The sequence below is a fragment of the Streptomyces verrucosisporus genome (assembly GCF_017114865.1).
Taxonomy (GTDB): Bacteria; Actinomycetota; Actinomycetes; order Streptomycetales; family Streptomycetaceae; genus Streptomyces; species Streptomyces fenghuangensis.
Genome location: NZ_JADEYH010000018.1, coordinates 1 through 115343, shown reverse-complemented (window position 1 = coordinate 115343; position 115343 = coordinate 1). Strand labels below are relative to the sequence as shown.

Here is a 115343-nt window from a genome sequence, read left to right as displayed (position 1 = left end):
ACAACCCCCACACCTGGACCGACCCGCTGGGTCTCGCGCCGGACTACCCTCGGCGGTCACTGGAGGGAGCCAAAGCTCAGGCGCTGCGGGACGCCGGCATTCCGGAGGGGGCAGAGCCGATCGAAGTGAACGACTGGGTTCCGGCTACTGGCCCTGACTGGCAAGGGGGCAAGCAACTGCTGGATGATAACCACCAACCGATCTTCTACCGTGAGGAGTACTACGAGACGCCTTCCGGTGACCTGATCGTTTACCAGGACCACTGGTTCGGTCACCAGAAGCCGGGGGAGCCCGGCTATCAGCCGCCACATGTGCATGTAAGGCCTTTCGACGACCCGCGAAATGGCCAGCTCCCAGGCTGCGAGGAACACTACTATTATGATCCGAAAACTGAGTGAGTTCATCAGGAATGCGAATGCACTGACTGACGTCCACCCCGGAGACTTCCCTCCGGGCCCCGTCATCGTCCGTTCGATCAACCTCAACCGGCGAGGCCCTACAGCCGTAATCCGCCTGGACGTGGCGAAGCCGCCCACTTCTCCGAATCCGGATTGGGCCAGGGTCGAATGTGATCGAGTTCAGTGCCATGTCGCTTTCCTGGACGTAAGAGAATTCCGCTTGGAGCACTGGCTCGGATCAGGGGAGGCAGAGGCTGCGGTAGCCCCCATGGAGCCGCGGCGACTGGAGATTCGCCTGGAAGGGCCGACGATGCGATGCAGCTTCACGGCTAGCGACTCCGTTACGGTCAGACACGTAAGCGCCTACCGTTCATCCGAGGGGCAGGATAGGCAATTCTTTGCCAGCCCGTTGGATCGCAGAAGATTCACCGACAAACTACCGTGGATCGACGAGAGGACCTTCTATGGATGACATGGAATGGCGAAGAATTTTCAGGGATTCAGGTGCACCTGCAGAAATCCTCGAAAACCCTCCTGGATTGAATGGAAAAGCCCCGTCTTACGTCCATGTAGATGATCGCGGCGAGGGGGTTGTCGTGGCAATGGGGTTCGACTTCAGAATACCAACTGAAATAACCCCAAGAGAATGGAGGGAGAGGAACTTCAACGCACTCGAAGTCTCACTCGAATTCACCCGCGTGCGGGACATTGAAATTTACGGGTGGGCGAGGAGGCTGGACTGCCTCATCACGTTGTCACGGAATCCGGGAGGGGATCTCGACGTGAAGGCCATCGGAGACGAGGAAAAAATCTCGTTCACCACTGAGCGAGTCCGAATCTCCCGCTTTCGGGCATACCGGGCGTCATCGCCCTCGCCGTGAACTGCGTGGCACCCGGTCGGCCGGGGCACCGTCGCTCCCCATGCATGCGGCTGCGACCTACCGACCAGATTCGGTGAGGTGGATTTCTGGACATCGCTTTGAAAAAGATCGACACCGTGGTGACAGACGCCCCGTTGTCTTTCACTCCGCGTCTGGCCCTGGACGTACCTCAGGTGGTCGTCGGCGGGTTCGCGAGCAGGGCGGAGTTCGAGCAGCAGGTACGGACCACCTTCGGCAGCCTGCGGTGGTTGTGGCCGGAGGAGGACGACATCCGGTTCGACAAGGAGAGTCACGAGCTGGTGGGCGTCGGGCTCCACGTTCCGACCGAGGCCGCTCTCCCGCAGAAGCCGGCATCCACGTCCCCGACGGGCTTCCGCCTCTCCAAGACGGGCTCCGCGCGAACGAGGTACACGATTTCGGCATGTCGCAAGCAACGGTGTTGCACTGCGGCACCGAGGCGGCCGAGCTGATCTGCCTGCGGGACCTTGCGGTCCCGGACGCGTCTCTGGAGGCGCGCATCGGCATCGCCCCGGACTGGCACTGCTCATTCAGGACGGCGCCGTCGTGGGATGGAGTCCGACCGAGCAGGCCCTGCGCAACCAGCGGGAGGACCGGCACAGAGCCGAGATCCCGCACCGGCTCGCCGTCCGCGTGATCGAGGGCAGCGAGAACTGGTGACGGACGCCGCTGTCGCTGGAGCGTACGAGGCAGGCCGGGTCCGCGTGGGAGCGCGCACTACTTCTCGGCGCCGGCCGGACGCGGGCTCGTCGCGCCTCGCTCGGCATCCCCCCGGAAGGTTTCCGGAAGTTTTGGGATCAGTAGCCAGCTCGTTGTCTTCAGATCCAGGGTTCCGTTGATCTCGCTTGAAGGAAGGACGCCGTAATGGCGACTTGAACAGGCATGACCCTCTCCCGACAGATCCTCGACGGGGCTTCAACTCCCGTAAAATTTCCGGGAGCTGTTGACAACCCAGGGGTGCCGGACCAACCTATCGGCATCGACAGACCCCACCGCTGTCGAGCCGGGTCACCCGCCGTGGCCCGGGCCTTCCGGTCGCCACCCCACGACGACCGGCATCCCCCCACCGTCGTCGATACGACGCCGGCGCACGGTGGCCCCCCACGGCCGCCGACGGTACGCCGGGTCGTGTCGCGCTGCCCGGCCCCAGGGCCGGCCTTCGCGAGGAGGAAGCGAAGCATGGACAGGAACGACGCCCCCACCCCCAAGTCGATGAGCCGCCGGGGCTTCGTCGGCCGCGCCGGCGCCCTGGCGGTCGCCACCTCCGGGCTGATGCTGCCGGGCACCGGCACCGCCCACGCCCAGACCGTCACCTCGAACCAGACGGGCTACCACAACGGCTACTACTACTCGTTCTGGACCGACGCCCCGGGAACGGTCTCCATGACCATGGGCTCCGGCGGCAACTACAGCACCTCGTGGCGCAACACCGGCAACTTCGTCTGCGGCAAGGGCTGGGGCAACGGCAGCCGCCGGACCGTGCGCTACTCGGGCAGCTTCTACCCGTCCGGCAACGGCTACCTGTGCCTGTACGGCTGGACGTCGAACCCGCTGGTGGAGTACTACATCGTCGACAACTGGGGCACCTACCGGCCCACGGGTGAGTACCGGGGCACGGTCAGCACCGACGGCGGCACGTACGACATCTACAAGACCACCCGCTACAACGCCCCCTCCGTCGAGGGCACCAGGACCTTCGACCAGTACTGGAGCGTCCGCCAGCAGAAGAAGACCGGCGGCACCATCACGACCGGCAACCACTTCGACGCCTGGTCCCGGGCCGGGATGCGGATGGGCAGCTTCAACTACTACATGATCATGGCGACCGAGGGCTACCAGAGCAGCGGCAGCTCCAACATCTACGTGAGCTGACGGCGGCGCCCCGGCCCGGCCGGAGCGCATCGGCACCCCGCCCGTGGCGCGGCGGCCATCCCGGCCGCCGCGCCACGGGCGCGCTCCGCGGGCGTGCGCCCGTGGAGCACACCGGGAGCGCTACGCCAGCCCCGCCACCAGCTCGGCCAGGTCCTTGCGGCGGCCGGTGTAGAAGGGGATCTCCTCGCGGACATGGAGGCGGGCGCGGGAAGCGCGCAGGTGGCGCATCAGGTCGACGATGCGGTGCAGCTCGTCGGCCTCGAAGGCCAGCAGCCACTCGTAGTCGCCCAGCGCGAAGGAGGCGACGGTGTTGGCCCGCACGTCCGGGTAGCCGCGCGCCATCTTCCCGTGCTCGGCCAGCATCTCGCGGCGCTCCTCGTCCGGGAGGACGTACCACTCGTAGGAGCGCACGAACGGGTAGACGCACACGTACGCGCGCGGCTCCTCGTCGGCGAGGAAGGCGGGGATGTGCGAGCGGTTGAACTCGGCGGGGCGGTGCAGCGCCATGTTGGACCACACCGGCTCCATCGCGCGGCCCAGCCTGGTGCGCCGGAAGAGGTTGTACGCCTCCTGGAGCGCGTCGGCGGTCTCCGCGTGCCACCAGATCATCACGTCGGCGTCGGCGCGCAGCCCGGAGACGTCGTAGGTGCCGCGCACGGTGACGTCCTTGGCGGCGAGCTGGTCGAACAGCTCTCGGACCTCGTCGGCGTGGCCGGCGCGGTCCTCCGGCAGCGCCTCGCGCAGGCGGAAGACGGACCACAGGGTGTAGCGGATGACCTCGTTGAGGTCCTTGGCCTTCTTGCCCGCGTTGGGCGTCTTGCGGGGTTCAGCAGTCATGGGTTCATTCTCTCCCTGTGCGCGGGGCGGCCGGTGGCCGGGCCCTCGATCCCGGCTGGAGCACCGCCTCGGCGGCGGTGCGGGCGCTCGCGATGCACGCCGGGATGCCGACCCCGTCGTACGCCGCGCCGCAGAGGGTCAGGCCGGGCAGGTCGGCGAGGTCGCGGCGTACGCGGGCGACGCGGTCGAGGTGGCCGACGGGATACTGCGGCAGTCCGCCGTTCCAGCGGGTGACGGTGGAGGCGGCGGGGCGGGCGGTGAGCCCGATGGCGGTCTCCAGATCGCCCAGGGACAGCTCCACCAGGTCGGCGTCGTCGCGGCCGAGGACCTCCTCCTCGCCGTGACGGCCCAGGGAGGTGCGCAGGACGAACAGGTCGGGGTCCTGGTCGGCGTTCCAGTGCCACTTGTTGGTGGAGAAGGTGGAGGCCTTGATCGCCCGGCCGTCGGTGGCGGGGACGAGGAAGCCCCGGCCCTCGGGTACGCGGGTCAGGTCGCGGCGGCGGAAGGCCATGGTGACCAGGGCCATGGAGGCGTACTCGATCCGCTCCAGCCCGGCCGCGGCGGACGGGGAGAGGCCGGCCAGCAGCCGTGCGGCGGCGGGGGCGGGCGTGGCCAGGACCACCGCGTCGGCCTCCAGCGGGCGGCCCGCGGCGACAGCCGTCCAGCCGTCGCCGGTGCGGCGCAGCTCCGTCACGGGGGCGTCGGTGCGGATGTCGGCTCCCGCGGCGCGGCAGGTGTCGGCCACGGCGGCGGGCAGCCGTCCCATGCCGCCCTCGATGCCCATGAAGACGGGTCCGTCCTGCCGGCTCGCCGCGGCGCGTTCCCGGACACCGCGTACGGCGGCCAGCAGCGAGCGCTCCTTCCGGGCCGCCTCGAACAGGGCGGGTACGGAGGCGCGCATCGAGATCCGGTAGGCGTCTCCGGCGTAGACCCCGCCCAGCAGCGGCTCCACGAGCCGGTCCACGACCTCGCGGCCGAGGCGGGCGGCGACGTACTCGCCGACGGCCACGTCCTCCCCGACCTCGGTGCGCGGCAGTTCGGCATCCTCGGCGGCGCGGGCCAGGCCGTCGGGCGAGACGATCCCGGCGAGGACGGCCGGGTCGGCGGGTACGCCCATGACGTGGCCGGTGGGCATCGGGCGGACCTCGCCGCGGGTCCAGATCGCCGCGGTGCCCGTGGCGGGCGGCTGGAGGGCGTCGCCGAGGCCGGCGGCGCGGGCGAGGTCGAGGCCCTCGGGGCGGCGGGCGAGCATCGACTCGGCGCCCAGGTCGACGGCGGCGTCCGCGATCCGGCCGGCGTACAGCTTGCCGCCGAGGCGGGGGGAGGACTCCAGGACGGTCACGCGCGCGCCGCCCTCCAGCAGGCGGTGGGCGGCGGCGAGCCCGGAGATGCCGCCGCCGATGACGATGACGTGCATGGCTCCACTCTCCCAGACCGCCGCCGGCCCCGGCGCGCCGCCCCGGCCGGGAGGGGGCGCGGGACGGCACCGGGTACGGCGGTGGGCGGCGGTGGCCCGGCGGTGGCTTTCCCGAGTCCCGAACGTGACCGCTTCGCTACCGTGGCCCGGCAACCGGCCCGCGCGCCCGTCCGTCCAACTCCCGACATCCACAGATGTGTTGGGGGGAATTGATGTTCACACGCGGATTCACGGCCACGGCCGGCGGCGGCGCGCCCGCGCGGCGCGGGGCGTCGGCCGCGCTGCTGCTGGCCGCGGCGCTGGCGGTCACCGGCTGCGGCGCGGCGGGGGACGGCGACGGCGGTGCCGGGGCCAGGGCGGACCGGGGCGCCGCGGCGCCCGAGGCGGCCCACCAGGAGGCGGGGCGGCAGGCAGGGCGGGAGGCGGGGGCCTACGAGCAGGGCGCCTCGCAGGCCGACCGCGGGAGCGCCGACGGCGAGAGGGCGGCCGACGACGCGCCCGATCTGGCCGCGACCCATGTCATCCGTACGGCCTCGCTCACCGTCACGGCCGAGGACGTGCCGGAGAAGCTGGCCCGGGCCCGCACGGTGGTGGAGACCGCGGGCGGGTACGTGGCCGAGGAGGACACCGACAGCGACTCCCAGGGGCACGACCGCTCCCGTATGACGCTGCGGGTCCCGCCCGAGGAGTACCAGGGGGTGCTGGAGGAGCTGGCCGGGCTCGGCGAGCAGGTCGAGCGGAAGGTCTCGGCGAAGGACGTCACCGACCAGGTGGTCGACGTGGAGAGCCGGATCAGGACGCAGAAGGCCAGCGTGGAGCGGGTGCGCAAGCTGATGGACGAGGCCGCCGCGCTGTCCGACGTGGTGACCCTGGAGGCCGAGCTGAGCAGTCGGCAGGCGGATCTGGAGGCGCTCCAGTCGCGGCTGAAGTCCCTGGAGAGCCGCACCGGGATGGCCACGGTCACGCTGGTGCTGCGCGAGCCGGACGCGGAGCCGGCCGAGCCGGAGGAGGACGACGCACCGTCCTTCCTCGACGCCCTGTCGGGCGGATGGCACGCCTTCGTCTCGACGGTCCGCTGGATCACGGTCGTCCTGGGCGTGCTGCTGCCCTTCGCCGCGGCGGCGCTGCTGGTGGCGCTGGTGTGGCGGCTGGTGCGCCCCTGGCTGCCGTGCCGTCCGAAGGGGGTGCTGTCGCGGCGCACCGGGCCCGCCGTGCCGACGCCTCCGGTGACGGTCCCGGGGCCGGTGGCTGGATCGGTGGCGGGGCCCGGTGCCGCGTCCGGCGCGGCACCGGACGCGGACGCGGTACGGGATGACGGCGGCCGCGCGAAAGGCCCCGGAGCCGTCCCGGAGGAGCCGAAGGGCCCGGAGGCCCCGGAGAAGGGGTGAGTGAACGCCGGTGGGCCGGGTCTCCCCGGAAGGAGACCCGGCCCACCGGCGTCCCGTGCGTCCCGCCGGGACGGAAGCCGTCTCAGCGCGCGGTCTGCCCGTGCACGTACTCCACCAGGCGGGTGAGCGCGTCGGGGTCGGTGTCGGGCAGCACCCCGTGGCCGAGGTTGAAGATGTGTCCCGGCAGTCCGCGGGCGGCGTCCAGCACGCGCCGCGCCTGGGTCTCGACGGCCTCGCGGGGCGCGAAGAGCACGGCCGGGTCGAGGTTGCCCTGGACGGCCCTGTCCGGGCCGATCCGGCGGGCGGCCTCGTCCAGCGGCACCCGCCAGTCCGCGCCGACGACGTCCGGGCCCGCCTCGGCCATCGCGCCCAGCAGCTCTCCGGTGCCGACGCCGAAGTGGATGCGGGGGACGCCGTAGTGGGCGACGGCGTCGAAGACCTTGGCGGAGGCGGGCAGCACCGAGGCGCGGTAGTCGGCGGGGGCCAGGGCCCCCGCCCAGGAGTCGAAGAGCTGGACGGCGCTCGCGCCCGCCTCGATCTGCACCTTCAGGAAGGCGGTGGTGATGTCCGCGAGCCGGTCCAGCAGGTCCGCCCACAGCTCCGGGTCGCCGTACATCATCGCCTTGGTGTGCTCGTGGTTGCGGGACGGCCCGCCCTCCACGAGGTAGCTGGCGAGGGTGAAGGGGGCGCCGGCGAAGCCGATGAGCGGGGTGGCGCCCAGTTCGGCGGTGAGCATCCGGACGGCCTCGGTGACGTACTCCACGTCGCCCGGCTCCAGCGGGCGCAGCCGCTCCAGGTCGGCGCGGGAGCGGACGGGCCGCTCGACGACGGGGCCCACTCCCGGCCTGATGTCGAGGTCGAGGCCGATGGCCTTGAGGGGCACGACGATGTCGCTGAAGTAGATGGCCGCGTCCACTCCGTGGCGGCGGACGGGCTGGAGGGTGATCTCGGTGACGAGATCGGGGCGCATGCAGGAGTCGAGCATCCCGATGCCCTCGCGCACCTTCCGGTACTCCGGCAGGGAGCGTCCGGCCTGCCGCATGAACCACACCGGGGTGTGCGGTACGGGCTCGCGGCGGCACGCCCGCAGGAAGGCGGAGTCGGCGAGCGCGGGGGCGGCGGGCCCCGCTGCGGAGGGGGACTGGGCTGCGGTTCGGTCGTCGGCGGTCACAACCAGAAGTCTCGCACGTGTCCCTACCCGTCCGGAGCACCCGTTCCGCCTACGCTGCCGCTCATGGCAGCGGCGCGAGCACACCAGACGGACGGTACGGCGGGTCCCGGCGGTGAGGAGGCGCCGCGGGCCTTCCGGCAGGCCGTGGCGGCACTGGCGGGGGTGCGGCCGCGCCCGGAGGTGCGGCTCGGCCCGCTGCCGCCGCCCAGGCGGCTGGCGCCGTTCGCGCACGCGGTGGAGGCGTCGGTCGAGGCCGGGGGCGAAGAGCTGGCCGACGGGCGGTTCGTGCTGCTGCACGATCCGGCCGGGCAGGAGGCGTGGCGGGGCTCGTTCCGCGTGGTGACCCTGGCCCGTGCCCAGCTGGAGCCGGAGATGGCGGGGGATCCGCTGCTGCCGGAGGTGAGCTGGTCGTGGCTGACGGGCGCGCTGGAGGCGCGGGCGGCCGGGTACGCCGCGGAGGGCGGCACGGTGACGCGGGCGGACTCCCACTCCTTCGGGGAGCTGGCGGACCGGGCGGTGCGGTCGGAGCTGGAGATCCGCGCCTCGTGGACTCCCCGGGAGGGCCCGGGGGAGGCAGCGGCCGGACATCTGGCGGCCTGGTGCGACCTGCTGTGCCAGTGCGCGGGGCTGCCGCCGGAAGAGGGCGAGGGGGCAGCCGTCGTACCACTGCCGCAGCGCCGTGGCCCGCAGCCACTCTGATGGTTCCCCGGATCGAGCTCCTGTCCGATTTGCCGGAATTTTTCACTCACTCATTCGTGATCATTCCCTAAAGACGGACCGGCGGAGTGCCGAAGGATTCTGTGACCCCTCACGGGGCTCATCCCATCCCGACTTCCCCCATAGTCGGCTTCCGTCCGCTCTCCACTCCCCAGGAGGCCCGGTGTCCGTTCTTCTTGAGCACCCCACAAGCCTGGTCGCCTACCGCCCGAACAAGCCGACGGCCATGGTCGTCGTCGCCGACCCCCGGGTCCGTTCCACCGTCACCCGCCACCTGTGGGCGCTCGGTGTCCGGGACGTGATCGAGGCGTCTTCGGTCGCGGAGGCCCGCCCCCGCGTCGCCAACCCGCGCGACATCTGCGTAGCCGAGGTCCACCTGCCCGACGGCTCCGGTCTGACCCTGCTGTCCGAGACCCGTGCGGCGGGCTGGCCCAACGGTCTGGCCCTCTCCGCCGCCGACGACATCGGCGCCGTGCGCAACGCCCTCGCGGGCGGCGTCAAGGGCTACGTCGTCACCGGCACCCGTGGCACCCCCGGCCACCCCGGGCGTCCCGGCACCGCACCCATCGGCGCCGCCGCCGCCCGTATGCACCGCCGCCCGCCGGGCGCTCCCGGCCACTCCGGTGGCTACCGCGAGCTCTCCGGCCGGGAGATCGAGGTGCTGCGGCTGGTGGCGGAGGGCCAGTCCAACAAGGCGATCGGCGTCTCCATGGGCCTGTCGGCCCTGACCGTCAAGAGCCACCTCGCCCGGATCGCCCGCAAGCTGGGCACCGGCGACCGCGCGGGCATGGTCGCGGTCGCCCTGCGCACCGGCATCATCCACTGACCCCGTTACCCGGCGCCCCCACTCCCCCACACCACCCACGACCCCACACCACCCGCGACCGCATCCGCCCGCCCGGCCGGCTCCCCGGCCGGGCGGGCGGATGCGCGTGCGTGCGGGCTGATGTACGGCGTCCCCCGGCGTGACGTTCCGTCGGCGGACGACGCACATCACGTGCGCATGGATACCCTTGTCGCGTGACCGACGCCCAAGAGACCTCCATAAGCAACGCAGCTCGGCCTCCCGCACGGGAGGAAGGTCCGGCGCCGGTCCCCTTGCTGGAGCCGCGCGAGGGCATCCCGCCCGTGACCGCCGCGCCCGAGGCGCTCGCCGGGGTCGTGGACGCCTTCGCCGCGGGTCGCGGCCCCGTGGCCGTCGACGCCGAGCGGGCGTCCGGGTACCGCTACGGGCAGAGCGCCTATCTCGTCCAGCTGCGCCGCGCGGGCGCGGGGACCGCGCTGGTCGACCCGGTCGGCTGCCCTGACCTGACCGCCCTCGGCGAGGCGATCGCGGACGCCGAGTGGGTGCTGCACGCCGCCACCCAGGATCTGCCCTGCCTGCGCGAGACGGGCATGCGCCCGTCCCGGCTGTTCGACACCGAGCTGGCCGGACGGCTCGCGGGCTTCGCCCGCGTCGGCCTCGGCGCGATGGTCGAGAACGTCCTGGGCTACTCCCTGGAGAAGGGCCACTCCGCCGTGGACTGGTCCACCCGCCCGCTGCCCGAGCCCTGGCTGCGGTACGCGGCGCTGGACGTGGAACTCCTGGTCGACCTGCGCGACGCCCTGGAGGAGGAGCTGGAGCGCCAGGGCAAGCTGGCGTGGGCGCGCCAGGAGTTCGCCGCCATAGCGGCGGCCCCGCCGCCCGCCCCCCGCAAGGACCCCTGGCGCCGCACCTCGGGCATGCACAAGGTGCGCAGGCGGCGGCAGATCGCGGTCGTGCGGGAGCTGTGGACGGCCCGCGACCAGGTGGCGCGGCGCCGCGACGTCTCGCCGGGCAAGGTGCTCACCGACGCGGCCATCGTGGAGGCCGCGCTGGCGACGCCCGCCACCGTGCAGGCGCTGGCCGCGCTGCCCGGATTCGGGCAGCGGATGGGACGCAGGCAGCTCGAACAGTGGCTGGCCGCGGTCCAGCGCGCCCTCGCCCTGTCCGACGCGGAGCTGCCGCAGCCGGCCCTGACACCGGCCGGGCCGCCGCCCCCGCGCACCTGGGCCGACAAGGACCCGGCCGCCGCGGCCCGGCTGGCCGCGGCGCGGGCGGCGGTGACGGCGCGCGCGGAGGAGCTGAACCTGCCCCAGGAGAACCTGCTCTCCCCCGACACGGTGCGGCGGCTGTGCTGGGAACCGCCGGGCGAGGCGTCCGAGTCCGCGGTCGCGGGGGCGCTGCGCGCCCTCGGCGCCCGGCAGTGGCAGGTCGAGCAGACGGCGCCGCTGCTGACGGCCGCCCTGTCGGCCGTCCCGTCCGACGTCTGACCGGGGCTGCCCGGAACACGGCCCGACCCTCCGGTCCCCGCTCCCTCCACGGGCGGGGACCGGGCTTTCGCTCGCGCGCGGTTCCCGCATAGGCTGATCGCGCACTGACATCCCAGGGGGGAAGAGAATGTCCTATCCGAACCAGCCGTACCAGCCGCAGCCGCAGAACCCGTCCAACACGCTCAGCATCGTCGGCATCGTGCTCGGCTGCGTCGCCTTCCTCTTCTGCCCGCCGGTCTTCGGCATCGCGGGCATCATCTGCGGTGCGATCGCCACGTCCAAGGGCGAGCGGCTGGGCAAGACCGCTCTCGGGGTCTCCATCGCGGGCCTGGTCGGCGGTCTGATCCTCGGCTTCGTCGTCTTCCAGGGGATGCAGGGCATCTGACGCCCCCGGGCGTTCCGTGGCCGCGGGGCGGCCGCGCGCCGCCCCGCGGTTTCCGGGCCCGCTCCCGCGCGGAGCGGGCCCGCTCCGTGCCGCCCGCCCAGCGGCCGGGGGCGCACGGGAGTGTGACGTGCGACTCCCTCGGAAGGGGGCTGTCCACCTGAGGGTTACCGGCAAGTAGCATAAGCTCCGGGAAGCGCGCCGTACGGCGTACCACCGCACCCCTGGAGGAGAGCCAACGTGCCTCGTACCGCTAGGGACGTCGTCTTCGTCGACGGCGTCCGGACCCCGTTCGGCAAGGCGGGCCCGAAGGGCATCTACCACGAGACGCGCGCCGACGACCTGGTCGTCAAGTGCATCCGTGAGCTGCTGCGCCGCAACCCGGACCTGCCCCCGGAGCGCATCGACGAGGTCGCCATCGCCGCGACGACCCAGATCGGCGACCAGGGCCTGACCCTGGGCCGCACCGCCGGCATCCTGGCCGGGCTGCCGACGACGGTGCCGGGCTACTCCATCGACCGCATGTGCGCCGGCGCCATGACCGCCGTGACGACGACCTCCGGGTCGATCGCCTTCGGCGCCTACGACGTCGTGGTCGCGGGCGGTGTCGAGCACATGGGCCGCCACCCGATGGGCGAGGGCGTGGACCCCAACCCGCGCTTCGTCTCCGAGAAGCTGGTCGACCAGTCCGCCCTGTTCATGGGCATGACGGCGGAGAACCTCCACGACCGCTACCCGCACATCACCAAGCAGCGCGCCGACGAGTACTCCGTGCGCAGCCAGGAGAAGGCCGCCAAGGCGTACGCCGACGGCAGGATCCAGGCCGATCTGGTGCCGATCTCCGTGCGCCGCTCCGACGAGTCGGTCGGGGAGACGGGCTGGGGCCTGGCCACCGCCGACGAGCCGATGCGCCCGGGCACCACCCTGGAGCAGCTCGCGGGCCTGAAGACCCCCTTCCGCGCGCACGGCCGGGTCACCGCGGGCAACGCCGCCGGCCTCAACGACGGCGCCACCGCCTCCCTGCTGGCCGCCGAGGACGTGGCCCGGGAGCTGGGCCTGCCGGTCAAGATGCGCCTGGTCTCCTACGCCTTCGCCGGCGTGGAGCCGGAGGTCATGGGCGTCGGCCCGATCCCCTCCACCGAGAAGGCGCTGGCCAAGGCCGGTCTGTCGATCGGCGACATCGGCCTGTTCGAGATCAACGAGGCCTTCGCCGTCCAGGTGCTGGCCCTGCTGGACCACTACGGCATCGCCGACGACGACCCGCGCGTCAACCAGTACGGCGGCGCCATCGCGTTCGGCCACCCGCTGGCCTCCTCGGGTGTGCGTCTGATGACGCAGCTCGCGCGGCAGTTCGAGGAGCAGCCGCACGTCCGCTACGGCCTGACCACCATGTGCGTCGGCTTCGGCATGGGCGGCACCGTGATCTGGGAGAACCCCCACTGGGAGGGCAAGTGAGCGAGCGCAGCGAGCGAACAGTGAAGAACGGCAGCACTTGCGAGTGCTCGACCGAGCGCAGCGAGGGAGTGGCATGAGCAACACCGCCGAACTGCTGAAGGGCGCAGCCGAGCTCTTCCCCGACGAGGTCGTCACCACCGCCCACGTGCGCCACCTCGACCTCCCCCAGGGTGCGGGCCGTTTCGCGCTCATCACCCTGGACAACGGCCTGGACCACACCAAGCCCACCACGCTCGGCCCGCAGTCGCTGGTCAACCTCGACAAGGCGATCGACCAGGTCGAGGCCGAGGCGGCCAGGGGCGAGATCACCGGCGTCGGCGTGACCGGCAAGCCGTTCATCTTCGCCGTGGGCGCCGACCTCAAGGGTGTGGAGGTCGTCAAGCGCCGCGAGGACGCGCTGGCCATCGGCAAGGGTGGCCACGACGTCTTCAAGCGGCTGTCCTCCCTGGCCGTGCCGACCTTCGCCTACTACAACGGCGCCTCGATGGGCGGCGGTGTCGAGGTGGGTCTGCACTGCTCCTACCGGACCGTCTCACGGGCCATCCCGGCCTTCTCCCTCCCCGAGGTCTTCCTCGGGCTGGTCCCCGGCTGGGGCGGCTGCACCCTGCTGCCGAACCTGGTCGGCGCCGACCGCGCGGTCTCGGTGATCATCGAGAACTCGCTCAACCAGAACAAGCAGCTGAGGGGTGAGCAGGTCTTCGAGCTCGGCATCGCCGACGCGATCTTCGACGGCGCCGACTTCCTGGAGCAGTCCCTGATCTGGACCGCCTCGGTGCTCCGCGGCGAGCTCGAGGTCGAGCGCCCGGACGTCGACCGCGGCGAGGCCTGGGACCAGGCCGTCGCCCGCGGGCGCTCTATCGCCGACTCCAAGGTGCACGGCGCGGCCCCGGCCGCCTACCGCGCGCTGGACATCATCGCGGCGGCCAGGAACGGCGACCTGCGGCAGGGCTTCGACGCCGAGGACCGCGCCCTGGCCGACCTGATCATGGGCGACGAGCTGCGCAGCGGCCTGTACGCCTTCAACCTGGTCAACAAGCGCGCCAAGCGTCCGGCCGGCGCCCCGGACAAGAAGCTGGCCCGCCCGGTCACCAAGGTCGGCGTCGTCGGCGCCGGTCTGATGGCCTCGCAGCTCGCCCTGCTGTTCGCCCGCCGCCTGGAGGTGCCGGTCGTGCTGACCGACATCGACCAGGAGCGCGTCGACAAGGGAGTGGGCTACGTCCACGAGGAGATCGACAAGCTCCTGCTCAAGGGGCGTGTGGGCCAGGACAAGGCCAACCGCCTCAAGGCCCTGGTCACCGGTTCGCTGGACAAGGCCGCCGCCTTCGGCGACGCGGACTTCGTCATCGAGGCCGTCTTCGAGGAGATGGGCGTCAAGCAGCAGGTGTTCGCCGAGGTCGAGGCGGTCGTGCCCGAGCACGCCATCCTGGCCACCAACACCTCCTCGCTGTCGGTCACCGAGATGGCGAGCAAGCTCGAGCACCCCGAGCGGGTCGTGGGCTTCCACTTCTTCAACCCCGTCGCCGTGCTGCCACTGCTGGAGATCGTCCGCGCCGAGCGGACCGACGACGCCTCGCTGGCGACGGCCTTCGCGGTCGCCAAGTCGCTGAAGAAGACGGCCGTGCTGGTCAAGGACGCCCCGGCGTTCGTCGTCAACCGCATCCTGACCCGCTTCCTGGGCGAGGTGCTGCGCTCCATCGACGAGGGCACCCCCGTCGAGGTCGCCGACCGGGCGCTGGCCCCCCTGGGCCTGCCCATGTCGCCGATCGTCCTGCTGGAGCTGGTCGGACCGGCCGTCGCCCACCATGTGGCCGGCACGCTCAACGCCGCGTTCCCCGACCGCTTCGCCGTCTCGGAGAACCTGGGCCGCATCGTCAAGGCGGGCAAGCGCGGCCTCTACGTGTACGACTCCGGCAAGCCGGAGCTGGACCCGGAGGTCGCCGCCCTGTTCGAGACCGGCGACACGGTGCTGACCGAGGAGCAGGTCCGCGAGCGCGCGCTGAACGCGATCGCCGGGGAGATCCGACTGATGCTCGACGAGGGCGTCGTCGCCGAGGCCCACGACATCGACCTGTGCCTGATCACCGGCGCGGGCTGGCCCTTCCACCTGGGCGGCATCACGCCGTACCTGGACCGCGAGGGCGTCTCCGAGCGCGTGGCCGGCAAGCGGTTCCTGGAGCCGGGCGTGGCCTCCATCCCGAACTGACGCACCGGGGCGGCCCCGCCGCCCCCTGCCGTCCACGGCGCCCGTCCGCACCCCGAGTGCGGGCGGGCGCCGTCGCGTGCGCGGGGCTCCGGGGTCGGTGGCCGTGCGGTGGCCGGGCGGTGTCCGTGGCAGTCTTGGGCCATGCCCGGACGCCTTCGCCCCCTGCTCGTCGTGGACGCCGCCAACGTCGTCGGCTCGGTGCCGGACGGCTGGTGGCGAGACCGGCGCGGCGCCGCCGAGCGGCTGCGGGACCGTCTCGCGGCGCGGGCGGACGCAGACGGCGAGGACGGCGAGGACGGCGAGGACGGCGAGGAGATCGTGCTCGTCGTGGAGGGCGCCGCCCGCAAGGTGGCCTCCGTGCCCGGGGTACGGGTGGTGGAGGCGCCCGGCAGCGGCGACGACCGGATCGTGGAACTGGTGGCGGCCGAGGGCCGCGGCCGGCCCTGCACGGTGGTCACCGCCGACCGCGGGCTGCGCGAGCGGGTGGCGGCGCTGGGCGCCGGTACGGCCGGGCCGCGTTCGGTGCGCTGACCCCGCTCCCCCCCGCCCCCGCCCCGTCTCCCCGGCTCAGCGGGCGCCGGCCGCGCCCCTCTCCGCGCGCTCCTCGCGCCCCTCACGCTCCCCGTGCTCCCCCTGCTCCCGCTTCTCCCCGCGCTCCGGCCGCAGCACGTACACCACCGCACCGTCCACCCGCTCCGCGCGCTCGTAGTACGCCGCGAGCAGGTAGCGCAGCGTCGGCATCCGGGAGGGCTCGTACGGCTTGCCGCGCGAGTCGTCGACGATCACCTTCGGCGGGTCCTCGGACAGCTCGGCCCGGAAGGTGTGCCAGCCGCCCTCGACGCCGTACCGCTGGCCCACCCGGGGCCCGTCCCGGCCGCCGCTGAAGTTGGTCAGCAGGCCGGCGGTGAGGTAGCGGCTGGCCGGGCGGCGGTCGGCCAGCCAGTAGCCCTCCGGGTGCATGCCCCACAGCAGCACCTTCTCCTGCGGTCCGGCGTGCCGCCGCGCGGCGTCGGCCACCTTGCGGGCGTGGTCCAGCTCCCCGCTGCCCGCGGCCGTGCTCCAGCCCAGGAACAGCGCGCACGACAGCACCGCGCACAGCGCGGCCCGGCGCGTCCACCCGCCGCCCAGCAGGTGCAGTGCGCCCGCGCCCAGCAGGGCCAGCGGCGGCAGCAGCTGCAGGTAGTAGTGGCCGAAGAAGTGGAAGCCGGAGACCACGGCGACCGCTGCGGCCGCCAGCCAGATCCACAGATCCGCCGTCAGGACCCGCCGCCGCGCCGGCGGGCGCCGCCGCAGGGCCGCCGCCAGCGGCACCAGCAGCCCCGCGAAGCCGGCCGCCGCGATGGCGGTGTTGCCCAGACCCCGGCCGAGCACGTGCAGCTCCGAGCCGGTGAAGGAGGCGTACGCTCCCGATCCGGTGACCGTCCAGAACAGGAAGCGGGACCAGCCGCAGGCAGCCGCCACCACTGCCACCGGCAGTACGCAGCCCGCGCCCAGCCGGAGCAGCGCGGCCCGCCGCGGATCGCCGGGCGGCGCCGAGCGCCGCAGCAGGAACAGCACCGGCAGCAGGGTGGCGCCGCCCGTCTGCTTGACCAGGAAGGCGCCGGCGACCGCGAGGCCCGCGGCCGTCCAGTGCCTGCGGTCGGCGCACCACAGGGCCGCCGCGGTGAACGGCAGCATGAAGACCTCGAAGTTCGCCGCCTGCGCGTCCTCGGGGTTGAGGCCCACCGAGGCGAGGACGAACAGCACTCCGGCGGCCCATGCGGCCCGCTCGCCCCAGCGGCGGCGGGCCAGGGAGGCCAGCAGCGCGGCGGTCGCCGCCACCGCCGCCACCGCCGCGGCCTTGACCGGCCACAGCGAGGCGTCGCCGAAGACGGCGAACGCCCCCTGGTAGAGCCAGGGCACCAGGGGCGGTTTGCGGTCCACGACGGTGTCGTAGAGCGTCCCGCCGTCCGCGAGCATCCGGGCCTGGGTGGCGAGGAAGCCCTCGTCGGGGTTCCACAGCGGCCGCAGGAAGGACGGGGCGCGGGTGAGCGCGGCCAGCAGCACCAGCACGGGCAGCAGCCGGGGCCACAGCGGGCGCGGCCGGCCCGCTGGCGCGGACGCCGGGCGGTGGGCGAGGCCGCCGACCGGCGGGCGGGTACCGGGCTCCCGCACCCGTGCGGCCTCGGCCGGTGCCGTGCGGGCGCTCGGCAGCCGCAGGGACCGGGGTGGGTCGGAGGCGGTCGGCATGGGCTACAACCTATCCGTCCCCTCCGCCGCCCCCGCCGCTCCGGTGGGCGCCGGTGCGGCGTGCCGGGGCGGCAAAGGCGGCTTCGGGGCGGGCTCGGGAACCGGGCTCGCCGGCCCGTCCGGGGTGCCGGACGGGCCGGGCGGACCGGCCGGGGAAGGGGGGCTCGGCCGGGCCCTGGGGCGTCAGTCCCGGGCGGCCTCCGTGCCGATGCCGTCCGCGCGCTCGGTGGCCTCGGCGCTCTCGGTGTCGCCGGTGCCGTAGCGGCCGCCGAGCTTGGCGACCAGACCGGTGACCTGGCGGGCGATGTCCGGCGCGGTCAGGCCGATCTCGGCGAGCACCTCGGCGCGGGAGGCGTGGTCCAGGAACTTCGGGGGGATGCCGAAGTCGCGCAGCGGCACGTCCACGCCCGCGTCGCGCAGCGCCTGCGCGATCGCCGAGCCGACGCCGCCCGCCCGGCTGTTGTCCTCCACGGTGACCACGACGCGGTGGCGGTCCGCCAGCGGCGGCAGCGCCTCGTCGACCGGCTTGACCCAGCGGGGGTCCACCACGGTGGTGGAGATGCCCTGCTTCTCCAGCAGGCCGGCGATCTCCAGGCACATCGGGGCCAGCGCGCCGACGGAGACCAGCAGCACGTCCGGCCGCTCGCCCTCCTCCGTCCGCGCCTCGCGCAGCACGTCCATGCCGCCGATCGTGGAGACGGCGGGCACGGACGGGCCGACGGCGCCCTTGGAGAAGCGCACCACCGTCGGGGCGTCCTTCACCTCGACGGCCTCGCGCAGCTGGGCACGGAGCTGGTCGGCGTCGCGCGGGGCGGCGATCCGCAGTCCGGGGACGACCTGGAGGATCGACATGTCCCACATGCCGTTGTGGGAGGCGCCGTCGGTGCCGGTGACCCCGGCCCGGTCCAGCACGAACGTCACCCCGCACCTGTGCAGGGCGACGTCCATCAGCACCTGGTCGAAGGCGCGGTTGAGGAAGGTGGCGTAGACGGCGAAGACCGGGTGCAGTCCGCCGGTGGCCAGTCCGGCCGCCGAGACGGCGCCGTGCTGCTCGGCGATGCCCACGTCGTAGACGCGGTCGGGGAAGGTCTCGGCGAACTTCCGCAGGCCGACCGGCTGGAGCATCGCGGCGGTGATGGCCACGACGTCCGCGCGCTCGCGGCCGAGCTCGACCATCTCCTCGCCGAAGACCGAGGTCCAGTCGGCGCCGGAGGCGGCCACCGGCAGCCCGGTGTCGGGGTGGATGACGCCGACGGCGTGGAAGCGGTCGGCCTCGTGCTGGACGGCGGGCTGGTAGCCGCGGCCCTTCTCGGTCAGGCAGTGGACGATGACCGGGCCGCCGAAGCGCTTGGCGCGGGTCAGGGCGGACTCCAGTGCCGCTATGTCGTGGCCGTCGATGGGGCCGAGGTACTTCAGGCCCAGGTCCTCGAACATGCCCTGCGGGGCGATGACGTCCTTGATGCCCTTCTTGGCGCCGTGCAGGGTCTCGTACAGCGGCCTGCCGACGACCGGGGTGCGGTTGAGCAGGTCCTTGCTGCGGGCCAGGAAGCGCTCGTAGCCGTCGGTGGTGCGCAGGGTGGCCAGGTGGTCGGCCAGGCCGCCGATGGTGGGCGCGTAGGAGCGCTCGTTGTCGTTGACGACGATGACCAGGGGGCGGTCCTTGGCGGCGGCGATGTTGTTGAGCGCCTCCCAGGCCATGCCGCCGGTGAGTGCGCCGTCGCCGATGACCGCGGCCACGTGGTGGTCCTCGCGGCCCAGCACCTGGTTGGCCTTGGCCAGTCCGTCGGCCCAGCCCAGCACGGTGGAGGCGTGGGAGTTCTCGATGACGTCGTGCTCGGACTCGGCCCGCGAGGGGTAGCCGGAGATCCCGCCCCTGGCCCGCAGTCTTGAGAAGTCCTGCCGCCCGGTGAGCAGCTTGTGGACGTAGCTCTGGTGTCCGGTGTCGAAGAGGACCTTGTCCCTGGGCGACTCGAAGACCCGGTGCAGGGCGATGGTCAGCTCGACCACGCCCAGGTTGGGGCCGAGGTGGCCACCGGTCTTGGAGACCGCCTCGACGAGGAAGGTCCGGATCTCCCGGGCGAGCTGGTCGAGCTCTTCGGGGCTGAGCCGGTCGAGATCGCGCGGTCCCGTGATGCGGGTCAGCAGAGCCACCCGTGCCTCCTTGCTGGTCGAGCCGTACGGGCTTGTGCCGATCCGATGAGTCTAATGTTCCGGTCGCCCGGTCGTGCGGCGGCCACCGCGTTGCCGCCGTCCGGGTGTGTCGCGGTGTGTCGCGGGAACGGCCCCCGGTCGGTGTGGGGGCGGCCGCGCACAAGGGCCGGTGCCGGGCCCCTGGGGATGAGGGGCCCGGCACCGGGCGGGAACGGAGGGGCGGGTGGGCGGGTGGGCGGTCAGCTCCGGCCCGCCGAGCGCTGGGTGCGCCGGGAGACCGAGTCGATGACGACCGCGGCCAGCAGCACCGCGCCCGTGATCATGTACTGGATGGCGGCGGCGATGCCCAGCAGGGCCATGCCGTTGGCGATCGAGCCGATCACCAGCATGCCCAGCAGCGCGGACCACACCGAGCCGCGCCCGCCGAAGAGGCTGGTGCCGCCGATGACGGCCGCGGCGATGGCCTCCATCAGGAGGTTGCCGCTGCCCGCGCCCTGGTTGGCGGCCAGGATGCGGGAGGCGATCATCAGTCCGCCGAAGGCGGCCATGGTGCCCGCGACGGAGAAGACCGAGATGCGCACCAGTTCGACGTTGATGCCGGCGCGGCGCGCCGCCTCGGTGTTGCCGCCGAGCGCGAAGACCTTGCGGCCGTAGGAGGTGCGCTTGAGGACGAAGTCCAGCGCCACCAGCACGACCAGGAAGATCAGCAGCGCCAGCGGCATGCCCCGGTACTGGTTGAGCATGTGGGCGGCGCCGAAGGCCAGCAGGGCCAGCACCGCGGTGCGCACGATGATCTCGCTGAGCGGGCGGGCGGGGATGCCGGCCGCGGCGCGGCGCCGGGCGCCGGCGAACTGGACGGCGAAGAAGACGCCGACCGCGACCGCCGCGGTGCCGTAGGCGACGGCGATGTCGGTGAAGTAGTGGTTGGACAGGGTGCCGACCAGGCCCTCGCGGTCCAGGTTGATGGTGCCGTCGGTGCCCAGCACCTTCAGCATCAGGCCGTTCCAGGCCAGCAGGCCCGCCAGGGTGACGACGAAGGCGGGGACACCGATCCTGGCGAAGAAGTAGCCGTGGAAGGCTCCGACCGCGGCGCCGGTGAGCAGTGCCAGGACGACCGCCAGCCACTCGTTCATCCCGTTGTTGACGGCGAGTACGGCGAAGACGGCGGAGGCCAGGCCGCTGACCGAGCCGACCGACAGGTCGATCTCGCCCAGCAGCAGCACGAAGACGATGCCGACGGAGATCAGTCCGGTGCCGACGATGTAGACCGACAGGTTGGAGAGGTTCTCGGCGGACAGGAAGGCCGAGTCCTGGAACTGGAAGATCGCCCAGATGAGGATCAGGCCGACGACGACGGGGACGGAGCCCAGTTCGCCGGTGCGCATCTTCCGCTTGAAGTCGGTCCAGTAGCCCGCCAGGCCCTCCTCGCGCACGAGCAGCCGGGGGTCGACGGCGGGCGTGGCTGCCTGGGCGGCCGCGCCGTTTCCGGAGGCGGTGGCCGCGGCCCGGGGGTCCCCGGAGTTCTCGGGGTTCTTGGAAAGCTTGGTCTCACTCACGGTCGGCTCCCCGCGGTACGCGCCTTGCGGCGGGTCACGGCGTTCTCCGTGGCGCCGGTGATGGCGGAGATGATCTCTTCCTGGGATGTGCTCGCGACGTCGAAGACGCCGTTGTTGCGGCCGAGCCGGAGCACCGCCACCTTGTCGGCGACCGCCTTGACGTCCGCCATGTTGTGGCTGATGAGGATGACGGCCAGGCCGCGTTCGCGCAGCCTCTCGACCAGGTCGAGGACCTGGGCGGTCTGCTCGACGCCGAGGGCCGCGGTGGGCTCGTCGAGGATGACGAGTCTCGGCTCGCCCAGCATCGAGCGGGCGATGGCGACGACCTGCCGCTGGCCGCCGGAGAGGGAGGCGACGGGGATGCGGACGCTGGGGATGCGGATCGACAGGGTGTCGAGCAGTTCCCGGGCGCGGCGCTCCATCTCGATCTCGTCGAGGACGCCGGAGCGCAGGATCTCGCGCCCGAGGAACAGGTTGCCGACCACGTCGAGGTTGTCGCAGAGCGCGAGGTCCTGGTAGACGGTCGCGATGCCCAGTTCCTGGGCGTCGTGCGGCCGGTTGACCTCGACGGCTCGGCCCTGCCACTCGAAGACGCCCTCGTCGGCGGGGCCGACGCCGGCGATCGTCTTCACGAGGGTGGACTTCCCGGCGCCGTTGTCGCCCACCAGGGCGACCACCTCGCCGGCGTGGACCTCCAGATCGACGTCGGTGAGCGCCTGAACGGCACCGAAGCGCTTGGAGATTCCGCGCAACGCCAGTACAGGCGTAGCGGACACGTGAACCAACTCCTAGGACGAAACGGGGGTGGGGACCGCACGGCGCCCGCGCCCGGCGGGGTGACGAGGGGGCGCGGGCACCGGTGGGCCGGCGGAGTGCCGGACCGTTACTTCAGACCGGCCTTCTCGCACGCCTCGGCGTACTTGGCCGTGCAGATCTCCTCCACCGTGTAGAGGCCGTCCTCGACGACGGTGTCCTTGAGGTTGTCGACGGTCACCGCGATCGGCTCGATCAGGGTCGCGGGCACGTCCTTGGTGGTCGCGCTGTCGACGGTGGTCTCGGTCTCCGGCTTCTCGCCGCGGGCCAGGGCGACGGCCATCTCGGCGGCGGCGTAGGCCTCGGGCTGGAAGGGCTTGTAGACCGTCATGAACTGGTCGCCGGAGATGATGCGCTGGACGCCCGCCAGTTCGGCGTCCTGGCCGGTGACCGGCGGCAGCGGGTCGACGCCGGCGCTCTTGAGGGCGGTGATGATGCCGCCGGCCATGCCGTCGTTGGCGGAGTAGACGCCGACGATGTTCTCCTTGCCCAGGGAGGCGATGGCGCCGCTCATGTTCTTGTTGGCCTCTTCGGGCTTCCAGCCGGTGGTGTCGTAGGACTTGCCCACCTTGACCTTGCCGTCCAGGACGGACTTGGCGCCCTTCTTGAACATGGCCGCGTTGGGGTCGGTCGGCGACCCGTTCATCATGACGATCTGGCCGTCCTCGGCCTTGTCGCCGAGCTTCTCCAGCAGGGCGGTGCCCTGGACCTTGCCGACCTGCTCGTTGTCGAAGGAGGTGTAGGCGGAGATCGGGCCCTCGGCGAGGCGGTCGTAGGCGACGACCGGGATGCCGGCCTGGTCGGCCTTGTTGACGGAACCGGCGATGGACTTGGCGTCCACCGCGTCCAGGATGATCGCGTCCACCTTCTTGGTGATCATCGAGTTCATCTGCTGCTGCTGCGTCGACGCGTCCTCCTTGGCGTTGACGTAGCTGATCTCGCAGTCGGAGCAGAGCTCCTTGATTCTCTTCTCTATGAGCGGCTTGTCGAAGTTCTCGTAACGGGCCGTCTGGTCCTCCGGCAGCAGCAGGCCGATGGTCAGCGGGCCGTCCTTCTTCTTGTCGTCGCCGTCCGAGGCGCCGCCTCCGGCTTCCTTGGCGCTGCCGCAGGCGGCGAGCGAGACGGCCATGGCGGTTGCGGCCACGGCCACGGCGGCACGGCGCAGTTGCGTGTTCATACAGAAACCTCCCTGACGAGGCCGCGTCACTGCGGCCGAGGTGGCAGGAAGTCAACTCGCAGTAACACCTGCCGTCAAGAAGTAAATTCTTAACGAGACAGCAACGATGCCATGCGTGAACAAGGTGAACACAGAGTGGCGGCGAGAGCGCTCTCGCCGGCATGGCACAGGCACGGAGGCCCCTTTGGCCCCCGTTCGTCCCGTCCCTCTCTTCGCTTGTTTTCCGCGCTCCCGGCCCGCTCCCGACCGGGGCCCGTCAGGCCCCGGCGGACGCGGCGACGGCCGGCACGCGCCCGGCGGCCCCGCCCGGCGAGCCGTTCAGCGAACCGTCCAGCAGCGTGGAGTCGCCCATCTCGCTCAGCACCAGCGCCAGCGCGCCCAGCACCTCCGCGCGGCCGCCCAGCGCGCCGGGCACCACCGTCAGCTGCCGGGCCGCGCTGGGGATGGCGTACCGGGAGACCGAGTCGCGGATCGGGTCGAGCACCAGCTCGCCGGCCTCGGCCAGATCGCCGCCGAGCACGACCCGGCTGGGATTGAGCAGATTGCACAGGTTCGCGACACCGCTGCCCACATGGCGCCCGACGTCGGCCACCACCCGGCGGCAGCCCAGGTCGCCGGAGCGGGCGAGCCTGACCATCTCGGGCATGGTCAGATCGGGACCGTGGCTGGAGTGCAGCAGCGGCAGGACGTAGCGGGCCGCGGTGAAGGTCTCCAGGCAGCCGCGGTTGCCGCACCGGCACACCGGGCCGGACTCGTCCAGCGTGATGTGGCCGATCTCACCCGCGGTGCCGCCGGGGCCCCGGTAGATCTGGCCGTCGATCACCAGGCCCGCGCCGACGCCGCTGGCGACCTTGATGTACGCCAGGTCCCGCGCGCCGCGCCCGCTGCCCCACACCAGCTCGCCCAGCGCGCCGAGGTTGGCGTCGTTGTCGACGTGGACCTCCACGCCGAGCCGTGAGGACAACTCCTCGCGCGGATTGGTCCCGGCCCAGCCCGGCAGGATGGTGCTGGAGCCCAGCACGCCGGTCTCGACGTCGATCGGGCCGGGGACGCCCAGGCCCATCCCGATGACCTTCTCGCGGCGGAAGCCGGTCACCTCGATCAGCCGTGCCACCAGCCGCTCGGCCCGGTCGAAGCCCTGGGAGGCGGAGGCGTCCACGTCGATGGGCTCGGACTCCTCGGCGAGCACCTGGTGGGCCAGGTTGCCGACGGCCACGCGCAGGTGGGAGTGGCCGAAGTCGACGCCGACGACGATCCCGGCGTCCCCCGACAGCGAGACGCTGCGGGCCCGGCGCCCTCCGGCGGAGGTCGGGGTGACCTCGACCGTGCCGTTGTCCTTGAGCTCCCGGACGATGTTGGAGACCGTCGCGGCCGACAGCCCCGTGGTCCGCGCGATCTCCGCCTGGGTGAGCGAGCCCGCGATGCGCACGGCTCGTACCACCCGTTCCAGATTGGCCCGGTGCAGAGAGGACTGCGACCCCGGAGTCTCCACGACTCATCCACTCCCGCCTCGACGGGCGGCTCGACGACCTGCCCGTAGGCCGCACCACGCCGACGGGGTGCGGCTTGTCTCCAACACGTGAACCATAAGGACAGCCTGAAGCGTTCTCTCCCGTCAAGACCTTGAGCGGGGTGGGCGCTCGGATGTTACACGCGCACGGAAGGTGACCGTCCGAGCGCACGGAGAGACCCCGGGGCGGCCACCGGTGTGCGGTGGCCGCCCCGGGGCGGGTGGCGGGGGCCGGGCCTACTTCAGCGCGCCCGCGGTCAGTCCCGCCTGCACCTGGCGCTGGAAGACGACGTAGACGACGAGGATGGGCAGCACGGCCAGGGTCAGGCCGGCGAAGAGCCCGCCCCAGTTGCCGCGGTAGCCGGTCTGGGCCGCCAGGTTGGCCAGGCCCTGGGTGAGCACGTACTTGTCGGCGTCGCCCACGTGCACCACCTGGGGGATGAGGTACTGGTTCCACTGCCCCAGGAAGTTGAAGATCCCCACGCTTATCAGGCCGGGCTTGGCCATCGGCAGCATGACCTGGAAGAAGATCCGGCTGTGCGAGGCGCCGTCGATCTCGGCGGCCTCCGCGATGGAGGAGGGCAGGGTGCGGAAGAAGGCCGACATGAAGAAGACGGTGAACGGCAGCGAGTAGGCGATGTAGACCAGGATCAGGCCGTGGTAGGTGTCCAGCAGCGCGAAGTTCTTCATCACGAAGAACAGCGGCACCAGGGCGACGATGATCGGGAAGGCCATGCCGCCGACGAACAGGAAGTACACCAGCCGGTTGCCGGGGAAGTCGTAGCGGGCCAGGACGTAGGCCACCATCGAGCCCAGCAGCATGGTGCCGGCCACCGAACCGCCCACCACGATCACCGAGTTGATCGTGTACTGGCCGATGTTCGCCTCGTTCCAGGCGAAGGACCAGTTCTCCCAGTTCAGCTTGACCGGCAGCGACCAGGGGTCCTCCAGGATGGCGCCGGAGGACTTGAAGGAGTTCATCACCGCCCACAGCAGGGGCCCGGCGGCCATCACGGCCCACAGCACCAGGAAGGCGTGCGAGAAGGCGTTGAGGGTGCGTCCCTCCGTGCCGCCCCCGTCCCGCCCGGCGCCCCCGCCGGGCGCGTTCGCGGGTCGCCGCGGGCCGGCTGTGCCCTTGGTGAGGGCCGCGGCGGTCTCCTCGGGGTCCCCCGGCCTGAGGGAGGGCGACGGTTCGGCAGTGGTCATGGCTGGTTCTCCCGCTGGCCTGTCAGAACTCGATCCGGTCCTTGCTCCGCCCGAACGCCATCGCCGCCACGGAGAAGACCATGGTGACGATCAGCAGGGCGACGGCGACGGCGGTCGCGTAGCCGGCCTGTCCGTCCTGGAACGCCTTGTTGTAGAGGTAGACCGGCGCGACGATGGTCGAGTAGGCGGGGCCGCCCGCGTTCACCGTCAGGATGTGCACCACGGCGAAGGCGTCGAGCGCCATGATGCCCATGTACACCCAGCCGGTCTGCACGGTGTCGCGCATCAGCGGCAGGGTGACGCGGAAGAACGTGGTCGTCCGGCCTGCGCCGTCCAGCAGCGTCGCCTCGTAGATCTCGCGGGGGATGGAGCCCATCGCCGCGGAGAACAGGACGACGTAGAAGCCGACGTTCGCCCACACCATCACGATCACGACGCACCAGAAGGCCAGCCGGGGGTCGCCGAGCCAGCTCTGCTGCCACTCCTCCAGGCCGACGGCCGACAGTATGCCGTTGAGCAGGCCGCCGGCGGGGTTGAAGATGTACTTCCACAGCACCACGACGATCGCGATCGACAGCGCCTGCGGGAAGAAGTAGACGATCTTGTAGAAGCGCGAGCCGCGCACCCCCGCCACGGCCTCGCCCCGCCGGTGCCGGCCGCCGACGTTGAGCATGAAGGCGAAGAACAGGCCCAGTCCGAGGGTGATGACGGGCAGGACCAGCAGCAGCAGGACGTTGTGCCACAGCGCCTTGCGGAAGATCTCGTCCTCCGTCAGGCGGCTGAAGTTGTCCAGCCCGACGAAGGAGAAGTCGCTGCTCAGGCCCGTCCAGTCGGTGAGCGAGTAGTAGAACGTCTGGAAGAACGGCGACACGACCAGGACGCCGTAGAGCACCAGGGGCACCGCGAGGAAGCCGGCGATGAACCGGTACTTCAGATAGGTCCGGTGGTGGGGGGAGACGCGCCGCTCCCCGCGGCCTCCGCCGGGCCTTCCCGGCGGGGACGCCGCTTGCTCGGTGGCCTCGGCAACCGCCGGGCTGTCACTGGCCATGCCGCCCTCGTCCCATCTCCGCCTTCCGGCTGTTCCGGTTCTTCCGGCTGCTGCGCCCGTGCCCGGTCCGCGCCCGGGCCGTCCCCGGCGCGGACCCGGCGGGGGTCCGGCTCACGCGTGCCTGTACTTCCTGACGGAGTCGTCCCGGGCCGTCCGGTCGGCGTACTCCTGGCACTTGTTCATGGCCTCGGCGGGCTTCATCCGGCCGGCCAGCAGCTCGGCGAGCACCGAGCCGATCTGCTCCTTGTGGAGGGTCTGGTACCAGTCGAAGATGCGTGGGTTGACCACGTTGTCCCCGGCGTCCTTGAGCGCCTGGCTGGAGGAGGCCAGTCCGGGGGACATCTTCATGCCGTCGGTGGCGCCGGCCACGCAGGTCAGCGACTTCACCAGCTTGGAGAAGTTCTGCGCCGACTCCTTGCTCAGCATGATCCGCAGCAGTTCCATGCCGCCGGCCGGGTTCTTGGCCTGGGCGGGCACTATGAACGGCTCGCCGGCCTGCGCCCACAGGGTGCCGAAGGGCATCTTGTCGGAGTCGTCCAGTCCGGTGACCGCGCCGCAGGCCATGTCGAAGTCGGCGGGCGTGGTGTCGGCGGCCTCGTTCTCCACCCAGGAGCCGTTGGGGATGAAGAGGCACTTGCCCTTGGTCCACTGGGTCTGGGACTGGATGTGGTCCAGGCCGGGGGTGCCCCGCAGGATGTAGCCCTTGGCCGACAGCTCGTGGTAGGCCTCGAAGGCGCTCTTGACCGCACCGTGCTTCCAGGCGTTCGGCTCCAGGTTGTCGATGGCGTCCAGGACCTCCCGGCCGCCGATCTTCCCGATGAACGGGTAGAGGGTGAAGGGGATGTAGTACGGGTGCTGGCCGGCGTACGTCCAGCCCGCGATGCCCTTCTTCTTGGCCTTGGCGCACAGGGCGAGCATCTCGTCCCAGGTCCTGGGGTACTCCCAGTCGTTGTCGGCCAGCAGCTTCTTCGAGTACCACTGGCCGTAGACGGTGTAGGCGTAGTTCAGGCGCCAGACCTTCTCGTCGCCGTACTGGCCCATCTCGATGGTGCCCGGCAGGAGGGTGTCGCGGACCTTGGTGTCCGGGTCGTCGACGGAGGGGGCGTCCAGCAGGGGGCTCAGCTCGACGAGCTGGTCCTTGGCGATCAGGGTGGCCGCGTCCATCTGCTCGGCGCCGGAGTTGTCGATGAGGTCGGGCGGGTTGCCGCCGACCATTCTGGGCTGGAGGACCGAGCGGATCTTCTGGGTGGCGGTGAGCTTGACCTTGCCGTAGCTCTTCTCGTAGATCTTCGCGGCGTCCTTGCCGTACTGGGTGCCGAAGCCGCCGTCGAAGATAACGAAGTCCAGGCCGGCGTCCTTGTTGACGCCCAGCGGGTTGTCCTTGGTCTTCTGGCCCTTGGCGACCTCGTTGTCGCCGCCGCCGTCGCTGGTGGCGCAGGCGGAGAGCGCGCTCATGGCGGGGACGGCGATCAGACCGGCCGCGGTGGCCCGCTTGATCAGATCACGACGGTTGACATCGGTGGATCCCATGCTCAAGTCCTCGCCTTCTGTAAAGGACTCCGGCGGTGCGCCGGAACTACCGTGCGCCGCTTGCGAGTTGAAGCTGAGTTGTGCGGGATGTAACGCCGGTTGCACGAAGCCGCGCCGGGCCTGGTCCGCGCCCTTCCTCCTCGGGAGCCACGACTTTCGAGCCTTCGTCTTCTCATATGACCGCTCGGACGCCGACAGGTATAGTCCACTCTCCTTCCGGGGGGCAAGATCGGTGCGCGTTCGGGTGCCAGTCTTTCCCGAGTTGAGACCTCCGGGAAACGCGGCGGGGCCGCACCTCCCACCAAGGGAGGTACGGCCCCGCCGTCACCGCTTGAACGCCGCCGTCCGGGCCGCTGTCCGCCGCGGATCACTCGCGGATCACTTGCGGATCAGCGAGCGCAGCACGTACTGCATGATGCCGCCGTTGCGGTAGTAGTCCGCCTCGCCGGGGGTGTCGATGCGCACCGTGGCGTCGAACTCCACGCCGGTGTCGGTGGTCACCTTCACCGTCCCCGGGATGCCGCCCTCGTTCAGCGCGGTGATGCCGCTGACGGAGAAGGTCTCCTCACCCGTCAGGCCCAGCGACTCGGCCGACTGCCCCTCGGGGAACTGCAGCGGCAGCACGCCCATGCCGATCAGGTTCGAGCGGTGGATGCGCTCGTAGCTCTCGGCGATGACGGCCTTGACGCCCAGCAGCGCGGTGCCCTTGGCCGCCCAGTCGCGCGAGGAGCCCGAACCGTACTCCTTGCCCGCCAGGACGACCAGCGGGATGCCGGCGGCCTGGTAGTTCTGGGAGGCGTCGTAGATGAAGGAGACCGGCCCGCCGTCGACGGTGAAGTCGCGGGTGTAGCCGCCCTCGGTGCCCGGCGCGATCTGGTTGCGCAGGCGGATGTTGGCGAAGGTGCCGCGGATCATGACCTCGTGGTTGCCTCGGCGCGAGCCGTAGGAGTTGAAGTCGCGGCGCTCCACACCGTGCTCGGTGAGGTACTTGCCGGCCGGGGTGTCGGCCTTGATGGCGCCCGCCGGGGAGATGTGGTCGGTGGTGACCGAGTCTCCCAGCTTGGCCAGGACGCGGGCGCCGGAGATGTCCTGCACCGGCTCCGGGTCCATGCCCATGCCCTCGAAGTACGGGGGCTTGCGCACGTAGGTGGACTGCGGGTCCCACTCGAAGGTGTCGCCGGTGGGCACCGGCAGCGCCTGCCACTGGGCGTCGCCCGCGAAGACGTCCTGGTAGGAGGTGGAGAACATGTCCTCGCCGATGGCGGAGGCGACGACGTCGTTGACCTCCTGCTCGGAGGGCCACACGTCCTTCAGGAAGACCGGGTCGCCGTCCTTGTCGGTGCCCAGCGGCTCACGGGTGACGTCCACCTTCATCGAGCCCGCGATGGCGTACGCGACGACCAGCGGCGGGGACGCCAGGTAGTTCATCTTGACGTCGGGGTTGATGCGGCCCTCGAAGTTGCGGTTGCCCGAGAGCACCGAGGTCACGGCCAGGTCGCCCTCGTTGACCGCCCTGGAGACCTCCTCCGGCAGCGGGCCGGAGTTGCCGATGCAGGTGGTGCAGCCGTAGCCGACGAGGTTGAAGCCCAGCTTGTCCAGGTAGGGGGTGAGGCCGGCGCGGTCGTAGTAGTCCATGACGACCTTGGAGCCCGGGGCCAGGGTGGTCTTGACCCACGGCTTGCGGGTCAGGCCCTTCTCCACCGCCTTCTTGGCCACCAGGGCGGCGGCGACCATGACGTAGGGGTTGGAGGTGTTGGTGCAGGAGGTGATCGCGGCGACGGTGACGGCGCCGTGGTCGATCTCGTAGGTCGAGCCGTCGGGGGCGGTGACGGTGACCGGGTTGGACGGCGCGTCGTCGGCCGGGCCGTCGGCGTGCCGCGGCGCGCCCGAGCCGTTCTCCTGGTGGCCGTAGGCCGGGGCGTCGGAGGCCGGGAAGGACTCGGCGCTCGCCTCGTCCACCGGGGAGGCCACGCCCTTGGGCTGCTCCTGCGCGGGGACGCCCGGCTTGCGGTCCTCGCCGCCGGTGGCGCCGGCGGAGACGTAGTTGCGCACGTCCTTGCGGAACTGCTCGGCGGCCTCGGCCAGGACGATGCGGTCCTGCGGGCGCTTGGGGCCGGCGATGGAGGGCACGACCGTGGAGAGGTCCAGCTCCAGCTTCTCGGAGAAGTCCGGCTCGGCGGCCGGGTCCAGCCACAGGCCCTGCTCCTTGGCGTACGCCTCGACCAGCGCGATCTGCTGCTCGGAGCGGCCGGTCAGGCGCAGGTAGTTCAGGGTCTCGCCGTCGACGGGGAAGATCGCGGCGGTGGAGCCGAACTCCGGCGACATGTTGCCGATGGTGGCGCGGTTGGCCAGCGAGGTGGCGGCCACGCCCTCGCCGTAGAACTCCACGAACTTGCCGACCACGCCGTGCTCGCGGAGCATCTCGGTGATGGTCAGCACCAGGTCGGTGGCGGTGGTGCCGGCGGGCAGCTCGCCGGTCAGCTTGAAGCCGACCACGCGCGGGATGAGCATGGAGACCGGCTGGCCCAGCATCGCGGCCTCGGCCTCGATGCCGCCGACACCCCAGCCCAGCACGCCCAGGCCGTTGACCATGGTGGTGTGCGAGTCGGTGCCGACCAGGGTGTCGGGGTAGGCCTGGCCGCCCCGGACCATGACGGTGCGGGCCAGGTGCTCGATGTTCACCTGGTGGACGATGCCGGTGCCGGGGGGCACGACCTTGAACTCGTCGAAGGCGGTCTGGCCCCAGCGCAGGAACTGGTAGCGCTCGCGGTTGCGGCCGTACTCCAGCTCGACGTTCTGCGCGAAGGACTCCGGGGTGCCGAACTTGTCGGCGATGACGGAGTGGTCGATGACCAGCTCGGCCGGGGCGAGCGGGTTGATCTTCGCCGGGTCGCCGCCGAGTTCCTTGACGGCCTCGCGCATGGTGGCCAGGTCCACCACGCAGGGCACGCCGGTGAAGTCCTGCATGATCACGCGGGCCGGCGTGAACTGGATCTCCTGACTGGGCTGGGCCTGGGAGTCCCAGCCGCCCAGCGCCCGGATGTGGTCGGCGGTGATGTTCGCGCCGTCCTCGGTGCGGAGGAGGTTCTCCAGGAGGACCTTCAGGCTGTACGGCAGCCGGGCGGAGCCCTCGACCTTGTCCAGCCGGAAGATCTCGTACGACTCGTCGCCCACCTGCAGCGTGCTGCGGGCGTCGAAGCTGTTCGCCGACACGACAGTCTCCTTCAAGTGCATGGGTTCGCGCGTACCACCGCGATCCTGCCGCCCCGGGCCCCGGCCGCTTCGCTCAGGCTCACCTAAGTGGAGGGCCGCCCGGCGAAGCCTCGGTGGACGCGGCGGCGGTACGTCTCTCGGTAGATATCTCGATGTCGAGATAACTCTAGTACATGGCCGCTCCACGGTCATGCCCCACCTCGCCCCGGGTACCCCTGCACCCCCGCCCAAGCACCGGCGCGGAGACGGGCGGACATGCGCTTGTCCGATAAAAGGGTGAAAGTAGGAAGAAAAACAGAAGCATACTCAAGCCCCGGATGTTGACATCTCATATCTGAGATAACATCCACCACATGACCGACGACTACCTCATGCGCATCGGCAAGCTCATCCGCGACGCCCGCCAGCACCGTGGCTGGACCCAGGCCCAGCTGGCGGAGGCACTGGCCACCAGCCAGAGCGCGGTCAACCGCATCGAGCGCGGCAATCAAAACATCAGCCTTGAGATGATCGCCCGTATCGGTGAAGCCCTGGACAGTGAGATCGTCTCACTGGGCTACTCCGGCCCGATGCATCTGCGGGTCGTCGGAGGCCGCCGCCTGTCCGGCGCGATCGACGTCAAGACCAGCAAGAACGCCTGCGTCGCCCTGCTGTGCGCCTCCCTGCTGAACTCCGGCCGCACCGTGCTGCGCCGGGTCGCCCGGATCGAGGAGGTCTACCGGATCCTGGAGGTGCTCGGCTCCATCGGGGTGCGCACCCGCTGGATCAACGACGGCGCCGACCTGGAGATCGTCCCGCCGGCCGAGCTGGACCTGGACGGCATCGACGCCGACGCCGCCCGCCGCACCCGCAGCATCATCATGTTCCTCGGTCCCCTGCTGCACCGCATGGACCACTTCCGCATCCCCTACGCCGGCGGCTGCGACCTGGGCACCCGCACCGTGCAGCCGCACATGAGCGCGCTGCGGCACTTCGGCCTGGAGGTCACCGCGACCGAGGGCACCTACCACTCGGTGGTGGACCGCTCGGTGCGCCCCACCCGCCCCATCGTGCTGACCGAGCGCGGGGACACCGTCACCGAGAACGCCCTGCTGGCCGCCGCCCGGCACGACGGCACCACCGTCATCCGCAACGCCTCCTCCAACTACATGGTCCAGGACCTGTGCTTCTTCCTGGAGCAGCTGGGCGTGCGGGTGGAGGGGGTCGGGACCACCACGCTCACCGTCCACGGCGTCCCCCGCATCGACCGGGACGTGGACTACTCCCCCTCCGAGGACCCGGTGGAGGCGATGAGCCTGCTGGCCGCCGCCGTGGTCACCGAGTCGGAGCTGACGGTGCGGCGGGTGCCGATCGAGTTCCTGGAGATCGAGCTGGCCGTGCTGGAGGAGATGGGCCTGGACCACGACCGCGGCGCGGAGTACCGCGCCGACAACGGCCGTACCCGCCTGGTCGACCTCACCGTGCGGCCCTCCAAGCTGGAGGCGCCGATCGACAAGATCCACCCGATGCCGTTCCCCGGCATCAACATCGACAACGTGCCCTTCTTCGCGGCCATCGCCGCCAGCGCCCAGGGCAAGACCCTCATCCACGACTGGGTCTACGACAACCGCGCCATCTACCTGACCGACCTCAACCGGCTCGGCGGCCGCCTGCAGCTCCTGGACCCCCACCGCGTCCTGGTCGAGGGCCCCACCCGCTGGCGGGCCGCCGAGATGATGTGCCCGCCCGCGCTGCGCCCGGCCGTGGTCGTGCTGCTGGCGATGATGGCCGCCGAGGGCACCTCGGTGCTGCGCAACGTCTACGTCATCAACCGCGGCTACGAGGACCTGGCCGAGCGGCTGAACTCGGTGGGCGCGCGCATCGACATCTTCCGCGACATCTGACGGCCGAGATGCCGCCGCAGCCCCCTCCGGCCCGCGATGCGCTGTGGTGCGGCGGGCCGGTAGGGGCTGCGGCGGCGGGACCGGCCGGGCTCACCCGGGCCGGGAGGCGGAGACGGCGCAGGCCGCGGACAGCAGCTGGGCGTCGAGCAGGCCGGCGTCCGCGAGCCGGGTGCCCCTGGAGTACGCCCCGAGTACGGCCTTGGCCAGCGGAAGCGACTCGGGCGGGCGGCGGAGCAGCGGCTTGACCCAGGCCTCGACGGCCGCGTCGAGGCCGTCGGCCGGCACCGTCTTGTGGAGGATGGACATCTCCTGTGCCGTCTCGGCGTCGAACGGGGCGCAGGTGAGGAGGAGTTCGCGGATCCTGGCGGTTCCGGCCTCGCTGAGCAGCCGGGGCAGGACACCGCCCCACACCGGTGCCACGCCCAGGGCGACCTCGGGCAGCCGGAACCGGGTGGTGTCCGCTCCGGCCCGCAGGTCGCAGAAGACGGTGAGGGCGAGGCCGGCGCCGATGACCTTGCCGTGGACCCGTGCGATGGTGATCGCGGTGGTGGTGTCCAGGGCTTCGCACACGCGCCGGGCCTTGTCGGCGATCACCCGGAGCCCGCCCCCGGTGGGGTCCGTCTCCAGGGAGGCGGCGAACTCCTCCCGGTCGGCGCCCAGGCAGAAGTGCTCCCCCTCCCCGGAGAGCACCAGGACCCGGATCTCGGGGCGGTCGCCGACCGCGCCGAGGACGGCGAGGAGTTCGTCGAGGGTGGCGGCGGTGAGGGTGTTGCCGGTCTCCGGGCTGTCCAGGCGGACATGCAGAACGGGTCCGTCCTGGCTGACGCGGAGTGTCTTGTACCGGTTTTCCATCTGGGTGGTCACGGGCACCTCATGGCAGGGCGACGGGCAGGGTGAGCATGCGGCGGAAGGCGACCCGCGGGGCCCACTGGGGCTCGCGGGCGAGGACGAGGGCGGGGAAACGTTCCAGCAGAGCGGTGAGCAGGGTCGTGGCCTCCAGGCGGGCCAGGGGCGCGCCGAGGCAGTAGTGGATGCCCCCGCTGAAACTCAGGTGGGCCGCCTTGCGGCGGACGTCGAAGGTGTCGGGGTCGGGGCAGTGGGCGGGGTCGCGGTTGGCGGCGCCGATCATGAGGTGCACCATCTGGTCCGCGCGGATGTCGACGCCGGCGACGGTGAGGTCCTTGCGCGCGATGCGGCTGGCGACGTGGGTGGGCGCGTCGTACCGCAGCGCCTCCTCGACCGCCGCGGGGACCTGCTCGCGGTGGCCGCGCAGCCATTCCCACTGCCGCGGGCGTTCCAGGAGGAGCTGGACCATGGTGGCCAGCAGGGTGGAGGTCGTCTCGAGCGCGGCCAGGAGGACGAACAAAGTGGTGTGGTAGACGGCTTCGTCGGCTGCCTCCCGGTCGGGCTCGATCCCGTCCCAGGCCCGGATCCAGGCCGAGACCGGGTCGGATCCGGGTCTGGCGCGGCGCTCGCGGACCAGTGCGGTGAAGTAGCCGCGCAGCTGCGCCGTCGCCGCGTCGGACAGCGCGAGCTGGCTGGCGGAGGGGAGGAGTTCCTGGGCGAAGACCTGGTCGTGGGTGAGGTCGCGCAGCAGCGGGTGGTCGTCGGCCGGCAGGCCGAGCCACCGGCCGACGGTCATGACGGGCAGTTCCTCGGCGACCAGGGGCACGAAGTCCGCCTCTCCGCCGGTGAGGTGTTCGGCGAACCGGTCGACGAGGCCTCTGGTGATGTCGGCGACCGGGCGCCGCAGCCCCTCCAGCGATCTTCGGTCGAGCCCGCCGCTGGTCACCCGGCGTACCCGGGTGTGGTCGGGCGGGTTGAGCGCGGGCAGGGTCTTGCTCATCTCCTGGGAGGACACCGCGCTCCACCGCGTCGCCTCTCCCTGGGCGGCACGCCACCGGGCGTCGGGGACGTGCCAGTCCCTGCTGCGCAGGATCCGGTCGGCCAGGTCGAACGAGGTGACCAGGTGTCCTCCCCACGGCGCCGGGATGATGCCCCCCATCGCCCGGAGTTCCGCGTAGTAGGGGTAGGGGTCCCTCTGGCCCGCGGCGGTCCGCAGGCGGGATATGAGGGCTGCGGCGGAACGCCGGTCGGTGGAGGGGGCTGTCGCGGATCCCACGCGGGGCACTCCTTCATGACGGACAGTCGGAAAGACCTGCCGTCTCTACCCGTGCCACAGAATGACTATGCGATTATCCCTCTGTCACATGCTGTTATGTAGATCACGCCCCGGTGAGCCACTTGAGGAAGGAACTCCACCGCGTGGCCTTCGCGTGGGACTGCGACACGGAAGGCGCGGTGTGGTGGGCGGGCTCCGCGGCCGACGCCGAGGCCTGCCGCGGACGGGCCTGGGACTGCCGGGCCGACGGCGGGGCGGGGGTGAAGTGGACGGGCAGGGTGGTGAGTGTTCTGCTCCAGGGTGTCGGCTGCCAGGTCAGGCGGTCGAAGTCGATGCCCAGGGAGATGTCGGGCAGGCGGGTGAGCACCCTCTCGATCGCCTTGGTCCCGATCAGGTTGGCGGGGTCCTTGGCGGGGCACACGTGGGGGCCCGCGCCGAACGCGAGGTACGCCCGCCCCCTGAGGGCGTAGCGGTCCTCGGTCACGGCGGGGTCGGTGTTGGCGGCCGCGAAGCTGATCACCACGGGGTCGTCGGCCCGCAGGAGCCTGTCGTCGAGCTCCACGTCCTGCACGGGGTAGTGCACGGCGTAGTTGGCGATGGGGGCGTACTTCCACAGCACTTCGTTGACGGCGTCCTCGACCAGCACCTGGGTGCCCGTGTACCGGTCGTCGCCGAGCATCAGGGCGATGCCCGTGCTGATGAGGGAGGTCAGCGGGGCGGTGCCTCCCGACAGCAGCGTGACGAGCTGGTTGACCATCTCGTCGTCGTTGAGGCCCGCGGGGTGCCTGAGCATCTGGGAGGTGACGTCGGCCCCCGGCGACCGCCGCTTGAGGGTGACGAGCCTGTGCAGGGCCTGCCCGAGGATCTGGTTGGCCTGCTCGGCGTCGGATCCGCCCTCGAATATGCCGGAGACGCCGAAGACGATGTCGTCGCCGATGTCGGGCGGGCACCCGAAGAGTTCGCTGAAGACCAGCAGGGGCAGCTGCTGGGCGTAGTCGGTCACGAGGTCGGCCCTGCGGCCGCGGCCGCTGATCTGGTCGATCAGGTAGTCGGCGACCTGCTCCACGTGACGCCCCAGCTGGTGGGGGTCCACGGTGTCCAGGCCGTCGGTCGCCACCTGCCGCAGCCGCGCGTGGTCGGCTCCGTCGGAGAACAGGGCGTTGGGCCGGTAGCCCATCATGGGCAGGGCCGGGCTGTCGGCCGGTACGCGGCCCTCGTTGAGGGCGCGCCAGCGGCGTGCGTCCCGGACGAACGTGTCGGGGTGCTGCAGGATGTGCAGCGCGGCCGCGTAGCTCGTCACCAGTTCCGCTTCGACGCCGGGCGCCACCTCCACGGGCGCGCTGGCCCCGAACTGCCTCAGGTGGTCGTAGTAGCTGTCGGGGTCGTCCCCGAACTCGGTTGTGTACAGGGGGACTCTGCCGTGGGCGGGGCAGCCGGGCGGGGGCTGCCGGTAGTCCGGTCGGTGCTGCACGGGGGGCTCCTAGTCGGTGCGGGAGAGGAGATACTCCACGAAAGTGATCAGGGTGTTGGCCGAGGATGCCTGGTCCCGGACGTCGCAGGAGACCACGGGCACGTCGTCGGGCAGGTTGAGCGCCTCGCGGACCTCTTCGGCGGCGTAGGAGGGGGATCCGTCGAAGCGGTTCACCCCGACCGCGCACGGGAGTCCGTACTGCTCCACGAGGTCCAGGACGGGGAAGGACTCGCCCAGCCGCTCCGGGTCGACCAGCAGCAGCGCGCCCAGGGCCCCGATCGAGAGGTCCTCCCACAGTTGCTGGAAGCGCTGCTGCCCGGGGGTCCCGAACAGGTACAGGACCAGTTCCTCGCTGAGGGTGAGGCGGCCGAAGTCCAGGGCGACCGTGGTCGTCGTCTTGTCCGGCGTGCCGGCGAGGTCGTCCACGCCGGCGCTGGCCTCCGTGATCAGTTCCTCGGTGCGCAGCGGCTCGATCTCGGAGATGCTGCCGACGAAGGTGGTCTTGCCGACACCGAAGTGACCGACGACCAGGATCTTCACCGTCGTCCGGACGGACCGGCCCAGGTGGACCGGCCCACGGTCAGGCGAATCGAGCACGGAGGCCATGCAGTACATCCTCGAGAAGTTGTCTGGGGACGCGCTCGGCACTCGGCACCGGAGCACGGGTCAGGATCATGCCTTTTTCGGCCAGTTCGGCGAGCAGCCCGCGCACGATCCCCAGGGGGAGGCCGAGGTACCCGGCGATCTCGACGACCGAGAGGTAGCCGCCCATGCACAGTTCCAGCACGCGGCGGCTCTCCGGGGACGTCACCCATCTGTCGGAGGCGTCATCGGCGGCCGTGATCAGTGTCGTCACCGAGAACTCCCGTTCGGAGGGAATCTCACGGCCGCCCGTGATGACGTAGGGACGTACTAATCTTCCGGTCGGCTCGAAGGCCGGGTCTTCAGTGCTCACGTTCCATCAGCCATCTCGCGAGGCGGGGCGGTCATCTCTTCACCGAGGCTCTGCACGAGCTGGTGCATGCGGAAGGTGATCCCTTCCATGTCGACGTCCGTCGAGGCCGAGACGGCCAGGTAGGCCCCGCTGCCGGCCGCCACGAGGAACAGCCATCCGTGGTCGAACTCGACCACCGTCTGGCGCCACTGCGACTCCCCCTCGGTGCCCACGAAGCCCGCCGTGGAGCGGCTGATCGACTGCAGGGCGCTCATCGCCGCGGCCGTCCGGTCGGCCAGATCGGGGTGAAGGGTCTCGGTCATGCCTCGCTTGAGACCGTCGGCCGAGACGAGCAGCGCGTGCCGCGCGCCGGGCACCTTCAGGATGTTCGCGAGCATCCATGACAGGTCTTCCTGCATCAAGACTCCTGCCCTTCCTGATTCGTCACGGGGAGCTGTCGGCCCGTCCGCGTGCCTCTCTGCAGCGCCGCCATCCTGGCGGCGGCGGACTCCACGTTCTGCCCGGGCTGTCTGCCGCCCTCCGCGGAGGTGGTGTGCACGAGGGTGATGGGGGCCTTGCGTTCGCCCCGCTTGGGCAGGCCGTTGGCGGTGCGGTCGCCGGAGGGGTTCTGCGGGGCAGGGGCGTTCTGCGGGGTGGCTGCCATGGCGGGTGCGCTCCTCCGCTCGGTGTACTCCGTCGTCAGGAGCCCCTCGGGAACGCGCACGATCGCCCGCGCACCGCCGAAGGGTGAGGTGGTGCTGACGTCCACGGCGAAGCCGAAGCGGCGCGCCAGTTCGGCCACCACGGGGAATCCGAACTGCGGAGGGTTGCCGAGTTCGGACAGACCGGGCCGGTACTCGCCCGAGAGGAGTTCCGCGGCCTTCTGCTTCCTCTCCGGGCTCAGGCCCGGGCCGGCGTCGTCGATGACGATGCACAGCCCCTGGTGGACGGGCTGGAGGTTCACCTCGATCGTGCTCTCGGGGCGCGAGTAGCTCGCGGCGTTGGCGAGCAGCTCGGCGACGGCCAGGGCGACACCGTCCACCGCGGCGGGGACGATGGCGAAGTTGCTCTGGGAGCGGATCTGAACCCGGTCGAAGGGACCGATCTGGCCCTGGGCGCTGCGGATCACATCATGGACCGACGCGGGCTCCCTGCGCCGCCCGGGGAACCCGCCGCACAGGATCGTGATGCCCAGGGCGCGACGGGCGAACTGGGCGTTGGCGCGGTCCACCTCCAGCAGTGACTGCAGGATCTTGTGGCCGCCGTACTCCTGTTCCAGCCGGTCCAGCATGAGCTGCTGCTCGCCGGCGAGGAGACGGAGGGTCTGCATGGCGGACTTGAGGACCGCGGAGATCTTTCCGTCGGTGACCTCCCTGACCTCCCTGGCGGCCTCCTCGGCGCTCTCCTCTGCCCTGGCGAGTCGTTCCCGGGTTTCCGCCAGTCCCCTCTCCAGCTCCCCGATACGGTTGTTCTTCAGCTTTAAATCACTGGCCAATTGCCGGGCGCGCCGTCTGCTCAGAAGGAGTACGGCCGTGGCGACAAGCGCCACAGCAGCAAGAACCCAGAAGACTGGGTCCGTGAAGTAATGTGCCATGAGCTCTCTTCGTTTAACGAGGGGCCATGAGTGAAACCGCGCTTCGCCTGTATCGCGGGAAACGCAGAAGCGCACCGGCACGCCGCGATCCCCCCGCCGCGCCCGCTGCGTGCTCAGCACCGCCAAGCGTAGCCGCTGCGGATCCGGTCGTTCCGCACCGTCAGGAACTTGCCCTCACTGCGCACTTGGCGGCCTGGATCCGGCGAGCAAGGCGCTGGCGGGCAAGCGCGCCGATCTTAGCACCGCGCATCCTGATGCCGCTTTTCGAAAGTCGGGCCATTTCGCTATCGCGGGCATATTTCCCTGTCACTCACCTTTTGGGCGTTTTGTTTCTCCGCCCGCCCGGCGGAGGCGAAGCCGTGAAGCCGAGCACGACATGGCCGACGGCTCCACTTTTCAGGCGGAATTCACAGAGGATCCCCCGGGCCTTCATACGGGCATAGAGGGGAAGGCGGCGTGCTCGACGCGGGCAGGGCCCTCGCGGCGAGAGGCGCCGTGTTCCTCTTTCCGTGCCGGCGGCGCGGCAGGCGCGGCGGCCGCCGGCACGGCGGGGCGAGGTCATGCCCGGGAGCGGCCCTCGAGGACGACCGTCCGTTCGTCGGAGCAGGTGTCCGCGGCCTCGCCGGGCCGCTCCCCCCGGCGGAACTCCCGCGGGCTGACGCCGCGTTCCCGCTTGAACGCGGTGCTCAGGGCGAACGGGCCCGAGTAGCCCACCCGCCGGGCGATGCCTGCGACGGACAGCTCGGGGTCGCGCAGCAGTTCGGCGGCGAGCGTCAGCCGCCACCCGGTCAGGTAGGACATCGGCGGCTCGCCGACGAGTTCGGTGAAGCGGCGGGCCAGCGCCGCCCGGGAGATCCCGGCGGCGGAGGCGAGCGAGGCGACCGTCCACGGCTCGCCGGGCCGCTCGTGCAGCAGTCTCAGGGCCTGCCCCACCACCGGGTCGCCCTGGGCCCGGAACCAGGGCGGCGCGCCGGTGCCGGGCTCCGCGAGCCAGGAGCGCAGGACGTCGATGAGCAGCAGGTCGAGAAGCCGGTCCAGGACCACCTCCTGGCCGATCTCCTCCTTGTCCACCTCGGCGGCCAGCATGCCGATCAGCGGGGTGCGCGCGGCCGAGGCGGGCCGCAGCAGCAGGGCGGGCAGACCGTCGAGCAGTCTGCGCCCGACCTCGCCGGGCGCCTGGTAGGTGCCGCTGAGCATCACGGTCGACCCCGCGCGGTGCGGCTGGCCCCAGGTGCGCACCCCCAGGGACATCGCCTCGGTGAGGTCCTCCCCCTCGGCGGTGCCGCAGCGCTGTCCGGGGCCGACCGTGATGCCCGGCGGCGTCGCCGGGTCGTCGGCGAGCGTGTACGGGTCGGGCCCGCGCAGGACCGCCACGTCCCCCGCCGCCAGCCGCGCCGGCTCGCGGCCCTCGCGCAGCACCCACGCCGAGCCGTGCAGCACGGTGACCAGCGACAGGGGCGCGCGGTCCTCGACGCGCAGCCCCCACGGCGGGTTGAACACCGACTTCAGCAGGAAGGCGCCCCTGGCCCGGGGGCTCCCCAGCAGTCCGCCGATCGTGTCCACAGCGCTCGCCTCCCGCCTCCCGCCGCCCGGTCAGGCGTCCCAGACCCCGGTGGCCGCGGTCTCCCCGGCGTACCGCGAGAAGTCCTTGGGCTCCCGCCCGAGCACCTCGCGGACGCCGTGCACCACACCGGCGTTGCGGCCGTCGGTGATGAGGGTGAACAGGTCCGCGAACTCCTCCGGCGCGCCCGCCTCCCGCAGCATCGCACGGTAGTCGTCGGCGCCGACCGGAGTGTAGGTGATGGTGCGGCCGGTGGCCGCCGACAGTTCGCGGGCCGCGTCGTGGAAGCTCAGCGGCCGGGGGCCGGACAGCTCGTAGGTCCTGCCGATGTGCCGGTCGTCGGTGAGTGCGGCGACGACGACGTCGGCGATGTCGTCGGCGTCGACGAACGGCTCGACGGCGTCCCCGGCGGGCAGCGCCAGCTCGCCCGAGCGGACCGGGCCGAGGAAGAAGTCCTCGCTGAAGTTCTGGTTGAACCAGTCGGCCCGCACGAGGGTCCAGTCGCAGCCGGAGGCCTTGAACGCCTCCTCACTGGCGGCCGCGCCCTCCTCGCCCCGGCCGGAGAGCAGCACCAGGCGGCGCACCCCCCGCTCGACGGCGAGGGCCGCGAACCGCCCGACGGCCTCCTTCGCCCCGGGGAAGGCGAGGTCGGGGTAGTAGGTCACGTAGGCGGCGCGGGCCCCGTCCAGCGCGGCCGGCCAGGTGCTCTCGTCCTCCCAGACGAAGGTGGTCCCGCCGCTGCGGGAGGCGGGACGTACGGGGCGGCCGAGCGCCCGGAGGCGGTCGGCCACCCGCCGTCCGGTCTTGCCGGTGCCGCCGACGACGAGGATGGGGGTGGTGTCGTTTCCCTGGATGTTCACGGCTCCATTGAAGTCCGAGCCCGGCGGACGCTCCATGGCCGCCGGGCTCACGTTCATACGCGATCGTCTCGGCTCGCGGGCACGGTGCGGGGCGGTGTGGGGCGGTGTTCAGTCACCGACCACCCCGGCGTCGACACGCCTGCCGCGTGAGGCGTCCACCACGACGGGGACGCCGTCGGGGATCCGTCCCTCCAGCCGGTCGAGCAGGGACCGAACCGGCGGGAGCTCTCCGGGCACACGGACGTGGACGTGCATCGTGCGGGAGACCGCGTCGACTTTCGTGACGGACGCGCCGGGCTCGTCGGCGAGCCACTGCCGCGCCGCGTCCTTGGTCCGGCCGGTCCAGGTGTTGAGCAGGAACGTGAGGGCCGTGTTGGCCGTCAGCGGCACGAACACGACGGTGAACAGCAGGGCCATGGCGGCGTACGTGCGGCGGGCCGGACGCCCGGAGGCCCGGCCCGCCTCCGTGCCGTAGCCGAGCGAGGCGAAGACCACCATCCCGCCGAAGACCAGGGCGAAGAGGTTGGAGACGAACAGCACCAGCGCGCCCAGCGCGAGCCATCCGGACAAATGTCCCAGGCACACCCCCACCACCGTCAGGGGCGGGACGAGGGAGATGGCGATCGCCACGCCGGGCAGCACGGCGCCGACGTCCCGGCGGGCCTGGGCCACCGCGCCGGCGAAGCCGGTGGCCAGGGCGGCGACCAGGTCCATCAGACCCGGTGAGGTGCGCGAGGAGATCTGGCTGTTGGACAGCAGGTCGTAGTCGTCGGGCAGAGGCGCCGACATGGCCATCCCGAGCACGACCACCAGCAGGCCCGCCAGGATGACGACCCTGACCGATCCGGTGCGGCGGCGCCGCACCGACCCCAGGGCGATGCCCATGATCGGCGTGGACAGGGGAGCGATGATCATCGCCCCGATCACGGTCGCCGCCGAGTCCGTGAGCACTCCGCCGCCCGCGATCACCGAGGACAGCGTCAGCATCGTCCAGAAGGCCGAGCGTTTGGAGGCGGCGTCCCCGACGGACAGATCCAGGGCCTGGGCCAGCTCGTCCATCGAGCGGCGCTGGGAGGCGGGCAGGACACGGGCGCGGATTGCACTGATCACACCCTCAAAGCAAGCACGGCGGACACTCCCGCGGACGGCGGGACACGGGTGGACGCGCGTTCGGTCCGGCGCCCCGCCCCCGCCGGGAGAGGCGGGGGCGGGGCGCCGGCGGGCGGCTCGGCGTCACCCGGCAGCGCTCACGGCACCGGTCAGTGCGGCTCGGCGCCCCACGCGGCGTCCCCGGCGAGGGAGGCGGTGATCGCCGGAGCCTCGGTGTAGGAGGCGGAGGTGGCGTGGCTGTGGTCGTCCGTCTCGTCGAACGCCGACCAGTCGGCCTTGCTCATCCGGAGCTGGATGTCCCCGGTGTCCGCGCCGGGGGCGAGGCCGCCTCCGGTGAAGCCGACCTCGAGGTAGGCGTCCGCCCCGTCCACGGGGATGTCGAGCTCGACCACGCGCAGCTCCAGGCCGGAGCATCCCACGACGGCCCAGTCGCACCACGCGCCCACGGAGGAGCCGCCGTCCCGGGTGAACCAGTAGCGCACCGTGACATCGGCCAGGTCGATCTGCCGGTCGCCGCTGTTGACGACCTTCAGGTGCGGCCGTATCGCGTTGTCCCGGGGGTCGTCGCTGTTGCGGTGCAGGACCGTCAGGTCACCGCTGGGCACACCGGGCGCCCCGGTGGTGACGGTCAGCGGGGCGGACGCCGCCGACACGTTGCCCGCGGCGTCGCGGGCCCGCACCGTGTAGACGTACTCGGTCTCGGCGTCGAGGCCACCGTCGGTGAAGGAGGTGCCCCGCACTCCGCTCGCCACCTCGACGCCGTCGCGGTGCACGCTGTAGTCGACGACCCGTACGTTGTCGGTGGCCGGCCGCCAGCTCAGGGAGACCCGGGAGGCCGTCGCCTGCGCGGCGAGGCCGCCGGGCGCCGTGGGCGCCTCGGTGTCGGGTCCGGGCTGCTCGCCGGAGGCCTCGGCCAGGCTGATGCCGGTGGTGCTGTCCGCACCGCCCAGGGGCACCTGGTGGTCGAGGCTGACGAACTTGCCGTCCTGCTGCCACAGAGCCGGCTTCAGGAACTCGTACTTCTCCTCGTCCCACGTGGTCCAGTCGCTGTTCAGCAGCCCCCCGGTGTCACCCGAGTTCGGGTTGAGGACCCAGAAGGTGTGGTGCAGCCGTTCCTCGGTGATCAGGGACCGGAGCGCCGTCATCCACTTCTGGTTGGGCCCGCCGTCCAGGAAGCCGCCCCACTCGCCGATGAGCAGCGGGGAGGTGTTCTCCTTGTGCAGGTAGAGCCAGTTGGGGTCCCACACGTCCGCTTCGAGCGTCTCCCGGTTCCACTCCCCCTCGAACCACGGCTGCAGGTGGACCAGCGGGCCGTAGTCGTGCGGGGAGTAGAGGAGCTGGTCCTGGTGCTCGCCGAGGTCCACCGGGTGGTCGCGCACACCGCGCAGGTTGCCGCCCCACCAGTTGTTGTGGAAGGCCTTGGGGTCCTCGGAGTCCCAGCTCTTCCCGTCCTTGGGATAGGTCTCGATCCCCTCGCACAGGATGAGCACCTTGGGGTTGATGTCCAGGATGCGCCGGCCGGCCGTCTCGCAGGCGTGCTTGAAGTTGTCGACGTCCTCGCTGCCGTCCCACTTGGCGCGCGGGGAGTCGTCGAACTGGCCGTGCGGCTCGTTCTCGATGTCCATCGCGACGACGGTGTCGTTGTCCTTGTACCGCTCGGCGGCCCACTCCCACGACTGGTAGAACAGCTCGGGTGTGATGGAGCCCTTCCACCAGACCGGGTAGATGTGCCCGGTGTTGTCCGCGTCCGGGCTGTGGGCGTCCAGCATGACCTTGAGCCCGTACTGCTCGCACAGATCGAGCCAGTACTCGAAGATCTCCAGGGTGGTCATGCCTTCGAGTTCGGGGTTGGCGGAGAGGTTGATTCCCGTGGCCGGCGGCAGGTCCCCCGCCCTCCACTCGAGCAGCAGCTGGGTGGAGACGGGCACCCGGACGATGTTGATGCCGCGTTCGGCCATCTGCCGGGTGACGGTCTCGATGTTGGCGGTCCACAGTCCGTGGAACACGCGCTCGGAGGTGTTGAAGCCGAACCAGTTGGTGCCCGTCAGCCAGACGGGTCTGCCGGCCTCGTCGACGATCTGGTTGCCCTCGGTGTGCAGCCAGTCCTCCTGGGGGACGGCCGCCGCGGCGGCCGTCCCGGGGTCGCCGCCGGAGGCGGCGGCGGTGACGGCCGGGACCGCCGCCATCGTGAGTCCCAGGAGCGCGGCGGCCGCCGCGCGCAGCGGGGATCTCCGTCGCGGGCGGACGGTGGGGGGTACGGGCATGAGCTTCCTCTCTTCCCTTGCTCTTCACCTGCGGCCGCCGCGGGAGGCGGCGGGGAGCCGGGGGCTGCTCCCCGCCGCCGGTCGGGAGGACCCCGGAGTCCGGGGGACCACACGCGGCGCGTCCGTTCCCCACCAGAATTGGGAGCGCTCCCAATCCAAGGCGCGGAACGGCCGACGGACTGCGCCCCGGAACAGCGCGGCGCCGCGCGTCGGACAGACACTCCGGTGTAACGGAGCGGACACATCAAGCCATCGCGCCACCCCCTTGTCAATACAGTGCGCAGAAGGTCGCGGCGCCGGACCGGACACCGGCGCCCCCGCCCCCCACCGAGGGCACCGAAGAATTGATCGCGCGTTGACTCAGTAAACAACATCATGCGATCCTCCTCGGCGGGACGAAGGGGATACGCTCCCTGGCGGGGTGCGACCCAGTGTGTACGGCGGGTGAGGCGGGGAGGGCCAGTGGGCCTGGAGACGGTCGGCGGGCGGTTCCGGATCACGGGGGCCGTGGGGCGCGGGAACATGGGCGAGGTGCGCCGGGCCGAGGACCTCGACGCCGCCCCGGACTCCCCGCACCGCGAGGTCGCGGTCAAGACGGTGCTGCGCGGCCGGACCGGCATCGCGGTCGACACCTCCGGTTCCGGCAAGGAGATCGACCGCTTCCGCCGCGAGGTGCGCATCATGCGCATGCTCTCCCAGGGCCACCCCAACCTCACCCTGCTGATCGACGGCGGCGTGGACGGCGGCGTGGACGGGGGGCCGGGCGGCAGCGGCCTGCCCTATCTGGCGATGGAGCTGCTGGACGGCCATCCGCTGGCGGACCTGATCGACGAGGAGCCCCAGCTGCCGGTCTCCTGGGCCGCCGCGATCGGGGCTCAGATCGCCGCCGGGCTGACCGCCGCGCACACCGCCGGGGTCGTCCACCGCGATCTGAAGCCGGCCAATGTGATGCTGACCGGCGACGGCACCGTCAAGATCCTCGACTTCGGCATGGGCTCCATCGTCGACGACCCCGACCAGACGCGGCTGACCAGCACGGGCGTCAGCGTCGGCACGGCCCGCTACATGGCGCCCGAGCAGTTCCGCGCCGAGCGCGTCTCGGCCCCGGCCGACCTGTACGCGCTGGGCTGCGTCCTGTACGAGCTGCTGATCGGCCGGCCCCCGTTCTCCGCCCGGACCGCCTTCGAGCTCTCCCGGCAGCATCTGCACGAGCTGCCGCCGCGGCTGACCCTGGTGCGCCCGGACCTGCCGGCCGGGCTGGTCCGGCTGGTGGACCGCCTGCTGGAGAAGGACGCCGAGCTGCGGCCGGAGAACGCCGACGCGGTCCGGGAGACGCTGGTCCCGCTCGCGCTCGCCCCGGACCCGACGGCCGGCCTCCTCGCCCCGCACTGGCGGGCGATGGACCCGGTCGCGAGGCTGCGCGCCCTGCTGCCCGAGCCCGCCCCGGCCGCGCCGGCGCCCGCGCCGCGCAGGCGGCCCCGGCTGCCCGAGACGATGGACGTCTTCGGTATCCACTCCGATCTGATCGCCGAGTACGCGGACTTCACCAGGAGCGCGACGGTGATCCGGGACGCCCGGATCGAGGGTTTCGTCGAGGAGGACCTGGCGAGGAAGTCGCAGTGGCCCGACCCGTGGCTGTCGCTGAACCCGTTCTTCGCCGACGGTGGCCAGGTCACCGACCTGGTGCGCGACGGGGTGCTGCACCCCAGGTGCGCGGAGATCTTCCAGGCCGGCAAGCGGAAGGACTCGCCCCGCCCGGACGGCCGCCCGCTGACCTTCCACCTCCACCAGCGGCAGGCGATCGAGGCCGCGCACGCGGGCGACTCCTACGTCCTGACCACCGGCACCGGCTCGGGCAAGTCGCTGGCGTACATCGTCCCGATCGTGGACCGGGTGCTGAGGGAGCGCGAGGCGGCGGGGCCGAAGGCGGGCGGCCGGGTGCGCGCGATCGTGGTCTACCCGATGAACGCGCTGGCCAACTCCCAGCTGGGGGAGCTGGAGAAGTACCTGCGCCACGGTTTCGGCAGGGGCCGCGAGCCGGTCACCTTCGCCCGCTACACCGGCCAGGAGTCCGAGGAGGACCGCCGCGAGCTGCGCCGCGACCCTCCGGACATCCTGCTGACCAACTACGTGATGCTGGAGCTGATGCTGACCCGGCCGGACGACCGCTCCAGCCTGATCCGCATGGCCGAGGGCCTGCGGTTCCTCGTCTTCGACGAGCTGCACACCTACCGGGGCCGGCAGGGCGCGGACGTGGCGTTCCTGATCCGCCGGGTGCGCGAGGCATGCCGGGCCTCGGCCTCGCTGCAGTGCGTCGGCACCTCCGCGACCATGTCGACCGAGGGCCCCTGGGAGGAGCAGCGGCGCGAGGTGGCGAGGGTCGCCGGGCGGCTGTTCGGCACGGTGGTGCTGCCGGAGCGGGTCATCGGCGAGACGCTGGTGCGGGCCACCGGCGAGGCCCCCGAGTCCGTGCCGGCCGAGCGGCTGCGGGTGCCGGCCGCGCCCCGCTCGTACGAGGCGCTGGCGAGGGACCCGCTGGCCCGCTGGGTGGAGTCGCGCTTCGGTCTGGAGACGGAGGAGGGCACGGGGCGGCTGCGCCGCCGCGCCCCGGAGACGGTCGAGCGGGCGGCCGCCGAGCTGACCGCCGCCTCCGGGGTGGACGGGGAGAGCGTGCGCGAGGCGATCCGCACGACGCTGGAGGCGGGCGCGCAGGCCAAGCACCCGTTGACGGAGCGGCCGCTGTTCGCGTTCCGGCTGCACCAGTTCCTCTCCAAGGGCGACACCGTCTACACCACGCTGGAGGACCCGCTCACCCGGCCGCTGACCCGCACCTACCAGCTGGAGCAGCCGGGCAGCGGCGGCAAGCCGCTGTTCCCGCTGTCGTTCTGCCGCGAGTGCGGCCAGGAGTACCTGACGGTGTGGCGCACCGAGGAGGGCGGCGCCTTCCGCTACGAGCCGCGCCGGGACACCTCCGCCTCCGGCGGCCGCGACGGCGAGGGCTACCTGTACCTGGGCATGCCGGGCCAGGACTACGAGTGGCCGGCCGACCCGCGGAAGGCCGTGGACGACCGGCGGCTTCCGGAGTCGTGGCTGGAGCCGGACGCGCAGGGCGTGATGGTGGTGAGGAAGTCCTACCGTCCCCGGGTGCCCAGGCGCGTCGTGGTGGACGCGTACGGCAACGAGTCCGGCGAGGGCACGGGCGAGAACGGGGGCACGGGCCTGGTGGCGGCGTTCGTCCCGGCGCCGTTCCTGTTCTGCGTGCACTGCCAGGTCTCCTACGAGCAGACCCGCGGTCAGGACTTCGCCAAGCTGGCCACCCTGGCCCAGGAGGGCCGCTCCTCGGCGACCTCGCTGATCTCGGCGTCGATCGTCAAGTCCCTGCGCGCGGTGCCGGAGGAGAGCCTGGACAAGGAAGCACGCAAGCTGCTGACCTTCGTCGACAACCGGCAGGACGCCTCGCTGCAGGCCGGGCACTTCAACGACTTCGCCCAGGTGACCCAGTTGCGCGGCGCGCTGTACCAGGCCGCGGTGCGCGCGGGCGAGGAGGGCCTGCGCCACGACGGTCTGGCCGAGGCCGTCACGGAGGTGATGGGCCTGGCCCCGCGCGAGTACGCCTCCGGCACGGACCTGCCGCCGTCCCTGGAGCGCCGGGCGGCGAAGGTCTTCCGGGACGTGGTCGGCTACCGCCTCTACCGCGACCTGGAGCGCGGCTGGCGCATCACCATGCCGAACCTGGAGCAGACGGGCCTGCTGCGGATCGACTACGAGGACCTGGTCTGGGTCGCCACCCGGCCCGAGCGCTGGCAGTCGTCCCACGCAGTGCTGCGCGGCGCCGATCCGGCGCTGCGCGAGGAGGTCGCCCGAACCCTGCTGGACTTCATGCGCCGCGCCCTCGCCATCGACGTGCGGTACTTCCGCGACGACTTCGACGCCCTCCAGCGGGCGAGCGAGGAGCGCCTGACCGGGCCGTGGGTGCTGGGCGAGAGCGACCGTCCGGCCGTCGGCACCGCCTATCCGTACGCCTCGCGGCCGGGCATGGAGCGCTCGGCGCTGTTCCTGTCGGCGCGCGGCAAGTTCGGCCGGTATCTGCGGCGGAACATCCCCGAACTGCGCGACCTCCCCCTGGACGACGTCCGATGCGTCATCGAGGACCTGCTGAAGGTGCTGCGGGAGGCGGACCTGGTGCGCGAGGTGGAGGCGGCCCCCGAGCGCTCCGGCCCGGCCTACCGCCGCCGGGCGGATCAGAAGCGCACCGGCTACCGGGTGTCGGCCTCGGCGCTCATCTGGCGGGCCGGGAGCGGTGAGCGGGGCGCGGTCGATCCGCTGGCGCGCACCTACAGCAGCGGCGAGGGCCCGCGCGTGAACCCGTTCTTCCGCGATCTGTACCGCGGCGCGGCGGCCGAGCTGGCCGGCCTGTTCGCGCGCGAGCACACCGCGCAGGTGGCCCCGGAGGACCGGCTGGAGCGCGAGCGGCGGTTCCGCGAGGCCGAACTGCCGCTGCTGTACTGCTCGCCGACGATGGAGCTGGGCGTGGACATCTCCTCGCTCAACGCGGTGATGATGCGCAACGTGCCGCCGACCCCGGCGAACTACGCGCAGCGCTCGGGCCGGGCCGGCCGCAGCGGCCGGCCGGCGCTGGTGACCACCTACTGCGCCACGGGCAACAGCCACGACCAGTACTACTTCCGCCGCTCCCGGGACATGGTGGCCGGGCAGGTGGCCCCGCCGCGCCTGGACCTGGCCAACGAGGACCTGGTCCGCTCCCACCTCCAGGGCATCTGGCTGGCGGAGACGGGCATGAAGCTGGGCACCGCGATCCCGGACGTCGTCGACGTCGCCTACGACCCCGACGGCGGCGACCGCCCCGACCCCCGCATGCCGCTGCCGCTCCTGCCCGACGTCCGCGACAAGTCCCTCGACGAGGCCGCCCGCCGCCGTGCGGTCGCCACCGCCCGCACCGTACTGGCCCCGCTGATCGCCGACTTCGAGGCCACCACCTGGTGGTACGACGAGTGGATCGAGGACCGGATCGAGCGGGCGCCGGAGCGGTTCGACGCCTCCTTCGACCGCTGGCGGGGCCTGTTCCGCGCGGCCGTGATCGACCAGTACGAGCAGAACCGGCGCGTGGTCGACCACACCCTCTCCCCCGGCGAGCAGAGCCGGGCGCGCAGCCGCCGCCGGGAGGCCGAGACGCAGACGAACCTGCTGCTGAACCGCTCGGTGGACAGCAAGTCGGTGATGAGCGACTTCAACCCCTACCGCTATCTGGCCTCCGAGGGCTTCCTGCCCGGCTACAGCTTCCCCCGGCTGCCGCTGGCCGCCTACATCCCGCGTTCGGGCAACCGCCGCAACGCCGACGGCGACTACCTCCAGCGCCCGCGCTTCCTGGCGATCCGCGAGTTCGGCCCCGGCGCGCTCATCTACCACGAGGGCGCCCGCTACCAGGTCACCCGCGTCCAGCTCCCGCCGGACGCCTCGGGCGACCTGGCCACGGCCGAGGCCCGGCGCTGCGACGGCTGCGGCTACCACCACGACGTGCGGGCCGGCTCCGACCTGTGCGCGATGTGCGGCGAGCCGCTGCGGGGCAAGCGCACCGGCCTGCTGCACCTGCACACCGTCTACACCACCCCGCGCGAGCGGATCTCCTCGGACGAGGAGGAGCGCCGCCGGGCCGGTTTCCGCCTGGAGACCTCCTACGCCTTCCAGGACCACGGCGTCCGCAAGGGCCGTCTCACCTCGCACGTCACCGACGCCGGCGGCGCGCCCGTCCTCGATCTGGACTACGGCGACTCGGCCACCGTGCGCATCACCAACCTCGGCCGGGTGCGCGACAAGGAGGGCGAGCCGGACGGCTACTGGCTGGACCTGGGCGACGGCCGCTGGCTCAACGACCGGGCCGCCGCCGACGCCATCGAGGGCACCGGCATGCCGGTGGTCGACGAGGAGGGCAACGAGAAGCGCCGCAAGAAGCGGGTGCTGCCGTATGTGGAGGACCGCCGCAACATCCTGGTGGTCACCCTGGACGAGCCGCTGCCCGAGCCGGTGGCCCTGTCGGTGCTGTACGCGCTGGAGCGGGGCGTCGAGGCGGCGTTCGAGCTGGAGGACTCGGAGCTGACGGCGGAGCTGCTGCCGCCGGACGACGGCCCGCGCCGCCGCATGCTGTTCACCGAGGCCGCCGAGGGCGGCGCGGGTGTGCTGCGCCGTGTCCAGCACGAGAGGGGCGCGCTGGCGCAGGCCGCCCGCACGGCCCTGGAGATCTGCCACTTCGACCCGGACACCGGCGAGGACCTTGGCGGCCCGGCCGACGGCGAGGAGTGCGCCCGCGGCTGCTACGCCTGCCTGCTGACCTACGGCAACCAGACGCACCACCGCAGGCTCAGCCGGCACGCCGCCCGCCCGCTGCTGCTGCGGCTGGCCGGTGCCCGCACCGAGCGGGAGGACCGGGGCGAGTCGCGCAGCGAGCGGTTCCGCCGCCTCGCCCCGGCGGTCGGCACGACGAGCGGCCCGAGCGCCCCGGACACAGCGGGCGCCCCGGACACCGCGCCCGCCTCCCCCACCCCGGCGGAGGCGGATCTCGCGGACCTCGTCGCCCGGGGAGACCTGCTGGGCTGGCTGCGCGCCAAGGGCTACCGCCCGCCGGACGAGGCCGGCGCCTTCGTCGACGCGGCGGACGCGCGCCCGGACCTGGTCTTCCACGTGGAGGACGTCCACCTGGCCGTGTTCGTCGACCTCCCCGGCCACCCGGCCGACCCCACCCGCGACACCGACGCCGAGGACCGCCTGGTGGAGGCCGGCTGGGAAGTCCTGCGCTTCCCCGCAGGCGCGGAAGCGGAAGCGGACTGGGAGGCCGTCATCGACAACCACGCCTCCTACCTCCGCCTGCGCTGACCCGCCCGCCCCCGAACCACCCGCCCCGTGACCACCCGCCCCGCACCCCGACTTCCCGACATATCGACTCCTCAGGAACCGAGAGACCCCATGAGCCTCACGTACACGGCCGGTTCGCTGGTCGCCGCCCGCGGCCGCGAGTGGGTGGTGCTGCCCGAGAGCGCCCCCGACATGCTGGTGCTGCGCCCGCTGGGCGGGAGCGAGGACGACATCGCGGCGGTCTTCCCCTCCTTCGAGGAGGTGCGCCCGGCCGAGTTCGCGGCGCCGAGCCCGGACGACCTGGGCGACCAGCGCGCCGCCGGTCTGCTGCGCACGGCGCTGCGCATCGGCTTCCGGTCGGGCGCGGGCCCGTTCCGCTCGCTGGCGTCGATCGCGGTGGAGCCGCGCGCCTACCAGCTGGTGCCGCTGCTGATGGCGCTGCGGCAGCGCACCGTGCGGCTGCTGATCTCCGACGACGTCGGCATCGGCAAGACGGTCGAGGCGGGCCTGATCGCCAGGGAGCTGCTGGCGCAGGGCGAGGCGTCCGGGCTGGCGGTGCTGTGCTCCCCGGCGCTGGCCGAGCAGTGGCAGGGCGAGCTGCGGGAGAAGTTCGGCATCGACGCCGAGCTGGTGCTGGCCTCCACCGTCTCGCGGCTGGAGCGCGGCCTGGAGCTGGGCCAGTCGCTGTTCGACCGGCACCCGTTCACGATCATCTCCACGGACTTCATCAAGTCCACCCGCCACCGCGAGGACTTCGTCCGCCACTGTCCCGACCTGGTGATCGTGGACGAGGCGCACACCTGCGTGGCCGCCGACGACGCCGCCCACGGCGGCGCGTCCGCCGCCGCGGGCCAGCTGCGCTACGAGCTGCTGCGCAGGGTCTCGGCCGACGCCGACCGCCATCTGCTGCTGCTGACGGCCACCCCGCACTCGGGCAAGGAGTCCGCCTTCCGCAACCTGCTGGGCCTGGTGCGCCCCGAGCTGGCCACGCTGGACCTGGAGACGGCGGCCGGGCGGGCGAGGCTGGCCGAGCACTTCGTGGCCCGCAAGCGCGCGGACGTGCGCAGCTACCTCACCCGCGAGGACGGCCTGGCCGACGACTCCCTGGCCGAGCGCACCGCCTTCCCCTCCGACCGCCGGACCAAGGACGAGCCCTACCGGCTCACCCCCGCCTACCGGGCACTGCTGGACGACGCCATCGCCTACGCCCGCGACCGCGTCGAGCGGGCCGGGGAGCAGGGCCGCCGGGAGGCCCGTATCGCCTGGTGGTCGGTGATCGCGCTGCTGCGTTCGATGGTCTCCTCCCCGGCCGCCGCCGCGCAGACGCTCAAGACCCGTTCGGAGTCCGCCGCCGCCCGCACCGCGTACGAGGCGGACGTGCTGGGCGCGCCGGTCGCCGCCGACTCCGCCGAGATGGACCGCCTGGAGGGCATGGACGTGGCCCCCGGCGCGGCCGAGTCCGAGGACGCCGGCGCCCGCCTGCTGGAACTGGCCGAGCGCGCCGGGCAGTTGACCGGCCCGGCCGAGGACGCCAAGCTCAGGGCCCTCACCCGGCATCTGAAGGGCCTGCTCGCCGAGGGCTACCACCCCATCGTCTTCTGCCGCTACATCCCCACCGCCGAGTACCTGGCCGAGCAGCTTGAGGGCAAGCTGGGGAAGAAGACGAGGATCGCCGCCGTCACCGGCACCCTCTCCCCGCAGCAGCGCATCGAGCGCATCGAGCGGCTCGCCGCCGAGGCGGCGGAGGCGGCGCGGTCCGGCGACGACCCGGCCGCGCGCCGGGTGCTGATCGCCACCGACTGCCTGTCCGAGGGCGTCAACCTCCAGCACCACTTCGACGCCGTCGTCCACTACGACCTGGCCTGGAACCCCACCCGCCACGACCAGCGCGAGGGCCGCGTCGACCGCTACGGCCAGCGCCGCGACCAGGTCCGCGTCATCACCATGTACGGCGAGGACAACGGCATCGACGGCAAGGTGCTGGAGGTGCTGTTCGCCAAGCACCGGCAGATCAAGAAGGACCTGGGCATCTCCGTCTCCGTGCCCGACGAGACCGCCTCCGGCGTGACCGACGCCGTGGTGGAGTGGCTGCTGGTGCACGGTCGGCGGGGCAGCCAGGAGAGCCTGTTCGAGATGGACGGCCACCAGGAGTCCTTCGAGCGCGTCGAGCGCGAGTGGAACTCGGCCGCCGAGCGGGAGAAGACCTCCCGGTCCAAGTACGCCCAGCGCGCCATCCACCCCGAGGAGGTGGCCCGCGAGGTCGCCGCCGTACGGGCCGCGCTCGGCGGGGCCGGGGAGGTCCGCGAGTTCGCCCTGGAGGCGCTGCGCGACCTGGACGCCCTGGTACGCGATCCACGCGACGGCGGCGACTTCACCGCCCAGGTCGGCGGCACCCCGGCGGGCCTGCGCGACGCGCTCGCCGCGACGCTGGGCGGCCGGCTGGTGGAGGAGGACCGCGAGATCCCCTTCCGCTCCTCCCCCGCCATCGCCCGCGGCGAGGCCGCCCTGGTGCGCACCGATCCGGCGATCGGCGCCATCGCCTCCTACGTCCTGGACTCCGCCCTGGACACCAACGCCCTGGGCCCCCGCCCGGCCCGGCGCTGCGGCGTGGTCACCACCGACGCGGTCGCCACCCGCACCACGCTGCTGCTGGTGCGCTACCGCTTCCACCTCACCCTGCCCTCCCGCACCGGCGAGCGGCAGCTGGTGGCCGAGGACGCCCGCCTGCTGGCGTACGAGGGCCTGCCGCGGCGCGCCCGCTGGCTGGAGGACGAGGCGGCCACCGCCCTCCTGGACGCCCGCGCCACCGCCAACACCCACGAGCAGCGGGCCCGCAACCAGATCACCCGCGACCTGGACGCCCTGCCGGAGCTGGCCGATCACCTGGCCGGGTACGGCAGGCGCCTGGCCGCCGAACTCGACGCCTCCCACCGCCGCGTGCGCAAGGCGAACGAGGAGATCGTGCGCGGCCTGAAGGTCGTGCCCCAGGAGCCCGCCGACGTGCTGGGCGTGTACGTCTACCTGCCGCCCGCCGCCCCCGCGTCCGCCACCGCCGTCTCCTCCGCCACCGCCTCTACCGCCTCCGGAGCCGAAGCCTGATGTCCGCCGCCACCCGCACCGCCCTGGCCTTCACCGCCGTCACCACGGTCGGCGGACTGCTCCCCGCCGACATGCTGCTGCGCATCGCCGAGGCGCGGAACCTGCCGGGCACCAGGTCGGCCGACTACGGTCTGCCCTCCTCCGTCCCCGTGCGCGACGAGGCCGAGCGCGCCTGGGAGTACCTCAAGCCGCTGTGGCGCGAACTGCGCGCCGCCCTGCCCTCCGACCCGGCCACGGGCGCGCCCGCCGCCGACCCCACCGGCCGGGCCGGCTCCGACTGGCTCTCCCAGCTCTTCCGCAAGCTGGACTTCGGCGCGCTCACCGAGATCGGCGCGGCGGGCGTCGCCGCCGACTCCGACCCCGACAAGCGCTTCCCCGTCTCCCACCGCCACGGCCCGGCCCTGGTCCACCTCATCCCCTGGAACCAGGAGCTGGACAAGCGCCCGGCGGCCGGGCAGGTCCCGGCGCAGTCGATGCTCCAGGACTGCCTCAACCGCACCGAGGCCCACCTGTGGGCCGTCCTCACCAACGGCCGCCGCCTGCGCCTGCTGCGCGACTCCTCGTCCTTCGCCACCGCCGCCTACGTCGACTTCGACCTGGAGGCGATCTTCGACGGCGAGCTGTTCAGCGAGTTCGTGCTGCTGTACTGCGTGCTGCACGCCTCCCGCTTCGAGGTCCCCGAGGGCGCCGCGCCCTCCGGCTGCTGGCTGGAGAGGTGGCGCACCGAGGCCGTCACCTCCGGCGCCCGCGCCCTGGACCAGCTCCGCCTGGGCGTGCAGAACGCGCTGACGGTGCTGGGCACCGGCTTCCTGCGCCACCCGGAGAACGTCAGGCTGCGCGAGGACACCGACCCCAAGGCGCTGCGGGACGCCCTGCTGCGCCTGGTCTACCGCCTGCTGTTCGTCTTCGTCGCCGAGGATCGCGACGCCCTGCTCGACCCGGCCGCCGGTGAGCGGCAGCGGGCGGCGTACGAGCGGTACTTCTCCTCCGCCCGGCTGCGCGAACGCGCCCGCCGCCGCCAGGGCACGGCCCACGGCGACCAGTACGAGGCGCTGCGCATCGTCCTGGACGCCCTCGGCACCGAGGGCGGCCGTCCCGAGCTGGGCCTGCCGGGCCTGGGCGGCCTGTTCTCCCGCACCGAGGCCGATGCGCCGCTGGACGGCCTTAGGCTGTCCAACGAGTCGCTGCTCGCCGCCGTCCGCCACCTCGCCCAGGTCCGCGACCCCGGCGCGCGGCGGTGGCGCGCGGTCGACTACCGCCACCTGGACGCCGAGGAGCTGGGCTCGGTCTACGAGTCGCTGCTGGAGCTGGAGCCCAAGCACTCCGCTGCGGACCGCACCTTCGAGCTGATCGAGGTCGCGGGCAACAGCCGCAAGACGACCGGCAGTTACTACACCCCGTCCTCGCTCATCGAGTGCCTGCTGGACACGACGCTGGACCCGGTCGTGGACGACGCCGTCAAGCGCGGCGAGCGGCGCGCCGCCGAGGCCGGCCGCACCGACCCGGCCGAGGACATTGTCGGTGAACTGCTCTCCCTGACCGTCTGCGACCCCGCCTGCGGCTCCGGGCACTTCCTGGTCGCCTCCGCCCGCCGTATCGCCAAGCGTGTGGCCTCGGTGCGCGAGCGCAACCCGGAGCCGACGGTAGACGCGGTGCGCCACGCCCTGCACGAGGTCGTCGCCCGCTGCGTCTACGGTGTCGATCTCAACCCGATGGCCGTCGAGCTTGCCAAGGTCTCGCTGTGGCTGGAGGCCCTGGAGCCGGGCAAGGCGCTCGGCTTCCTGGACGCCCACGTCAAGCACGGCAACGGCCTGATCGGCGCGACCCCGAAGCTGCTGGCGGACGGCGTTCCGGACGACGCGTTCAAGCCCATCGAGGGCGACGACAGGAAGTACGCGGCGGCCCTCGTCAAGCGCAACCGGGCCCAGCGCTCCGGCCAGGACGAGCTGACCTTCGACACGGAGACGCTGCCCGGTAACGACCGCTACGCCGCCGAACTGACCCGCATCGTCACCGCCCCGGCCGACAAGCTGGAGCAGGTGCGAGCCCAGGAGAACGCCTACCGGGCGTACATGGAGTCCACGTCGTACGTGCAGGACCTGCACGCCGCCGACGCCTGGTGCGCGGCCTTCGTCTGGCCCAAGCGCGAGGGCGCCCCCGAGGCCCCGACCGACCAGGTGTTCCGCTCCCTGCGCGGCCGCGACCAGTCGGCCGTGCCGGACACCACGCACGCCGAGATCCTGCGCCTGCGCGACCAGTACCGCTTCTTCCACTGGCACCTGGAGTTCCCGGAAGTCTTCGCCGTCCCCGAGTCGGGCGCCGGCGTCCAGCCGGAAACGGGGTGGGTCGGCGGTTTCGGCGCAGTGGTCGGCAACCCGCCGTGGGAGCGGGTCAAGCTCCAGGAGCAGGAGTTCTTCGCCCAGCGCGACCCGCGCATCGCCGAGGCCAAGAACGCGGCGGCCCGTAAGAAGCTCATCGCCGCACTGGCCGACGACCCGGACGGGGCGCGCCTGTTCGCCGAGTTCGGCGCCGCCAAGCGCCGCGCGGAAGGCGAGAGCCACTTCCTGCGCATGAGCAACCGCTTCCCGCTGACGGGGCGCGGCGACATCAATACGTACGCGGTCTTCGCAGAGACGGACCGCACGCTCACGGGTCCGCGTGGCCGGACCGGCGTGATCGTTCCGACCGGCATCGCGACGGACGCGACGACACAGTTCTTCTTCAAGGATCTGGTCACGAAGGGGCACTTGGCCGCGCTCTACGGTTTCGAGAACGAGGAGAAGATCTTCCCTGGCGTTGACCACCGCGTGAACTTCGCCTTGTTCTGCATGGCGGGATCTGGTTCCCCCGACTCCCCGATCTCCATCGCCTTCCGGGCCCGCCAGGTGGCGCAGATCGCCGAGCGCGCCTACACCCTGACCGGCCGCGACATCCAGCTTCTCAACCCGAACACCGGCACGTGCCCTGTCTTCCGCAGCCGCCGCGACGCCGAGATCACCCTGGGCATCTATCACCGTGTCCCGGTACTGCTCGAAGAAGCGAAGGGGGAAGCGGGCAATCCGTGGGGAGTCTCCTTCATGCGCATGTTCGACATGTCCAACGACTCCCACCTCTTCCGCCCCGACGCCCAGAACGGCGAAACCTTCGACGACCTCCTGAAAGAGGGATGGGAGCTGCACGGCAACGTACTGGTGCGCGGAAAGGAGCGCCTGCTGCCGCTCTACGAGGCGAAGATGCTCCACCACTACGACCACCGCTTCTCCACCTACGAGGGCGCCACGGAGAAGCAACTCGCGGTGGGCATGCTGCCCCGCCTTACCTCCGACCAGCATCAGGACCCGCACACCTACCCGCTGCCTCGTTACTGGATTCCCGAACAGGACGTACCCACCGGCAAGTTCGACAAGGGCGGCAAAGAGGCCAAGATTCCCGGCGTGTGTAGCCGCCTGCACGCCAAGGGATGGGACCGGGACTGGCTGATGGGCTGGCGGGATATTTGCCGGTCAAGCGACGAGCGAACGATGATCAATTTCGTCTTCCCGCGCGTCGCGGCACCTGATGGCACTCTGCTCATGCTGCCTCATGCAGGACCGATCGAAGGTCTCGCCCCTTGCCTATCTTCCTTCGTTCTAGATTTCGTTACACGACAGAAGGTTGGTGGCACTCATCTCAAGTTTTTCACCGCCCACCAACTCCCAGTCGTTGCGCCTGAACAGGTCGATCCCCATACCCCATTCATCACACCTCGGGTCCTCGAACTCGCCTACACCGCTCACGACATGGCGCCGTTCGCCCGCGACCTCGGTGACACAGGAGCGCCGTTCCGCTGGGACGAGGATCGCCGTGCCGTGATTCGCGCCGAACTGGACGCACTCTTCTTCCACCTGTACGGGATCAATCGCGACGATGCCGCGTACATCCTCGACACCTTCAACGTCACGCGCGACAACGACATCAAGGCGCACGGCGAGTACCGCACCAAGCGGCTGATCCTCGCCGAGTACGACCGGATGGCCGCCGCCGGCCTGACGCTGGAGAACCCGCTCGTTGAGGGCGAGTCCGGCACGTACCGCTCCACCCTCACTCCGCCCCCAGGCCAGGGGCCCCGGCACGGTTGATCCGCCGCTCCTGGGTGGCTGCGAGCGCGGCCACCCAGAGACGGCTGGACCTCACGCAAGGAACGGCACCACGTGGTACGCAGAAGCCAGAGCAGCAATCCGCGCTCACCCGTCGTCCTGACTTCGGGCGCGGGCTGGGTTGCCCGTGCGGCGTCCCAGCGGCGCGGCAGCGGAGCCGAGTCCCCCATGCCCCGGCGGCAATCCGCGAAGATCAAAGCCTTGCGTCAGACCATCGAGGTGTTCCGCACGGCGATCAACCGGAAGCGCTGGCCGCAGGCACGTTACGCGCTCAGCCGGGCGCAGGCCCTCGTCAACGCCCTTCCCGCCAATCTGACCGCTCAGGAACGCGAACAGCTCTCGCAGCTCCGCAAGAAATACGCGGCGCGCGACACGCCGACCGCGAGGAGCGGCAAAAAGCCGCAGCAGAAGTCCACCGCACGCACGGGTGGCAAGAATTCGGCCGCGAAGACCGCTGCGAAGAAGGTCGCGGCGAAGGCCGCACGGGTTCCGAAGCCCGCGCCCGTTCGCGACCTCGGCAATCGTTTCATAGACCGTGCGAAACTCGGCTACGTTTCGACTGACAGGAAACTCGGCAGCGGTAAAGACCGCTCAGCATGAACTGCTGCCATTCCGGCAAGAGACACATGAGGAAAGATCACACAGACGCAACACTCTCTTTGGCGTGATGCTCCTCCCCCTCTGGAGAGCGAACACGCCGAGCGTGCCACCAACTCCAGCCGGTGTGACTGACCAGCGCCAAAGCGACAACACCTGCGGCGAACCGGATCACGCTCCAAGTCACTCCGACGACCGGACCTTGTCCATCCGCCTCTACAGCCAGCCGCATGGAGGTTTCGAGGAAAGCCGCAAGCGGAACGATCAGCCGGAAGGGGAGGCCGCGAACACCCGATACCCGCGCCAGGTTACCCATAATCCCCACGGGAACCCCAAGAACAAAAGCCGCGATCCCCCATGCGAGAATTCTGGAGAGAAGCCCTTCGCTGGAGGCACCAAATTCCAGTCCGGCCGGAGCAGCGGGATTCACATATTTGAAAAGATAGTACGCAACCACACCGATGACCAGCCCCAAAGATGACATCAGAGCTGAATCGATCTTGGATTTATAGAAATATCCTACCAAGAACGCGTAGCAGACCCACGACCATCCGCCGGAAAACACGAGACTCACAGAATCAAGATTATCCCAATTTTCGGAAACTGGGCCTACCAGGCCGAGCAATAAGCCCGCGGTGAGGGATACCGTGATCGACGCAGCGCGAGTGCGTGGATGTTCCATGATTCCTCTCTCCTGCCCCATGCCCCCAACCTCGACTTTTCATGAGAATCCCAGGGGAATCCGACCGTGTTGACCCAATTTTCGGGCGGCCACCTCTGCACTCCTCCGAGGAGGAAATCCGGACATATGCATGGCGAGGAGAAGTGCGATTGAGGGCTTCGAGTTCGAGCGCTGGAACCGCTGCTGACTGACAAAGCCCGAAAAGACGGCCGTCCGCCACGCCGGGTGCCGGCGCGGCGGACGGCACAGCCGAAGTCGGTCAGCGCTCCGACGCGAAGCGCACGAACCGGGTCCAGCCCTCACGGCCGATCTTGAAGGCGGGGAGGGCCAGGTCCTTGGAGTCCCGCACGTAGACGGCCCGCTCGGCGATCGCGACCTCCACACAGCTGTCGCCCTGGGTACCGCTGTAGCTGGACTTGAACCAGTCGAGTTCCGTCGTCTTCACAGCTCTCCTCGCAGTCGCTCCAGCAGGTCCCGGGATTCCTTGGGGTTGAGGGCCTGCGAGCGCAGTGTTTCATAGCGCTGACAGAGCAGTCGCATCTCTTTTCGGTCCGAGATCAGCCGTCCGTTCTGCTGCCCTTCGGAGTACCCGAGCCACCGCCCCTCCGGCGTCTCCAGGATCTGCAGAGATCCGTCCAAGCAGCCGTGGAACTCCAGCCACAGCGGCACGACCTGGAACGTCACGTTGCGCGGTGCGGTGAGTTCGAGCACGTGGTCCAGCATGCTCGCCTGCACCTGCGGTCCGCCCAGCCCGCGCCGGAGGACCGCCTCCTCAACGATGAAGCTGAACGGCACGGTCGGCCGCTCCCTCATCATCCGCTGTCGGTCCATTCGCGCGGTGACCTGAGCTTCCGCCTGCTCGTCGATCAGCAGCGGGATGCTGTTGTCGAACACAGCCCGCGCGTACGCCTCGGACTGCAACAAGCCCGGCACCAGCCGGCACTCGTAGGTGGACAGGCTCACCGCCTTCCGTTCCAGCCGTGCCCACTGGCGGAACCACGCGGCGAGTCCCACCTCGCCGCGCGTCAGGTGGCGGGCGGCCTTGCGCAGGGCGCCGGTGTTGCCGAGGGCGAGTTCCGCGCGTTCCACGAACGCCCGGTCCGGCATCCGGCGACCCAGCTCCACCGACGCCACGGTGTGCTTGGAGTAGCGCACCCAGGTGCCGAGTTCGGCGCGGCTGAGGCCGTTGTGCTCGCGCAACGCCTGCACGACCGCACCGAAGGTGCGCATGCTGTCCGAAGGATGCGGCTCCCGGTCCCACTCCCGTTCCGGGCCCGAGCGCTCCTCGTCGCCCGCGGCCTCCCGCGCGGTCTCGCCCCCGTCGCCGGTCCCGGCCCCGGTCCCAGCTCCGGCCTCGTCGTCGGCCTCGTCCCCGGCTCCGACTTCGCCCTCGACTTCGAACCCGACCTCGACCCCGACCCCGGCCCTGTCGACGTTGTCCATCCGCCGCCCTCTCCGCTTGCTCCGTGCTGCGTGCCCAGGCCGCGACGACTACCGAAAGTGTCAGCGACCTCCATTCAGCGTGACCGAACACATCCCGCACCGTCCACCCCACGTGCTCGTACGCTCACCCCGCGTACGCGATTCCGCGCTCGTTCACGCCCCCCGCGCGCCCCCACCTCGCCCCGCACGCCCCGAACAACACCGCATCCCGGACCGCTCCCCCGCCGACGACGAGGCGTATCCCTGGCGCGGGATCTCGGATTGCGCGGCCGGATCTCACGGCCAACGGCCACTCGACGGCCGGTCGGCCACCACTCCGGGACGGGGCGGCCGAAGCGTTCACCCTTGAGGTCGGCGAAGTGCCCGGTCACGGTCGCCCGGCGTCGGAGCGGCCTCCTCGATGGCGGTGTGCTCGGACAGAAGGCCGGCGACGGCCGCACGGAGGAACGGTCCTGCCCGTCATCGACCCCTGTCATCGGTCACCATCGGGTCCGACTGCGTTCGAGCCGCTACGGCCCCCCGTACTGCACGGGTTCACCGGACGCGCGAACCGGCTGCCGTTCGACGGCAGGGGGAGACACATCCGGGTTACGCAGTCGGGACAGACCGCTCCGCCGTCGGTGAACACCACCCCGAGCGGGCTCGACGGTCATTACCGTCCAGTCGTATGACGACGGTCACAACCCGTACGGTCGAATACCCGGCCGACGACCTGACGATGATCGGACACCTCGCGCTCCCGGCCGGTGCCGGGCGTCGGCCCGCGGTCCTGATCGGACCCGAGGGCATGGGGCTCAGCGATGTCGAGCGCCGCCGGGCCGAGGCTCTGGCCGAGCTGGGGTACGTGGCGCTGGCTTTCGACCTCCACGGCGGACGCTATCTGGAAGACCCGGAGGAGATGCTGGCCCGTTGCATGCCGCTGCTCGCCGACCCCGACCGGATGCGGGGGATCGGTCACGCCGCGCTCGACGTGCTGCGTGCCGAACCACGGGCCGACCCCGACCGGATCGCCGCCGTCGGCTACGGCACCGGGGGCGCGGTCGCACTGGAACTCGGTCGCGACGGCGTCGACCTGCGCGCGATCGGGACGGTCAACGCAACTACCACGGGCCGACCGGGCGAAGCGGCGCGCATCCGCTGCCCGGTGTGGGCCGGGGTCGGGTCGGAGGATCCGATCATGCCGCCCGCCCAACGGGATGCGTTCACCGAAGAGATGCAGGCCGCGGGCGTCGACTGGCGCCTCGTGGTCTACGGAGGGGCCCTTCACGCCTTCCACCACCCACCGGTCGACCACCCTACGGTCCCCGGCGTCGGCCACCACCCACGGCACGCACAGCGAGCCTGGCGTGACATCGTCGCCCTGCTCGCCGAGTGTCTGCCCGTCACGGATTGATCCGGTCGGCTCCTGATACCCGCTCCTGCCCACCGCGTCCAGCGCCTTCGACTCGCCCGGCAGCGACGGGAACGGCCGGACCGTGGCGTACCGGGTCGCCGGCGCGGCCCGCATCACGGCCTCGGCCGGGTTCTCGTCTCTTCGTCCTCGGCCCCGAAGGCGCTCGCGGTCACCGCCCAGGGTGACGGAACGCTTCCGTACCGTCCACCCGGAGCGCTCGTACACGACCCCCGCGTACACGGCCGCGCACTCGTTCGCGCCCCCGCGCGACCCCCACCCTGGCCCGCATGAACCGAGCGACACCACCGCAGGCCGGACCCGCCCTCGCCGCCTTCACACAACTGCTGTCGTCCACGCGACGCGGGGCCCGGCTGGCCCGGCTCCTGACCGTGACCGAGATGCTCTCCTGGGAGGTGCCGCAGGACCTCGCCGAGCGCGCCGAACTCGTCGTCGCGGAACTGGCCGCCAACGCCGTCCTCCACGGGCACGTGCCCGGCCGCTGCTTCCGGCTGGCGCTCACCTACGACCGGACGGCCGGCCGCCTGACCGTCGAGGTGACCGACGCCCGCGGGGAGTGCGAGCCGCGCGTCCCCGCGCCGGATGACGGGCCGGACGCCGAGGCCGGGCCGCTCCGCACCGGCGGGCACGGCCTCACCCTCGTCACCGCCCTCGCCGACCACTGGGAGACCGTCCCCCACCCGCCCGGCGGCAAGACCGTCCGCGCGGTCCTCACCACCCCGCCCGCCGGGGCGTAAGGCGCGGCGCGGCGGCGGCCGGCACAGGTTCTCGGCATGCTCGGCGCGCTCCGGCCGCATCGTGCGGCCTCTCAGGCCGACGCGGCGGCCGGGCCCCGTCAGGCGCTCCCTGCGTGAATCCGCGCTTCCAGGTCCTCCGCCCACCGCACGGCCCACTTCTTGAGTTCTTCGATCTCCCCGAGGGCGAGCCCGTACGCGGTGTAGTCCTCGTCCTCATACCAGTTCGCGCCGATGAGCCGGTCACGGAGGTCTTCGAGGCTGAACTCCTCATGAGCGCAGCGGCGGCCGAGGTTCTCGAGGTCGGCGGCGGACCGGTGGCGGGAGGCGGCCCGGACGTCGATGAGGTCTCGGACAGCGCCACGGTCGGCGAGGGCACGCACCTTGGTGCCGATCACATCGTCGAGAGAGAGGACGGGGCCGTAAGGGGTCTGGGCGGGCGGCGCCCAGAACGGCTCTTTGAGGACATCGACCTCGCACTCCTCACCGGTCCGGGAGTCGGTGACGAGGAACCGCCCGCTGAGCGGGTCGGTCTGTACGTGCGTGGTCCGCCATCCGCGCGCGGTGAGGCCCTCGGTGAGCGAGGCGACGATCTCGTCCATCGGAGCGGGGTTCTCGGTGGCGACATCGAGGTCGCGGCTGAAGCGTTCGACCAGACCGTGGGCCTGCACCGCGTATCCGCCGGTGAGGACCAGGGGATAGGGGGAGCCGAGGTCGATGATGTCGGCGAGGAGACGCCGGTGGAGCGGGGTGAGCCTCACGCGGCGTTCGCGGCGGCCGGGGCGGTGCGGGGCAGCAGCTCGGGGAAGGCCGCCTCCCAGACCTCGCGGATGTAGGGGCTGACCAGGCGGCGCAGGACAGGCCACTGCTCGGCGAGCAGCCGGTGATGGAGGAACCTCTCCAGGTCCTCGCGCCGGCCCTCGGCGAGGACGGTCCGGTAGAGCGTCATACGGGACTTCGGACGGTCCAGGCTGTAGCTCGTACGCCCGGACCAGGCGATGTGGAGCGGCAGCTCGACAGTCCCATCGACAGGGCCGGTCAGTTCCCGCAGACGCTGCGGCAGCCGGTTGCGGTGGCGGTCCCGCAGCACCTCGGCGTGTGGTGTGGTGGTCATCGAGTTCATGCTTCCAGTATCGCCGGTGGTGGGAGAGCGGTACGACGGATACGGGACTCCGGGCCGCTCCGCACCGGCGGGCACGGCCTCGCCCTCGTCGCCGCCCTCACCGACCACTGGGAGACCGTCCCCCACCCGCCCGGCGGCAAGACCGTCCGCGCGGTCCTCACCACCCCGCCCGCCGGGGCATGAGGCGCGGCGCGGCGGCCGGCGCCGCCGCCGGACACGGCGGAACAGCTTGACTGTGTCAACAAGTTAAGGTGTGGGGCGTTCGCTCAGGTACCGCCATGTCCGGAGGGTCCTCCCATGCCGCAGCCCGAACGCCTCCCCGGCGCCCCCGAGTTCCGCATCAGGCTCCCCGGGGGCGGCGGTGAGGCGCGCGGCTGCCTGCTCACCGAGTTCGGCAACAACGGCACGAACAGGTTCCTCCTGCTCAAGGGCTCGGAGGTGGCCGTCGAGACGTCCTCCAGGATCGGCGACCACGCACGCCGTCTGCGCGCCGAACTGCGCGCGGGCGGCGGGCTCGTCGACGCACCCGCCGATCCCGGCCGGCCGCAGGGGCCGCCGCGCCGGGTGGTGACCCGGGACGTGGAGTGCAACTCCTCCTCGGCCGCGGCCACGCTGGTGTACGGCTACGACGCCTCCGGTCCGGAGTCCTGGCGCACCGACGAGGGCCATCCGCTGGCCGACTACCTGTCCACCGCCTGGCGCACCCCGCGCAAGGCGTGGCTGGTGCGCGGCGCCAACGTCTCGGGGCACAACCTGGTGCGGAGGCTGTGGCTGGCGGAGGGGATCGTCTCGCTCTCCGGCGCGCACCTGCCGCCGCTGGAGGAGAGCGACCCGACCAGGAGCGCGCTGCGCCGCTTCGTCGAGGAGGGGTACGAGGGGGCGGCCTCGTACCACCAGAAGCAGGGCCTGGTCGACGAGTTGCACGCCTTCCTGACGCAGATGCGCGTCGGCGACACCGTCGCCACCTTCGACGACGACCGGCTGTACACCGGGCGGATCACCGGGGAGGCCGTGCAGACCGCCTCGCCAGGCGGGCTGTCCAACCTGCGCCGCACCGTCGTCTGGCGGCCCGGCGGCCACCCGTACGAGGAGCTGCCGGGGGAAGTGCAGCAGAAGCTGTCGGTGCAGCACGACGTGGTCGATCTGACCGGCGTCCTGGAGGCGCTGGACGGGCTGGACGCGCCGGACGCACCGGACGGGCCCGCCGGGCGGGCGAGTGGCGCGGAGCCGTCGGCGGCCGGGGACACCGGCGAGCGGCCGGCGCAGCGGGAACTGACGCTGCCGCAGGTCACCGCGGAGCTGGCCGCCGACCTCCTCGTCCACGACCGGGCCTGGCTGGATGAGGTACGCGAACTGCTTCTGGACGAGAAGCAGTTGGTGTTCTACGGCCCGCCGGGCACGGGCAAGACGTATCTGGCGATGAGGCTGGCCGAGCACTTCGGGGGCGGTCCGGAACAGGTAAAGACCGTGCAGTTCCACCCCTCCTACGCCTACGAGGACTTCTTCGAGGGCTTCCGTCCCGCGGCGGACCCCGAGACACGGGAGGTGGCCTTCCGGCTGACGGCGGGCCCGCTGCGGGAACTGGCCGACCTCGCCTCCCGCGAGGGCAACCGGCACGTCCCGCACTTCCTGATCGTCGACGAGATCAACCGCGCCAATCTGGCGAAGGTCTTCGGCGAGCTGTACTTCCTCCTGGAGTACCGGGACCGGTCCGTGCGGCTGACCTACTCCGGCGACGACTTCGCGCTGCCGCCCAACCTCTTCGTCATCGGCACGATGAACACCGCCGACCGCTCCATCGCGCTGGTTGACACGGCGATGCGGCGCCGCTTCGCGTTCGTGGAGCTGTCCCCGCGCACCGAACCGACCGCCGGGCTGCTCGCGCGCTGGCTGGAGCGCGAGGGCCGGGATGCGGAGCCCGCCCGCCTGCTGGACGCCCTCAACTCCCTGATCGACGACCCCGACTTCGCCATCGGGCCCTCGTACCTGATGAAGCCGGGGGTGTACCGCGACGGCGGACTGGAGCGGACCTGGCGCACGAAGATCCTGCCGCTGCTGGAGGAGCACCACTACGGCGACGGTCTCGACGTCGCCGCCCGCTACGGCCTCGGCGCGCTGCGCGGGCAGCACCCGTGACCGGGTCCGTGCCCACACCGGTGGCCGCCCCCGTGCCCGCGCGCGAGGTGGTGCTGCGCGAGTACGGGCCCGCCGTCTCCGTCTGCCTGGACGCGTCGGCGGGGCGTGCGCTGGCCGCCTCCGGCATCCTGCACGGCGCGGCCCCCGACCCCGGCCGGGACGGGCACTGGCTGCTGCGGGCGGGCAGCCGGGTCGGCGCCGTACGCGTCCCCGGGGGCGGACCGGTTCTGCGGATCGTCCCCAAGACGCCGGTGCGCCGGCTGTTCTTCCTGCTCGGCTTCAGCCTCGACCCGGAGCGCGCCTGGCGCGACGGCCGGGAGGGCACCGTCGACACCGGCGCGTACGACGACGTCGTCCCCGCGCTCGCGCACGCCGTGGAGCGGCAGGTGGACGCGGCGCTGCGGCGCGGGGTCCTCCAGGGCTACCGGGAGGTGGAGGAGTCCGCGCTGGTGGTACGCGGGCGGATACGCGAGGCCGAGCAGATCCGGCGGCACTTCGGCCGCACCCCGCCCGTGGAGATCGCCTACGACGCGTACACCGAGGACATCGCCGAGAACCGCTTACTGCGCGCCGCCGCCGAACGGCTGCTGCGGCTGCCGGGGGTGCCCGGGCCCGTGCGGCGGCGCCTGGCCCACCAGCGTCTGCGCCTGGCGGGCGCCGCGCCGCTGACACGGGGTCAGGAGCCGCCGCGATGGCGGCCCTCGCGCCTGAACTCCCGCTACCGGCCGGCGCTGCGGCTGGCCGAGGCCCTGCTGCGCGGCTCCTCGCCCGAGCACCGGCCCGCCGGGGCCGAACCGCTCGCCCTGGACGGCTTCCTGCTGGACATGAACCGGCTGTTCGAGGACTTCGTGACCGCCGCCCTGCGCGAGGCGCTGAAGGAGCACGGCCTGACCGCGCGCCTCCAGGACCCCCACCACCTCGACACCGCCGGCCTGGTGCGGATACGCCCCGACCTCGTCGTGCGCGGCGGCGACGGCCGCACCCCGCTCGCCGTCGCCGACGCCAAGTACAAGGTCACCGGGGAGAGCGGCGGGCCGCCAGGCGCCGACCTGTACCAGGCGCTGGCCTACGCCACCGTCCTCGGCCTGCGCGAGGCGCATCTGGTGTACGCGGGCGGGGCTCTGCCCGCGCGCTTCCACGAGGTGCGCGGGACGGCGGCCGGTCCGGACGGGCTGGGGGTGCGGCTGTACCGGCACGGCCTGGACCTCTCCCGCGAGCCGGGGGAGCTGCTGTCGGCCCTGCGGGAGATCGCCCGGCATCTGGCCGGCTCCGCCCCGCGCCCCTGACCGGCGCGGCGGCATCGGACGGCACGGCCCGGACGGCACGGCCCGGACGGCGGCTGCTGCGGCGCGTGACCACCCCTCACAGCCGCGGGGCCGCGACCGGACCGGGGGGCCGGTCGCGGCCCCACGCCACGCCCAGGACGGGAGGCGGTCAGGGGCGGGACCGTCGGGCATTCCGCGGATCCCGTCCGCGGTGACCGCCCGTCCACCGGCCGACGTGCCGGTCTCACCCCGGGATGACCGGTCAGGGCCGGTTTACCCGTTCGCTCGTACGGACATCCGGTCACCGGGTTCGCCCCCAGCGCGTCGTCGCCCGTGCCACGCGGTCCTCGGCGTTGTATGGGGCCCCGTCCACCACGTTCTGATCCCGCGTCACCGGATGAGGCGGGAAGCGCAGGACGGCGGGGTGGGCGCGTGTGACCCCTTCCACCGATGACGACGGAACGGAGACCCATCCATGGCGAAGGACGCCGAGGGAAACGAGCACCGGCACGGCGGCGGGTTGTCGCACCAGACCAGGATGTACCTGCGCTTCGCAGCCATGATCCTGACCGCCATGGTCGTCATGTACTGGACCATGTTCGTCGGCACGCGGAAGTGGAGTCACGTGCAGTGGAGCGAGAGCCGCCTGTTCATGGCACTCACCATGGGCGGCACCATGGGGCTGATCATGCTCGCGTGGATGCCCAACATGTACAAGAACATGACGGGGATGCCGCGGTGGCGGCAGACGTCGAACAGCTTGCGGGTCTGCTCCTCCAGGCCCTTGGCGGCGTCGATGAGCATCACCGCGCAGTCCACGGCGGCCAGCACCCGGTAGGTGTCCTCGGAGAAGTCCGCGTGGCCGGGGGTGTCCAGCAGGTTCAGCACCGCGTCGCGGTGGGCGAACTGCAGCACCGCCGAGGTCACCGAGATGCCGCGGGCCTTCTCCATCTCCATCCAGTCCGAGGCCACTCCGCGCCGGCCGGCCTTGCCGTGCACCGCACCGGCCGAGGTGATCGCCCGCGCGTGCAGGGCCAGCGCCTCGGTCAGCGTCGACTTGCCCGCGTCCGGGTGGCTGATCACCGCGAACGTCCGCCGCCGGGCCGCCTCGCCGGCCGCCCGCCGGTCCTCCGCACCCACCGCGCTCACCGCGCCGGCTCCCGGCGCGGTGCCCCGCACCGCGCGTCCGCCTCGCCCCTGTACCCGCGCAACCGTTCCATCCGTTCCTCGTGTGCGGTCCTCGTGCGTCGTGCGTCTCCTCGCCGGCCCCGGGCGGCGGCCCATCGGCCCGCCGTCCCCGGGTGCCCGGCGTCCCCGCCGCACGCGGAACCACCCTGACGTAAGGGTTGATCTCCAAGGGCGGAACGACCTCCCGGCCTCCGCCCGCCGCTACGCCCCCGCGCCCTTCCCGGCCACGTAGACGGTGTTGGCCGACTCCTCCCCCGGCCGGTAGGGGTTGCCGAAGCGGACGACATGGGACTCGGCGCCGGCGAAGACCTTCGCCAGTACGGCGGTGAAGTCCTCGTCCGGCGGGTCGTCCGACCACAGGGCGAAGACGCCGCCGGGGTGGAGGTGCTCCGACAGGGCCCGCAGCCCGGCCTCCTCGTAGAACGGGGCGTGGCCGGGGTGCAGCACATGGCGCGGCGAGTGGTCGACGTCCAGCAGGATCGCGTGGAAGCGGCCACCGGGCCGCTCCGGGTCCAGCCCCTCGGTGCCCGCGGCCCGCTCGAAGAAGTCCCCCCGGACGAGCCGGCAGCGCCCGTCCGACACCAGCGTCTCACCCAGCGGCACCAGCCTCTCCTCGTGCCAGCGGATGACGTCGGGGAGGGCGTCGACGACGACCAGCGAGCGCACCCGCCGGTCCTCCAGCACGGCCCGCGCGGTGTGGCCGAGGCCGAGCCCGCCCACGGCCACGTCCAGCCCGGCGCCGACCCCGGTCCCGTCCTCCGGGAGCGCTGCCAGACCGAGGCGCGCCAGCTCCGTCTCGCCGGCCGTGAAGAGGCTGGACATGAGGAACTCGTCGCCGAGCTTGACCTCGTACACCTCCCGGCCCGTCACCGGGTCCCGGCGGCGGCGCAGGCTGATGTCGCCCATCGGCGTGGGGCGCCAGTCGATCTCCTCGAAGCGCATGCTCATGCGGTCGCCCTCCGGTGCGGTCAGGCGTCGATGACGACGGGGATGACCAGGGGCTTGCGGCGGTAGGTGCGGAAGGCCCAGGAGGCCACGGAGCGGGCGATGAGCTGCTCGAGCTGCTGCGCGTCCCCCACCCCCTCCTCGGCCGCCGAGGCCAGGGTCTTCTCGATCACCGGAATGGCCGAGGCGAACGTCTCCTCGTCGTGGACGAAGCCGCGGGCCAGGAAGTCCGGGGGCTCGGCCAGCGCCCCGGTGTCGGCGTCGACGATGGCGACGACCGTCACCACGCCCTCGGAGGCGAGGGTGAGCCGGTCCTTCAGGGACGCCTCGGTGGCGCCGCCGACCTCCATGCCGTCGACGTAGACGTTGCCCGCGGGCACCTTGCCCGCGATGGAGGCGCGCCCGTCGACGAGGTCGACGACGACGCCGTCCTCGGCGACGACGACCCGGTCGGGGTCGACGCCGGTGCGGATGGCGAGGTCCGCGTTGGCCCTGAGGTGCTTGAACTCGCCGTGCACCGGCATGACGTTGCGGGGCCTGACGATGTTGTAGCAGTACACGAGCTCGCCGGCGCTGGCGTGGCCGGAGACGTGGACCTTGGCGTTGCCCTTGTGGACGACGTTGGCGCCCCAGCGGGTCAGCCCGTTGATCACCCGGTAGATGGCGGTCTCGTTGCCGGGGATGAGGGAGGAGGCCATCAGGACGGTGTCGCCCTTGCCGATGCGGATCATGTGGTCGCGGTTGGCCATGCGCGACAGCGCGGCCATCGGCTCGCCCTGGGAGCCGGTGCACACCAGCGTGACCTTGTGGTCGGGCAGCTTCTCCAGTTCCTTCATCCCGACCACCAGGCCGGAGGGGACCTTCAGATAGCCCAGCTCACGGGCGATGCCCATGTTGCGGACCATCGACCGTCCCACGAAGGCGACCTTGCGGCCGTAGGCGTGGGCGGCGTCCAGCACCTGCTGGATGCGGTGCACATGGCTGGCGAAGCTGGAGACGATGACCCGCCGGGGCGCGGTGCGCATCACCTGCTCGATCGCGGGGTTCAGATCGGCCTCGGCGGTGGTGAAGCCGGGGACCTCGGCGTTGGTGGAGTCGGTGAGGAAGAGGTCGACGCCCTCCTCGCCGAGCCGGGCGAAGGCGCGCAGGTCGGTGATGCGGCCGTCCAGCGGGAACTGGTCCATCTTGAAGTCGCCGGTGTGCAGCACCAGGCCCGCGCCGGTGCGGATGGCGACGGCCAGGCTGTCGGGGATGGAGTGGTTGACCGCGACGAACTCGCAGTCGAAGGGGCCGAAGCCCCGCCGGTCGCCCTCGCGCACCCGCGCCGTGCGCGGCTTGATGCCGTGCTCCTTGAGCTTGGCCTCCAGGAAGGCCAGCGTCAGTTTGGAGCCGACGACGGGGATGTCCGCCCGCTCGCGCAGCAGGTAGGGCACGCCGCCGATGTGGTCCTCGTGGCCGTGGGTGAGCACCAGGGCCACCACGTCGTCCAGGCGGTCGCGGATGGAGGTGAAGTCCGGCAGGATCACGTCCACGCCGGGCTGGTGCTCCTCGGGGAAGAGCACGCCGCAGTCGACGATCAGCAGCTTGCCGCCGTACTCGAAGACGGTCATGTTGCGGCCGATCTCCCCCAGGCCGCCCAGGGCGACGACCCTCAGCCCTCCCTCGGGCAGCTTGGGGGCGGGCTTCAGCTCAGGGTGTGGATGGCTCATACCCTGACGCTATCCGAGGGCGGCCGGGCTGTCCCATCGCCCCTGCCACCAGCCGCTTCGCGCCGCACGGCGAAGGCGGGCCGAGCGGGGGCGGAGACGAGGCGGCGGACGCGGGCGGACGCGAGTGGCCGCGGGCGGGGCTCAGCCCCGCGGGCCGAGTCTGCGGCGCAGGGTGGCGGCGAAGTCCTCGGCGGCCATGAGCTGGGCGCGCAGGGTCTCGCAGCGGGCGTCGGCGACCTTGCGGTAGGTGTCCAGGCGCTCCCGCAGCCGCTCTCGTTCGGCCTCCTCCGGCGGTTCGGCGGCCGAGAGCCGGTCGGTGATCGACAGCAGGTCGCGCATCTCCTCCAGGGAGAAGTCCAGCGGCTTCATCCGGCGGATGACCATCAGGCGGTCGACGTCGGCGGCGGTGTAGAGCCTGAAGCCCCCCTTGGTGCGGGCGGAGGGGACGACGAGGCCGACCTCCTCGTAGTGCCGGATGGTGCGCAGCGACAGTCCCGTCCGGTCGGCCACCTCACCGATCTGCATCCGCTGCTCGTCCGTCACTGCCGATTCCCCTCTGATGCCCGAACATTTTTCGGATTCTTAAATCCCAACCCTACCGCGTGATATGAATCACAAGATCCCGCGCGGTGTTTACCTGCGATTTACAGGGCAGCGGTCGCAGTCATCCCTCACGTCAGGGTAGAGTTTGTTTCCGGGCGGAACACCGCCCTCCCGAATCCCGTCGGGCAATGATGCCCGACCGGCGGCCCCCCACGTCCGCCGATCCCCGGTTGCGCCCCCGTCGCCGACGACGGCCGCGGCCGACCGGTCCCTCCCGCTCCCACCCGGAGTCGCGCACGCTGCGCGCGCATGTCCGACGCCTGCGCGCCCGATACGGAAACGGATGCATGTCCGCTGATACCTCCGCAGCCTCGCGGCTGCGCATCTCCCGCCCCGACTGGCTCGCCTCACCCAAGGTCCTCCGCACCGAGGTGCTGGCCGGCCTGGTCGTCGCCCTGGCCCTGATCCCCGAGGCGATCTCTTTCTCGATCATCGCCGGGGTGGACCCGGCCGTCGGCCTGTTCGCCTCCTTCACCATGGCCGTGGTGATCTCGATCGTGGGCGGCCGCAAGGCGATGATCTCGGCCGCCACCGGTGCCATCGCCCTGGTCATCGCCCCGCTCAACCGCGAGCACGGCCTGGGCTACCTGGTCGCCGCGGTCATCCTGGGCGGTCTGATGCAGATCGCGCTCGGCGCGCTCGGGGTGGCCAAGCTGATGCGGTTCGTCCCCCGCAGCGTGATGGTCGGCTTCGTCAACGCGCTCGCCATTCTGATCTTCATGGCGCAGGTGCCGGAGATCACCGACGTGCCCTGGGCGGTCTACCCGCTGGTGGTCGGCGGGCTGGCCCTGATGGTGCTCTTCCCGAAGGTCACCACGGTGGTGCCCGCACCGCTGGTGTCCATCGTCGTCCTGACCGTCATCACCATCGCGGCCGGCATCGCGGTGCCCACCGTCGGCGACAAGGGCGAGCTGCCCTCCGCCCTGCCCGTCCCGGGTCTGCCCGACATCCCCTTCACCACCGACGCGCTGATCACCATCGCTCCTTACGCGTTCGCCCTCGCCCTGGTGGGGCTGATGGAGTCGCTGATGACGGCCAAGCTGGTCGACGACATCACCGACACCCACTCCAACAAGACCCGCGAGTCCATCGGCCAGGGGATCGCCAACGTCGTCACCGGCCTCTTCGGCGGCATGGGCGGCTGCGCGATGATCGGCCAGACCATGATCAACGTGAAGACCTCCGGCGCCCGCACCCGGCTGTCGACCTTCCTCGCCGGCGTCTTCCTGCTGATCCTGGTGGTCACCTTCGGACCCGTCGTCTCCACCATCCCGATGGCCGCCCTGGTCGCGGTGATGATCCTGGTCTCCTTCGCCACCTTCGACTGGCACTCCGTCCAGCCGAGGACGCTCAGGCGGCTGCCCGTCGGCGAGACCGCCGTGATGGCCGTCACCGTCGCCGTGGTCGTGGCCACCCACAACCTCGCCATCGGCGTCGTCGTCGGCGTCATCACCGCCATGGTGATCTTCGCCCGCCGCGTCGCCCACCTCGCCGAGGTCTCCGGCGTCGTCGACCCCGACGGCAAGCAGGCCGTCTACGCGGTCACCGGCGAGCTGTTCTTCGCCTCCTCCAACGACCTGGTCTACCAGTTCGACTACGCCGGCGACCCCGACGACGTCGTCATCGACCTGTCCGACGCCCACATCTGGGACGCCTCCTCGGTCGCCGCCCTGGACGCGATCGAGACCAAGTACGCCGCCCGCGGCAAGAAGGTCACCATCGTCGGTCTCAACAAGGCCAGCGCCGCCATCCACGGCAAGCTCGCCGGGCAGCTCGCCGACAGCCACTGACCGGCGGGACGCTCCCGGAACCGCATCGGCCCTCCGGCGCGAAAGCGCCGGAGGGCCGATGCGCGGGCGGGTGCGGGAGGCGTCAGCCGAGCTTGTCCGTCTGGGCCTCGATGACGGCGGTCGGGAGGTCGAAGTCCTCGCCGCTGCCGGCGGCGGCGATGTTGAAGGAGGAGAAGACGGCCAGCGTGGCGCCCTGGCGGACCACGGCCAGCTTGAGCGGAACCTTCTCGCCCTCCTGCTCGGTGGTCACAGTCCAGGCGGCGGCCTCCTCGCCACCGGTGACCTTCTCCTCCTCGATGCCGGTCACCTTCTGCCCGTCGCCCTTGATGCCCCCGGTGAACCCGCCGGAGCAGGACTCGGCGGCGGTGCGCAGGTCGGCGAGGGCCTTCTGTGCTCCCCCGTCCTCGTAGGAGGTGAGGGTGAGCATCGTCGTCGTGGCGTCGAGGGCGCCCATGATCGCGTCCTCGAAGTTCTCCAGGTCCTCCTCGGTCAGCTCCCCGGAGCCGCCCGTGCCGCCGTCGGCCGGCTTCTCGGGCTCCTGGGTGACGATGCGCTGGGCGGTCGCCGCCGGGTCGCCCAGCGGCACGCCGAGCTGGGCGTGGGCCAGGGGCGCGCACTCGTCCTTGTCGGAGGAGACGTCCTTGGCGGAGACGCTGTCCCCGGCGCCCAGCTCCTCGACCTTGTGGCCCTCCACATCGCCGTCGGCGAGGACGAGCTTCTCCAGCTCGGCGGAGGTCTCCGCCCCCGCGGCCGGCCCGGCGGGGGAGGACTTCTCGGACTTGCCGCCCTTGGCCTTCTCCTCGTCGCCCCCGCCGGCGTCCGAGCCACCGCAGGCGGTGGCCAGCAGGGCCAGGCAGGCCGCGGAGGCGGCGAGGGCGGTACGGCGTACGGCGGTGGATCGCATCGTGTGCTCTTTCTGCTCCGTTGACGGCTCCGGCGCCGTCGCCCGGAGGGCGTGTCCGGCAGCAGGCCCGCCACAGGTCCCTGTGACGGGCCAACTCTAGGAGTCCGCGTCGCGGCGGAGACGGGAAGTTCCGGACCGGCGTTCGATCGTGACGGTGATGTGATCATCCCGGGCCCGGGCCGTGAGCCCCGCCCCGCCCCTCCCCGCCGAGCCGGGGAGGGGCGGGGCGGGCTCGGGGCGGCGGGCGCGGGGGTCAGCCGGTCAGCGGCGCTTGCCGAAGTTCTGGACCCACCAGGGGCCGCCTGCCTTCTCGCTCACCCCGATGCCTATGTCCTGGTAGGAGCAGTTGAGGATGTTCCTGCGGTGGCCGGAACTGTTCATCCAGCCGTTCATCACCTGCTCCGGGGTCCTCTGGCCCCTTGCGATGTTCTCCGCCAGCGCGGACCAGGAGTATCCGGCGGCCTCGACCCGCGAGGCCATGGTGGAGCCGTCGGGGCCGACGTGGGAGAGCACGCCGCGCTCGGCCATGGTCCCGGCGTAGGCCTGGGCGGCGCGGGCCAGCCTCTCGTCCACCGTCAGCGGCCGGCAACCGGCCTCGGCCCGCTCGGCGTTGACCAGCTGGAGCACCCGCCGCGCGGCCGCGCCGTCCGTCTCCGGCTCCGGCTCGGCCGGACGGGAGGTGGTCGGCTCGGGCGCGGTGGTCCGCTCCGGCGCGGTGGGCCGCGGGGTGCCGGGCTCGCCGTCCGCCGGGGGCTTCGAGCCGAGGCCGACGGTCAGGCCGAACTTGTCCAGGACCTCGGTGACGGGCTGGAAGAAGGTGGTGCCGCCCCTGCTGCAGTCGCCGTTGCCGCCCGAGGTGAGGCCGACGGCGATGCTGCCCGCGAAGAGGGCTCCGCCGCTGTCGCCGGGCTGGGCGCACACGTTGGTGCGGATCAGGCCGTGGACCCGGCCCTGCGGGTAGTTGACCGTGGCGTTCAGTCCGGTGACGGTGCCACCGTGCAGGCCCGTGGTGCTGCCGCTGCGCTGGACGCGCTGGCCGACGAACGCATCGCCCGCGCCGGTGATCTCCTGGCTCCTGCCGTTGTAGAGGTTCACGGCGGCGGGGCGCGGGACGTCGGGGTCGTCGTAGCGGATCAGCGCGTAGTCGTCGCCGGGGAAGCTGCTCTCCACGGCCTTGCCCACCCGCTGCCGCGAGGAGTCCCCGCTGCTCCAGGTGGCGCCCTTCTTCGTGCAGTGGCCCGCGGTGACGATGAAGTACTCGTCCCCCTTGCGGGCGTTGAAGCCGGCCGAGCAGCGGGAGCCGCCGGAGGTGATGGCGTCCCCGCCGGCGACGAAGGGCTCGAAGACGCCCTCGATCCGCTCCATTCGGGCCTTGCCGCCCAGCTCGGCGACCTTCTCGCGCAGCTCGCGCCACTTCTTCCCGGTCACGGTCGAGTCCACCGTGACCAGCACCTTGTTGGTGCGGGGGTCCACGGCCCAGGAGGTGCCGGGGGTGCGGGTGCTGCGGTCCAGCGACGACTTGGCCCTGGCGAGCTCCTCGGTGGTGCTCTCCACCTCCTTCGCCACGGCTCCCGCCTTGCGGACCGCCGTCAGGTCGCCGCCGTCGACGACGTTGACGACCAGCTTCTTCCCGGCGGAGTCGTAGTAGGACCCGGCCGCCTCCTCGCCCAGCCTCGCCTCCAGCCGGTGGGCCAGGGTGCTCGCCTGGGCCGCGCTGAGGAGCGAGGGCGCGGGGATGGCGTCCGCCTCGGGCTGCAGCACGACGAACGTGGTGGCCGCCACGGACGCGGCGGCGGCGCCGACGGCCGCCTTCAGCACCATCGGCCGTCTGCGCGCCCGGCGTCCTCGCTGCTGCTTCACCTTCACAGATCCGCTCCGTTCGCTCGTGGGGGGATCGCCCTGGGGCGATGTCCGAGGGGACGCTATCGCCGCAGATCAGCGAGGTGAGCGGGTTTCAAAGTGCCCTCAGGGACAGCTAAGGAACAGCTAAGGCGGGCCCTCCGTCCCCTGCTCCCCGGCCCCCCGCTTCCCGGCCCCCTGCTTGCCCGCCTCCGCTCCCCGCGGCCGTCCGGGGCGGGGAGGCGGGATACGGGGGAGCCGGGGAATGCGGAGCCAGGGCCGGCGCCGCCGCCCGTGGGAGGCGCGCTCGCCGTCCGGGGCGCGCTCGGGGGCCAGTTCCAGTTCCATCCGCACCCGCGCCCCGCCCAGCGGCGCGCGGCCGACCTCCAGCCGGCCCCGTCCGGTGTCGGCGGCGCGGTGGGCTATGTCCAGGCCCAGGCCGGTGGAGCCGCCGACGCTCGCGCCCCGGGCGAGCGCCTGCTCGGGATCGGGGATGCCGGGGCCGGCGTCGTCCACGGTCACCACCACCGCGTGCGCCGTGCGGTGCACCCCCACCGCCAGGGCCGTGCCCTCCGGGGTGTGCCGGAAGACGTTGCCGACCAGGGCGTCGACGGCCGCGGCCAGATCCTCCTCCGGCAGCGTCACGGGAGTGGGCTCGTCCGTCACCGTCACCGCGCAGTCCCGGTCCTGCTGGGCGGCCAGGACCGACCAGAAGTCGGTCCGCGCCGACACCACGCGCGCCGCCTCGCACGAGGCCTTCGACTCCGGTGAGACCGGGGCGAACGAGGCCGCCGACAGGGGCGTGCGGGCCGCCTTGATGATGGAGTCGAGTTCCTCCTCCAGATGGGTGACGGCCGTCTCCAGCCGGTCGGCGTCCTCCCGGTGCAGGCCGGAGGCGATGCGCTCGGACTCCAGGTGCAGCGCCGTCAGCGGTGTCCTGAGGCGGTGGGAGAGGTCGGCCACCAGCTCGCGTTCCATCGCCAGCAGCTCGACGACGCGGTCGGCCATGGTGTTGAACGCGGCGCCGGCCTCCTGAAGTTCGGGAGGCCCCTTCGGCTCCAGCCTCCTGTCCAGGTCCCCCTCGCCCAGGGCGTTGGCGGCGCGCGAGAGGTCCCGCGAGGCGCGCACCACCCGTGCGGCCAGCCGGTCGGCGACCAGCACCGACCCCGCCACCAGGGCCAGCGCCAGCGCCGACATCACCATCCAGGAAGTGCCCACGCCGCGCTCGAACTCGGCGCGCGGCACGAAGGACTCGACCACCGCCACCCGGTCCCTGGCCAGCACCACCGGCTGCAGATGGACCCAGCCCCCCTCGGTGTCCTGGGAGAAGGTCCGCTGCTGCCGGGCCGCCCGCCGCCACGCGTCGGCGGGCGCGTACGAGGCGCCCACCAGCCGTCCGCCGGGCAGGTGGACGCCCAGCCGGCCGGTGTCGTCGACCTCGGCCACCGCCTGCTGGACCTCGTCCGGGCGGGTGGTCAGGGCCAGTACCGGGGCCAGCGCCGCCGCCCGCTGCTCGGCCACCGTGATCGCCCGGGACCTCACCTCGGACTTGACCAGCAGGGCCAGCGGGATCAGGAAGGACAGCGCGACCATGGAGGTGACGGCCAGCGCGACGCCGGCCAGCGTCCGTCTCATCGCGGCGTCACCAGCTTGATGCCCACGCCCCGCACGGTGTGCAGATAGCGCGGCCGGCTCGCCCGCTCGCCGAGCTTGCGGCGCAGGGAGGACACGTGCACGTCCAGGGTCTGCTCCTCGACGTAGGACTGGCGCCACACGTCCGCCAGGACGCGGCGGCGCGGCACCACCCGGTCCGCGCGCTCGGCGAGATAGGCCAGTAGGTCGAACTCGCGCCTGGTCAGGCGCAGTTCACTGCCGTCCAGGAAGACCGACCGCGCCTGCCGGTCGATGACCAGGCCGCCCACGCGTATCGCGCCGTCCCGGGGCTCCGCCTCCAAGGCGCCCGGGCGCTCGGCCGCGGCGGCGGAGCGGCGCAGCACCGCTCCGAGCCGGGCCGCCAACTGCCCGCCGGAGAAGGGCTTGACCAGGTAGTCGTCGGCTCCGGCGTTGAGCAGCCGGATGATCCCGTCCTCGTCGTCGCGCGCGGTGGCCACCAGCACCGGCACCTGCGAGATGCTGCGCAGCATGCGCAGGACGTCGACGCCGTCGAGGTCGGGCAGCCCCAGGTCGAGCACCACCGCGTCCGGCGGCTGCCGCGTCACCTCCCGCAGGGCCTCGAAGCCGTAGGGGGAGCTGCGCACCACGTGGTCGTGCCGGGACAGGACGTCGATGAGCCTGGCCCGTATCACGGGGTCGTCCTCGACCAGAAGTACCGATGCCATGGCCAGGGACGGTAACGGGTGCCGCCGGCGCCTCCGCAACCAGCGTCCCGCCAAGGGGGGCTCGCGGGCCCCCGCACGGGCCGCGGCGGGCGGTCGGGCAGTATGGGGCGGTGCCCCGCTACCTGCGCTACGTACTGCTGTGGCTGTCGTGCACGTCCCTCAGCGTGACGACGGTGAGCCTCACCGTCCAGTTCGTGGTCGGGACGACCCGGCCCACCCCGCCCGTCGCCCGCGACACCCCGGGTACGGTCGTCTCCTCCGCGACGGCGAGCGCCGAGCCGAGCAGGTCCCCCACGCCCAGGCCCACCCCCTCGCCCACCCGGCGCGCCTCCTCCCCCGCCCCCGCGCCGAAGCCGACTCTCTCCCCCACCACCCGTCCCGCCGCCCGCCCCACCCCGTCCCCCTCCGCGAACACCGAGGGCGGCGAGGAGGGCTGCCGTACGGCCGGTGCCGAGGTGCGCACCTTCCAGACCACGGGAGGACGGGCGTCCATCCGGTTCGGCAGCAGCGGCGCCTGCCTGGTCTCGGCGCTGCCGGCCGGCGGCTTCACCGCGGCCACCCAGCGCGGCGGGCCCAGGGAGCTGACCGTGGTCTTCACCGGCGACTCCTTCCGCTCCCAGATCGAGGTCACCTCGCCCACGCCCTCCGGTTACAACGTGGCGGTCAGGGAGTCGACCGTCTGAGGGGGCCCGGGCAACGCCGGGGTACTGCCGCGGTACTGCCGGTCGTTTCGGTGCCCGCCGAAACGACCGGCCCGCATGATGGGCGCCATGGACTCCCCCGGCCTCGCACGCCCGTCCCCCTCCGCACGGCGCCCCGGGCACGCCGGCTCCGGTCTCGCCCGGCTCGCCGGGCTGCTCGCCGACGACACCCGGGCCCTGTTCTGCCTGGCGCTGCTGGACGGCCGGGCGTGGACGGCGGGCGAGCTGGCCCGGCTGGCCCACGTCGCACCGTCCACGGCCGGCGAGCACCTGGACAAACTGGTGGCCGGGGGCCTGCTGGCCCAGGAGCGCCAGGGGCGGCACCGCTACGTGCGGCTGGCAGACCCCTCGTCCGCGCGCCTGGTCGAGGAGCTGGCCGCGCACGCGGGGCCCCCGCCCGCCGCGCGCTCCCTGCGGGAGGCCTCCGCGAACACGGCGATGGCCCGGGCCCGCACCTGCTACGACCATCTGGCCGGGCGCCTGGGGGTCGCGGTCACCGACGCCCTGCTGGAGCGGGGGCTGCTGCGGCAGGAGGCCGGGTTCGCGGTGACCGGGGCCGGGCTGCGGTGGTTCGGTGGGCTCGGCATCGACCTGGAGGCCCGCCCGTACGGCCGCCGCCCGCGGGCCCGCTCCTGCCTGGACTGGACCGAGCGCCGCCACCACCTGGCCGGCGCCGCCGGGGCCGCGCTGTGCCGGCACGCCCTGGAGGCTGGCTGGTGCGAGCGGATCGGCACCCGGCGGGCGCTGCGCGTGACCGCTGCCGGGCGGCACGCCCTGCGCGAACTGCTGGGCCTGACCGGCGCCGACCTGGACGGCGAGCCGGCGGGCACTTCCGGCACGGCGGAGACGGCGGAGGTCACGGCACGAGGACCGCCGCCGGGGCGTTCCCCCGTACGGGCGACACGAGCGCTGGGAAGCGGCGGGCCGTCCCGGATTGCGGTAGACCCGGGAATGTCGTCATGCTGCACCCACACCGTCCGTGGAGGACCGATGAGCGCCCAGTCGCACTCGTATGCAGCCGCCGACCCGGAAACAGCGCTGAAGTACGCGATCCAGCACATCCGGGGGGACCGGGTGCAGATCGTGGAGGGGGTCATCGAGCCGGTGTCACCGAGTTGGGACCACGAGGCCGCGGCGGACGTCGTCCGCGAGCAGATCGGCCCGGCCGTACGGCGGCTCGGCTGTGTCGCGGGATCGGGCAACCTGGATCTGCCCGGAAGCAGCAACTGGTACGTGCCGGATCTGGCCGTCGTCCCCCGGGACCTGGCCAAGGGGGCGGGCGCCCTGCTTCCGGACCAGACACTGCTGGTGGTCGAGGTCACCTCCGAGTCGAACGCCGATACCGACCGCACCGCCAAGCGCCGCCGCTACGCCGAGTACGGAGCGCCGCTGTACCTGCTGGTCGACCGGCAGGAGCGGGCCTGCACGCTCTTCGCCGAGCCGGGCGAACTCGGCTACACCCGGGTGGAGGGGCCGCATCCGTTCGGCACGCCCGTACGGCTGCCCGAGCCGTTCGCGGTGGAGCTGGACACCTCCGCCCTGGGCTGAGCCCCGCAGGGACCGGCGCCGGAGAGGGCGTCGTGGGAGAGGGGAGCCGTCCATGGTGAACACGTCCGCCGCATCCGTCGACTCCGCCGCGTCCGCCGCCTTCCGCGCGCTGCACCGCCGCGGGCGGCCGCTGCTGCTGCCCTGTGCCTGGGACCACGCCTCGGCCGCCGCCCTGGCCGCGCACGGCTTCCCCGCCGTCGGGACCAGCAGCCTGGGCGTTGCCGCCGCGGCCGGACTGCCCGACGCCGCGGGGGCCACGCGGGAGCGGACCCTGGCGCTGGGGCGGCGGCTGGCACGGCTGCCGGTGCCCGTCAGCGTGGACGTCGAGGGCGGGTTCTGCGAGGACCCCGCGCAGGTCGCCCGCCTGGCACGGGAGCTGGCCAGGGCGGGGGTGGCCGGGGTGAACCTGGAGGACGGTCTGCCCGGCGGGCGCCTGGCCGACCCGGCGCACCACGCGGAGAAGATCACGGCCGTCAAGGAGGCCGCCCCGGCGCTGTTCGTCAACGCCCGCACCGACACCCACTGGCTGGCCGCCGACCCCACCACGGCCGCCGCGTCCCGCCGGGCCCGCGCCTACCGGGAGGCCGGGGCGGACGGCGTCTTCGTGCCCGGCCTCACCGACGAGGACGGCATCCGGGCGCTGGCGGGCGAGCTCGACGTGCCGCTGAACGTCCTGTACTCCCCCGGCGGCCCCGCCCGCGAGCGGCTGGCCGAGCTCGGCGCGGCCCGGATCAGCCTGGGGTCGCTGCTGTTCCGCGCCGCCCTCCAGCGGGCCGTGGAGCTGGCCGCCTCCCTCGCCGACCCGGCCGCCCCGCCCCCGCCGCTGCCCACCTACGACGAGACCTGCGCCCTGACCGCCCCCTGGGCGGAGGGGGGCTGAGGCCTCTCCCCTCCGTCCGGGGGCGGCGCGGAACTCACTTGCGGTTGTACAGGCGCATGGTGGCCGTTCCGAAGACGGCCACCAGCACCGCGCCCCACCCCAGCGACCAGGCGATCTCGGTGGCGGGCCAGTCGCCCGCCATCAGTGCGCGCACCGCCGAGGCCAGATGGGTCACGGGGCTGTTGTTGACGAAGGCCTGGAGCCAGCCGGGCATGGTGGACGGGTCGACGAAGACGTTGCTGAGGAACGTCAGCGGAAAGATCACCATCATGCTGACGCCCATCACCGACTTCTCGGTGCGCAGCATCAGGCCGAACATCGTCCAGATCCACGAGAAGGCGAACGCGAAGACGATCAGCAGCGCCACCCCGGCCGCCACTCCGGGCACGCCGCCGGCCGGGCGGAAGCCCAGCACCAGGCCGAGGGCCAGCATCACCGCGCAGGCGATGGTGTAGCGCAGCATGTCGCCGAGCAGATAGCCGACCATCGCCGAGGGGCGCCAGACCGGCAGGGTGCGGAACCGGTCGAAGACGCCCTTGGCGATGTCTATGTTGACCGCCACACCGGTGTACATGGTGATCATCACGATGTTCATCACCAGGATGCCCGGCAGCAGGAACTGCACGTACTGGTCGGTCGATCCGGCCAGCGCGCCCCCGAAGAGGTAGGTGAACATCAGCACCATCATCACCGGGAAGACGGTGACGTCGAAGAGCTGCTCGGGCACGTGCTTGATCTTCAGCACCGCCCGCCATCCGAAGGCGGCGGAGGCGGCCCAGGCGCTTGGGCGGGGCGGGCGCTCCCCGGAGACCAGCAGGCCTGCCAGGGCGTCGGCCGCCGCGGGGGCCGGCTCGCCGACCTCTCCGGTGCGCTGTCCGCGGGTCGTGGCGGTGCTCATGCCGGGATCTCCTCTTCCTCGTTCGCGGACGCGCCGGTACGGGCGGCGGGGCGGTCGGTGAGGGCGAGGAATACCTCGTCCAGACTGGGCTGGCCCAGCGAGAAGGTGTCGACGATGATGCCGGAGCGGGCCAGTTCCGCCAGCGCCCGGGAGGCCTGCTCCGCCGCTCCCGCGCCGTCGCCGTGCAGGCCGACGCGGGCGGTCAGGGCCACCGGGTCGGGGTCGAGCTGGATCCGCGCCTCCAGGACGCGGGCGAGCAGCCGCTCGGCCTCGGGCCGCCGCTCGGCGTCCCGCAGCCGCAGATGCACCGCGCCGGCGCCCACCGATGCCTTCAGCTCGCCCTTGGTGCCCTCGGCGATGACCTTGCCGTGGTCGATGACGGCGATGCGGGAGGCGAGCTGGTCGGCCTCGTCGAGGTACTGGGTGGTCAGCAGCACCGTGGTGCCCCGGGCCACCACCGCCCGCACGATGTCCCACACCTGGTTGCGGCTGCGCGGGTCCAGGCCGGTGGTCGGCTCGTCCAGGAAGAGCAGGTCGGGGGTGTTGAGGATGGACGCGGCGATGTCGATGCGGCGCCGCATGCCGCCCGAGTAGTTCTTGACCTGTTTGCCCGCCGCCTCGGCGAGCCCGAAGGCCTCCAGCAGCTGCTCGGCCCGCCGCCGGGCGGCGGGCTTGCGGTGGCCCAGCAGCCTGCCCAGCAGGACCAGGTTCTCCGCGCCGGTCAGGTCCTCGTCCACCGAGGCGTACTGCCCGGTCAGGCTCACCCGGGCACGCACGGCGTCGGCCTCGTGCAGCACGTCGTGCCCGAAGACCCGGGCCCGGCCGCCGTCGGGGCGCAGCAGGGTGGCGAGCATCTTGACCGTGGTGGTCTTGCCCGCCCCGTTGGGGCCGAGGACCCCGTAGACCGTGCCCGCCGGGACGGCGAGGTCCACGCCGTCCACCGCGCGGGTCTCCCCGAACACCTTGACCAGCCCGGATGTCTCGATCGCCAGGCCGGATGCGCTCTCGCCCATGCTCCGTCGTCCTCGTCGCTCGTCGGTTCCGTTTTCTCTCTCGGCCTTCGGACCGTCCGGGGGCGCCGGACTCATCGCTTCCCGGGGATCTCCCCCGCCGGATCTCCCGGATCTTCCGGATGTCCCAGGTCTCCCGGGTCTCCCGGATCTCCCGGATCTCCCGGAGGTTCCGGGTCTCCCCGGTCGGCGGGGTCGTAACGGATGTGCGGGCACGGTGCGCCTCCTCGGTCGTCCTCAGTCGTCGCGGACCTCGATGCCCAGCGCCCGTGCGAGGGCGGGGGCGAGGTCCAGCAGTTGCGCCGGGCCGACGATCGCGCCCCTGAGCGAGTCGTGGCCCGCCGCGATCCCCAGCCCGGCCGCGTCGCGCAGATCGACCCGCGTGAGCCTCGCCTTCTCCAGCCGCACCCCGTCCAGGACCGAGCCGGGGAACGCCACGCCCTCCAGGGCCGCCTCGCCGAAGTCCACATCGCGCAGCAGACAGTCCACGAAGTACACGTCGCGCAGGCGCGCGGCGCGGAGGTTGACCGAGTCGAGCTTGCAGTTGAAGAACGTCACGCGGCGCATCCGCGCCTCGAACGCCTCCACCCCGGCCAGGGCGCCGGAGACGGCCTCGGTGTCCGTCCAGTCGGTCTCGGCCAGGTCGGCGCCCACCCACCGCACGGTGTGCAGCCACACGTCGTTGAAGCGCGCCCGCCGGTAGCGACCGCCCTCGAACCCGACCGAGGTGAAGGCGGACTCCATGAAGCCGGCGCCGCCGGCGTCCGCGCCGTGGAAGCCGTCCCCGTCGAAGTGGACGGTGTCGTAGGTGCGCTCCCGCTCCAGCCGCCCGCCGCCGTCGAACGGCCGGAGGTACTGCGCGTAGGGCAGGTCGGCCAGCTCCCGTGGAGTCGGCGGGGCGGGGGGTGTGCGCCGGGGGCGCGGGGTTCGCTGGGCGGGCATGGGGGCCTTCCGGGCAGGACGGCGGGTGTCGCCTCGAACCCTAGGCGCACCCTCTGACAATGCCCGTGCGCCCGCGGTGAGCACCATGCCCTCGCGAGGACGGGGCCCCCGCGCCCAGCGAAAGCGGCAGCGTCCTACGCCCCCGCGGGGGTGGCAGCCCCTACGCCCCCGCGAGGGTGGCGACCATGACCGCCTTGATGGTGTGCATGCGGTTCTCCGCCTCGTCGAAGACCACCGAGTGCTCCGACTCGAACACCTCGTCCGTCACCTCCAGCGACTCCAGGCCGTACCGCTGGTGGATCTCCCGGCCCACTGCCGTGCCCAGGTCGTGGAAGGCCGGCAGGCAGTGCAGGAAGCGGACGCGCGGGTTGCCGGTGGCGCGCAGGACGTCCATGGTGACGGCGTACGGCCGCAGCAGCTCGATGCGCTCCTCCCAGACCTCCTTGGGCTCGCCCATCGACACCCACACGTCGGTGGCGACGAAGTCAGCCCCCAGCACACCCTCCTCGACCTTCTCGGTGAGGGTGACGCGCGCGCCGGTGGTCTTCGCCAGGGAGCGGGCGGCGGCGATCACCGGCTCCTCGGGCCACAGGCTCCGCGGTGCCGCGATGCGCACGTCCATGCCGAGCAGGGCGCCGGTGACCAGATAGGAGTTGCCCATGTTGTTGCGGGCGTCGCCGAGGTAGGCGTAGGCGGTCCGCGTCAGCGGCTTGTCGCAGTGCTCGGTCATGGTGAGCGCGTCGGCGAGCATCTGGGTGGGGTGCCAGTCGTCGGTGAGCCCGTTGTAGACGGGGACGCCGGCGTGGGCCGCCAGTTCCTCCACCGCGTCCTGGCTGCTGCCCCGGTACTCGATCGCGTCGTACATCCGCCCCAGCACCCGGGCGGTGTCGCGTACCGACTCCTTGTGGCCGATCTGGGAGCCGGACGGGTCGAGGTAGGTGGTGTGGGCGCCCTGCTGGGCGGCGGCGGTCTCGAAGGCGCAGCGGGTGCGGGTGGAGGTCTTCTCGAAGATCAGCGCGATGCCGCGTCCGCGCAGCCGCTGCTCCTCGGTGCCCGCCCCCCGGGCCGCCTTCAGCTCGGCGGCCAGCTCGATCAGGTGGCGGAACTCCTCGGGGGTGAAGTCCAGCTCCTTGAGGAAGTGGCGGCCAGTGAGATCGATCGCCATGGAGGTCTCCTGGGGACTGTCGCGTCGGATACGGCGGGAAAGCTGGAAGTCTATACGAGCATTCGCATCTCTATGCAGAGAGGGGTGTCCTCGTGCCCGGACCGTACCCGTACGGGCGTCTCCGCTCCCGCGCCCTTCCCCCGCCGCGCCCGTGCTCTCCCCCGGCCTCCCCAGCGCCCGCGCCCGCGCCTACACCGCGTCGCGCTCGACCGGGCAGCTCATGCAGCGCGGCCCGCCCCGGCCCCGGCCCAGCTCGCTGCCGGGGATCGTGATGACCTCGATCCCGCGCTTGCGCAGATGCGTGTTGGTGGTGACGTTGCGCTCGTAGGCGATGACCACCCCCGGTTCGACGGCCAGCACGTTGCAGCCGTCGTCCCACTGCTCGCGCTCGGCCGCGTGCACGTCCTGGGTCGCGGTGAGCACCCGGATGCCGTCCAGGCCGAGGGCCGCGGCGATGGCGCGGTGCATGTGCTCGGGCGGGTGGTCGGTGACCTTCAGCTCCGACTCGGCAGCGCCGGGCTCGATGGTGTAGGAGCGGAGCATGCCCAGGCCCGCGTACTGGGTGAAGGTGTCGCCGTCGACCATCGTCATCACCGTGTCCAGGTGCATCAGGGCGCGCTTCTTGGGCATGTCCAGGGCCACGATGGTGCGGGCCGAGCCCGCCGCGAACAGGCCCTGGGCGAGCATCTCCACCGCCTGCGGAGTGGTGCGCTCGCTCATCCCGATGAGCACCGCGCCGCCTCCGATGACCAGCACGTCCCCGCCCTCGATGGTGGAGGGGTAGGCGCCCTGACCCTCGGACCAGACGTGGAAACCCTTGCTCTCCGGGGCGCCGGGCTCCGGGGAGCCGGGTGCGCCGGAGGCTGCGGCGAACAGCGGGTGGTGGTGGTAGATCGCCTCGAAGTGGATCGTCTCGCGCTGCCGGGCCGGCCAGCGCATGGCGTTGATGGACACCCCGTCGTAGATCCAGGCGGAGGTGTCGCGGGTGAACAGGTGGTTGGGCAGCGGGGCGACCAGGAAGTCGTCCAGGTCCATCACGTGGAAGCGTACCGAGACCGGTTCGGGGTGCCGCTCCAGGTACTCGCGCTTGGTCATCCCGCCCACCAGCGCCTCGGCCAGCTCCGCTCCGGACATCTCGTCGAAGACGGCCCGCAGGTGGTCGGCGGCCAGCGGCCCGTACTCCTTCTCGTGGAAGGTTCGGTCCAGGACGAACGCGCGGGCCGCGGGGACCTCCAGCGACTCCGCCAGCAGGTCGCCGAACAGGTGGACCTCCACGCCCCGGTCGCGCAGGACGTCGGCGAAGCCGTCGTGTTCCTGGCGGGCCCGCCGCACCCACAGCACGTCGTCGAAGAGCAGGTCGTCCCGGTTGGTCGGGGTGAGCCGTTTCAGTTCCAGGTCGGGACGGTGCAGGATGACGCGGCGCAGCCGCCCGGTCTCGGAGTCGACGTGGAATCCCATGCCACCATCCTCACCCCGAGCCGGGCGGCTACACCCCGGCGCACCGTCCGGCCCCCGGCCCGGCGGCCGGAGCCGCGGTCACAGCCTGGGGTCGACCGGCTCGGACTCCAGGGCGAGGACGGCGAAGACCGCCTCGTGCACCCGCCACAGCGGCTCGCCGTCAGCCAGCCGGTCCAGCGCCTCCAGGCCGAGGGCGTACTCGCGCAGGGCCAGGGAGCGCTTGTGGCCCAGGTGGCGTTCCCGCAACCGCCGCAGGTTCTCCTCGCGGGCGTACTCCGGGCCGTAGACGATCCGCAGGTACTCCCGTCCCCGGCACTTGACGCCCGGCTGGACCAGCCGCCCGTCCGGGCCGCGCACCAGGGCGTCCAGCGGCTTGACGACCATGCCCTCGCCCCCGGCCTCCGTCAGCTCCAGCCACCAGTCGGTGCCCGCCGCGACGGACGCCTCGTCGCCGGTGTCCACCACCAGGCGCCCGGTGCGGCGCAGCAGCCCGGTGCCGTCGGCGCCGGCCAGGCGGTCCAGCCAGGCGAGCTGGTCGACGTGCGGTACGGCGGCCAGGCTGCGGCCGCGGACGGCGAGGATCTGGAAAGGGGCGAGTTCCACGCCGTCGAGCCCGTCCACCGGCCGGCAGTAGCGGCCGTACGCCTCGGCGAACGCCGCCGCGTCAGCCGCGCGCTCCCGCTGCCGTGCCAGCAGCCCGTCCACCTTCGAGCCCCGGGAGGCCGCCGCCTCCAGGGCGGCCAGCGCACCGGGGAAGACGGCTCCGGCGGCGGCGCCGACCGCCGCGTACTGCCGCCGCAGCAGCCCGGCCGACTTCAGCGACCAGGGCAGCAGCTCGGCGTCCAGCAGCAGCCAGTCGGTGTCCAGCTCCTCCCACAGCCCGGCGCCGTCGGCGGCGGCGCGCACCCGGGCGAGGACCTCCTCGGTGACGGCCCGGTCGTCGAAGAACGGGCGTCCGGTGCGGGTGTGGAGCGCGCCCGTCTCCCCGCCGGTCACGCCGAACCGCTCGGCCGCGGTGCCCGCGTCGCGGCAGACCAGGGCGACGGCGCGCGAACCCATGTGCTTCTCCTCGCACACCACCTCCGCCACGCCCGCCGACCGGTACTCGGCGAACGCCTCGGCCGGGTGCTCCAGGTAGCCCTCCAGCCTCGAGGTGGCGCAGGGCGCCATCGTCGGCGGGAGGTAGGGCAGCAGGCGCGGGTCGATCGCGAAGCGGCTCATCACCTCCAGCGCGGCGGCGGCGTTCTCCTCGCGCACCGCGACGCGGCCGGCGTGGCGGGTCTCCACCACACGGCGGCCGTGCACGTCGGCCAGGGCGAGCGGGCGGCCCTCGTGCCCGCCGGGCGCGTCCGCCGTCAGCGGTCTCGCCGGCTCGTACCAGACCCGCTCGGCGGGGACGTCCACCAGTTCGCGCTCGGGCCAGCGCAGGGCGGTCAGGGAGCCGCCGAAGACGCAGCCGGTGTCCAGGCAGATGGTGTTGTTCAGCCAGGTCGCGCGCGGGGTGGGGGTGTGGCCGTAGACGACGGCGGCCCGGCCCCGGTAGTCCTCGGCCCACGGGTAGCGCACGGGCAGGCCGAACTCGTCGGTCTCGCCGGTGGTGTCGCCGTACAGGGCGTGGCTGCGGACCCGGCCGGAGGTGCGGCCGTGGTACTTCTCGGGCAGTCCGGCGTGGCAGACGACCAGCGCGCCGCCGTCGAGGACGTAGTGGCTGACGAGCGAGCCGATGAACTCCCCCACCCGCGCGGGGAACTCCGGGTCGGCGGCGGTCTCCTTCCCCAGCTGCTCGATCGTCTCGGCGAGCCCGTGGGTGTGCCGGACGTTGCGGCCCCTCAGGTGCCGGCCGAGCTTGTTCTCGTGGTTGCCTGGGACGCACAGCGCGTGCCCGGCTGCGACCATGCCCATGACCAGGCGCAGCACCCCGGGGCTGTCGGGGCCGCGGTCGACGAGGTCGCCGACGAAGACGGCGGTGCGCCCCTCGGGGTGGCTCGCGTCCACCGCGCGGCCGGCCGCGTCGCGCTCGACCGCGTAGCCGAGCCGGCCCAGCAGGGCCTCCAGCTCGGCACGGCAGCCGTGGACGTCGCCGACGATGTCGAACGGGCCGGTCAGGTGCCGCAGGTCGTTGTAGCGCCGCTCCAGCTCGATCCGGGCGGCGGCCACCTCCTCCACCCCGCGCAGGATGTGCACCTTGCGGAAGCCCTCGCGTTCCAGGGAGCGCAGGGAGCGGCGCAGTTCGCGCCGCTGGCGCGGGATGACGTGGGCGGGCATGTCCGCGCGGTCGGGGCGGGCGGCGTTGCGCTCGGCGCAGACGCGCTCCGGGACGTCCAGGACGATCGCCACGGGCAGCACGTCGTGCTCGCGGGCCAGCCTCACCAGCCGCCGGCGGGCCTCGGTCTGCACGTTGGTGGCGTCCACCACGGTCAGGCGCCCGGCGGCCAGCCGCTTGCCGGTGATGTAGTGCAGTACGTCGAAGGCGTCGGAGCTGGCGCTCTGGTCGTTCTCGTCGTCGGCGACCAGGCCCCGGCAGAAGTCGGAGGAGACGACCTGGGTGGGCGCGAAGTGGGTGCGGGCGAAGGTGGACTTGCCCGCGCCCGTGGTGCCGACCAGCACCACCAGGGACAGGTCGGGTACGGCGAGGGCCGTCGTACGGGCCGGGGCGGGGCCCGCCGTACCGGTCGGGGTGGACGCGGGGGCGGGTGCCGGGGTGCGGTCCGTCATGCGGCTGCCTCCTTCGCGGTGGCCGGGGCGCCGGCCTTCGGTGCCCCGGTGGCCGGTGCCTCGGCGGCCAGGCGGAACAGGGCGAGCTGGGTGGGCGGGCCGACATCGGGATCGTCCTCGCCGACGGGCCGGAACTCCACGGTGTAGCCGTGCCGCTCGGCCACACCCTCGGCCCAGGTGCGGAACTCCTCGCGGGTCCACTCGAAGCGGTGGTCGTGGTGACGCACCCGGCCCGCGGGCAGGGTCTCCCAGCGCACGTTGTACTCGGCGTTGGGCGTGGTGACCACGGCCGTCCCCGGCCGGGCCGCGCCGAAGACGGCGTACTCGGCCGCGGGCAGGCGCGGCGGGTCGATGTGCTCGATCACCTCGCTGAGCACGGCCGCGTCGTAGCCGGACAGCCGGGGGTCGGTGTACGTCAGCGAGCCCTGGGTGAGGGTGACGCGGGCGGCCTGCCGCTCCGGCATCCGCTCAAGGCGCAGTCTGCGCCGCGCCTCGTGCAGGGCGCGCATCGACACGTCCACGCCCGCGATCTCGGTGAAGCGGGTGTCCTTCAGCAGCGCCTGCACCAACTGGCCCTGTCCGCAGCCCAGGTCCAGGACGCGGGCGGCGCCGCTCTCGCGCAGGGCGGCCAGGATCGCCTCACGGCGCCGGACGGCCAGCGGGGCGGGGCGCTCGTCGGTGTCGGCGCCCTCGTCCACGGCGTTGTCCAGCTCCTCGGGCTCGCTGCCGTCGGCCTCGGCCAGACGGGCGAGCTCCAGGCGCTCCAGGGCCTCGCGGGTCAGGCGCCGGCGGCGGGCGAGGTAGCGGTCGGCGATGAGCTCCTGCTCGGGGTGGCGCTCCAGCCAGCCCTCCCCGGCGCGCAGCAGCTTGTCCACCTCGTCGGGGGCGGCCCAGTAGTGCTTGGCGTCGTCCAGCACCGGCAGCAGGACGTACAGGTGGCGCAGCGCGTCGGCGAGCCGCGTCTCGCCCTCCAGCACCAGCGACACACAGCGGGAGTCGCCCCACTCGGGGAAGCGGGTGTCCAGCGGTACCGGCTGGGCGCCCACCGTCCAGCCCAGCGGCTCGAAGAGGCGGCGGACCAGCTCGGGGCCACCGCGAGCGGGCAGCGCCGGCACCTCGATCCGCAGGTACCTTCTCCGCTCGGGCAGTTCGGGCCGGGCGCGGCACTGGCCCTTGAGCGCGCTGGAGAACACCGCGCCCAGCGCCACGGCCAGCAGCGAGGAGGCCACGTACGGGCGGTCGTTGACGTACTGCGCCAGGGCCGAGTCGGGTGCGCCGCCGCGCCCCTTGCCCCGGCCGCGGCGGACCAGGGCGACGGGGTCGACCTCCAGCAGCAGCGCCGCGGTGCAGCGCTCGGGCCCCGCCTCGGGGTAGAAGACGTGCGCGGTGCCGTGGGAGGTGGAGAACTCCTGCGCCCGGTCGGGGTGTTTGTGCAGCAGGAATCCGAGGTCGGTGGCGGGCCGCTCGGCGCTGCCGGTGGTGGTCATCGTCAGGAACACCTGAGCGAGTATGGCCCGTTCGGGCGGGCCGCACCCAGCGGTTTTCCACAGGACGGGGTGCTGGTACGACTATCCTCCCGGCCCCGGCCCCGGTCCCGGTTCTGTCCCCGGTCCCGCCTCCCGTCCCGCCCCTGCCGCGAGTTCCGCCGCCAGGGCGGCGATCTCCGCCGGGCCCACCCGGCAGCAGCCGCCGACCAGCCGGGCGCCGTCGCGCACCCACGCGCGGGCGGCGGCCGGGTCGAAGGCGGCCCCGCCCGTCCAGGACCCGCGCGCCGCGTCCCAGCCCTCGCCGCTGTTGGGATAGACGACCACCGGCTTGCCCGTGGCCCGCGCCGCCAGGCGTACGGCGGGCGCGGCGTCGCGCGGATCGCAGCAGTTGACGCCGACCGCGATCACCTGGTCGTTGCCGGCGGCGACGGCGAAGGCGTCCGCCAGCGGCTGCCCGGCCCGGGTACGCGGCCCGGCGACGGTGTACGACAGCCACACCGGCACCCCGCAGCCGGCCGCCGCGCGCAGCAGGGCCTCGGCCTCGTCGGCGTCGGGCACCGTCTCCAGGGCCAGGGCGTCCGGGGCGGCCGCCGCCAGCGCCTCGATCCGGGGCCGGTGGAAGCGCTCCAGCTCGGCGACCGTCAGGCCGTACCGGCCGCGGTACTCGCCGCCGTCGGCGAGCACCGCGCCGTACGGGCCGACCGAGGCGGCCACCCACACCGGCCCGCCGGCCGCGCCCGCCGCGGCGCGGGCCAGGGTCACGCTGCGGCGCAGCAGGGCGTCGGTCTCGGCGCCTCCCAGCCCGCGCCGGGCGAAGCCGGGGTGGGATGCCTGGTAGCTGCCGGTGATGAGCACCCGCGCCCCCGCCCGCACATAGGCGGTGTGGGCCGCCTCCACCTGGGCGGGGTCGTCGGCGAGCAGCCGGGCCGACCACAACTCGTCGGACAGGTCGCAACCCTGTGCCTGGAGCTGGTTGGACAGCCCGCCGTCGAGGACGAGGGGGCCGCGCGCCAGGGCGTCCGCGAGCGGAAGCGCGGGAACGGGCACGGGGCCGGGCGGCGGCGCGGGCGGTGTGCTCACGCCGGGTTCATCCCAGTCGGCTCTGCACCTGGGAGGAGATCAGCTCCAGGTGGTCCAGGTCGTGCAGGTCCAGGATCTGCAGGTAGATCCGGGAGGAGCCCGCCTCCGCGTAGCGGCCGATCTTGTCGACGACCTCGGCCGGTGTGCCGGCCAGTCCGTTCTCCTTCAGCTCGTCCACCTCGCGGCCGATGGCCGCCGCGCGCCGCGCCACCTCGGCGTCGTCCCGGCCCACGCAGGCGACCAGGGCGTTGGAGTAGACCAGGTCGTCCGCGGCGCGGCCGTGCTCCTCGGCGGCGGCCCGTACCCGGCCGAACTGCCGCTCGCTGTCCTCGACGGAGACGAAGGGGACGTTGAACTCGTCGGCGAAGCGCGCGGCCAGCGCCGGGGTGCGCTTGGCTCCCATGCCCCCGATGAGCACGGGCACCCTGTCCTGCGCGGGCTTGGGCAGCGCGGGCGAGTCGGCGAGCTTGTAGTGGGCGCCGTCGTAGGAGAACGTCTTGCCCGGCTCGGTGGCCCACAGCCCGGTGACGATCTCCAGCTGCTCCTGGAGCCGGGAGAACTTCTCCCGGGGGAACGGGATGCCGTACGCGGTGTGCTCCGCCTCGAACCACCCAGCTCCCAGACCGAGTTCGACCCGCCCGCCCGACATGGCGTCGACCTGTGCCACCTGGACGGCCAGTACGCCCGGCAGCCGGAAGGTGGCCGCGGTCATCAGGGTGCCCAGCCGGATGCGCCTGGTCTCGCGGGCGAGTCCCGCCAGGGTGATCCAGGCGTCCGTCGGGCCGGGGAGCCCGTCGACGTCGCCCATCTTCAGGTAGTGATCGGAACGGAAGAAGGCGTCGAAGCCCAGGTCCTCGGTGGCCTTGGCGACCGCGAGGAGGGTTTCGTAGGAGGCGCCCTGCTGGGGTTCGGTGAAGATGCGCAGATCCATGCCCTCCATCCTGCACCTTCGCTACGCCTCCTCCCTCACCGGCGGGCCGTCCCCGCACACCGGCGCGGCGCCCTCGCACACCGGCGCGACTCCCCCCTGTACGGGCGGGGCCCCCGCCTCGCCCGCCGGCGGGGCCCGGCGGAAGGGCCGGGGCCTGAGGGCGAGCCGCCTGCGGATCGCCGTCACCCTGTCGCCGCACTCGTCGGCCGCGTCGATGCCCTCGATGCACCTCCAGTAGAGCCCCTCCTCCTCCGCGTCGACCGCCACCCGCACCAGCGCGCCCCCGGCCTCGCCCAGCAGACCGCCCAGTTCGCGCAGGGCCGAGAGGGGGTCGCTCATCTCCGTCAGGCGGGCGGCGCGCGCCCCGTCGGACCGCTGCCCGGGGCCGCGCAGCGAACCGCAGGCGCGTCCGCTCGCCTCACGCAGTCCACCGGCCTGGGCCCGCACCTCGGGCGGACCCGCCGTGGCCAGGTGGACTCCTATCGCCTCCGCGAGCGCCTGCGCCTGCCACGCCTCGGTAACGACGTCAGCCGCTTCCTCACTGTGTGCGAGCGCTCGCCGCGTGATCTCAATGAGTGGTACCGCATCCATCCACCTTTTCCCTCCGCAATCATTCGCTACCCAGCGTGATACCCAAGGCCGCACTTGGCTAGAGGGTTCGGGAAAACTGTGGAAAAACTCGACACTGTGGAGAACTTCATCACTCCGAAGAGTGACGATTGGCCTTCCCCGGAGCGGCGTCGCAACCGTCCGTCTCGCCCACCGCCCCGCCGCCCTTCTCATCACTCACGGTAACGGGGAAGCGTCGTTCGTTCCGTTCGATCTTCGCCTCCAGCGCGGCCGGCGCGTCGATGCCCAGCACCTCGCAGAACTGCAGCAGATAGGCGAGGACGTCGGCGACCTCGTCCGCGACCCGCTCCGCGGTGCCCGGGTCCTCCATCACCCGCGCCGACTCCTCGGGGGTGAGCCACTGGAAGATCTCGGCCAGTTCGGCGACCTCCACGCCCAGCGCCGTCACCAGGTTCTTCGGCGTGTGGTACGGCTCCCACCGTCGCGCCGCCGCGAACTCGGCCAGTTCACGCTGGAGTTCACCCACCCTCCCCTCGGGCCGCCCGTACGGCACCGGACGGCGCCCCCTCCCCCGGCCGCCTTCGACGCCCCCGCCGTCCCCGCCGCTTGCGTGCATCTGTCCGTCTTTCACGGACCCAGGTCTACCAGCCGGGCCGCGGAGGCCTCCCCAGCCGGGCCGGCCGACGACCGGCCCGGCTGGGCAGCGGACCTACGGGGCGGCGCCGACGGGACGGGCACTCAGCACGTACGTGCCGGTGTGATCGGCGACGGCGAGGTGGAACGGCGCTCCCCGTGCCAGCAGTTCGCAGGCGGCCCGCTGCCGCTCCTCGTCCCCGCACCACCGGCGCAGTTCCGCGGGTGCGTCGTCGGGCCCGGCGGCTTCGGCGGGTCCGTCCGGCAGGGGAACGAGGGCTCCGCCCGGCGCCCAGCGGGCCGTTCGCGGATCGGGGTCGAGCCCGTCGGCGATCCGGCGGGCCTGCTCCCGCAGCCAGTCCACCACCCGGTGGCGGTCGACCGCCTCGCAGGCACCGAGGTGAACTGCGACGGTGCCGCCGCTCACCGCCCCTACGGCGACGGCCTCGGCCCGGTAGGCCGGGAGCCGGGCGATTTCCCCGTCCACCCCGCCTCCGAGGTGACCCCGGAGGCCCGAACGGCCCACCGTCCGCGCGGAGTCGCGTACGACCAGGCGCGCGCCGCGCCATGAGAAGTTCCCCGCGGTTCCGGCGGGGCGGCCGGGGCGGGCGGAGAGTGCGAAAACGTCGATCACACCCTCCACCGTGGCTCCCGCCGCCGGGAGGGACAAGCGATCACACACGTCCAGGAAGGCGGTGTACGCGCCCGCGGGCGGCGCTGTACGCGCTGTCCACCACGGCGGCACCGGGGCACCGCGCGGGGCTGCCGGTCAGCACCACTCCCCCGGTCGAGCGGCTCCCCGGGACACCACACCAGCGTGTCCACCACTACCGGTTCCCGCACCACCTGTCCGTCGCCGCTCGGGTCCGGGCCGGGTCCGGCCGCATGTCCGAGTCCGGTCCGGGCCCCGAGTCCGGGCCGAGCCCCGAGTTCGGGTCCGGGCCGGGCACAGCCTTCCCCTCGCACGGCGCCCTCCACCGCTCGCTCCCGCCGTGGGGGTCGTCGGCGGCGGTGGGGGCCGGCTCGGGCGGGGGAACGTACCGGGTGCTGTGGTCGAGGATCTCCGTCGCCGCGTGTCCGGCGCCGCCCACCACGAGCGCCGCCGTCACCGCGTACGCCCTCGCCCGCCGCCCCACTCCGCGCCCCCCGTCCGGCCGACCTCGTCTCCGGTCACCGTACAAGCCGCCGCGCCCGGAAGGGCGTTGGGGTGAGGGCGGGTTCCCGTGGCCCCGTCCGGCCGCTATCCGACATCCGCCCTGATCGAGTCACCGAAGAGACCGTCGGTGAAGGTGACCGTCCTCGGCTCGATCTTCCCCTTGACGGTGACGGTGCCGGTCGCCTTCTCACCCTCGGCCAGTTCGACCGTGTCGATCTGGCGCTCGTCCGCGGCGAGTTCGACGTCGTACTTGGAGCCGTCCGCGGCCGTGACCTCGAAGTACAGCGGATTGACGCCGACCTTCTCCGCACCGTTGTTGACGACCGCGACCAGCACGGAGGTGTACTCCCCGCCGTCGGCGAGGATGGTGGGCCGGAAGTCGGCGGCCTCCGCCGTGACCCGGATCGGCGCGGGAGCCTCCTCACCCTTGTCCTTCTTCTCCCCGCCGCCGGGCTCCTTCGGCGCCGCCGACGCGGCGGGCTTCTCCGCGCTCTCGTCGCCGCCCGCGCCGAGAGCCGCGCCGATGACGCCGATCACGACGAAGAGGGCGATGACGCCCAGGCAGCCGAAGCCGATGATCTTCCCCGCTCCGGACTTCTTCCGCGGCACGGGCGGCACCGGCTGCTGCGGTTGACCGGGACCCCACTGCTGGTACTGCGGGCCGGGATTGTGCTGGGCCATCGGAGGACCCCCCTCTTCCTGTCTGTGCCACTGCCTCCGGACCTCAGAGGCACGGCGCTCGGCCGGGGCCGGACCCCGGTGCATCCGCCGGGCCGGTTCGCCCGACAGCCACGGGTGTGCGCTCCACGAAGAACCACAGAACAAGGAAACTGAGTTCACAGCTACAACGACTACGGACTGCATCAACCAAGTTGCCGCGAGGTCGTCATGCGCGTGTACGGCCGCATGCCCGAGCCCCTCCCCGGCGTACGGCCCGCCCGGCGCGGATGGGAGACGGGTCCTCGGAAACACTGGTGGAATGCGCACCGAACCTGATGTGGGATCCGACCGCGAGCCGCTCGCCCGTCTGCTCGACGCCGCCGAGGCGGCCGTCGACGCCGGGGTCGGATGGCTCACGGAGGCGGGGGACGAGTGGTCGAAGCGGAGGTTCAAGGCGTCGGGCGAGGAGGTCACGGACGCCGACGCCGAGGTGGAGCGGCGCATCACGCGTGTGCTGCGGGAGCGCACGCCCGGCATCCCGGTCGTCGGCGAGGAGACCGACCGGGAGGACGGGGATTCGGTGCCGTCCCGCTGCTGGCTGCTGGATCCGATCGACGGCACGATGAACTTCACCCGCGGCGCCCCGCTGTACGCCGTCTCCCTGGGGCTGGTGGACGGCGGTGAGCCCGCGCTGGGCGTGCTCCACGCCCCCGCCCTGGACCGGCGCTGGAGCACGGGCGCGGGCAGTGCGGGCGGGGACGCGGCCGAGGGCGGGGACGCGGCGGGGGAAGGCGCCCGGGAGGTGTCGCGGGCGGTGATCGGCGTCACGGGCGCCGGGGGCGTCGGCTCCCCGTCCGGGAGGCTGCTGGCCGCTCTGCTGGACGGGGCCTACCGGGTGCGGATGCAGGGCTGCATGAGCCTGGACCTGATCGGCGTGGCCGAGGGCTGGCTGGACGCCTGCGTGTGCGTCGGCGCCAAGCCGTGGGACGTGGCCGCCGGGATGGCGCTGCTGCGCCGCCGTGGATGGACGGTGCTGGACGGCGACGGGCGGCCGTACGTCTTCGGCGCCCCGGTCCTGGTGGCGGCGAACGGGCCGCTGGCCCGGGAGCTGGCCGCCCTGAGCCGGGCCCGGCTCCGGTAGCCGGCCGGGGGCCGGGGCGGGCTCGGTGACGGTGCGATACGGATGCGTGCGTTCCCGTGGCGGAGCACGCGGCGAGCCCCTACCGTACGCGCATGCGCCACCCCGCTGAGCTGTACTACGCGCCCAGTCTGCCGCCCGACGAGGTACAGGCACTGCTCCGCCGCGACCAACTCCTCCTGCGGACCTGCCAGGCGGCACTGGGCCGCGTCGGCGGGGACGTCCTGGGGCTGTCGGTGGAACCGCGCCCCGGCGAGGTCGTCATCCACGCGGCGGTTCCCCGGGAGACACCCGAGGCCGCGCAGAACCTGCAGGAGATCGTCTCCGAACTGAAGATGCTCCTGATGGGGAGTCCCGAAGACCAGTCCGACATCACGACCGAGGTCCACATCGGCCCGCCCTGCCCCGCGGTCTGGCCCGGTCACGACCATGCGCTGGTCTACGTGGCCAAGTGGAACGACCTGAACGAAGGAGAGGACAAGGACCCGGAGGGGGTGGGGGAGCGGTAGGCACCGCTCCCCCACCGTCCCGGCTTCCGGGGCGACCGTCGCCCGGCCGCCGCAGCCGGACGGGCCGGCTCCCTGGAGCGGTCCGCCCGGGGACGTCCCGGGCGGACGCTCAGTGCGCGGCCGGGGCCGGGCCGACCAGCTTCTCCAGGACGTCCTCCATGGTGACGAAGCCCAGCAGCTCGCCGCGGTCGCCGGTGACGGCGGCCAGGTGGGTGCCGCCGGCGCGCATGGTGGTGAGGACGTCGTCCAGCGGAGTGCCGGACCCGACGCGTACGACGGCGCGCAGCGCCTCGGGCGGGAAGGGCCGGTCGCGGTGCACGACGCCGATGGCGTCCTTGACGTGCAGATATCCCAGCACCGTACCGCCGGGGCCGGTGACCGGCAGCCGGGAGAAGCCGACCGTGGTGGCGGTGCGCTCCAGCTGGTCGGGGGTGACGGTGTGGCCGACGGTGTGCATCTCGGCCAGGGGCACCAGCACCTCGGACGCCGGGCGGCTGCCCAGCTCCAGGGCCTCGCGCAGCCGCTCGTGACCGCCCGGTTCGATCAGTCCGGCCTCGCTGGCCTCCCGCGCCATGCGGGTGAGCTCGGCATCGGTGAAGATCGATGCGACCTCGTCCTTGGGCTCGACCCTGAGCAGGCGCAGCAGGGCGTTGGCGAAGGCGTTGATGCCGAAGATCACCGGCCGCAGGGCCCGGGTGAGGGCGACCAGCGGCGGCCCGAGCAGCAGTGCGGTGGGCACGGGGGCGGCCAGGGCGATGTTCTTGGGCACCATCTCGCCGATGAGCATGTGCAGATAGGTCGCCAGGGCCAGCGCGATGACGAAGGCGACCGGGTGGACCAGGGCGCCGGGGACGCCGACGGCCTCGAAGGGCGGCTCCAGCAGGTGCGCGATCGCCGGTTCGGCGACCGCGCCCAGCACCAGGGAGGACGCGGTGATGCCCAGCTGGGCGGTGGCCATCATCGCCGACAGGTGCTCCAGGCCCCACAGGGTGGTGCGGGCGCGCCTGACGCCCTTCTCGGCGTGCGGCTCGATCTGGCTGCGGCGCACCGAGATCAGGGCGAACTCGGCGCCGACGAAGAAGGCGTTCACCAGGATCATCAGGGCGCCGATGGTCAGCTGCAGGGGTGTCATCGGGCGTCCTCCCGGTGGGTGCGGCCCGCCGCCCCGGCGGAGGCGGTCTCCTCGGGGGCGGTCTCCTCGGGGGCGGTGATCCGTATGCGGTCGGCACGGTGGTGCTCGACGTCGAGGACGCGCAGCTCCCAGCCGCCGATCTCGACGGTGTCGCCGGGTGCGGGGATGCGCTCCAGGCGGGCGGCGATCAGGCCGGCGGCGGTCTCGTAGGGGCCCTCGGGGGCGGCCAGCCCGATCGCGGCCAGCTCGTCCAGGCGGGCGCCGCCGTCGGCCTCCCAGCGCGCCCGTCCGCCGGGTGCGGAGGCGAGGGGGCGCAGGTCGGGCTCCTCCAGCGGGTCGTGCTCGTCGCGGACCTCGCCGACGACCTCCTCGACGATGTCCTCCACGGAGGCGACCCCGGCGGTGCCGCCGTACTCGTCGATGACGACCGCGATGGTGCGGCGGGCGCGCAGGCGCTCCAGCAGCCTGTCCACCGGCAGGGTCTCGGGGACCAGCAGCGGTTCGCCGAGCAGATCGGTGACGGGGGTGGCGGGCCGCCGGTCGGCCGGGAGGGCCAGCACGTCGCGGATGTGGACGGTGCCGATCACCTCGTCCAGGGCGTCGCGGTAGACGGGGAAGACCGACAGGCCGGTGGCGAGGGTGAGGTTCTCGGCGTCGGCGGCGGTGGCGTGCGCCTCCAGTGCGCGGACGTCCACGCGCGGCGTCATCACGTTCTCCGCGCTCAGCTCGCTCAGGTGGAGGGTGCGGACGAACAGCTCGGCGGAGTCCTCCTCGATCGCGCCCTCCCTGGCGGAGCGGCGGGCCAGGGAGACCAGTTCGTCCGGGCTGCGGGCGGAGGCCAGTTCCTCGGTGGGCTCCAGGCCGAAGCGGCGCACGAAGCGGTTCGCGGTGCCGTTCAGATGGCGGATGAAGGGCCCGAAGACGGCCGTGAAGCCGCGCTGCGGGCCGGCGACGACGCGGGCGACCGCCAGCGGGCTGGAGATGGCCCAGTTCTTGGGCACCAGCTCGCCGACCACCATCAGCACGACCGTGGAGACGGCCACGCCCAGCACGGTGGCCACCGAGGAGGCGGCGGAGCCCAGTCCGGCGTCGCGCAGCGGCCCGCGCAGCAGCGCGGCCAGGGACGGCTCGGCGAGCATGCCGATGACCAGCGAGGTGACGGTGATGCCCAGCTGGGCACCGGAGAGCTGGAGGGTGAGCTGCCGGACGGCCTTGAGCGCGCCTTCGGCGCCGCGCTCCCCCTGGCGGGCGGCGCGCTCCAGCTCGCCGCGCTCGACGGTGGTCAGGGAGAACTCGGCGGCCACGAAGACCCCGCAGGCCAGAACGAGGGCCAGGGCCGCCAGCAGAAGCAGGACTTCGATCACCGTGCCACCCCCGCTCCCTGAGTCGTCGCGGAGCGGCCGCGGGTGGCACGGCTGGTACTGGGAGGTTCGCCCATGGCGGGTGTGCTGCTCCTTCTGTGTCGGTCAGAATCCGGGTACCTCGGGTGGGGCCGAGGCCTCCAGACGAAGTGTAAAGGATTGGCAAAACAGCAACCGCGGGGGCCGGAGCCATACATCCGCCCTCGATGCCGACCCCGCCCCAACGCCGGGATCCCGGAGCTCCGGGAGGGCACCCCACTCCCCTCCGGGGCACCCCGGCGGCAGTGCGACACCTCCCTGATTCTACGATTCTGTAGAAATCCCGGGAACCAGGACGCGGAGGCGGGGACGAGCCCTTACCATTTCCGTCCGATCGCGTCGGCGCGGCCCGGCCTCCTCCCGACACCCGGAGTGTTCATGCCCCTGTGGAACCGCCTCGCGGAGTCCGCCCGGACTGTGCGGGTCCGGCTGGCGGCCAAGAGGAACGAGCTGACGGGCGGCGCGTTCCGCGACGCGTCCATGGCGATGTGCGCGCTGGTCGCCGCGGCGGACGGGACGGTCGACCCAGCCGAACGACGCCGCGTCGCCCAGCTGATCGAACACGACGAGGTACTGCGGAGCTTCCCCGCCGGTGAACTGCGCGGCCGCTTCGAGGGCTGGCTGGACCGGCTCACCACCGACTTCCACCTCAACCGGGCCGAGGCCCTGCGGGAGGTCGCAAAGACCGCGCGCAGACCCTCCGAGGCCCGCGCCGTCATCCGTATCGGCATAGCCGTCGGCGGGGCCGACGGCTACTTCGACGCGGCCGAACTGGTGGTGGTCCGCGAGGTCTGCCACCTGCTCGACCTGCCACTCCACGAGTTCGGGCTCTGAGCGGCCCGCCGCACCGTCCGGGCGGCCGGCGCCGGGCCCGCCCCGGTCACCGGGAGCGGAGGCGCGATCCCGTCCCCCGGTGCGGGGAGGCCGCTGCGGGACGGGGCTCCGGTGACCAGGGCGGGAGCTGGTGGGGCCACCGCACATAGGTGAACGGCGACGTGCCCGACCGGGGGACGACCACGCCGACGGGCCACACCCGCAGCATGTAGCTCCCGGTGTGGTCGGCGGCGGTGAGCCGGAACGACAGCCCCTCGGCGAGCCGTTCGGCCGCGGCCTCCTGCGACTCCTCGTCCGCGCACCACCGCCGCAGCTCGGCGGGCACGTCGGCGCTCCGTCCGGGCCGGTCCGGCACGCGGCCGAGCGTGCCCTCCGCCGCCCAGCGGGCCGTCACCGGGTCGGGGTCGAGCCCGTCGGCGATCCGGCGGGCCTGCCCGCGCAGCCACCGCAGCGCGAGGCCCCCGCTGGGGCCGGTGTAGCTGCCCAGCAGCACGGCGACGGGGGCGCCGTCCACCGGCCCCTCGGCGGTGACGTCGGCCCGGTAGGCGCGCACGCGCCCGTCCCACCGGCCCGGGCGGGGCACGGCCCGTGCCGGACCGGGCACGGCCGGGCGCGCGCCGGGCCACGGCAGGTGCCGTACGGGCCCGGCGGGGCGGTCGGAGCGGACGGAGGAAGTCGCGGGTTCGTTCGTCACGCCCCCACGGTGACCCCTGATAGCTCAGAGTGACAAGTGGTCACGCAGAGCGAATGCGGTTGTTGTGTGCGCCGGGAGGTGGCGCGGCGTGCGCCGCGCGCCGTCACGCCGCGACTCCGCCGCCTCTCACCCCTCGACGCCCGAACCCGGCTCCCGGCTCCCGGCTCCCGGCGGGCTCAGTCGCTCAGCTCCGGCTTGCCGAACAGCACGGCGTAGCCGGAGGGCAGCTGGCTCAGGACCTGGTTGAGCTCGCCCCCGGAGATCGCCCCGGCAGTGGTGGACAGCACGGCGCTGGCGTCCCACTCCGCGGTCCTGGGCCGCGATCCGGTCCGCTCGCCCACCCGGCGGCAGAACTCCTCCACGCCGTACGTCCCGGGCCGCTCGGGGCTGCTCTCCATGAGGAAGTCGCCCAGCGGGCCTGGTAGCTGGGCGGCGAGATCCTCGCTCTCCCCCGGGGTGATGCGGGAGGCGAGCACTTCCAGCACGGCCGTGGTCACCTCCTCGGCCTCCCGCCGGTCCTCGTACTCCCCCAGCTCCCGGACCCGGGCGAGGAACTCGTCGTACCTCATCGCCACCCCATCCTCGTCGATCGGCGGACGTCACCTCGGCGGTCCGTTCCGCGTTCCACGGATCGCGCCGGCGAATCGTCCGGCGCCGGACGTTCGCACGGGGCCCGGCCCCGCGGGACCGCCCGGTGCGCCGGGCGCGGGCTCGGGGCGGCGGGCGAGGAGGGCCAGTTCGCGGGTGAGGGCGCCGGCCAGCGGCCGGGCGCCGCCGGGGAGGGTGCGGGTGACCGCGGTAAGGGTGTAAGCGCCCGCGTAGTCGGTCAGGGCCAGGCAGACGGTCCCGGGCGCGAGCACGGGCGGCAGGGGGACGATCCGCTCCAGCGGCCGACCGTCCAGGGACCACGGGCCGCGCGGCCAGCCGAAGGCCAGGCAGGTCACGGGGCAGAAGCCCGGCGAGCAGCTCAGCGAGGCCAGCAGGCGCACCGCCCAGGGGCCCAGCAGTGCGGCGGCGCCGACCGCGCGGCGGACGGTGTCCGCGCCGCCGCGGAGAGGGCCGAAGGCCGCCAGCGCGCCCCGGCAGGCCGCCAGCCGCTCCGCGGGGTCGGTGGCGGTCACGGGGAGCGGCACCCGTACCGCCGAGACGGCGGTGCCGAGCATCCGGTCCTCCCGCGGCGTGCGCAGGTCCACCGGGAAGGAGCCGTACAGCGGGCGCGGTGCGCCGGGCCAGCGGTCCGGGTCGCCGTGGACGGCGCGCAGGGCGCCCACGGCGGCGGCCAGCAGCACCTCGTTGAGGGTTGCGCCCAGGCCGGGCAGGGCGCGGCGGGCGGCCCGCACCGCGTCCGCGTCCACCTCCGTCCAGGCCAGGTCCGGGCGCGGGCGGAGGCCGGGCGGCAGCGGCAGGGACCGGCCGGGCCCCGCGCCGGGCGCCGCGGGCGGGCGGGGACGGTCAGGACCGGCGGCCTTGAGCGCTCCCACCGCCCGCACGCCCGTCCCTCTGCGGACGCCGCGCCCGGGGGCGCCGTCGAACAGGCCGCTGAGCAGGATCTCCAGGGACCGGCCGTCCAGCAGGGCGTGGTGGGCGGTCAGCACGACGGCGAACCGCCCCCGGCCCGCGCCCCGTACCAGCGTCAGCCGCCAGGGCGGCAGCCCGGCGGGCAGGGCGCGGGTGACGAGCCGGCCGAGCAGGGCGGTGAACGCGGCGCCGTCGCCGCTGCCAGGGCTGTCGGCGGCACCGGCGGCGGTGCCGACGGCGGCGTTGACGACGGTGACGTGGCGGCGGGCGTCGAACCGGTCGAGCGGCAGCCAGCGGTGCCCGCGCAGCCGGGCCGGCGGCGCGGGCGGCAGCAGTACCCGCCGCAGCCGGGGATGGTGGCCCCAGCGCTCCACGACCCGGGCGCGCAGCGCGTCCGCCTCCGGCGGCCCGCCGGCGAACAGCGCCGCCATTCCGACCGTTTCGGGAACTCCCCGCGCACCGCAGTGGACTTCCTCCACCGGCGACAGGGCGGTGCTTGTCTCCATACGCCTTCTCGCTCACTCGTCGAGAACTCGCGCAAACCTTCGACGGCCCACCCGGAAAACACACGAGTCACCTGTCCGCGCCTTTTCTGATCCTGTGTCAGTATTCTGGCGGAACGCCCGGCGGGAAAAGGACCGACGCACGTCCGCCCCCGGACGGCGCAGTGATCAGAGCGGCGACCGGTCCGGTGAACACGCGGTCCGGGGTCTCCCGCGGAAGCCGCCCGAAGCCGCGCCGAGCCCGGCCCACGGGGCCACCGGAGGAAATTCGGAGCCGCTTCACGTGAAATCGCGGATGCCGGACACCGGTAGCCGGCATCCGGTCGCACAAGAACACGAACACCTGTCAAAAAACCGACGCAACCCTCTCGACGCGAACTCCTCGGGGAACAGCATGGCGGATGTCTTCGGAAAAGAACGGTCGGCTCTCCACCGCCTGGCGGCGCAGAGCACGTCCCGGCCCTACTACCGCCCTCTCTCCTCCCGGGGCGCGGAGGTCGGAATCGACGGCCGCACGGTGGTCATGGCCGGATGCAACGACTATCTGGGACTGTCGGCCGACCCCCGGGTGACCGAGGCCGCCGCCCGCGCGCTGCGCCGTTACGGCGTCTCCTGCTCCGGCTCACGCGTGCTCAACGGCACGCTCGCGCTCCACGAGGAGTTGGAGGGCCGGCTGGCCGCGTTCGTCGGCGGCGAGGCGGCACTGGTGACCACCACCGGCTTCCAGGCCAACCTCGCACTCGCCGCCTTGCTGGACGAGCGCGACGCCGTCTTCGCCGACATGTCCAACCACGCCTCGCTGGTGGACGCCGTCCGGCTCGGCGGCGCCGCCCACCACCGCTACCGCCACCGCGACCTCGGCCACCTGGGCCGTCTGCTGGCCACCTCCGATCCCGGCCGCGGCCGTCTGATCGTCACCGACGGCATGTTCTCCATGGAGGGCGATCTGTGCCCGCTGCCGGGCCTCACGCAGCTGGCCCGGCGCCACGGCGCCCGGCTGGTGGTGGACGGCGCCCACGACATCGGGCTGCTGGGGGCCGGCGGACGCGGCGTGACCGAGCACTTCGGGCTGACCGGCGAGGTGGACCTGGTCACCGGGACGCTGTCGAAGTGCTTCGGTTCCGTCGGCGGGATGCTGATCGGCCCCGCCCCCGTCGTCGAGCACCTGCGCCACAGTGCCCGCTCCGTCCTCTTCTCGGCCGCGATGCCGCCGCCCTCGGCGGCCGCCGCCCTGGCCTCGCTGGACATCATCGAGTCCGAACCCGGGCGCCGGCAGCGGGTGTTCGGCCACGCCCGGCGGCTGCTCGCCGGGCTGCGGTCGCTGGGCTGGGACACCGGCGACTCGACCACCCCGGTGGTGCCGGTGTACGTGGGCGACTCGCGGCTGTGTCTGCGGGTGTGGCAGGAGCTGCTGGACGCCGGGGTGTTCACCAACGCCGTGGTGGCGCCGGCCGTGGCCCGCAACCGGGCGCTGATCCGGGTCACTCCCCAGGCTATCCACACCGACGACCACATCGCCCGCGTCCTGGACGCCTTCGCCCGGGTACGGCGCGACCTGGGCCCGCTCCTGCCCGCGCCGGGCCGGACCGAGGCGGTGGTGGCGTGAACGCCGCCCCCGCGCGCCCCGTGAGCACCGCGAGCTCCTCCCCCGTCGCCTCCGCGCCCCTGGCCGTCCGTCCGGTGCGCGGGCGCGCGGACACCGCCGCCTTCGCCGCCCTTCCCCGCACCCTGCACCGCGGCGACCCGTACCGGCTGCCGCCCGCCAAGGGCGACCAGAGAGCTCTGATCGACCGGCGGCGCAACCCGTTCTTCGAGGTCGGCACGGCCGAACTGTTCCTCGCCCGCCGGGGCCGGAAGCCGGTCGGGCGGATCGCCGCCGCCGTCGACTCCCGCTACCAGGCCCTCCACGACGCGCGCGGCGGCCTGTTCGGCCTCTTCGAGTGCGCCGACGACCCCGAAGCCGCCGCCGCCCTCTTCGACGCCGCCGCCGGCTGGCTGCGCGAACGCGGCCTGGAGACGATGCTCGGCCCGCTGGGCTTCTCCGTCCACGACGAGTGCGGAGTCCTCGTCGAGGGCTTCGACGGCCCGCCCACCGTGATGATGCCGTACAACCCCGCCTACTACCCCGCCCTGTACACCGCCTGCGGGCTGACCAAGGCCAAGGACCTGCTGTCCTGGCGGGTCCCCGTGCCGCCCGGCGGCGAGCCGCCCGGGCCCGCCGCCCGCGCCGCCCGCTGGGCGGCCGACGCGCCGGACGTACGGCTGCGGCACCTGGACCCCTGCCGCCTGGAGGCGGACCTGGCCGTCGTCCGCGACATCTACGCCGACGCCTGGTCCGGGAATTACGCCTCCGTCCCCATGACCGGCCGCGAGTTCTCCCACGCGATGGACCGGCTGCGCCCGCTGGTACGGCCGGAGCTGGTGTGGTTCGCCGAGGTGCGCGGTGAACCGGTCGCCTTCACCTTCTGGCTGCCCGACGTCAACCAGGCGCTGCACGCCACCCGCGACACACCCCCGGGGCGGTCTCTGGGGCGGCCCCTGGGACGGCTGCGCACGGCCCGGGCCGTCCGGCGCGTCGACCGGGCCCGGGTGATCCTCACCGGCGTCCGGGCCGCCCACCGCGCCCGCGGGCTGACCGCCGCGCTGCTCGCCGAGGCCCAGCGGTCGGCCTTCCGCCTGGGCTGCGCCGAGAGCGAGTTCTCCTGGCTGCTGGAGGACAACCGCGACGCCAACCGCTACGCCCAGGCCTTCGGCGGCGTCCTCCACCGCAGACACCGCCTCTACCGGCGCGACCTCGCCCCGCGCCCCGCCGCCGCGGCCTCCTCCACGCTCTCGCCCGCGCCCCTGCCCACGGCCGTCCCCGCGCCCGCCGCCCCGCACGTCCCCGGAGTCCGCCGGTGAGATACCTGGTCACCGGTGCCACCGGCTTCGTCGGCACCCGTCTGGTGCACCGGCTGCTGGCCGAGGGCCACACCGTCGCCGCCCTGGTGCGGGACCCCGCCCGGGCCCGGCTCCCGGCACAGGCGGAGCGGCTGGACGGCGATCTCGCGGACGGCCGCGGCCTGCGCCGGGCCGCCGCCTGGGGCGCCGACCGCGTGATCCACCTGGCCGGCACCGTCAGGGCCGCCCGCCCGGACGGCTACGCCCCCGTCAACGCCGGCGGCACCCGCCGCCTGTGCGAGGCCCTGGCCGCGCTGCCGCGCCCGCCCCGCCTGGTCCACTGCTCCTCCTTGGCCGCCGCCGGGCCCTCCCCGCCCGGCCGGCCGCGCCGCGAGGAGGACCCGCCCGCGCCGGTGTCGGCGTACGGCCGCAGCAAACTCGCCGGCGAGGAGGCGCTGCGCGCCGTGGCCGGCGCCCTGCCCGGCACCGTCGTGCGCCCGCCGATCGTCTACGGCCCCGGCGACACCGACTTCCTGCCCGCACTGCTGGCCGCCGTGCGCTGCGGTGTGCTGCCCGTGTGCGGCTTCGGGCCGCGCCGCTACTCGCTGATCCACGTCGACGACCTGTGCCGCCTGCTACTCGCCGCGGCCGACCGCGGCGCGACCGTCGGCCCCGGTGAGGGCTCCCGCGGGATCTACCACGCCGGCGACGGCGCCGGACACCGCGGCGAAGACCTCGCGGCGGCCGTGGCGGCTGCGACCGGCCACCGCCCGCCCACAGCCGTCCCGCTCCCCCTCCCGGTGGCGTACGCCGCCGCCCGGTGCGCCGAGGCGGCGGCGCGGGCACGGGGACGGCCGTCGGTGCTCTGCCGCGACAAGGTCCGCGAACTGGCCCGTCCCGCCTGGATCTGCGGCCACGAGCGGGCCGCCCGCGACCTCGGCTTCACTCCGGAGGCCGTCTGGCCCGCGGGCCTCGCCGACGCCCTGCGCCCCGTACCCGCGCCCGCGCCCGCCTGACGCGGGTACGGAACGCGGGCCGGAACGGGGAGCGGGAGCCGGCCGGGCTCAGACGGCCCGGAGCACCACGGACACGTTGTGGCCGCCGAACCCGAATGAGTTGCTGACGGCCGCACCGACGCGCTGTTCGCGCACCGCCTTGGTCACCAGGTCGATGTCGAACTCCGGGGCGGGCGCGTCGGTGTTGGCCGTCGGCGGCACGGCGGACCGCTCGATGCTCAGGGCCGTGAGCACCGCCTCCACCGCGCCCGCGGCACCCAGCGAGTGCCCCAGGACGCCCTTGGCCGAGGTCACGCTCGGTCCGTGGCCGAAGACCCTGGCGATCATGCTCGCCTCCGCCGCGTCGCCCAGCGGGGTGGAGGTGGCGTGCGCGTTGACGTGGTCGACGTCCCGCGGCTCCAGACCCGCGTCCGCCAGCGCCGCGGTCACCGCCAGCTCCGCGAACCGGCCCTCGGGGTGCGGTGCGGTGGGGTGGAGCGCGTCGGTGCTGGTGCCGCAGCCGGCCAGCAGGGCGCGCGGGCGCACACCTCGCGCCCGCGCGTCCGCCAGCCGCTCCAGCACCAGGACGGCCGCGGCCTCGGCCATGACGAACCCGTCGCTGTCCGCCGCGAACGGCCGTGAGGCCGCCACCGGGTCGCCGGTACGCGACGACAGCGCCCCGGCCCGCTGGAACCCGGCCACCACCAGAGGCGTGACCGCGGCCTCCGTACCGCCCGCCAGGACGACGTCGCACAGACCGGCGGCCAGCCAGTCGCGGGCCACCGCCAGCGCGCTGGCACCCGAGGCGCAGGCGGTGGAGACCGCCATACTCGGACCGCGCGCCCCCAGCGCGAGCGCGACCTCGCCGGCCGCCATGTTCGGCAGCAGCCTCGGGATGACCACCGGCGACACCGCCTCGGGGCCCTCCCGCCGCATCCGGCCGAACTCCGCCTCCCAGGTGGCGGCCCCGCCCAGACTGCACCCGACGGCCGTGCCCATCCGGGCCCCGTCCCAGGAGGACGGGTCCAGCCGCGCGTCCCGCAGCGCCTCGTCGGCCGCCGCCAGCGCGATCCGGGTGAAACGGTCCTGCCGCCACAACTGCCGCCGGCGCCTCCGGTCGGCGACCTCCACCTCGGGGACTCGGCAGCTGAAGTCGACCGGCAGACCGGCCAGTTCACTGTCGCGGGAGGCCGTGGGCTCGGCGGCGCAGACCCGGCGCCAGGTCTCCTCCACCCCGGCCCCGGCCGGGGTGGCCGCCCCCAGGCCGGTCACCGCGATGTCGGGGCGGGTCACCGCGGAGCCACCGCCGTACCCGCGCCCCACGCGGCCTCGACCGCGTCGGCGATCTCCCCCAGCGTGGTGTCCAGGGTGATCTGGTCGTCCGCGAACGGCACACCGGTGCTCTCCCGCAGGGTCAGGGCGAACTCGACCCGCCCCAACGAGTCCAGGTCGATCTCCTCCAGCGTGGCGCCGGGCGACAGCTCACCCTCGGTGAACTGGAACTTGCCGACCAGGATGTCCGCAACGACACCGTACGCCTTGCCCATCGGGCCTCCTCGCGCGCTCAACTCGGACCGGCCGGAACCGGCCCCTTTCCGCGCCCCATCCTTGTGGCTCGGCACGGCCGGGCCGGGAGCGGAACGGCCCGGTAGGCGCATTTCACCCGTTCGAGGCAGTGGGCCGCGCCCCCGCCGCACACGGGCTCGGGCCCGGCCCTCCGGCGTGGCGGAGGGCCGGGCCCGTGGTGCGCGGTCCGCGCTCGCGGGCGCGGTTCGAGCGAGGCAGGGGTTACCGCTGCCCGCCCAGCGTCGTCCTGGCCGAGCGGGCGACTACGTGGTGTGGGGCCGGGGCGTGGACCACTCCTGGGCCGCCGAGGAGGACTCGACGCTGCCGACGGTCCGCCGGCCCTGCGTCCCCGGCTACGCACTGCCGCCCCGGAAGTGCGACCGGGAACACCGCCGGGCCGCCGCCCGGCCCGTCCCCGGCCGCACCCCGCGGGCCTCAGTGGAGGACGGAGAGCCCGGCCGCGTCGAAGGGACGCAGGTCGCCGAAGCGGCCGGCCAGCACCTTCGCCGCCCACTCCGGGTCGCCGAGCAGGGAGCGGCCGACCGCCACGAGGTCGAACTCGTCGCGCTCCAGCCTCTCCAGCAGAGCGTCGATGTCCGTGAGGCCGCCGTCCGCACCCTGGAACGCGGCGAAGAACTCGTTGTCCAGACCGACCGAACCGACCGTGATGGTGGGGCGGCCGGTCAGCTTCTTCGCCCAGCCCGCCAGGTTGAGGTCGGAGCCCTCGAACTCCGGCAGCCAGTAGCGGCGCGTGGAGCAGTGGAAGACGTCCGCCCCCGCCTCGGCCAGCGGAGTGAGGACGGCCTCCAACTCCTCGGGCGTCTCGGCGAGTCTGGCCTGGTAGTGACCCAGCTTCCACTGGGAGGTGCGGAAGCTGATCGGGAAGTGCGGGGATACGGCCTCACGGCAGGCCGCCACGATCTCCGCGGCGAAGCGGACGCGGGAGGCCGGGTCACCGCCGTAGGCGTCGGTGCGCCGGTTGGTGTGCGACCACAGGAACTGGTCGACCAGATAGCCGTGGGCGCCGTGGATCTCGACGCCGTCGAAGCCTCTGGCCTCGGCCGCGGCGGCTCCGGCGGCGAACGCGGCGATCACGTCGTCGATGTCGGAGCGTGTCATCGCACGGCCGGTCCCGTCACCTTCCAGGGGGACGCCGGAGGGGCCCGTGCGCGGGGCGTCGGGGAACGGCGGAGCCCCGGCGGCACGCGCCATGCCCACGTGCCACAGCTGCGGCATGACCGCCCCGCCCGCGCGGTGGACCGCGTCGGCCACCTTCTCCCAGCCCGCGAGCGCGTCCTCGCCGTGGAAGCGGGGCACCCGGTCGCTGGTGCCGGCCGACGGGTGGTCGACGTAGGTTCCCTCGGTAACGATCAGACCCACCTCGGCGGCGGCCCGGCGGGCGTAGTACTCGGCCACGTCCGGGCCGGGGACGCCGCCGGGTGAGAACTGGCGGGTCATCGGCGCCATCACGACGCGGTTGCGGAGGGTGAGGCCGCCCAGGGAGAAGGGGCGGCCGAGCGTGTTCCGGGCGCGCGCGGACGGGTTGTCGGTCATGGGGGATACGCCTTCGGTCGTCGGAAGGCCGCGCCCGGGCGTGGCGCGGCACGGTCCGTGCAACCGATGCCGACGCCGGTCGATTCCCCTGGCCGGGACGGGTCTTCGGACATCGGCGGACATCGGCGGACGCGGTCGGCCGCCGCAGAACCGCCTGCGGGGCGGTCAGCGGGCGGTCAGCGGGCGGTTATGACCAGGGCCGCGCTGTCGTCCTCGCTGGGGGTCGCGTCGTCCGAGAAGCGGTCGACGGAGGCGACCACCTCGTCCAGGAGTTCCCGGGCGCCCGCGCCGTCGTCGCGGCCCGCGCGGGCGAGGGCGGCGGCCAGACCCTCCTCGCCGAGGAACCGGCCGTCGGCCGAGCGGGCCTCGGTGAAGCCGTCCGTGACCAGGAACAGGGTCTCCTCCGGCCGCAGGGTCAGCCGTACCGTGCGGACCGCCGGATCGGGGACGATGCCCAGCAGCATCCCCCTGGCCGTGATCTCCTCCACCCGCCTGCCGCCGCGCCGCACCAGGGGCGGGACGTGGCCGGCCCGGACGAGTTCGACCTCCAGCCCCTCCTCGCCCGGTGTCATCCGGCCGTAGACCAGGGTGACGAAGGCGCTGCCGTGCCGTACGCCCTCCAGCAGGGCGGTGTTGACCTCCGCGACGGTCCTGGCCGGATCCTCGACGAGCCGGGCGACGGCGCGGGCGGTGTGGCGGACCAGCCCGGTGACGGTGGCGGCCGACGCCCCGCGCCCGCACACGTCACCGATCATGAAGGCCCAGCGGCCGCCGCCCAGCGGGAAGACGTCGTAGAAGTCGCCGCCGACGTCCAGCCCCTCGCCGGCCGGCCGGTAGCAGGTGGCGACCTCGGCCCCGGGAACGGCGGGCGGCTCGGGCAGCAGCAGGCCGGCCTGGAGGTCGCGGGCCAGCTCGACGCGCTCGGTGTACTGGCGCGCGTTGTGGGCGATGACGGCGGTGCGCCGGGCGAGCTCCTCGGCGAGGGCGACGGTGCGCCCCTGAAGGGGGTGGTCCCCGGTGAACAGCAGGGTCAGCACCGCGAAGGGGCCCCCTCGCCAGCTCAGCGGTACGCACACGTAACCGGTGACGCCCAGTTCCCGCCAGAGGCCCGGGGACGTCGGGACGCGGCGGGCGACCTCCGTCACCCCGGTGGCCAGCACCCGGGCGGCCATCTCGCCGTCCGGGCGGAGCCCGCTCCGCCCGGACGCCTCCGGCCACCGCCCGCCGCGGTCCCCGGCGGCGAACGCGGCGACCCTCCGCAGCCGTCCGCCCTCGAGCACGTCCACCGCGCTCATCGGCGCCAGCTCCGGGACGCTCAGCTCGGCCAGCCGGCGCAGGCTGTCGCCGAAGTCCAGGTCGCGGCCGATGCGGGTGCTGGCCTCCAGGACGAAGGCGAGGTCCTGCCGGGCGGCCCGCTCCTCGGCCTCGGCCCGCTCGCGGGCCTGCTTGGTCTGGTGGCGCTCCACCGCCAGGGCGGCGGTGCGGGCGAAGGCGGCGGCCAGGGCCAGGTCGGCCTCGCGGGGCATGAGCGGTTCGCGGTGGTACATCGCGAAGGTGCCCAGCAGCCGTCCGTCCGTGCCCGTGATCGGGGTGGACCAGCAGGCGGCAAGTCCCGCCCGCAGAGCCGGCTCGCGGAACTCCTCCCAGTACGGGTGGGTGGCGATGTCGGCGACGACGACCGTCTCGCGGCGGTGGGCCGCGGTGCCGCACGAGCCGACGCCCTCCCCCGTGGCGACGCCGTCGATGGCCCGGTTGTAGAAGTCCGGCAGGCTGGGTGCGGCGCCGTGCCGCAGATGGCGGCCGTCGGTGTCGGCGAGGAGCACCGAGACCAGGACCCCGGGGTCGAGTTCCTCGATGGCGGCGGTCATGGCGCGCAGGATGTCCCCTATGGGCGCGTCCAGGGCGATCTGCTCCAGCAGTGCGCGCTGCTCGGCGGCGAGCTGCCGGGCCTGCCGGACGGCGGTGGTGTCCACGCCCAGGGCGGTGACGCCGGCCACCCGGCCGCCCGGCTCCCGGCGCGGTTCGTAGGTGAAGTCGTAGTACGCCTCGTTCATCGCGCCCGGCGGCCCCAGCAGGATCCTGGCGTCCTGCGCGGTGTAGGGGCGGCCGGTGCGGTAGACGCCGTCGAGCAGGTCGATGATCCCCTGCTCGGTGAGTTCGGGGGCCAGCTCGGCCAGGGGGACGCCGGTGGCCTTCTTCCGGCCCAGCGCCCGGAAGAAGGCGGGGTTGGCCGTCTCCACGACGTGGCGCGGGCCCGACAGTTCGGCGAAGACGGCGTCGGAGGCCCGGAACAGGCCGCGCGTCTCGTCGTCGCCGGGCGGGCCGGGGTGCGGTCTCTCCGCCAGCACCGCGGCGGCCTCGGGCGGTACGGCGGTCATCCGCGTCGCCTGCCCCTCATAGGTGTTCCCCACTTCACTGCCGGCCCCCGGCCGGCTCCGCCCCGGACGGGGTCCTGGCATACGGCCGGATCCTGCTCCCGTGCCTCGGCAACCGCGAACAGGCGGTACCGCGATCCTCCGGCACCAGGTGCGGTAAGTCCAGCAAGTGCCGCATGCCCCCGGCCACTCGTGCTACGCGCCCGCCCCCGTTCGGGCGGACCGGCCGGGGCCGGCCCGCCCGGCCCCACTACGCCGCCCTCCCCCTGTCGTCGCGGTCCTCGTCGAGGATCTCGGCGTCCACCACGTCGTCGTCCGCGCCGCCCGCCCCGGCACCT

General features: G+C 72.9%; 90 protein-coding genes and 1 pseudogene (1 of these 91 running past the window's edge). 32 read left to right on the top strand and 59 right to left on the bottom strand.

Annotation, left to right across the window (positions count from 1 at the left end; translation table 11 throughout):
- The 4 genes from IQ279_RS28510 to xynA all read left to right on the top strand — a co-directional run.
- Positions 1-398, top strand: the 3' portion of a protein-coding gene (locus IQ279_RS28510; protein WP_206350004.1) for a putative T7SS-secreted protein. Its footprint begins 4312 nt before the window's first position; only the last 398 of its 4710 coding nucleotides appear in the window; its start codon lies beyond the left edge, outside the window; the stop codon is at positions 396-398.
- Positions 343-870 (top strand): Imm50 family immunity protein, encoded by a 528-nt coding sequence (locus IQ279_RS28840; RefSeq protein ID WP_372445184.1) that lies wholly within the window; start codon positions 343-345, stop codon positions 868-870. Before IQ279_RS28510 ends, IQ279_RS28840 begins: the two co-directional genes overlap by 56 nt.
- Positions 863-1279: an Imm50 family immunity protein gene (locus IQ279_RS19425; protein WP_206350000.1), complete on the top strand. Its 417-nt coding sequence runs from the start codon at positions 863-865 to the stop codon at positions 1277-1279. Before IQ279_RS28840 ends, IQ279_RS19425 begins: the two co-directional genes overlap by 8 nt.
- A gap of 1197 nt (positions 1280-2476) precedes the next feature.
- Positions 2477-3169, top strand: a complete 693-nt coding sequence (gene xynA / locus IQ279_RS19415) for an endo-1,4-beta-xylanase XynA (protein WP_206349998.1) — start codon at positions 2477-2479, stop codon at positions 3167-3169.
- Between the two features lie 120 nt (positions 3170-3289).
- Here the strand turns inward: xynA and hemQ are convergent, their stop codons facing one another.
- On the bottom strand, positions 3290-4006 hold the full coding sequence (gene hemQ, locus IQ279_RS19410; protein ID WP_206349996.1) for a hydrogen peroxide-dependent heme synthase: 717 nt from the start codon (positions 4004-4006) through the stop codon (positions 3290-3292).
- 4 nt (positions 4007-4010) lie between these two features.
- On the bottom strand, positions 4011-5423 hold the full coding sequence (gene hemG, locus IQ279_RS19405; protein ID WP_206349994.1) for a protoporphyrinogen oxidase: 1413 nt from the start codon (positions 5421-5423) through the stop codon (positions 4011-4013).
- Positions 5424-5635: 212 nt separating this feature from the next.
- On the opposite strand from hemG, the gene IQ279_RS19400 reads away from it, so the two are divergent.
- A complete protein-coding gene (locus IQ279_RS19400; protein WP_206349992.1) occupies positions 5636-6811 on the top strand; it encodes a DUF4349 domain-containing protein in 1176 nt (391 codons plus the stop codon).
- Between the two features lie 82 nt (positions 6812-6893).
- On the opposite strand, the gene hemE is transcribed toward IQ279_RS19400, so the two are convergent.
- The gene (gene hemE, locus IQ279_RS19395) at positions 6894-7982 is read right to left on the bottom strand and encodes a uroporphyrinogen decarboxylase (RefSeq protein WP_206349991.1); all 1089 of its coding nucleotides are present in this window, start codon (positions 7980-7982) and stop codon (positions 6894-6896) included.
- A 63-nt stretch (positions 7983-8045) separates the two neighbouring features.
- On the opposite strand from hemE, the gene IQ279_RS19390 reads away from it, so the two are divergent.
- The 7 genes from IQ279_RS19390 to IQ279_RS19360 all read left to right on the top strand — a co-directional run bounded on the left by IQ279_RS19390 (position 8046) and on the right by IQ279_RS19360 (position 15562).
- The gene (locus IQ279_RS19390) at positions 8046-8681 is read left to right on the top strand and encodes a DUF3000 domain-containing protein (RefSeq protein WP_206349990.1); all 636 of its coding nucleotides are present in this window, start codon (positions 8046-8048) and stop codon (positions 8679-8681) included.
- 181 nt (positions 8682-8862) lie between these two features.
- Positions 8863-9525, top strand: coding sequence for a helix-turn-helix transcriptional regulator (locus tag IQ279_RS19385; RefSeq protein ID WP_206349989.1), 663 nt, complete (start codon positions 8863-8865; stop codon positions 9523-9525).
- Positions 9526-9719: 194 nt separating this feature from the next.
- Positions 9720-10991, top strand: a complete 1272-nt coding sequence (locus tag IQ279_RS19380) for a ribonuclease D (RefSeq protein ID WP_206349988.1) — start codon at positions 9720-9722, stop codon at positions 10989-10991.
- 127 nt (positions 10992-11118) lie between these two features.
- Positions 11119-11376 (top strand): hypothetical protein, encoded by a 258-nt coding sequence (locus IQ279_RS19375; protein ID WP_206349987.1) that lies wholly within the window; start codon positions 11119-11121, stop codon positions 11374-11376.
- Between the two features lie 237 nt (positions 11377-11613).
- Positions 11614-12828, top strand: coding sequence for a thiolase family protein (locus IQ279_RS19370; protein WP_206349986.1), 1215 nt, complete (start codon positions 11614-11616; stop codon positions 12826-12828).
- Positions 12829-12901: 73 nt separating this feature from the next.
- Positions 12902-15031 (top strand): 3-hydroxyacyl-CoA dehydrogenase NAD-binding domain-containing protein, encoded by a 2130-nt coding sequence (locus IQ279_RS19365; protein ID WP_206349985.1) that lies wholly within the window; start codon positions 12902-12904, stop codon positions 15029-15031.
- Between the two features lie 141 nt (positions 15032-15172).
- Positions 15173-15562 carry a PIN domain-containing protein gene (locus IQ279_RS19360; RefSeq protein ID WP_206349983.1) on the top strand — a complete coding sequence of 130 codons (390 nt, stop codon included), beginning with the start codon at positions 15173-15175 and terminating at the stop codon, positions 15560-15562.
- A 36-nt stretch (positions 15563-15598) separates the two neighbouring features.
- Here IQ279_RS19360 and IQ279_RS19355 read toward each other — a convergent pair whose 3' ends face one another.
- The 10 genes from IQ279_RS19355 to IQ279_RS19310 all read right to left on the bottom strand — a co-directional run bounded on the left by IQ279_RS19355 (position 15599) and on the right by IQ279_RS19310 (position 31464).
- Entirely contained in the window at positions 15599-17260 is a 1662-nt protein-coding gene (locus IQ279_RS19355; RefSeq protein WP_206349981.1) for an ArnT family glycosyltransferase, read from the bottom strand.
- 183 nt (positions 17261-17443) lie between these two features.
- Positions 17444-19411, bottom strand: coding sequence for a 1-deoxy-D-xylulose-5-phosphate synthase (gene dxs / locus IQ279_RS19350; RefSeq protein WP_206349979.1), 1968 nt, complete (start codon positions 19409-19411; stop codon positions 17444-17446).
- A 239-nt stretch (positions 19412-19650) separates the two neighbouring features.
- Positions 19651-20967, bottom strand: coding sequence for a sugar ABC transporter permease (locus IQ279_RS19345; RefSeq protein WP_307792432.1), 1317 nt, complete (start codon positions 20965-20967; stop codon positions 19651-19653).
- Positions 20964-21752, bottom strand: a complete 789-nt coding sequence (locus IQ279_RS19340; protein ID WP_206349977.1) for an ATP-binding cassette domain-containing protein — start codon at positions 21750-21752, stop codon at positions 20964-20966. Before IQ279_RS19340 ends, IQ279_RS19345 begins: the two co-directional genes overlap by 4 nt.
- Positions 21753-21850: 98 nt before the next feature.
- Positions 21851-22957 (bottom strand): ABC transporter substrate-binding protein, encoded by a 1107-nt coding sequence (locus IQ279_RS19335; RefSeq protein WP_206349975.1) that lies wholly within the window; start codon positions 22955-22957, stop codon positions 21851-21853.
- A 256-nt stretch (positions 22958-23213) separates the two neighbouring features.
- Entirely contained in the window at positions 23214-24449 is a 1236-nt protein-coding gene (locus tag IQ279_RS19330) for an ROK family transcriptional regulator (protein WP_206349973.1), read from the bottom strand.
- A 255-nt stretch (positions 24450-24704) separates the two neighbouring features.
- The gene (locus IQ279_RS19325) at positions 24705-25673 is read right to left on the bottom strand and encodes a carbohydrate ABC transporter permease (RefSeq protein WP_206349971.1); all 969 of its coding nucleotides are present in this window, start codon (positions 25671-25673) and stop codon (positions 24705-24707) included.
- 22 nt (positions 25674-25695) lie between these two features.
- On the bottom strand, positions 25696-26721 hold the full coding sequence (locus IQ279_RS19320) for a carbohydrate ABC transporter permease (RefSeq protein ID WP_206349969.1): 1026 nt from the start codon (positions 26719-26721) through the stop codon (positions 25696-25698).
- A gap of 111 nt (positions 26722-26832) precedes the next feature.
- Positions 26833-28251, bottom strand: coding sequence for an N-acetylglucosamine/diacetylchitobiose ABC transporter substrate-binding protein (gene ngcE / locus IQ279_RS19315; protein WP_206349967.1), 1419 nt, complete (start codon positions 28249-28251; stop codon positions 26833-26835).
- Positions 28252-28629: 378 nt separating this feature from the next.
- Positions 28630-31464, bottom strand: a complete 2835-nt coding sequence (locus tag IQ279_RS19310) for an aconitate hydratase (protein ID WP_307792431.1) — start codon at positions 31462-31464, stop codon at positions 28630-28632.
- 353 nt (positions 31465-31817) lie between these two features.
- On the opposite strand from IQ279_RS19310, the gene IQ279_RS19305 reads away from it, so the two are divergent.
- Entirely contained in the window at positions 31818-33347 is a 1530-nt protein-coding gene (locus IQ279_RS19305; protein WP_206349963.1) for a helix-turn-helix domain-containing protein, read from the top strand.
- Between the two features lie 90 nt (positions 33348-33437).
- Here the strand turns inward: IQ279_RS19305 and IQ279_RS19300 are convergent, their stop codons facing one another.
- The 11 genes from IQ279_RS19300 to IQ279_RS28125 form a co-directional block, all read right to left on the bottom strand.
- Positions 33438-34199: an enoyl-CoA hydratase/isomerase family protein gene (locus IQ279_RS19300; protein ID WP_206350029.1), complete on the bottom strand. Its 762-nt coding sequence runs from the start codon at positions 34197-34199 to the stop codon at positions 33438-33440.
- A 19-nt stretch (positions 34200-34218) separates the two neighbouring features.
- Entirely contained in the window at positions 34219-35469 is a 1251-nt protein-coding gene (locus tag IQ279_RS19295; RefSeq protein ID WP_206349961.1) for a cytochrome P450, read from the bottom strand.
- Between the two features lie 103 nt (positions 35470-35572).
- Positions 35573-36940 carry a cytochrome P450 gene (locus IQ279_RS19290; RefSeq protein ID WP_206349960.1) on the bottom strand — a complete coding sequence of 456 codons (1368 nt, stop codon included), beginning with the start codon at positions 36938-36940 and terminating at the stop codon, positions 35573-35575.
- 9 nt (positions 36941-36949) lie between these two features.
- Positions 36950-37537, bottom strand: a complete 588-nt coding sequence (locus IQ279_RS19285; protein ID WP_372445182.1) for a GTP-binding protein — start codon at positions 37535-37537, stop codon at positions 36950-36952.
- Entirely contained in the window at positions 37521-37895 is a 375-nt protein-coding gene (locus IQ279_RS19280; RefSeq protein ID WP_206349959.1) for a DUF742 domain-containing protein, read from the bottom strand. Before IQ279_RS19280 ends, IQ279_RS19285 begins: the two co-directional genes overlap by 17 nt.
- Complete coding sequence (locus tag IQ279_RS19275; protein WP_206349958.1) at positions 37892-38293, bottom strand: roadblock/LC7 domain-containing protein; 402 nt, start codon at positions 38291-38293, stop codon at positions 37892-37894. The genes IQ279_RS19280 and IQ279_RS19275 overlap by 4 nt, the downstream gene beginning before the upstream one ends.
- Positions 38293-39369: an ATP-binding protein gene (locus IQ279_RS19270; RefSeq protein WP_241028381.1), complete on the bottom strand. Its 1077-nt coding sequence runs from the start codon at positions 39367-39369 to the stop codon at positions 38293-38295. The genes IQ279_RS19275 and IQ279_RS19270 overlap by 1 nt, the downstream gene beginning before the upstream one ends.
- A 657-nt stretch (positions 39370-40026) precedes the next feature.
- Entirely contained in the window at positions 40027-41031 is a 1005-nt protein-coding gene (locus IQ279_RS19265) for an AraC family transcriptional regulator (RefSeq protein WP_206349957.1), read from the bottom strand.
- A gap of 30 nt (positions 41032-41061) precedes the next feature.
- Positions 41062-41883, bottom strand: coding sequence for an NmrA family NAD(P)-binding protein (locus tag IQ279_RS19260; RefSeq protein WP_307792434.1), 822 nt, complete (start codon positions 41881-41883; stop codon positions 41062-41064).
- Between the two features lie 114 nt (positions 41884-41997).
- Positions 41998-42999 (bottom strand): DUF389 domain-containing protein, encoded by a 1002-nt coding sequence (locus IQ279_RS19255; RefSeq protein WP_206349956.1) that lies wholly within the window; start codon positions 42997-42999, stop codon positions 41998-42000.
- 149 nt (positions 43000-43148) lie between these two features.
- Positions 43149-45263 (bottom strand): cellulase family glycosylhydrolase, encoded by a 2115-nt coding sequence (locus tag IQ279_RS28125; protein WP_241028380.1) that lies wholly within the window; start codon positions 45261-45263, stop codon positions 43149-43151.
- A 462-nt stretch (positions 45264-45725) separates the two neighbouring features.
- Between IQ279_RS28125 and IQ279_RS19245 the strand changes: the two genes are divergently transcribed.
- The 4 genes from IQ279_RS19245 to IQ279_RS19230 all read left to right on the top strand — a co-directional run bounded on the left by IQ279_RS19245 (position 45726) and on the right by IQ279_RS19230 (position 59965).
- Positions 45726-52151, top strand: coding sequence for a protein kinase domain-containing protein (locus IQ279_RS19245; RefSeq protein ID WP_307792430.1), 6426 nt, complete (start codon positions 45726-45728; stop codon positions 52149-52151).
- Positions 52152-52241: 90 nt separating this feature from the next.
- Positions 52242-55229, top strand: coding sequence for a DEAD/DEAH box helicase (locus IQ279_RS19240; protein WP_206349953.1), 2988 nt, complete (start codon positions 52242-52244; stop codon positions 55227-55229).
- Positions 55229-59347: an Eco57I restriction-modification methylase domain-containing protein gene (locus tag IQ279_RS19235; protein WP_206349952.1), complete on the top strand. Its 4119-nt coding sequence runs from the start codon at positions 55229-55231 to the stop codon at positions 59345-59347. Before IQ279_RS19240 ends, IQ279_RS19235 begins: the two co-directional genes overlap by 1 nt.
- 219 nt (positions 59348-59566) lie before the next feature.
- Complete coding sequence (locus tag IQ279_RS19230) at positions 59567-59965, top strand: hypothetical protein (protein ID WP_241028379.1); 399 nt, start codon at positions 59567-59569, stop codon at positions 59963-59965.
- Between the two features lie 37 nt (positions 59966-60002).
- On the opposite strand, the gene IQ279_RS19225 is transcribed toward IQ279_RS19230, so the two are convergent.
- The 3 genes from IQ279_RS19225 to IQ279_RS19215 form a co-directional block, all read right to left on the bottom strand.
- The gene (locus IQ279_RS19225; protein WP_206349948.1) at positions 60003-60644 is read right to left on the bottom strand and encodes a hypothetical protein; all 642 of its coding nucleotides are present in this window, start codon (positions 60642-60644) and stop codon (positions 60003-60005) included.
- Between the two features lie 259 nt (positions 60645-60903).
- Positions 60904-61089, bottom strand: a complete 186-nt coding sequence (locus IQ279_RS19220) for a DUF397 domain-containing protein (RefSeq protein WP_206349946.1) — start codon at positions 61087-61089, stop codon at positions 60904-60906.
- Positions 61086-62087: a helix-turn-helix domain-containing protein gene (locus IQ279_RS19215; protein WP_206349944.1), complete on the bottom strand. Its 1002-nt coding sequence runs from the start codon at positions 62085-62087 to the stop codon at positions 61086-61088. Before IQ279_RS19215 ends, IQ279_RS19220 begins: the two co-directional genes overlap by 4 nt.
- 667 nt (positions 62088-62754) lie before the next feature.
- On the opposite strand from IQ279_RS19215, the gene IQ279_RS19210 reads away from it, so the two are divergent.
- Positions 62755-63480: a dienelactone hydrolase family protein gene (locus IQ279_RS19210; protein ID WP_206349942.1), complete on the top strand. Its 726-nt coding sequence runs from the start codon at positions 62755-62757 to the stop codon at positions 63478-63480.
- 287 nt (positions 63481-63767) lie between these two features.
- Positions 63768-64235, top strand: coding sequence for an ATP-binding protein (locus IQ279_RS19205; protein ID WP_206349940.1), 468 nt, complete (start codon positions 63768-63770; stop codon positions 64233-64235).
- Between the two features lie 98 nt (positions 64236-64333).
- Here IQ279_RS19205 and IQ279_RS19200 read toward each other — a convergent pair whose 3' ends face one another.
- A complete protein-coding gene (locus tag IQ279_RS19200; RefSeq protein ID WP_206349938.1) occupies positions 64334-64993 on the bottom strand; it encodes a nucleotidyl transferase AbiEii/AbiGii toxin family protein in 660 nt (219 codons plus the stop codon).
- A complete protein-coding gene (locus IQ279_RS19195) occupies positions 64990-65355 on the bottom strand; it encodes a hypothetical protein (protein ID WP_206349936.1) in 366 nt (121 codons plus the stop codon). The genes IQ279_RS19200 and IQ279_RS19195 overlap by 4 nt, the downstream gene beginning before the upstream one ends.
- A gap of 297 nt (positions 65356-65652) precedes the next feature.
- Here IQ279_RS19195 and IQ279_RS19190 point away from each other — a divergent pair, with 297 nt between their 5' ends.
- Both IQ279_RS19190 and IQ279_RS19185 read left to right on the top strand, forming a co-directional pair.
- Positions 65653-67491, top strand: a complete 1839-nt coding sequence (locus IQ279_RS19190; protein WP_206349934.1) for a DUF4357 domain-containing protein — start codon at positions 65653-65655, stop codon at positions 67489-67491.
- Complete coding sequence (locus IQ279_RS19185) at positions 67488-68777, top strand: McrC family protein (RefSeq protein WP_307792429.1); 1290 nt, start codon at positions 67488-67490, stop codon at positions 68775-68777. Before IQ279_RS19190 ends, IQ279_RS19185 begins: the two co-directional genes overlap by 4 nt.
- Positions 68778-69377: 600 nt before the next feature.
- Here the strand turns inward: IQ279_RS19185 and IQ279_RS19180 are convergent.
- The 4 genes from IQ279_RS19180 to IQ279_RS19165 form a co-directional block, all read right to left on the bottom strand.
- Positions 69378-69905, bottom strand: coding sequence for a GTP-binding protein (locus tag IQ279_RS19180; protein ID WP_443742668.1), 528 nt, complete (start codon positions 69903-69905; stop codon positions 69378-69380).
- A gap of 240 nt (positions 69906-70145) precedes the next feature.
- Positions 70146-70892, bottom strand: a complete 747-nt coding sequence (locus IQ279_RS19175; protein WP_206349933.1) for a polyamine aminopropyltransferase — start codon at positions 70890-70892, stop codon at positions 70146-70148.
- Positions 70893-70912: 20 nt separating this feature from the next.
- Positions 70913-72598: a ribonuclease J gene (locus tag IQ279_RS19170; protein WP_206349932.1), complete on the bottom strand. Its 1686-nt coding sequence runs from the start codon at positions 72596-72598 to the stop codon at positions 70913-70915.
- A 141-nt stretch (positions 72599-72739) separates the two neighbouring features.
- Positions 72740-73123 (bottom strand): MerR family transcriptional regulator, encoded by a 384-nt coding sequence (locus IQ279_RS19165; RefSeq protein WP_206350024.1) that lies wholly within the window; start codon positions 73121-73123, stop codon positions 72740-72742.
- Between the two features lie 365 nt (positions 73124-73488).
- Here IQ279_RS19165 and IQ279_RS19160 point away from each other — a divergent pair, with 365 nt between their 5' ends.
- Positions 73489-74991 (top strand): SulP family inorganic anion transporter, encoded by a 1503-nt coding sequence (locus IQ279_RS19160; protein WP_206349931.1) that lies wholly within the window; start codon positions 73489-73491, stop codon positions 74989-74991.
- An 82-nt stretch (positions 74992-75073) separates the two neighbouring features.
- Here IQ279_RS19160 and IQ279_RS19155 read toward each other — a convergent pair whose 3' ends face one another.
- The 4 genes from IQ279_RS19155 to IQ279_RS19140 all read right to left on the bottom strand — a co-directional run bounded on the left by IQ279_RS19155 (position 75074) and on the right by IQ279_RS19140 (position 80073).
- Positions 75074-75895 (bottom strand): hypothetical protein, encoded by an 822-nt coding sequence (locus IQ279_RS19155; protein WP_206349930.1) that lies wholly within the window; start codon positions 75893-75895, stop codon positions 75074-75076.
- A 261-nt stretch (positions 75896-76156) separates the two neighbouring features.
- Positions 76157-77755 (bottom strand): CAP domain-containing protein, encoded by a 1599-nt coding sequence (locus IQ279_RS19150; protein WP_206349929.1) that lies wholly within the window; start codon positions 77753-77755, stop codon positions 76157-76159.
- Positions 77756-77881: 126 nt separating this feature from the next.
- Positions 77882-79369: a sensor histidine kinase gene (locus tag IQ279_RS19145; RefSeq protein WP_206349928.1), complete on the bottom strand. Its 1488-nt coding sequence runs from the start codon at positions 79367-79369 to the stop codon at positions 77882-77884.
- Positions 79366-80073, bottom strand: coding sequence for a response regulator transcription factor (locus tag IQ279_RS19140; RefSeq protein WP_206349926.1), 708 nt, complete (start codon positions 80071-80073; stop codon positions 79366-79368). The genes IQ279_RS19145 and IQ279_RS19140 overlap by 4 nt, the downstream gene beginning before the upstream one ends.
- 110 nt (positions 80074-80183) lie before the next feature.
- On the opposite strand from IQ279_RS19140, the gene IQ279_RS19135 reads away from it, so the two are divergent.
- The 4 genes and pseudogenes from IQ279_RS19135 to IQ279_RS19120 all read left to right on the top strand — a co-directional run bounded on the left by IQ279_RS19135 (position 80184) and on the right by IQ279_RS19120 (position 83202).
- Complete coding sequence (locus IQ279_RS19135) at positions 80184-80756, top strand: hypothetical protein (RefSeq protein WP_206349924.1); 573 nt, start codon at positions 80184-80186, stop codon at positions 80754-80756.
- Between the two features lie 87 nt (positions 80757-80843).
- Positions 80844-81584: pseudogene (locus IQ279_RS19130) on the top strand (ArsR/SmtB family transcription factor); the annotation flags it as partial.
- Positions 81585-81764: 180 nt separating this feature from the next.
- Positions 81765-82322 (top strand): Uma2 family endonuclease, encoded by a 558-nt coding sequence (locus IQ279_RS19125; RefSeq protein WP_206350023.1) that lies wholly within the window; start codon positions 81765-81767, stop codon positions 82320-82322.
- Positions 82323-82374: 52 nt separating this feature from the next.
- On the top strand, positions 82375-83202 hold the full coding sequence (locus IQ279_RS19120) for an isocitrate lyase/PEP mutase family protein (protein WP_206349923.1): 828 nt from the start codon (positions 82375-82377) through the stop codon (positions 83200-83202).
- Positions 83203-83236: 34 nt separating this feature from the next.
- Here IQ279_RS19120 and IQ279_RS19115 read toward each other — a convergent pair whose 3' ends face one another.
- The 13 genes from IQ279_RS19115 to IQ279_RS19055 all read right to left on the bottom strand — a co-directional run bounded on the left by IQ279_RS19115 (position 83237) and on the right by IQ279_RS19055 (position 97928).
- Complete coding sequence (locus tag IQ279_RS19115) at positions 83237-84100, bottom strand: ABC transporter permease (protein WP_206349922.1); 864 nt, start codon at positions 84098-84100, stop codon at positions 83237-83239.
- Positions 84097-85113: an ATP-binding cassette domain-containing protein gene (locus IQ279_RS19110; protein ID WP_206349921.1), complete on the bottom strand. Its 1017-nt coding sequence runs from the start codon at positions 85111-85113 to the stop codon at positions 84097-84099. Before IQ279_RS19110 ends, IQ279_RS19115 begins: the two co-directional genes overlap by 4 nt.
- Before the next feature lie 234 nt (positions 85114-85347).
- Positions 85348-86052: a pentapeptide repeat-containing protein gene (locus IQ279_RS19105; RefSeq protein WP_206349920.1), complete on the bottom strand. Its 705-nt coding sequence runs from the start codon at positions 86050-86052 to the stop codon at positions 85348-85350.
- Between the two features lie 160 nt (positions 86053-86212).
- Complete coding sequence (gene argF, locus IQ279_RS19100) at positions 86213-87217, bottom strand: ornithine carbamoyltransferase (protein WP_206349919.1); 1005 nt, start codon at positions 87215-87217, stop codon at positions 86213-86215.
- Between the two features lie 189 nt (positions 87218-87406).
- Entirely contained in the window at positions 87407-88675 is a 1269-nt protein-coding gene (locus IQ279_RS19095; protein ID WP_206349918.1) for an arginine deiminase, read from the bottom strand.
- A gap of 78 nt (positions 88676-88753) precedes the next feature.
- Positions 88754-91390, bottom strand: a complete 2637-nt coding sequence (locus IQ279_RS19090) for a polynucleotide kinase-phosphatase (protein ID WP_206349917.1) — start codon at positions 91388-91390, stop codon at positions 88754-88756.
- A complete protein-coding gene (locus IQ279_RS19085) occupies positions 91387-92889 on the bottom strand; it encodes a 3' terminal RNA ribose 2'-O-methyltransferase Hen1 (RefSeq protein ID WP_206349916.1) in 1503 nt (500 codons plus the stop codon). The genes IQ279_RS19090 and IQ279_RS19085 overlap by 4 nt, the downstream gene beginning before the upstream one ends.
- Before the next feature lie 69 nt (positions 92890-92958).
- Positions 92959-93957, bottom strand: a complete 999-nt coding sequence (gene mmuM / locus IQ279_RS19080; protein WP_307792428.1) for a homocysteine S-methyltransferase — start codon at positions 93955-93957, stop codon at positions 92959-92961.
- A 7-nt stretch (positions 93958-93964) separates the two neighbouring features.
- Complete coding sequence (locus IQ279_RS19075; RefSeq protein ID WP_206349915.1) at positions 93965-94888, bottom strand: LLM class F420-dependent oxidoreductase; 924 nt, start codon at positions 94886-94888, stop codon at positions 93965-93967.
- A gap of 21 nt (positions 94889-94909) precedes the next feature.
- Positions 94910-95479, bottom strand: a complete 570-nt coding sequence (locus tag IQ279_RS19070) for a DUF6099 family protein (RefSeq protein WP_241028378.1) — start codon at positions 95477-95479, stop codon at positions 94910-94912.
- Positions 95480-95588: 109 nt separating this feature from the next.
- Positions 95589-95984: a nucleotide pyrophosphohydrolase gene (locus tag IQ279_RS19065; RefSeq protein WP_307792433.1), complete on the bottom strand. Its 396-nt coding sequence runs from the start codon at positions 95982-95984 to the stop codon at positions 95589-95591.
- A 183-nt stretch (positions 95985-96167) separates the two neighbouring features.
- Positions 96168-96578, bottom strand: coding sequence for a hypothetical protein (locus tag IQ279_RS19060; RefSeq protein WP_206349914.1), 411 nt, complete (start codon positions 96576-96578; stop codon positions 96168-96170).
- Between the two features lie 753 nt (positions 96579-97331).
- Complete coding sequence (locus IQ279_RS19055) at positions 97332-97928, bottom strand: DUF4352 domain-containing protein (RefSeq protein ID WP_206349913.1); 597 nt, start codon at positions 97926-97928, stop codon at positions 97332-97334.
- A 298-nt stretch (positions 97929-98226) separates the two neighbouring features.
- Here IQ279_RS19055 and IQ279_RS19050 point away from each other — a divergent pair, with 298 nt between their 5' ends.
- Positions 98227-99048, top strand: coding sequence for an inositol monophosphatase family protein (locus tag IQ279_RS19050; protein WP_206349912.1), 822 nt, complete (start codon positions 98227-98229; stop codon positions 99046-99048).
- Between the two features lie 92 nt (positions 99049-99140).
- Positions 99141-99554 carry a hypothetical protein gene (locus IQ279_RS19045; RefSeq protein ID WP_206349911.1) on the top strand — a complete coding sequence of 138 codons (414 nt, stop codon included), beginning with the start codon at positions 99141-99143 and terminating at the stop codon, positions 99552-99554.
- A 109-nt stretch (positions 99555-99663) separates the two neighbouring features.
- On the opposite strand, the gene IQ279_RS19040 is transcribed toward IQ279_RS19045, so the two are convergent.
- Together IQ279_RS19040 and IQ279_RS19035 are read right to left on the bottom strand one after the other, a co-directional pair.
- Entirely contained in the window at positions 99664-100686 is a 1023-nt protein-coding gene (locus IQ279_RS19040; RefSeq protein WP_206349910.1) for a hemolysin family protein, read from the bottom strand.
- On the bottom strand, positions 100683-102050 hold the full coding sequence (locus tag IQ279_RS19035) for a hemolysin family protein (RefSeq protein ID WP_206349909.1): 1368 nt from the start codon (positions 102048-102050) through the stop codon (positions 100683-100685). The genes IQ279_RS19040 and IQ279_RS19035 overlap by 4 nt, the downstream gene beginning before the upstream one ends.
- A gap of 414 nt (positions 102051-102464) precedes the next feature.
- Between IQ279_RS19035 and IQ279_RS19030 the strand changes: the two genes are divergently transcribed.
- Positions 102465-102920 (top strand): tellurite resistance TerB family protein, encoded by a 456-nt coding sequence (locus IQ279_RS19030; RefSeq protein ID WP_206349908.1) that lies wholly within the window; start codon positions 102465-102467, stop codon positions 102918-102920.
- A 46-nt stretch (positions 102921-102966) separates the two neighbouring features.
- Here IQ279_RS19030 and IQ279_RS19025 read toward each other — a convergent pair whose 3' ends face one another.
- From IQ279_RS19025 to IQ279_RS19015, 3 genes are all read right to left on the bottom strand, one after another.
- Positions 102967-103614 (bottom strand): hypothetical protein, encoded by a 648-nt coding sequence (locus IQ279_RS19025; protein ID WP_206349906.1) that lies wholly within the window; start codon positions 103612-103614, stop codon positions 102967-102969.
- Positions 103615-103790: 176 nt separating this feature from the next.
- On the bottom strand, positions 103791-104183 hold the full coding sequence (locus tag IQ279_RS19020) for a DUF2267 domain-containing protein (protein ID WP_206349904.1): 393 nt from the start codon (positions 104181-104183) through the stop codon (positions 103791-103793).
- 30 nt (positions 104184-104213) lie between these two features.
- Positions 104214-105638, bottom strand: coding sequence for a wax ester/triacylglycerol synthase domain-containing protein (locus IQ279_RS19015; RefSeq protein WP_206349902.1), 1425 nt, complete (start codon positions 105636-105638; stop codon positions 104214-104216).
- A 391-nt stretch (positions 105639-106029) separates the two neighbouring features.
- Here IQ279_RS19015 and IQ279_RS19010 point away from each other — a divergent pair, with 391 nt between their 5' ends.
- The 3 genes from IQ279_RS19010 to IQ279_RS19000 are packed head-to-tail and all read left to right on the top strand — an operon-like array spanning position 106030 to position 109531.
- Complete coding sequence (locus IQ279_RS19010) at positions 106030-107241, top strand: aminotransferase class I/II-fold pyridoxal phosphate-dependent enzyme (RefSeq protein ID WP_206349900.1); 1212 nt, start codon at positions 106030-106032, stop codon at positions 107239-107241.
- 20 nt (positions 107242-107261) lie between these two features.
- Complete coding sequence (locus IQ279_RS19005; protein ID WP_206349898.1) at positions 107262-108536, top strand: GNAT family N-acetyltransferase; 1275 nt, start codon at positions 107262-107264, stop codon at positions 108534-108536.
- Positions 108533-109531 carry an NAD-dependent epimerase/dehydratase family protein gene (locus IQ279_RS19000; RefSeq protein WP_206349897.1) on the top strand — a complete coding sequence of 333 codons (999 nt, stop codon included), beginning with the start codon at positions 108533-108535 and terminating at the stop codon, positions 109529-109531. Before IQ279_RS19005 ends, IQ279_RS19000 begins: the two co-directional genes overlap by 4 nt.
- 48 nt (positions 109532-109579) lie before the next feature.
- Here the strand turns inward: IQ279_RS19000 and IQ279_RS18995 are convergent, their stop codons facing one another.
- From IQ279_RS18995 to IQ279_RS18980, 4 genes are all read right to left on the bottom strand, one after another.
- Entirely contained in the window at positions 109580-110803 is a 1224-nt protein-coding gene (locus IQ279_RS18995) for a beta-ketoacyl-[acyl-carrier-protein] synthase family protein (RefSeq protein WP_206349896.1), read from the bottom strand.
- Positions 110800-111057, bottom strand: a complete 258-nt coding sequence (locus IQ279_RS18990; protein WP_158239010.1) for an acyl carrier protein — start codon at positions 111055-111057, stop codon at positions 110800-110802. Before IQ279_RS18990 ends, IQ279_RS18995 begins: the two co-directional genes overlap by 4 nt.
- A 454-nt stretch (positions 111058-111511) precedes the next feature.
- Positions 111512-112630, bottom strand: coding sequence for an NADH:flavin oxidoreductase (locus IQ279_RS18985; RefSeq protein WP_206349895.1), 1119 nt, complete (start codon positions 112628-112630; stop codon positions 111512-111514).
- Positions 112631-112806: 176 nt separating this feature from the next.
- Positions 112807-115008: a SpoIIE family protein phosphatase gene (locus IQ279_RS18980; RefSeq protein WP_206349894.1), complete on the bottom strand. Its 2202-nt coding sequence runs from the start codon at positions 115006-115008 to the stop codon at positions 112807-112809.
- Between the last annotated feature and the right edge of the window lie 335 nt (positions 115009-115343).

Excerpts from the sequence above, each read along its gene's own strand:
- IQ279_RS19215 (WP_206349944.1), bottom strand. The coding sequence starts at position 62,087 with ATGGACAACGTCGACAGGGCCGGGGTCGGGGTCGAGGTCGGGTTCGAA.
- IQ279_RS19300 (WP_206350029.1), bottom strand. The coding sequence starts at position 34,199 with ATGGAAAACCGGTACAAGACACTCCGCGTCAGCCAGGACGGACCCGTT.
- IQ279_RS19375 (WP_206349987.1), top strand. The coding sequence starts at position 11,119 with ATGTCCTATCCGAACCAGCCGTACCAGCCGCAGCCGCAGAACCCGTCC.
- IQ279_RS19160 (WP_206349931.1), top strand. The coding sequence starts at position 73,489 with ATGTCCGCTGATACCTCCGCAGCCTCGCGGCTGCGCATCTCCCGCCCC.
- IQ279_RS18990 (WP_158239010.1), bottom strand. The coding sequence starts at position 111,057 with ATGGGCAAGGCGTACGGTGTCGTTGCGGACATCCTGGTCGGCAAGTTC.
- argF (WP_206349919.1), bottom strand. The coding sequence starts at position 87,217 with ATGGCGATCGATCTCACTGGCCGCCACTTCCTCAAGGAGCTGGACTTC.
- IQ279_RS19325 (WP_206349971.1), bottom strand. The coding sequence starts at position 25,673 with ATGACCACTGCCGAACCGTCGCCCTCCCTCAGGCCGGGGGACCCCGAG.
- IQ279_RS19360 (WP_206349983.1), top strand. The coding sequence starts at position 15,173 with ATGCCCGGACGCCTTCGCCCCCTGCTCGTCGTGGACGCCGCCAACGTC.
- IQ279_RS19195 (WP_206349936.1), bottom strand. The coding sequence starts at position 65,355 with ATGAACTCGATGACCACCACACCACACGCCGAGGTGCTGCGGGACCGC.
- IQ279_RS28125 (WP_241028380.1), bottom strand. The coding sequence starts at position 45,263 with ATGCCCGTACCCCCCACCGTCCGCCCGCGACGGAGATCCCCGCTGCGC.
- IQ279_RS19425 (WP_206350000.1), top strand. The coding sequence starts at position 863 with ATGGATGACATGGAATGGCGAAGAATTTTCAGGGATTCAGGTGCACCT.
- IQ279_RS19390 (WP_206349990.1), top strand. The coding sequence starts at position 8,046 with ATGGCAGCGGCGCGAGCACACCAGACGGACGGTACGGCGGGTCCCGGC.
- IQ279_RS19075 (WP_206349915.1), bottom strand. The coding sequence starts at position 94,888 with ATGGATCTGCGCATCTTCACCGAACCCCAGCAGGGCGCCTCCTACGAA.
- xynA (WP_206349998.1), top strand. The coding sequence starts at position 2,477 with ATGGACAGGAACGACGCCCCCACCCCCAAGTCGATGAGCCGCCGGGGC.
- IQ279_RS19320 (WP_206349969.1), bottom strand. The coding sequence starts at position 26,721 with ATGGCCAGTGACAGCCCGGCGGTTGCCGAGGCCACCGAGCAAGCGGCG.
- IQ279_RS19165 (WP_206350024.1), bottom strand. The coding sequence starts at position 73,123 with ATGCAGATCGGTGAGGTGGCCGACCGGACGGGACTGTCGCTGCGCACC.
- IQ279_RS18980 (WP_206349894.1), bottom strand. The coding sequence starts at position 115,008 with ATGACCGCCGTACCGCCCGAGGCCGCCGCGGTGCTGGCGGAGAGACCG.
- IQ279_RS19210 (WP_206349942.1), top strand. The coding sequence starts at position 62,755 with ATGACGACGGTCACAACCCGTACGGTCGAATACCCGGCCGACGACCTG.
- IQ279_RS19015 (WP_206349902.1), bottom strand. The coding sequence starts at position 105,638 with ATGGAGACAAGCACCGCCCTGTCGCCGGTGGAGGAAGTCCACTGCGGT.
- IQ279_RS19225 (WP_206349948.1), bottom strand. The coding sequence starts at position 60,644 with ATGGAACATCCACGCACTCGCGCTGCGTCGATCACGGTATCCCTCACC.
- IQ279_RS19235 (WP_206349952.1), top strand. The coding sequence starts at position 55,229 with ATGTCCGCCGCCACCCGCACCGCCCTGGCCTTCACCGCCGTCACCACG.
- IQ279_RS19240 (WP_206349953.1), top strand. The coding sequence starts at position 52,242 with ATGAGCCTCACGTACACGGCCGGTTCGCTGGTCGCCGCCCGCGGCCGC.
- IQ279_RS19070 (WP_241028378.1), bottom strand. The coding sequence starts at position 95,479 with ATGGATGCGGTACCACTCATTGAGATCACGCGGCGAGCGCTCGCACAC.
- hemG (WP_206349994.1), bottom strand. The coding sequence starts at position 5,423 with ATGCACGTCATCGTCATCGGCGGCGGCATCTCCGGGCTCGCCGCCGCC.
- IQ279_RS19105 (WP_206349920.1), bottom strand. The coding sequence starts at position 86,052 with ATGCCCGCCCAGCGAACCCCGCGCCCCCGGCGCACACCCCCCGCCCCG.
- IQ279_RS19335 (WP_206349975.1), bottom strand. The coding sequence starts at position 22,957 with ATGAACACGCAACTGCGCCGTGCCGCCGTGGCCGTGGCCGCAACCGCC.
- IQ279_RS19030 (WP_206349908.1), top strand. The coding sequence starts at position 102,465 with ATGCCCCTGTGGAACCGCCTCGCGGAGTCCGCCCGGACTGTGCGGGTC.
- IQ279_RS19095 (WP_206349918.1), bottom strand. The coding sequence starts at position 88,675 with ATGGGATTCCACGTCGACTCCGAGACCGGGCGGCTGCGCCGCGTCATC.
- IQ279_RS19305 (WP_206349963.1), top strand. The coding sequence starts at position 31,818 with ATGACCGACGACTACCTCATGCGCATCGGCAAGCTCATCCGCGACGCC.
- hemQ (WP_206349996.1), bottom strand. The coding sequence starts at position 4,006 with ATGACTGCTGAACCCCGCAAGACGCCCAACGCGGGCAAGAAGGCCAAG.
- IQ279_RS19115 (WP_206349922.1), bottom strand. The coding sequence starts at position 84,100 with ATGAGCACCGCCACGACCCGCGGACAGCGCACCGGAGAGGTCGGCGAG.
- IQ279_RS19355 (WP_206349981.1), bottom strand. The coding sequence starts at position 17,260 with ATGCCGACCGCCTCCGACCCACCCCGGTCCCTGCGGCTGCCGAGCGCC.
- IQ279_RS18985 (WP_206349895.1), bottom strand. The coding sequence starts at position 112,630 with ATGACCGACAACCCGTCCGCGCGCGCCCGGAACACGCTCGGCCGCCCC.
- IQ279_RS19365 (WP_206349985.1), top strand. The coding sequence starts at position 12,902 with ATGAGCAACACCGCCGAACTGCTGAAGGGCGCAGCCGAGCTCTTCCCC.
- IQ279_RS19090 (WP_206349917.1), bottom strand. The coding sequence starts at position 91,390 with ATGACGGACCGCACCCCGGCACCCGCCCCCGCGTCCACCCCGACCGGT.
- IQ279_RS19110 (WP_206349921.1), bottom strand. The coding sequence starts at position 85,113 with ATGGGCGAGAGCGCATCCGGCCTGGCGATCGAGACATCCGGGCTGGTC.
- IQ279_RS19120 (WP_206349923.1), top strand. The coding sequence starts at position 82,375 with ATGGTGAACACGTCCGCCGCATCCGTCGACTCCGCCGCGTCCGCCGCC.
- IQ279_RS19400 (WP_206349992.1), top strand. The coding sequence starts at position 5,636 with ATGTTCACACGCGGATTCACGGCCACGGCCGGCGGCGGCGCGCCCGCG.
- IQ279_RS19040 (WP_206349910.1), bottom strand. The coding sequence starts at position 100,686 with ATGACACCCCTGCAGCTGACCATCGGCGCCCTGATGATCCTGGTGAAC.
- IQ279_RS19205 (WP_206349940.1), top strand. The coding sequence starts at position 63,768 with ATGAACCGAGCGACACCACCGCAGGCCGGACCCGCCCTCGCCGCCTTC.
- IQ279_RS19175 (WP_206349933.1), bottom strand. The coding sequence starts at position 70,892 with ATGAGCATGCGCTTCGAGGAGATCGACTGGCGCCCCACGCCGATGGGC.
- IQ279_RS19020 (WP_206349904.1), bottom strand. The coding sequence starts at position 104,183 with ATGAGGTACGACGAGTTCCTCGCCCGGGTCCGGGAGCTGGGGGAGTAC.
- IQ279_RS19140 (WP_206349926.1), bottom strand. The coding sequence starts at position 80,073 with ATGGCATCGGTACTTCTGGTCGAGGACGACCCCGTGATACGGGCCAGG.
- IQ279_RS28840 (WP_372445184.1), top strand. The coding sequence starts at position 343 with ATGGCCAGCTCCCAGGCTGCGAGGAACACTACTATTATGATCCGAAAA.
- IQ279_RS19010 (WP_206349900.1), top strand. The coding sequence starts at position 106,030 with ATGGCGGATGTCTTCGGAAAAGAACGGTCGGCTCTCCACCGCCTGGCG.
- IQ279_RS19145 (WP_206349928.1), bottom strand. The coding sequence starts at position 79,369 with ATGAGACGGACGCTGGCCGGCGTCGCGCTGGCCGTCACCTCCATGGTC.
- IQ279_RS19190 (WP_206349934.1), top strand. The coding sequence starts at position 65,653 with ATGCCGCAGCCCGAACGCCTCCCCGGCGCCCCCGAGTTCCGCATCAGG.
- IQ279_RS19125 (WP_206350023.1), top strand. The coding sequence starts at position 81,765 with ATGAGCGCCCAGTCGCACTCGTATGCAGCCGCCGACCCGGAAACAGCG.
- IQ279_RS19155 (WP_206349930.1), bottom strand. The coding sequence starts at position 75,895 with ATGCGATCCACCGCCGTACGCCGTACCGCCCTCGCCGCCTCCGCGGCC.
- IQ279_RS19050 (WP_206349912.1), top strand. The coding sequence starts at position 98,227 with ATGCGCACCGAACCTGATGTGGGATCCGACCGCGAGCCGCTCGCCCGT.
- IQ279_RS19275 (WP_206349958.1), bottom strand. The coding sequence starts at position 38,293 with ATGCAGGAAGACCTGTCATGGATGCTCGCGAACATCCTGAAGGTGCCC.
- ngcE (WP_206349967.1), bottom strand. The coding sequence starts at position 28,251 with ATGGGATCCACCGATGTCAACCGTCGTGATCTGATCAAGCGGGCCACC.
- IQ279_RS19055 (WP_206349913.1), bottom strand. The coding sequence starts at position 97,928 with ATGGCCCAGCACAATCCCGGCCCGCAGTACCAGCAGTGGGGTCCCGGT.
- IQ279_RS19045 (WP_206349911.1), top strand. The coding sequence starts at position 99,141 with ATGCGCCACCCCGCTGAGCTGTACTACGCGCCCAGTCTGCCGCCCGAC.
- IQ279_RS19170 (WP_206349932.1), bottom strand. The coding sequence starts at position 72,598 with ATGAGCCATCCACACCCTGAGCTGAAGCCCGCCCCCAAGCTGCCCGAG.